The sequence below is a fragment of the Aeromonas rivipollensis genome, from assembly GCF_037811135.1.
In the GTDB taxonomy this organism is placed as follows: Bacteria; Pseudomonadota; Gammaproteobacteria; order Enterobacterales; family Aeromonadaceae; genus Aeromonas; species Aeromonas rivipollensis.
Map to the genome: position 1 here is coordinate 3,269,212 of NZ_CP149130.1, position 113,606 is coordinate 3,382,817.

General features: G+C 62.5%; 103 protein-coding genes, 9 tRNA genes and 1 pseudogene (1 of these 113 running past the window's edge). 60 read left to right on the forward strand and 53 right to left on the reverse strand.

The window, feature by feature from the left end:
• The first annotated feature begins 53 nt into the window (after positions 1-53).
• The 4 genes from rsmE to ruvX all read left to right on the forward strand — a co-directional run bounded on the left by rsmE (position 54) and on the right by ruvX (position 3,412).
• Positions 54-785, forward strand: coding sequence for a 16S rRNA (uracil(1498)-N(3))-methyltransferase (gene rsmE, locus WIR04_RS14725; RefSeq protein WP_338887900.1), 732 nt, complete (start codon positions 54-56; stop codon positions 783-785).
• Between the two features lie 51 nt (positions 786-836).
• Positions 837-1,787 carry a glutathione synthase gene (gshB, locus tag WIR04_RS14730; protein WP_338887902.1) on the forward strand — a complete coding sequence of 317 codons (951 nt, stop codon included), beginning with the start codon at positions 837-839 and terminating at the stop codon, positions 1,785-1,787.
• 195 nt (positions 1,788-1,982) lie between these two features.
• Positions 1,983-2,537: a YqgE/AlgH family protein gene (locus WIR04_RS14735; RefSeq protein WP_338887904.1), complete on the forward strand. Its 555-nt coding sequence runs from the start codon at positions 1,983-1,985 to the stop codon at positions 2,535-2,537.
• 452 nt (positions 2,538-2,989) lie between these two features.
• Positions 2,990-3,412 carry a Holliday junction resolvase RuvX gene (gene ruvX, locus WIR04_RS14750; RefSeq protein WP_025326196.1) on the forward strand — a complete coding sequence of 141 codons (423 nt, stop codon included), beginning with the start codon at positions 2,990-2,992 and terminating at the stop codon, positions 3,410-3,412.
• Between the two features lie 26 nt (positions 3,413-3,438).
• On the opposite strand, the gene yidZ is transcribed toward ruvX, so the two are convergent.
• From yidZ to WIR04_RS14770, 4 genes are all read right to left on the reverse strand, one after another.
• Positions 3,439-4,458: an HTH-type transcriptional regulator YidZ gene (yidZ, locus tag WIR04_RS14755; protein ID WP_338887905.1), complete on the reverse strand. Its 1,020-nt coding sequence runs from the start codon at positions 4,456-4,458 to the stop codon at positions 3,439-3,441.
• Between the two features lie 13 nt (positions 4,459-4,471).
• On the reverse strand, positions 4,472-5,641 hold the full coding sequence (locus WIR04_RS14760) for an MFS transporter (protein WP_338887906.1): 1,170 nt from the start codon (positions 5,639-5,641) through the stop codon (positions 4,472-4,474).
• Positions 5,642-5,915: 274 nt separating this feature from the next.
• Entirely contained in the window at positions 5,916-7,073 is a 1,158-nt protein-coding gene (gene ampC, locus WIR04_RS14765) for an FOX/MOX family class C beta-lactamase (RefSeq protein WP_338892595.1), read from the reverse strand.
• A gap of 245 nt (positions 7,074-7,318) precedes the next feature.
• Complete coding sequence (locus WIR04_RS14770; RefSeq protein ID WP_025326192.1) at positions 7,319-8,758, reverse strand: alanine/glycine:cation symporter family protein; 1,440 nt, start codon at positions 8,756-8,758, stop codon at positions 7,319-7,321.
• 725 nt (positions 8,759-9,483) lie between these two features.
• Here WIR04_RS14770 and tal point away from each other — a divergent pair.
• Together tal and WIR04_RS14780 are read left to right on the forward strand one after the other, a co-directional pair.
• Positions 9,484-10,434 carry a transaldolase gene (gene tal / locus WIR04_RS14775; RefSeq protein WP_139745836.1) on the forward strand — a complete coding sequence of 317 codons (951 nt, stop codon included), beginning with the start codon at positions 9,484-9,486 and terminating at the stop codon, positions 10,432-10,434.
• Between the two features lie 193 nt (positions 10,435-10,627).
• Positions 10,628-10,807, forward strand: a complete 180-nt coding sequence (locus WIR04_RS14780) for a DUF3545 family protein (RefSeq protein ID WP_025326190.1) — start codon at positions 10,628-10,630, stop codon at positions 10,805-10,807.
• Between the two features lie 98 nt (positions 10,808-10,905).
• Here WIR04_RS14780 and WIR04_RS14785 read toward each other — a convergent pair whose 3' ends face one another.
• Together WIR04_RS14785 and ung are read right to left on the reverse strand one after the other, a co-directional pair.
• Positions 10,906-11,454, reverse strand: coding sequence for a hemerythrin domain-containing protein (locus WIR04_RS14785; RefSeq protein ID WP_106887518.1), 549 nt, complete (start codon positions 11,452-11,454; stop codon positions 10,906-10,908).
• Between the two features lie 166 nt (positions 11,455-11,620).
• Positions 11,621-12,307: a uracil-DNA glycosylase gene (gene ung / locus WIR04_RS14790; protein ID WP_307765612.1), complete on the reverse strand. Its 687-nt coding sequence runs from the start codon at positions 12,305-12,307 to the stop codon at positions 11,621-11,623.
• A 567-nt stretch (positions 12,308-12,874) separates the two neighbouring features.
• Between ung and grcA the strand changes: the two genes are divergently transcribed.
• The gene (gene grcA / locus WIR04_RS14795; protein WP_025326187.1) at positions 12,875-13,255 is read left to right on the forward strand and encodes an autonomous glycyl radical cofactor GrcA; all 381 of its coding nucleotides are present in this window, start codon (positions 12,875-12,877) and stop codon (positions 13,253-13,255) included.
• Between the two features lie 106 nt (positions 13,256-13,361).
• Here the strand turns inward: grcA and WIR04_RS14800 are convergent, their stop codons facing one another.
• From WIR04_RS14800 to hemA, 7 genes are all read right to left on the reverse strand, one after another.
• Complete coding sequence (locus tag WIR04_RS14800; protein WP_338887907.1) at positions 13,362-14,645, reverse strand: dicarboxylate/amino acid:cation symporter; 1,284 nt, start codon at positions 14,643-14,645, stop codon at positions 13,362-13,364.
• 304 nt (positions 14,646-14,949) lie between these two features.
• On the reverse strand, positions 14,950-15,804 hold the full coding sequence (gene kdsA, locus WIR04_RS14805; RefSeq protein ID WP_025326185.1) for a 3-deoxy-8-phosphooctulonate synthase: 855 nt from the start codon (positions 15,802-15,804) through the stop codon (positions 14,950-14,952).
• A 38-nt stretch (positions 15,805-15,842) separates the two neighbouring features.
• The gene (locus tag WIR04_RS14810) at positions 15,843-16,643 is read right to left on the reverse strand and encodes a SirB1 family protein (RefSeq protein ID WP_307765614.1); all 801 of its coding nucleotides are present in this window, start codon (positions 16,641-16,643) and stop codon (positions 15,843-15,845) included.
• A gap of 11 nt (positions 16,644-16,654) precedes the next feature.
• Positions 16,655-17,038, reverse strand: coding sequence for a SirB2 family protein (locus WIR04_RS14815; protein ID WP_025326183.1), 384 nt, complete (start codon positions 17,036-17,038; stop codon positions 16,655-16,657).
• Between the two features lie 41 nt (positions 17,039-17,079).
• Positions 17,080-17,913: a peptide chain release factor N(5)-glutamine methyltransferase gene (gene prmC / locus WIR04_RS14820; protein WP_307765615.1), complete on the reverse strand. Its 834-nt coding sequence runs from the start codon at positions 17,911-17,913 to the stop codon at positions 17,080-17,082.
• The gene (gene prfA / locus WIR04_RS14825; protein WP_025326181.1) at positions 17,913-19,001 is read right to left on the reverse strand and encodes a peptide chain release factor 1; all 1,089 of its coding nucleotides are present in this window, start codon (positions 18,999-19,001) and stop codon (positions 17,913-17,915) included. The genes prmC and prfA overlap by 1 nt, the downstream gene beginning before the upstream one ends.
• Before the next feature lie 51 nt (positions 19,002-19,052).
• Positions 19,053-20,312 (reverse strand): glutamyl-tRNA reductase, encoded by a 1,260-nt coding sequence (hemA, locus tag WIR04_RS14830; RefSeq protein WP_307765616.1) that lies wholly within the window; start codon positions 20,310-20,312, stop codon positions 19,053-19,055.
• Between the two features lie 125 nt (positions 20,313-20,437).
• Between hemA and lolB the strand changes: the two genes are divergently transcribed.
• The 15 genes from lolB (at position 20,438) to WIR04_RS14905 (ending at position 28,480) form a co-directional block, all read left to right on the forward strand.
• Positions 20,438-21,016, forward strand: a complete 579-nt coding sequence (gene lolB / locus WIR04_RS14835) for a lipoprotein insertase outer membrane protein LolB (RefSeq protein ID WP_162520188.1) — start codon at positions 20,438-20,440, stop codon at positions 21,014-21,016.
• Entirely contained in the window at positions 21,016-21,912 is an 897-nt protein-coding gene (gene ispE, locus WIR04_RS14840) for a 4-(cytidine 5'-diphospho)-2-C-methyl-D-erythritol kinase (RefSeq protein ID WP_374048960.1), read from the forward strand. Before lolB ends, ispE begins: the two co-directional genes overlap by 1 nt.
• Positions 21,892-21,966: transfer RNA gene (locus tag WIR04_RS14845), tRNA-Gln, on the forward strand. The genes ispE and WIR04_RS14845 overlap by 21 nt, the downstream gene beginning before the upstream one ends.
• A 252-nt stretch (positions 21,967-22,218) precedes the next feature.
• Positions 22,219-23,166, forward strand: coding sequence for a ribose-phosphate pyrophosphokinase (locus WIR04_RS14850; RefSeq protein ID WP_338887908.1), 948 nt, complete (start codon positions 22,219-22,221; stop codon positions 23,164-23,166).
• Positions 23,167-23,262: 96 nt separating this feature from the next.
• The gene (locus WIR04_RS14855; protein ID WP_338887909.1) at positions 23,263-25,281 is read left to right on the forward strand and encodes a bifunctional metallophosphatase/5'-nucleotidase; all 2,019 of its coding nucleotides are present in this window, start codon (positions 23,263-23,265) and stop codon (positions 25,279-25,281) included.
• A 195-nt stretch (positions 25,282-25,476) separates the two neighbouring features.
• Positions 25,477-26,073 carry an aminoacyl-tRNA hydrolase gene (pth, locus tag WIR04_RS14860; protein WP_025326175.1) on the forward strand — a complete coding sequence of 199 codons (597 nt, stop codon included), beginning with the start codon at positions 25,477-25,479 and terminating at the stop codon, positions 26,071-26,073.
• A 166-nt stretch (positions 26,074-26,239) separates the two neighbouring features.
• Positions 26,240-27,331, forward strand: coding sequence for a redox-regulated ATPase YchF (gene ychF / locus WIR04_RS14865; RefSeq protein ID WP_025326174.1), 1,092 nt, complete (start codon positions 26,240-26,242; stop codon positions 27,329-27,331).
• A 235-nt stretch (positions 27,332-27,566) separates the two neighbouring features.
• Positions 27,567-27,643, forward strand: a tRNA-Met gene (locus WIR04_RS14870).
• Between the two features lie 13 nt (positions 27,644-27,656).
• Positions 27,657-27,731, forward strand: a tRNA-Gln gene (locus WIR04_RS14875).
• Between the two features lie 47 nt (positions 27,732-27,778).
• Positions 27,779-27,853 (forward strand) — tRNA-Gln (locus WIR04_RS14880).
• Positions 27,854-27,888: 35 nt separating this feature from the next.
• A tRNA-Met gene (locus WIR04_RS14885) sits at positions 27,889-27,965 on the forward strand.
• A gap of 17 nt (positions 27,966-27,982) precedes the next feature.
• A tRNA-Gln gene (locus WIR04_RS14890) sits at positions 27,983-28,057 on the forward strand.
• A 47-nt stretch (positions 28,058-28,104) separates the two neighbouring features.
• Positions 28,105-28,179: transfer RNA gene (locus tag WIR04_RS14895), tRNA-Gln, on the forward strand.
• Positions 28,180-28,311: 132 nt separating this feature from the next.
• A tRNA-Met gene (locus WIR04_RS14900) sits at positions 28,312-28,388 on the forward strand.
• Positions 28,389-28,396: 8 nt separating this feature from the next.
• Positions 28,397-28,480, forward strand: a tRNA-Leu gene (locus tag WIR04_RS14905).
• A gap of 195 nt (positions 28,481-28,675) precedes the next feature.
• On the opposite strand, the gene WIR04_RS14910 is transcribed toward WIR04_RS14905, so the two are convergent.
• The gene (locus WIR04_RS14910) at positions 28,676-30,508 is read right to left on the reverse strand and encodes an SLC13 family permease (protein WP_338887914.1); all 1,833 of its coding nucleotides are present in this window, start codon (positions 30,506-30,508) and stop codon (positions 28,676-28,678) included.
• 280 nt (positions 30,509-30,788) lie between these two features.
• Between WIR04_RS14910 and yqfB the strand changes: the two genes are divergently transcribed.
• The 6 genes and pseudogenes from yqfB to WIR04_RS14940 all read left to right on the forward strand — a co-directional run bounded on the left by yqfB (position 30,789) and on the right by WIR04_RS14940 (position 37,452).
• Entirely contained in the window at positions 30,789-31,121 is a 333-nt protein-coding gene (gene yqfB, locus WIR04_RS14915; protein WP_025326172.1) for a N(4)-acetylcytidine aminohydrolase, read from the forward strand.
• An 87-nt stretch (positions 31,122-31,208) separates the two neighbouring features.
• Positions 31,209-32,129: an alpha/beta hydrolase gene (locus WIR04_RS14920; protein WP_338887916.1), complete on the forward strand. Its 921-nt coding sequence runs from the start codon at positions 31,209-31,211 to the stop codon at positions 32,127-32,129.
• Positions 32,130-32,190: 61 nt separating this feature from the next.
• Entirely contained in the window at positions 32,191-32,571 is a 381-nt protein-coding gene (locus tag WIR04_RS14925) for a DUF1622 domain-containing protein (RefSeq protein ID WP_338887918.1), read from the forward strand.
• 191 nt (positions 32,572-32,762) lie between these two features.
• Positions 32,763-34,324, forward strand: a pseudogene (locus WIR04_RS14930) (alpha-glucosidase); the annotation flags it as partial.
• A gap of 418 nt (positions 34,325-34,742) precedes the next feature.
• Entirely contained in the window at positions 34,743-36,302 is a 1,560-nt protein-coding gene (locus tag WIR04_RS14935; RefSeq protein WP_338887920.1) for an ABC-F family ATP-binding cassette domain-containing protein, read from the forward strand.
• Between the two features lie 10 nt (positions 36,303-36,312).
• The gene (locus tag WIR04_RS14940) at positions 36,313-37,452 is read left to right on the forward strand and encodes an MFS transporter (protein WP_338887922.1); all 1,140 of its coding nucleotides are present in this window, start codon (positions 36,313-36,315) and stop codon (positions 37,450-37,452) included.
• Between the two features lie 70 nt (positions 37,453-37,522).
• Here the strand turns inward: WIR04_RS14940 and WIR04_RS14945 are convergent, their stop codons facing one another.
• On the reverse strand, positions 37,523-38,887 hold the full coding sequence (locus WIR04_RS14945) for an MDR family MFS transporter (protein WP_338887924.1): 1,365 nt from the start codon (positions 38,885-38,887) through the stop codon (positions 37,523-37,525).
• A 170-nt stretch (positions 38,888-39,057) separates the two neighbouring features.
• Between WIR04_RS14945 and WIR04_RS14950 the strand changes: the two genes are divergently transcribed.
• The gene (locus WIR04_RS14950; RefSeq protein WP_338887926.1) at positions 39,058-39,654 is read left to right on the forward strand and encodes a beta-phosphoglucomutase family hydrolase; all 597 of its coding nucleotides are present in this window, start codon (positions 39,058-39,060) and stop codon (positions 39,652-39,654) included.
• Positions 39,655-39,901: 247 nt separating this feature from the next.
• Here WIR04_RS14950 and WIR04_RS14955 read toward each other — a convergent pair whose 3' ends face one another.
• From WIR04_RS14955 to tapM, 18 genes are all read right to left on the reverse strand, one after another.
• Positions 39,902-40,699, reverse strand: a complete 798-nt coding sequence (locus WIR04_RS14955) for a DUF1338 domain-containing protein (protein WP_025326164.1) — start codon at positions 40,697-40,699, stop codon at positions 39,902-39,904.
• Between the two features lie 190 nt (positions 40,700-40,889).
• Positions 40,890-42,359, reverse strand: coding sequence for a succinylglutamate-semialdehyde dehydrogenase (gene astD / locus WIR04_RS14960; protein WP_338887929.1), 1,470 nt, complete (start codon positions 42,357-42,359; stop codon positions 40,890-40,892).
• A 65-nt stretch (positions 42,360-42,424) separates the two neighbouring features.
• Positions 42,425-43,444 carry an arginine N-succinyltransferase gene (gene astA / locus WIR04_RS14965; RefSeq protein ID WP_025326162.1) on the reverse strand — a complete coding sequence of 340 codons (1,020 nt, stop codon included), beginning with the start codon at positions 43,442-43,444 and terminating at the stop codon, positions 42,425-42,427.
• A gap of 75 nt (positions 43,445-43,519) precedes the next feature.
• A complete protein-coding gene (locus WIR04_RS14970) occupies positions 43,520-44,737 on the reverse strand; it encodes an aspartate aminotransferase family protein (RefSeq protein WP_025326161.1) in 1,218 nt (405 codons plus the stop codon).
• A gap of 278 nt (positions 44,738-45,015) precedes the next feature.
• Positions 45,016-45,597 carry an aminodeoxychorismate synthase component II gene (locus WIR04_RS14975; protein WP_025326160.1) on the reverse strand — a complete coding sequence of 194 codons (582 nt, stop codon included), beginning with the start codon at positions 45,595-45,597 and terminating at the stop codon, positions 45,016-45,018.
• A 344-nt stretch (positions 45,598-45,941) separates the two neighbouring features.
• Positions 45,942-46,157, reverse strand: coding sequence for a hypothetical protein (locus WIR04_RS14980; protein ID WP_338887933.1), 216 nt, complete (start codon positions 46,155-46,157; stop codon positions 45,942-45,944).
• Between the two features lie 123 nt (positions 46,158-46,280).
• Positions 46,281-47,285 (reverse strand): tryptophan--tRNA ligase, encoded by a 1,005-nt coding sequence (gene trpS, locus WIR04_RS14985; RefSeq protein ID WP_025326158.1) that lies wholly within the window; start codon positions 47,283-47,285, stop codon positions 46,281-46,283.
• Between the two features lie 17 nt (positions 47,286-47,302).
• The gene (locus WIR04_RS14990) at positions 47,303-47,968 is read right to left on the reverse strand and encodes a phosphoglycolate phosphatase (RefSeq protein WP_338887935.1); all 666 of its coding nucleotides are present in this window, start codon (positions 47,966-47,968) and stop codon (positions 47,303-47,305) included.
• Positions 47,958-48,629, reverse strand: coding sequence for a ribulose-phosphate 3-epimerase (gene rpe / locus WIR04_RS14995; RefSeq protein WP_404837975.1), 672 nt, complete (start codon positions 48,627-48,629; stop codon positions 47,958-47,960). Before rpe ends, WIR04_RS14990 begins: the two co-directional genes overlap by 11 nt.
• Before the next feature lie 190 nt (positions 48,630-48,819).
• Positions 48,820-49,692 (reverse strand): Dam family site-specific DNA-(adenine-N6)-methyltransferase, encoded by an 873-nt coding sequence (locus WIR04_RS15000; protein WP_025326155.1) that lies wholly within the window; start codon positions 49,690-49,692, stop codon positions 48,820-48,822.
• Between the two features lie 70 nt (positions 49,693-49,762).
• On the reverse strand, positions 49,763-51,301 hold the full coding sequence (locus WIR04_RS15005; RefSeq protein WP_338887937.1) for an SPOR domain-containing protein: 1,539 nt from the start codon (positions 51,299-51,301) through the stop codon (positions 49,763-49,765).
• On the reverse strand, positions 51,291-52,373 hold the full coding sequence (gene aroB / locus WIR04_RS15010) for a 3-dehydroquinate synthase (protein ID WP_338887939.1): 1,083 nt from the start codon (positions 52,371-52,373) through the stop codon (positions 51,291-51,293). The genes WIR04_RS15005 and aroB overlap by 11 nt, the downstream gene beginning before the upstream one ends.
• A 16-nt stretch (positions 52,374-52,389) precedes the next feature.
• A complete protein-coding gene (gene aroK, locus WIR04_RS15015; protein WP_010673824.1) occupies positions 52,390-52,908 on the reverse strand; it encodes a shikimate kinase AroK in 519 nt (172 codons plus the stop codon).
• A 191-nt stretch (positions 52,909-53,099) separates the two neighbouring features.
• Positions 53,100-55,319 carry a type IV pilus secretin PilQ family protein gene (locus tag WIR04_RS15020; protein WP_338887941.1) on the reverse strand — a complete coding sequence of 740 codons (2,220 nt, stop codon included), beginning with the start codon at positions 55,317-55,319 and terminating at the stop codon, positions 53,100-53,102.
• Positions 55,320-55,335: 16 nt separating this feature from the next.
• Positions 55,336-55,863 carry a pilus assembly protein PilP gene (locus WIR04_RS15025; protein WP_025326151.1) on the reverse strand — a complete coding sequence of 176 codons (528 nt, stop codon included), beginning with the start codon at positions 55,861-55,863 and terminating at the stop codon, positions 55,336-55,338.
• 2 nt (positions 55,864-55,865) lie between these two features.
• Positions 55,866-56,465 (reverse strand): PilO family type IV pilus biogenesis protein TapO, encoded by a 600-nt coding sequence (tapO, locus tag WIR04_RS15030; protein WP_307765055.1) that lies wholly within the window; start codon positions 56,463-56,465, stop codon positions 55,866-55,868.
• Positions 56,462-57,031 (reverse strand): PilN family type IV pilus biogenesis protein TapN, encoded by a 570-nt coding sequence (tapN, locus tag WIR04_RS15035; protein ID WP_106887549.1) that lies wholly within the window; start codon positions 57,029-57,031, stop codon positions 56,462-56,464. The genes tapO and tapN overlap by 4 nt, the downstream gene beginning before the upstream one ends.
• On the reverse strand, positions 57,019-58,080 hold the full coding sequence (tapM, locus tag WIR04_RS15040) for a PilM family type IVa pilus assembly protein TapM (protein WP_338887945.1): 1,062 nt from the start codon (positions 58,078-58,080) through the stop codon (positions 57,019-57,021). The genes tapN and tapM overlap by 13 nt, the downstream gene beginning before the upstream one ends.
• Before the next feature lie 297 nt (positions 58,081-58,377).
• On the opposite strand from tapM, the gene WIR04_RS15045 reads away from it, so the two are divergent.
• Positions 58,378-60,867: a PBP1A family penicillin-binding protein gene (locus tag WIR04_RS15045; protein ID WP_338887947.1), complete on the forward strand. Its 2,490-nt coding sequence runs from the start codon at positions 58,378-58,380 to the stop codon at positions 60,865-60,867.
• Between the two features lie 58 nt (positions 60,868-60,925).
• On the opposite strand, the gene oxyR is transcribed toward WIR04_RS15045, so the two are convergent.
• The 3 genes from oxyR to WIR04_RS15060 form a co-directional block, all read right to left on the reverse strand.
• A complete protein-coding gene (oxyR, locus tag WIR04_RS15050; protein WP_338887949.1) occupies positions 60,926-61,822 on the reverse strand; it encodes a DNA-binding transcriptional regulator OxyR in 897 nt (298 codons plus the stop codon).
• Positions 61,823-61,988: 166 nt separating this feature from the next.
• Positions 61,989-62,624, reverse strand: coding sequence for a DsbA family protein (locus tag WIR04_RS15055; protein WP_338887951.1), 636 nt, complete (start codon positions 62,622-62,624; stop codon positions 61,989-61,991).
• Positions 62,625-62,703: 79 nt separating this feature from the next.
• The gene (locus tag WIR04_RS15060) at positions 62,704-63,561 is read right to left on the reverse strand and encodes a Vmh family MBL fold metallo-hydrolase (protein WP_338887953.1); all 858 of its coding nucleotides are present in this window, start codon (positions 63,559-63,561) and stop codon (positions 62,704-62,706) included.
• A gap of 121 nt (positions 63,562-63,682) precedes the next feature.
• Here WIR04_RS15060 and WIR04_RS15065 point away from each other — a divergent pair, with 121 nt between their 5' ends.
• Positions 63,683-64,585, forward strand: a complete 903-nt coding sequence (locus tag WIR04_RS15065) for a LysR family transcriptional regulator (RefSeq protein ID WP_338887955.1) — start codon at positions 63,683-63,685, stop codon at positions 64,583-64,585.
• Between the two features lie 48 nt (positions 64,586-64,633).
• Here WIR04_RS15065 and WIR04_RS15070 read toward each other — a convergent pair whose 3' ends face one another.
• The 6 genes from WIR04_RS15070 to WIR04_RS15095 all read right to left on the reverse strand — a co-directional run bounded on the left by WIR04_RS15070 (position 64,634) and on the right by WIR04_RS15095 (position 71,175).
• On the reverse strand, positions 64,634-65,416 hold the full coding sequence (locus WIR04_RS15070) for a BPSS1780 family membrane protein (protein ID WP_025326142.1): 783 nt from the start codon (positions 65,414-65,416) through the stop codon (positions 64,634-64,636).
• A 39-nt stretch (positions 65,417-65,455) separates the two neighbouring features.
• Complete coding sequence (locus tag WIR04_RS15075) at positions 65,456-66,532, reverse strand: fimbrial protein (protein WP_338887958.1); 1,077 nt, start codon at positions 66,530-66,532, stop codon at positions 65,456-65,458.
• The gene (locus WIR04_RS15080; protein WP_338887960.1) at positions 66,483-67,250 is read right to left on the reverse strand and encodes a molecular chaperone; all 768 of its coding nucleotides are present in this window, start codon (positions 67,248-67,250) and stop codon (positions 66,483-66,485) included. The genes WIR04_RS15075 and WIR04_RS15080 overlap by 50 nt, the downstream gene beginning before the upstream one ends.
• Positions 67,247-69,799 (reverse strand): fimbria/pilus outer membrane usher protein, encoded by a 2,553-nt coding sequence (locus tag WIR04_RS15085; RefSeq protein ID WP_338887962.1) that lies wholly within the window; start codon positions 69,797-69,799, stop codon positions 67,247-67,249. Before WIR04_RS15085 ends, WIR04_RS15080 begins: the two co-directional genes overlap by 4 nt.
• A 76-nt stretch (positions 69,800-69,875) precedes the next feature.
• Positions 69,876-70,625 (reverse strand): fimbria/pilus periplasmic chaperone, encoded by a 750-nt coding sequence (locus WIR04_RS15090; protein WP_338887964.1) that lies wholly within the window; start codon positions 70,623-70,625, stop codon positions 69,876-69,878.
• Positions 70,626-70,635: 10 nt separating this feature from the next.
• On the reverse strand, positions 70,636-71,175 hold the full coding sequence (locus WIR04_RS15095) for a fimbrial protein (RefSeq protein ID WP_025326137.1): 540 nt from the start codon (positions 71,173-71,175) through the stop codon (positions 70,636-70,638).
• 248 nt (positions 71,176-71,423) lie between these two features.
• Between WIR04_RS15095 and WIR04_RS15100 the strand changes: the two genes are divergently transcribed.
• On the forward strand, positions 71,424-72,251 hold the full coding sequence (locus tag WIR04_RS15100; RefSeq protein ID WP_338887968.1) for a peptidoglycan DD-metalloendopeptidase family protein: 828 nt from the start codon (positions 71,424-71,426) through the stop codon (positions 72,249-72,251).
• Positions 72,252-72,318: 67 nt separating this feature from the next.
• Here the strand turns inward: WIR04_RS15100 and WIR04_RS15105 are convergent, their stop codons facing one another.
• Entirely contained in the window at positions 72,319-73,656 is a 1,338-nt protein-coding gene (locus WIR04_RS15105; protein WP_338887970.1) for an MATE family efflux transporter, read from the reverse strand.
• 153 nt (positions 73,657-73,809) lie between these two features.
• Here WIR04_RS15105 and mscM point away from each other — a divergent pair, with 153 nt between their 5' ends.
• From mscM to frdD, 7 genes are all read left to right on the forward strand, one after another.
• Positions 73,810-77,085 carry a miniconductance mechanosensitive channel MscM gene (gene mscM, locus WIR04_RS15110; RefSeq protein ID WP_338887972.1) on the forward strand — a complete coding sequence of 1,092 codons (3,276 nt, stop codon included), beginning with the start codon at positions 73,810-73,812 and terminating at the stop codon, positions 77,083-77,085.
• A gap of 108 nt (positions 77,086-77,193) precedes the next feature.
• Positions 77,194-77,871 (forward strand): glycerophosphodiester phosphodiesterase, encoded by a 678-nt coding sequence (locus WIR04_RS15115; protein WP_338887974.1) that lies wholly within the window; start codon positions 77,194-77,196, stop codon positions 77,869-77,871.
• Positions 77,872-78,030: 159 nt separating this feature from the next.
• The gene (locus WIR04_RS15120) at positions 78,031-79,908 is read left to right on the forward strand and encodes a methyl-accepting chemotaxis protein (protein ID WP_338887976.1); all 1,878 of its coding nucleotides are present in this window, start codon (positions 78,031-78,033) and stop codon (positions 79,906-79,908) included.
• A 513-nt stretch (positions 79,909-80,421) separates the two neighbouring features.
• Positions 80,422-82,206, forward strand: a complete 1,785-nt coding sequence (gene frdA / locus WIR04_RS15125; protein ID WP_025326131.1) for a fumarate reductase (quinol) flavoprotein subunit — start codon at positions 80,422-80,424, stop codon at positions 82,204-82,206.
• Positions 82,199-82,933, forward strand: a complete 735-nt coding sequence (locus tag WIR04_RS15130; protein ID WP_041993027.1) for a succinate dehydrogenase/fumarate reductase iron-sulfur subunit — start codon at positions 82,199-82,201, stop codon at positions 82,931-82,933. Before frdA ends, WIR04_RS15130 begins: the two co-directional genes overlap by 8 nt.
• 16 nt (positions 82,934-82,949) lie before the next feature.
• Entirely contained in the window at positions 82,950-83,348 is a 399-nt protein-coding gene (locus WIR04_RS15135) for a fumarate reductase (protein WP_025326129.1), read from the forward strand.
• A gap of 11 nt (positions 83,349-83,359) precedes the next feature.
• Entirely contained in the window at positions 83,360-83,716 is a 357-nt protein-coding gene (frdD, locus tag WIR04_RS15140) for a fumarate reductase subunit FrdD (RefSeq protein WP_025326128.1), read from the forward strand.
• 77 nt (positions 83,717-83,793) lie between these two features.
• Here frdD and WIR04_RS15145 read toward each other — a convergent pair whose 3' ends face one another.
• Both WIR04_RS15145 and WIR04_RS15150 read right to left on the reverse strand, forming a co-directional pair.
• On the reverse strand, positions 83,794-85,020 hold the full coding sequence (locus tag WIR04_RS15145; RefSeq protein ID WP_338887982.1) for a winged helix-turn-helix domain-containing protein: 1,227 nt from the start codon (positions 85,018-85,020) through the stop codon (positions 83,794-83,796).
• 74 nt (positions 85,021-85,094) lie between these two features.
• Positions 85,095-85,736 carry a class I SAM-dependent methyltransferase gene (locus tag WIR04_RS15150; protein WP_338887984.1) on the reverse strand — a complete coding sequence of 214 codons (642 nt, stop codon included), beginning with the start codon at positions 85,734-85,736 and terminating at the stop codon, positions 85,095-85,097.
• Positions 85,737-85,866: 130 nt separating this feature from the next.
• Here WIR04_RS15150 and WIR04_RS15155 point away from each other — a divergent pair, with 130 nt between their 5' ends.
• The 7 genes from WIR04_RS15155 to WIR04_RS15185 all read left to right on the forward strand — a co-directional run bounded on the left by WIR04_RS15155 (position 85,867) and on the right by WIR04_RS15185 (position 92,382).
• A complete protein-coding gene (locus tag WIR04_RS15155) occupies positions 85,867-86,532 on the forward strand; it encodes a thermostable hemolysin (protein ID WP_338887985.1) in 666 nt (221 codons plus the stop codon).
• Positions 86,529-88,034 (forward strand): AMP-binding protein, encoded by a 1,506-nt coding sequence (locus WIR04_RS15160; protein WP_338887988.1) that lies wholly within the window; start codon positions 86,529-86,531, stop codon positions 88,032-88,034. Before WIR04_RS15155 ends, WIR04_RS15160 begins: the two co-directional genes overlap by 4 nt.
• Complete coding sequence (locus WIR04_RS15165; protein ID WP_338887990.1) at positions 88,031-88,687, forward strand: iron-containing redox enzyme family protein; 657 nt, start codon at positions 88,031-88,033, stop codon at positions 88,685-88,687. Before WIR04_RS15160 ends, WIR04_RS15165 begins: the two co-directional genes overlap by 4 nt.
• Positions 88,684-89,532: an SDR family oxidoreductase gene (locus tag WIR04_RS15170; protein WP_025326122.1), complete on the forward strand. Its 849-nt coding sequence runs from the start codon at positions 88,684-88,686 to the stop codon at positions 89,530-89,532. The genes WIR04_RS15165 and WIR04_RS15170 overlap by 4 nt, the downstream gene beginning before the upstream one ends.
• Position 89,533: 1 nt before the next feature.
• Complete coding sequence (locus WIR04_RS15175) at positions 89,534-90,169, forward strand: tetratricopeptide repeat protein (protein WP_025326121.1); 636 nt, start codon at positions 89,534-89,536, stop codon at positions 90,167-90,169.
• Between the two features lie 81 nt (positions 90,170-90,250).
• Positions 90,251-90,943 carry a response regulator gene (locus tag WIR04_RS15180; RefSeq protein WP_338887992.1) on the forward strand — a complete coding sequence of 231 codons (693 nt, stop codon included), beginning with the start codon at positions 90,251-90,253 and terminating at the stop codon, positions 90,941-90,943.
• A complete protein-coding gene (locus tag WIR04_RS15185) occupies positions 90,940-92,382 on the forward strand; it encodes an ATP-binding protein (RefSeq protein WP_338887994.1) in 1,443 nt (480 codons plus the stop codon). Before WIR04_RS15180 ends, WIR04_RS15185 begins: the two co-directional genes overlap by 4 nt.
• Positions 92,383-92,459: 77 nt before the next feature.
• Here WIR04_RS15185 and WIR04_RS15190 read toward each other — a convergent pair whose 3' ends face one another.
• Positions 92,460-92,960, reverse strand: a complete 501-nt coding sequence (locus tag WIR04_RS15190; RefSeq protein WP_080675087.1) for an ATP-dependent zinc protease — start codon at positions 92,958-92,960, stop codon at positions 92,460-92,462.
• A gap of 397 nt (positions 92,961-93,357) precedes the next feature.
• Here WIR04_RS15190 and WIR04_RS15195 point away from each other — a divergent pair, with 397 nt between their 5' ends.
• From WIR04_RS15195 to WIR04_RS15220, 6 genes are all read left to right on the forward strand, one after another.
• Positions 93,358-94,401: a GMP reductase gene (locus tag WIR04_RS15195; protein WP_025326117.1), complete on the forward strand. Its 1,044-nt coding sequence runs from the start codon at positions 93,358-93,360 to the stop codon at positions 94,399-94,401.
• A 95-nt stretch (positions 94,402-94,496) separates the two neighbouring features.
• Positions 94,497-95,672, forward strand: coding sequence for an elongation factor P maturation arginine rhamnosyltransferase EarP (earP, locus tag WIR04_RS15200; protein ID WP_338887996.1), 1,176 nt, complete (start codon positions 94,497-94,499; stop codon positions 95,670-95,672).
• A 43-nt stretch (positions 95,673-95,715) separates the two neighbouring features.
• Positions 95,716-96,282 (forward strand): elongation factor P, encoded by a 567-nt coding sequence (gene efp / locus WIR04_RS15205; RefSeq protein ID WP_011707002.1) that lies wholly within the window; start codon positions 95,716-95,718, stop codon positions 96,280-96,282.
• A gap of 197 nt (positions 96,283-96,479) precedes the next feature.
• The gene (locus tag WIR04_RS15210; protein ID WP_262108710.1) at positions 96,480-97,091 is read left to right on the forward strand and encodes a DUF2238 domain-containing protein; all 612 of its coding nucleotides are present in this window, start codon (positions 96,480-96,482) and stop codon (positions 97,089-97,091) included.
• Between the two features lie 108 nt (positions 97,092-97,199).
• The gene (locus WIR04_RS15215) at positions 97,200-97,952 is read left to right on the forward strand and encodes a DUF3530 family protein (RefSeq protein ID WP_025326114.1); all 753 of its coding nucleotides are present in this window, start codon (positions 97,200-97,202) and stop codon (positions 97,950-97,952) included.
• Between the two features lie 121 nt (positions 97,953-98,073).
• Positions 98,074-99,030, forward strand: coding sequence for a D-2-hydroxyacid dehydrogenase (locus WIR04_RS15220; RefSeq protein ID WP_025326113.1), 957 nt, complete (start codon positions 98,074-98,076; stop codon positions 99,028-99,030).
• A 56-nt stretch (positions 99,031-99,086) separates the two neighbouring features.
• Here WIR04_RS15220 and WIR04_RS15225 read toward each other — a convergent pair whose 3' ends face one another.
• Together WIR04_RS15225 and WIR04_RS15230 are read right to left on the reverse strand one after the other, a co-directional pair.
• The gene (locus tag WIR04_RS15225; protein WP_025326112.1) at positions 99,087-99,581 is read right to left on the reverse strand and encodes a glycine zipper domain-containing protein; all 495 of its coding nucleotides are present in this window, start codon (positions 99,579-99,581) and stop codon (positions 99,087-99,089) included.
• A 244-nt stretch (positions 99,582-99,825) separates the two neighbouring features.
• The gene (locus WIR04_RS15230) at positions 99,826-101,373 is read right to left on the reverse strand and encodes a GGDEF domain-containing protein (protein ID WP_338888001.1); all 1,548 of its coding nucleotides are present in this window, start codon (positions 101,371-101,373) and stop codon (positions 99,826-99,828) included.
• Between the two features lie 281 nt (positions 101,374-101,654).
• Here WIR04_RS15230 and WIR04_RS15235 point away from each other — a divergent pair, with 281 nt between their 5' ends.
• Complete coding sequence (locus WIR04_RS15235; protein ID WP_338888003.1) at positions 101,655-102,257, forward strand: nitroreductase family protein; 603 nt, start codon at positions 101,655-101,657, stop codon at positions 102,255-102,257.
• 59 nt (positions 102,258-102,316) lie between these two features.
• Here the strand turns inward: WIR04_RS15235 and WIR04_RS15240 are convergent, their stop codons facing one another.
• Together WIR04_RS15240 and WIR04_RS15245 are read right to left on the reverse strand one after the other, a co-directional pair.
• Entirely contained in the window at positions 102,317-102,970 is a 654-nt protein-coding gene (locus tag WIR04_RS15240) for an HAD-IA family hydrolase (RefSeq protein WP_338888005.1), read from the reverse strand.
• Positions 102,967-103,191: a hypothetical protein gene (locus tag WIR04_RS15245; protein WP_025326108.1), complete on the reverse strand. Its 225-nt coding sequence runs from the start codon at positions 103,189-103,191 to the stop codon at positions 102,967-102,969. Before WIR04_RS15245 ends, WIR04_RS15240 begins: the two co-directional genes overlap by 4 nt.
• A gap of 113 nt (positions 103,192-103,304) precedes the next feature.
• On the opposite strand from WIR04_RS15245, the gene WIR04_RS15250 reads away from it, so the two are divergent.
• The gene (locus WIR04_RS15250) at positions 103,305-104,195 is read left to right on the forward strand and encodes a LysR family transcriptional regulator (RefSeq protein ID WP_338888008.1); all 891 of its coding nucleotides are present in this window, start codon (positions 103,305-103,307) and stop codon (positions 104,193-104,195) included.
• A 98-nt stretch (positions 104,196-104,293) separates the two neighbouring features.
• Here the strand turns inward: WIR04_RS15250 and WIR04_RS15255 are convergent, their stop codons facing one another.
• Positions 104,294-104,872 (reverse strand): isochorismatase family cysteine hydrolase, encoded by a 579-nt coding sequence (locus WIR04_RS15255; RefSeq protein ID WP_338888009.1) that lies wholly within the window; start codon positions 104,870-104,872, stop codon positions 104,294-104,296.
• 33 nt (positions 104,873-104,905) lie between these two features.
• Positions 104,906-106,069 (reverse strand): FAD-dependent monooxygenase, encoded by a 1,164-nt coding sequence (locus WIR04_RS15260; RefSeq protein WP_338888011.1) that lies wholly within the window; start codon positions 106,067-106,069, stop codon positions 104,906-104,908.
• A 226-nt stretch (positions 106,070-106,295) separates the two neighbouring features.
• On the opposite strand from WIR04_RS15260, the gene miaB reads away from it, so the two are divergent.
• From miaB to lnt, 5 genes are all read left to right on the forward strand, one after another.
• Complete coding sequence (gene miaB / locus WIR04_RS15265) at positions 106,296-107,729, forward strand: tRNA (N6-isopentenyl adenosine(37)-C2)-methylthiotransferase MiaB (protein ID WP_025326104.1); 1,434 nt, start codon at positions 106,296-106,298, stop codon at positions 107,727-107,729.
• A gap of 49 nt (positions 107,730-107,778) precedes the next feature.
• Positions 107,779-108,837: a PhoH family protein gene (locus WIR04_RS15270; protein ID WP_338888016.1), complete on the forward strand. Its 1,059-nt coding sequence runs from the start codon at positions 107,779-107,781 to the stop codon at positions 108,835-108,837.
• Positions 108,834-109,304 (forward strand): rRNA maturation RNase YbeY, encoded by a 471-nt coding sequence (gene ybeY / locus WIR04_RS15275; RefSeq protein ID WP_338888018.1) that lies wholly within the window; start codon positions 108,834-108,836, stop codon positions 109,302-109,304. Before WIR04_RS15270 ends, ybeY begins: the two co-directional genes overlap by 4 nt.
• A gap of 294 nt (positions 109,305-109,598) precedes the next feature.
• Positions 109,599-110,480: a CNNM family magnesium/cobalt transport protein CorC gene (gene corC / locus WIR04_RS15280; RefSeq protein WP_338888020.1), complete on the forward strand. Its 882-nt coding sequence runs from the start codon at positions 109,599-109,601 to the stop codon at positions 110,478-110,480.
• Between the two features lie 197 nt (positions 110,481-110,677).
• Positions 110,678-112,207, forward strand: a complete 1,530-nt coding sequence (lnt, locus tag WIR04_RS15285; protein ID WP_338888022.1) for an apolipoprotein N-acyltransferase — start codon at positions 110,678-110,680, stop codon at positions 112,205-112,207.
• A gap of 66 nt (positions 112,208-112,273) precedes the next feature.
• Here the strand turns inward: lnt and WIR04_RS15290 are convergent, their stop codons facing one another.
• The gene (locus tag WIR04_RS15290) at positions 112,274-112,756 is read right to left on the reverse strand and encodes a zinc ribbon-containing protein (protein ID WP_025326099.1); all 483 of its coding nucleotides are present in this window, start codon (positions 112,754-112,756) and stop codon (positions 112,274-112,276) included.
• 234 nt (positions 112,757-112,990) lie between these two features.
• Between WIR04_RS15290 and leuS the strand changes: the two genes are divergently transcribed.
• Positions 112,991-113,606: the beginning of a leucine--tRNA ligase gene (gene leuS / locus WIR04_RS15295; RefSeq protein ID WP_338888026.1), read on the forward strand. 1,961 nt of this gene lie beyond the right edge of the window; the window shows 616 of its 2,577 coding nt (coding positions 1-616); its start codon is at positions 112,991-112,993; its stop codon lies off the right edge, out of view.

Sequence of the window (113,606 nt, forward strand, 5' to 3'; positions counted from 1 at the left end):
GGGCACAAGGGATTTAAAATCCCTCTTCTTGAACCAGAGACTGACACTGAGCCATGCGCATTCCACGTATCTATGAACCGGCCGCCCTGCAGGTGGGCCAGACTCTCGCCCTGTCGGAAGACGGTGCCAACCACATCGGCCGGGTGCTGCGCATGCAGCCGGGTCAGCAGCTCGAGCTGTTCAACGGCGACGGCAACCAATATGCCGCCACCATCACCGGCGTCGGCAAGAAGTCGGTGGACGTGACCATCGACAGCTGCGAGGCCCGCTCGGTGGAGTCCCCCTTCGCCATCCATCTGGGCCAGGTGATCAGCCGTGGCGACAAGATGGATTTCACCATCCAGAAATCCGTCGAGCTGGGTGTCACCTGCATCACGCCGCTCTTCTCCGAGCGCTGCGGCGTCAAGCTGCCCGCCGACAGGCTGGAGAAGAAACGCGAGCAGTGGCAGAAGGTGGTGATCAGCGCCTGCGAGCAGTGCGGCCGCAATGTGGTGCCCGAAGTTCGCATGCCGATGGAGCTCGATGCCTGGCTGGCCGAAGAGACCCAAGAGCTCAAGCTCAACCTGCACCCGCGCGCCCCCTACAGCATCAACACACTGCCGGTGCCGGAACACGGGGTGCGCCTGCTGATCGGCCCGGAAGGGGGCTTGTCGAGCGACGAGATCGCCCGTACCGTGCAAGAAGATTTCAAAGAGATGCTGCTGGGGCCGCGGGTGCTGCGCACCGAAACCGCCGCCCTGACCGCCATTACCGCGCTGCAGTGCCGCTTTGGCGATCTGGCCTGAAACAGGTTTTAAGAATCTCACTCGCAATCGAGCCACAAGAAGGAAACTCGGATGACCATTAAACTCGGCATAGTGATGGACCCGATTTCGGCCATCAATATCAAGAAAGATTCCAGCTTTGCCATGCTTGAAGAGGCGCAAAAGCGCGGCTATGAGCTCTTCTATCTGGAGATGTCGGATCTCTACATGGAAGCCGGTCGCGCCTTTGGCACCATGCGCCCGCTGACCGTCAAATATGACTATGCCGACTGGTTCAACCTGGGCGAGGTGATCGATCAGCCCCTCTCCACCCTGGATGTGATCCTGATGCGCAAGGATCCGCCGTTCGACACCGAATTTATCTACGCCACCTACATGCTGGAGCGAGCCGAGGATGAGGGCTGCCTCATCGTCAACAAGCCCCAGAGCCTGCGCGACGCCAACGAGAAGCTCTACACCGCCTGGTTTGCCGAGCATACCCCGACCACCCTTGTCACTCGCAGAGCCGATAAGCTGCGCGCCTTCCACGCCAAACACAAAGACGTGATCCTGAAGCCCTTGGACGGCATGGGCGGCGCCTCCATCTTCCGCATGAAGGAGGATGACGCCAACGTGGGGGTCATCATCGAAACCCTCACCGCCCACGGCAGCCAGTACTGCATGGCACAGACCTTCCTGCCCGCCATCAAGGACGGCGACAAGCGGGTGCTGGTGGTGGACGGCGAGCCCGTGCCCTACTGCCTGGCCCGCATTCCGGCCCAGGGAGAGACCCGTGGCAACCTGGCGGCCGGCGGCCGCGGCGAGGCGCGTCCCTTGAGCGAGGCCGACTGGGCCATCGCCCGTGCGGTGGGCCCTACCCTGAAAGAGAAGGGGCTGATCTTCGTCGGGCTCGACATCATAGGCGATCGGCTGACCGAGATTAACGTCACCAGCCCGACCTGCATCCGCGAGATCGAGGCGGCCTTCCCGGTGCATATCACCGGCATGCTGATGGATGCCATCGAACGCCGGCTGGGAAAATAACCCCAGGAGACGCCCCCTCGAGGCCGTCACCCAGGCAGTGACACCACAGGGGCCAGCGCGGCCCCTGCTCTTTTCTGTTGCGCGACGATGTGAGCCAGCCCCCGGACTTCCGGCTTTTCTGCGCGAAAAAGCGGTTTTGCCCGCCGCCGTCAACTGCCATAATCACCCCAAATACCTTTGCACTCTTTGATATCTATGCAAACACTGCAAAACCATTTTCTGCTCGCCATGCCGAGCCTCACGGACCTCTACTTCGAACGCTCCCTGGTCTATCTGTGCGAGCACAGCAGCGAGGGAGCCATGGGACTGGTGGTCAACATCCCGGTGGACATGTCCCTGGACGCCATGCTGACCAAGCTCAAGCTGAGCCCCCCTGCCACCGCCGAGATGAAACAGCCGGTGCTGCAAGGCGGCCCGGTCCATGCTGATCGCGGCTTCGTGCTGCACAGCTTCAGGCCCGGCTTCAACTCCACCCTGCAGGTGAGCGACGAGATGATGGTCACTACCTCCAAGGACATCCTCGAAACCCTGGGCACCGCCGAGGCGCCGGACCACTGGCTGGTGGCGCTGGGTTACGCCGGCTGGAGTGCAGGGCAGCTCGAGCAGGAGCTGGTGGATGGCGCCTGGCTGGTGATCCCCCCCAACCCCAGGCTGGTGTTTGACACCCCCATTCATCAGCGCTGGCAGCAGGCCGCCGCCAGCATCGGCGTCAATCCCCTGCATCTCTCCAGCCAGGTGGGACATAGCTGATGGTGTTTGACACGCACATTCACCAGCGCTGGCAGCAGGCCATTGTCGTCATCAGCATCGGCGTCAACCCTCTGCATCTCTCCAGTCAGGTGGGGCACAGCTGATGGTGTTTGATACGCACATTCACCAGCGCTGGCAGCAGGCCATTGTCGTCATCAGCATCGGCGTCAATCCCCTACACCTCTCCAGCCAGGTGGGGCACAGTTAGATCCCTTGTCACGCTCTTTAGTTGGTGCAGTTCCCATTTAGTGCCCCTCATCCCCAGCCCTTCTCCCGCGAGGGGAGAAGGGGGTAAATCGGCACGTTTCGGATATATCTGCGGCAACCAGTCAGCTAAAACGGAGTTAGCCAGATTCGAGCGAACATAACCTCGGCAGGTGCCCTCTCCCTCCGGGAGAGGGCAAGGGTGAGGGGAAACGGCATCTTTTTATTCATCTATTTCAAGGACATCCATGTCATCACGCAGCATCATGGGCTTTGACTACGGCACCAAGAGCATAGGCGTCGCCATCGGCCAGGAGCTCACGGGCACGGCCCAACCCCTTCGTTCCCTCAAGGCCAACGACGGTATTCCCAACTGGGACGAGATTGAAAAGTTGCTCAAGGAGTGGCAGCCGGATCTGCTCATTGTCGGCCTGCCGCTGAACATGGATGGCACCGATCAGGAGATCACGGTGCGGGCCCGCAAGTTCGGCAACCGCCTCCATGGTCGCTTCGGCAAGCCGGTGGAGTTCAAGGACGAGCGGCTCACCACCACGGATGCCCGTGCCCGCCTGTTCGAGCGCGGCGGCTACAAGGCGCTCGACAAGGGCAGCGTGGACGGAGTCTCCGCCCAGCTTATCGTCGAAGCCTGGATGGAAGAGCAGTACGGTTGAGTTCAGGGGGCCATTGGCCCCCTGAATCAGACACCTCCCGCCGGCGCCAACACAGTCTCTCCCCCGCCCCACGGGAACAGGGCAAGCCCCTTCGCCGCCAGGCCATAGAGCCGCTTCGTCTCATTGCGCAGCCACATCACCTTGGCATCCTGGTTATGGCGTTTGTGCCACAGCAGGATGAAGGCTATCTCAAGTTGCTTGTAGAGTGATTCGGGGAGTGGCAGGGGCATGGCGATCAGGTTGTCGTGGTGTCTGGCGGCATAGCCAGCGCAATAGGACGGCGCCACCGCGATCAGCTCATGGCTCGACTGGGAGGCGATGTGCAGGGCCTGCTCGAAACTCGCTACCATGATGGGCACCTCCCGCCTCTGCCCCTCGTCCTCCAGCAGATCGTCCAGCGCCCAGCTGTCGCTGGCCTCCCACACCACGCTTACCTGGGGACAGGCCAGGAAGTTCTCCAGGGACCAGGTCTGCTGGAGCAGGGGGTGATCTTTACGCAGGAACACCACGGGCCTGTCGCTGAACAGTACCTCGTGATCGATGTAATAGGGCAGCCGGTTGACCCTGGCCTGGGATCGACCGTGGGTCTCCCGGGCGCAGAAGCCGAGATCCGCATCCCCGTTGACTATGTCGTTGAGGGAGTGGTGATCCCACCCCAGCATCCTGACCACAGAGTGGGGGTACTTCTGGTAGATGGTCATGGGCAGCTCGCTCAGGAAGCTGGTGCTGAAGGGGGACTCCATCACCAGGCTGAAGCGGGCCCCCTCGGGGATCGCCTCGCTATTGAGGGAGGTGATGCTGTCCGTCAACATGAACCAGGCCTTGAGCTCCTCCTCCAGGGTCAGGGAGAGCTGGGTCGGCTGCAGCCCCTGACGTACCCGCACCAGGAGGGGATCGTCAAACCAGTCCCGCAGCTTGGCGAGCGCCTTGCTCACCGCCGAGGGGGTGACGCAGAGCTTCTTGGCCGCCCCTGTCACGCTGCGCTCCTGCATCAGGTGCTTGAAGACCACCAGCAGGTTCAAATCCAGTTCACCCAGGTTGCGCATCTTTCCTCTCCCCCTATCCCCGCGACCGCGCTTCACGCAGCGCGAGCCATGGTAGCAGCCCTTTGACGGCCAGGTAACTGAGCAGGGTCAACAGCAGGGCAGAGATCAGCATCAAGGATGGGGCCACACCAAGCTGGCCCAGCAGCCAGATATAGAGGCCGGAGAGGCTGATCTGCATGATGCAGAGCAGGGCGCTGGCAAATGCCGCCTGGTGCTGACACTCCGCCAGCGCTTCCCCCATCGCCACCCCGAAGCCGCAGGAGAAGCCGATGCAGACCAGGGCAAAGCCCGGCAGCAGCAAGGGGATACCGCCCCCCAGCTGCCAGCTGCCGAGCAGGAAACAGGCTGCCAGCAGATAGGCCAGGTGGGAGAGCGCCAGCACCCTCTGCTTGCCCAGCCAGCGCAGCAGCAGCGGCGTCAGGAAGGAAGCTGACATGCTCACCCCGGCCATCACCATCATCACCAGGGAGTACTGCTCAGTGGTGAAGCCAAGCCCCTGCATCAGGATCAGCGGCGAGACGCTGACATAGACCAGGATGGCGGTCACGCTGGCACTGGTCAGAAGCGAGTGCAGCATGAAGCGCGGGGAGCCCAGCAGGGCAAGGGGCCGGGTCGCGCCACGCTGCTGGCGGGTCGGGCGAGTCTCCCTGAGCAGCAGCAGGTTGACCAGGCCGCTGACGGCCGCCACCAGCGCCATCGCCACGAAGATCCCGCGCCAATCGAAATGCGACAGTATGAGATAACCGAGCACCGGCGCCAGCACCGGAATGACGCAGATCACCCCGTTGATCATGGAGAGCGCCATCGCCAGCCGCTCCTGGCTCAGCACATCCCGCAGCACGGTAAAGGTCATGATATAGAGCGCCCCCGCCCCGACCCCCTGCCAGAAGCGGCCGAAATAGAACTGGCTGATCCCCGCCGCATTGGCCGCCACCAGGGAGGCGAGGACAAAAATCAGGGCGCCCCCCAGTACCACCCAGCGCCGCCCATGGCGATCCGCAATGATCCCCCCCAGAAGCACTGTGGCCGCCATGCCGAACAGGTAGATGGAGAAGGCGGTGTGGATCTGCGCCTCGCTCGCCTGCAGGGCATCGGCAATCTGGGGCACGGCCACCAGATAGAGATCGATCCCGACCGGGTAGAGGATGATCATCAGGAAAGTGCACAGCAGGAAAATGCCCATGGATGCTCCATTGCGAAAGGCCCGCCCACGCAGACCATGCCAACCAGCGTCGGTGGCCTGAGCATGGGGGACAGGTTGAATATGGGCAGCACTATAGGAGGGGCGCCCGCTCGCACCTAGTGACGAGATGGCGATCGGTAGATTCCAGTTTGGAAATTCGGCGGCGGGGGGCACGCCATTGGGGCCATCAGGTGACGCCTGACTGTGCCGGGAAGCACCAAAGAGTACGCCGGGCAATCCCGGCGTACTCACCTCAATCAACGGGGCCGAGCTGTCACTCCGTCAGCTTGCTCAGAATGGCGTGGGCCGCCTTGACGCGGGCGTCATTGGGATAGTTGCGATTAGCCAGCATGACGATGCCGACGCCCTTGGCGGGCACGAAGACCACATAGGCACCGAAGCCGTTGGTCGCGCCTGTCTTGTTGTAGAGCCGCGCCTCCCCCACCTTCTGGGACCCGGCAACGGGGCTGACCGGATTGGCATTGTAAGTCACCGCCGGGGAGTTGCCCGCCAGCAGCGCCGCTTCACTGACGGGATAGGGGTAGCTCTCCCAGCCGAGCCCCTGGGTCATGGTTCCCACCGAGTAGATCCCCTTGTGGGTCATGGCGATCGCCTGCTGCAACGGCTCGTCGCCACCGTCTGCCATGTTGGCACCGACGAAGGCCAGCAGATCCGCCGAGCTGGTCTTGATGCCATAGGCCTCGTCCGCCAGGATCCCCGGGTTGACCCGGATGGGTTTGTCCTCTTTCGAGTAGCCATAGGCGTAGTTCCCCATGGCCGCGGCGGGCTCCTTGAGATAGGTGTGGGCCAGGCCGAGCCCGGGCAGCAGGGTCTGGCTCATCAGCTGCTCAAAGGGTTGCCCCAGGCTATGGGCCGCCAGGTGGCCGAACAGGCCGATACTGGGGTTGGAGTACTGGCGATGGGTGCCCGCCGGGTAGGCTGGCGTCCACTGGCGATAGTAGGCACGCATCTTGTCGGTGGAATCCACCTCGTCGGGGAATTGCAGCGGCAGGCCCCCTGCGCTGTAGGTGGCGAGCTCGGCCATGGTGATGCCGTCGAAGGCGGAGCCTTTGAGCCAGGGGGCGTGCTGGCTCACCTTGTCATCGGACTGGAAGCCGCCCTTGACCACGGCGTAGGCCCCAAGCGTTGCCGTAAGAGTCTTGCTGACCGAGCCTATCTCGAACAGGGTCTGCTCGCTGACGGGGGCTCCGCTCTCCCGGTTCGCCACCCCGTAGTTGAAGTAGTGGGCCTTGCCATCCTTCAGCACGGCCACCGCCATGCCCGGGATCCTGTACTCCTTGAGCACGGGCCGGATGCTGGCATCCACCAGGGGGCGCAGGGGATCACCCTGGGTGTCCGCAGCGGCCTGTGTCAGGCCAGCCCACAGCAGGGTGCCCGCCGTCAGCAATGTCATCCGCACCCGTTGTTGCATGGTCATTCTATCCTCTCGGTTGCTTGGGATCGCCGCACCAGCGACGAACTGTGGGGCCAGCATAACGAGCCAAGGTGTGCTGGATGTGAAGTGGCGTGAAGTATCGTCGCTTTTGCCAGGGAGGCCTTCAGCCAGCACCCTGTGAATCTATCCACCCGTGCCATCGTTCCGGTGGGCATGGCCCATATAGCAGAGGGGAGCCCATGGCTCCCCTCTTTCATTACCCAACCGGATCAACCCAGGGCTCAGGCCTGCTTGCTCTTGGGCGGGTTGTCCCAGATCCCCTCTTCCAGCTGACTGCGCAGCTCGGGGTACTTGTTGGCATCGAAGGTGGGGACGCGACCCAGCTTGAGCTGGTCGTTGTAGTCCTTGGCCAGCTTGATGGCAACCCCTGAGAGCAGCAGTATGGCGATCAGGTTGACGATGGCCATCAGCCCCATGGAGACATCCGCCAGGGCCCACACTGTCGGCAGCTCACCCACTGAACCGAACATCACCATGCCCAGCACGAACATCCGGAACAGCATCAGGCCGCCCTTGTGGTTGTGCTCGAGGAACACCAGGTTGGTCTCGGCGTAGGAGTAGTTCGCCACTATGGAGGTGAAGGCGAAGAAGAAGATGGCCGCCGCGATGAAGATGTTGCCACCACCACCGACCTGGGAGGAGAGTGCACGCTGGGTCAGCTCGACCCCGGTGACCCCTGACCCCGGCTCGAACTGGCCGGACATCAGTATGATGGCGGCAGTACAGGTACAGATGACGATGGTGTCGAGGAAGACCCCCAGCATCTGCACATAGCCCTGGGACGCCGGGTGCGGCGGATAGGGGGTGGCGGTCGCGGCGGCGTTGGGGGCTGAGCCCATGCCGGCTTCGTTGGAGAAGAGGCCGCGCTTGATGCCGTTGATCATCGCCTGGGAGATGGCGTAACCCATGGCGCCGGAACCCGCCTGCTCGATGCCGAAGGCCGACTTGATGATGAGGACAAAGACCCCGGGCAGCTCGCTGATGTTCATGGCTACCACGAACAGCGCCATCAATATGTAGGCCAGCGCCATGAAGGGCACTACCAGTTCGGCGAAGCGGGCGATGCCGCGGATGCCGCCGAAGATGATGAGGCCGGACAGCACCACCAGTGCCAGACCGCTGACCCAGTCAGGGATGCCGAAGGCGACGTTCATGGCCAGGCTGATGGAGTTGGCCTGCACCGCATTGAACACCAGACCGAATGCCAGCAGCAGACAGAGGGAGAAGACCACCCCCATCCAGCGCATGCCGAGGCCACGCTCCATGTAGTAGGCGGGACCGCCACGGTAGTTGCCGTCTTCATCCTTGACCTTGTAGAGCTGGGCCAGGGTGCTCTCGACGAAGGCGGTGGCCATGCCGATGAAGGCGATCAACCACATCCAGAAGACGGCGCCTGGGCCCCCCAGGTAGATGGCGACGGCCACACCGGCCAGGTTGCCGGTGCCCACACGGGCGGCCAGACTGGTACAGAGTGCCTGGAAGGAGGAGATGCCGGCACTGTCGGATTTGCGGCTATTGCGCAGTACCGAGAACATGTGGCCGAAGTGGCGGATCTGGATAAACCCCAGGCGGAAAGTAAAGAAGAGTCCGACCCCGATCAGCAGGTAAATGAGCACGGCTCCCCACATCAGGTCGTTAATCATTGCAATCAAGGTGTCCATAATTCTCTCGTTGTTATCACATCCATGGTCAGTCTGCGCTGACCGCTCTCTGTCAATTTCCGAATTAGCATTGCGCCGAAGGGGCGGAATCTAGCATAGGGAGGGAATTCAGAATAGTGATTAGGCTCACTGGAAAGACAAAAAACGAGCGATTTGATGCAAAAAAGCTTCATTTAGCACGCAAATAATCAACAAAACTTGATGTGCGATTCTATAGCCGACGAATAAGACCCAAAAGGGACTTTCCTGTCGATATTCCCATGAAGGTAAAAAACAGATGCCTTGGCGGGCGGCGGCAAGGCAAGCGTTTGCCTCTGATGTCGCCCAGCCAGGGGCTTGTCACGCCAAACGTTTTACACGTAATTAAATTTCAAGTAGCTGACAAGAGTATTTGTGTGACCCACTGCACAAAATGAAGAATCAACTAAAAAAGTTGCTTTTGTGCCGGCCGCCTGCCGTTGCCAAAAGATAAGTAAAAGTCGTTTTTTATCAGACACTTTGCTCCTGACACTCCCCCCCCTCCCGCCACCTGGGTGATTCACGTACAAGGCCCCCTATTGCAGGAAGCGTCACATCCGTATTAATTAGGCAGGCAGTGGCGATGGGCCACCCCCATCGTGCTTTTCTGAGCCTGAGTCGCCGGGATTTTGTAATTTTATTTCAGAACGGCCGTCTCACGCCCGCAACCCCTGGGATTGCTCCCTCATATAGAGATGATATTTGCTATGGCCGATAAATTAACCCAGCTGAAAGCCCTGACCACGGTAGTTGCCGACACCGGCGACATCGAAGCCATCAAGCGCTACCAGCCCATCGATGCCACCACCAACCCCTCCCTGGTGTTGAAGGCATCCGAGATCCCCGAGTACGCGGCTCTGATCGAAGACGCCATCAACTGGGCCAAGTCCCAGAGCCAGGACAAGGCACAGCAAATCATCGACGCGGGCGACAAGCTGGCGGTCAACATAGGTCTGGAAGTACTGAAGATAGTCCCGGGCCGCATCTCCACCGAGGTGGATGCCCGTCTCTCTTTCGACACCGACGCCAGCATCGCCAAGGCCCGCAAGCTGATCCGCCTCTACAACGAAGCCGGCATCACCAACGATCGCATCCTGATCAAGCTGGCCTCCACCTGGGAAGGCATCCGTGCCGCCGAAGTCCTGGAGAAAGAGGGCATCCAGTGCAACCTGACCCTGCTGTTCTCCTTCGCCCAGGCCCGTGCCTGTGCCGAAGCCGGCGCCTTCCTGATCTCCCCGTTCGTGGGCCGCATCCTCGACTGGTACAAGGCCAAACACAACCGTGACTACACCGCGAGCGAAGATCCGGGCGTGGTCTCAGTCACCGCCATCTACGATTACTACAAGCAGCACGACTACCAGACAGTGGTGATGGGTGCGAGCTTCCGCAACACCGGCGAGATCCTGGAGCTGGCCGGCTGTGACCGCCTGACCATAGGCCCTGCCCTGCTGGAAGAGCTGAGCAAGACCGAAGGCGCCGTGGTGCGCAAGCTGAACTACACCGGCGAGCGCAAGGCAAAGCCGACCCCCATGACAGAAGCGCAGTTCCGCTGGGAGCTGAACCAGGACGCCATGGCGGTCGAGAAGCTGGCCGAAGGCATCCGCATGTTCGCCGTCGATCAGGGCAAGCTGGAAACCATGCTGGCCAGCCGTCTGTAAACAGACGGGCCGAAGCCATCTCGGCCAGCCCCTCCACAGGAGGTGTTGCGCCGATAAAACCGGGCTCCCGAAAGGGCAGTCCGGTTTTTTTTATCCACCTTTCCGATTGTCACAACTAGGTCATAAAAACGTTTTATTTTCAAATGCGTCGTGTTATACGAATGGTGAAAACCATAAAACCAAGGAGGGAGCCATGGACATGTTCAACTTCGATTTTGACGAGGTCGTTGAGCTGGGTTCACGTAGCCGCGGGACAACGGGAAAGAAACGCAAATGGCGTGAGATAGAGGCGCTTAAAGACAAGCACCGCCTGCAAAAGGAGCTGCAAGCCATCGACATCGCCTATGAAGGTTCGGAAGAACTGGAGCTCTAGTGTCACCGGCGTCGCCGATGGCGACACAGACGCGCTGACAGAGTAAAACAAGACGCCCCGGCCAAGCCGGGGCGTCGTTTTTTGGCCCGCCTGCCATTTCAGGATGAGGGGGGCAACGAGAGCTGCTTGGCCAGCGCCTGAAAGTGCTGGCTCACCTCGGCCCCAAACAGGGGATCATTGATGGCCCTGTTCTGCCAGAGCTGCTCGAGCTGACGCCAGTCATCCTCGGTCAGGGAGTCACGCAGATGGGGGAAGATCACCCCCTCCTCGTAGTTCATATGGGCCTCCTGCTGCTCGATGAACTGCTCCAGCTTGGCGGTGAACTGCTCAAGCGGAATGACGGCGTCCATCAGTATCATCTCCACCATCTCCTTGAGCTCGGTGCCGGCCACCAGCAGGCGGGCGTGCTCCTCATGCAGCCGGTTGGCGACCTCCCCTTCCACCACCCTGTATTTCAGGTAGTAGTCATAGATCATGTCTTCCTTAGGGTGATGGAACTTGTCGGAGACCTCCCGCAAGTAGTCCACCACGTCCCGGAGCAGGAAATAGCTCACCGGCTGCTCATTGCGGATGGCTGCCAGCTTGTGCTTGAGCAGTGTCAGCAACCTGGCGATGTTGAGGTGGTCCTTATGGAGACTGGATAACATGAGCACTCCTTGCGCTGAATTGAAAAAGAGACTGTCTCGAGTATACGGTCATTTATTACCCGAACTTTGCACTCAATCAAATCAGTTGCAGACAACCCCCACCCCGGCGACGCAGACAAGCGGGCAAGCCTGCGCGCCCTGGCCACTCGCAGAGGCGGGAGAACGGTCAGGCCGGCACAGGCAGGTCATGGCAGACCGAGAGCCAGTCGATGGGGCTCATCCCCTGCTCTACCAGCAGGCGGTTTGCCTCCGAGAAGTGACCACAGCCGATGAAGCCGCGGTGGGCGGACAATGGGCTGGGATGGGGAGCCGTCAGCACATGGTGACGCGACCGGTCGATGAAGCGTCCCTTCTTCTGGGCATGGGCTCCCCACAGCAGGAAGACCACCCCCTGACAGTGGGAGTTGATCCGCTCTATGACCCTGTCGGTGAAGGTCTCCCAGCCCAGGTGGGCATGGGAGTGGGCCATGCCCGCCTGCACCGTCAGCACCGTATTGAGCAGCAGCACACCCTGGGTGGCCCAGGACTCCAGGAAGCCATGACTGGGTGTGACAAAACCCGGCAGATCCCGCTGCATCTCCTTGTAGATGTTGACCAGGGAGGGAGGCGTGCGCACCCCGGGCAGCACGGAGAAGCAGAGGCCGTGGGCCTGACTCGGCCCGTGATAGGGGTCTTGCCCCAGGATCACCACCTTGACCTGATCCAGCTCGGTCAGCTTGAAGGCATTGAACACCTCGGTGGCCGGGGGGTAAATCACCTTGCCCGCTTCCCGCTCCTCCCTGACGGTCGCCAGGGTTGCCTTGAAATAGTCCTGCTCTTTCTCAGAACCGATCACATCCTTCCAGGTCAGCACGCCAGTCTCCTCTCTCTGTGAATCCACTACCTCTGGCACCCCAATATCCTCGATGAATGCCGCAAGGGGCTCAGGATAGGGGGCCGGGCAGCAAGACGCAACCGCGACTCGGCGCTGAGGGATGGCAACACCTGCGCCCCTGCGTCCGCCAAAACCCCTGGTCCCCTGCCTGTCGAGATGACGGCCGCACACCTGGCCACCCAGCGAGGTCCTGCCCTGATCTTGCAAGACGCCCGACCCTGACCTTATAAAGAGAATAACGGCTAAAGATGTAGTTAAATTACTAGATATACCCAATAAAAAATGCATAATTTATATATCTTACAAAATCATAAAAATGATCTATTTTTGATTAATCTCAATGAATTAATCCCTTTTCTCGCGCGCAGAATGCGCTTTTATTGATTTGGATCAATTTTCGTATTATTACCATCGTGGTATATATGACCCCAACGAAGTAAAGGTGTAAGGCAAGGCCCCGTTAAATCATCCCGTCATCAAGGTGGTTTAAAAACATCAGGGTAATGTGCTTACCGTTGAATCCGCTTTCCTATGAGGAGTCATACCATGATCAAGGGCATCCAAATCACCCAGTCCGCCAACGCCGCACTGCTGAACTCTTTCTGGCTGCTGGATGAAGAGAAGCAGCAAGCTCGCTGCATCTGCGCCAAGGGCGACAGCTTCGTCGCCGATCAGGAAGTCGCACTGTCCGACCTGGGCCAGTTCGAATACCGTGAACTGCCGGTCCAGACCGAGCCCGTGGTCGAGGGTGGTCAACACCTGAACGTCAACGTGCTGCGCCGCGAGACCCTGGAAGACGCCATCGCCAATCCGGAAAAGTACCCGCAGCTGACCATCCGCGTGTCCGGTTATGCAGTGCGTTTCAACGCCCTGACCCCGGAACAGCAGCGTGATGTGGTCACCCGCACCTTCACCCAGAGCCTGTAATTCCCTCTGCGGTCATCTGCACCATGAAAAACGGCCCACCCGGGCCGTTTTTTTATGGGCAAGCCACGGTGCCTGCCCATCTCGCCTTGCAGACCGCGCCTGCCGGCTATCCGTGCTGGTCGACCTTCTGCACGGCGACCGGGTTGGCGAGCACCTCGTTCATCTTCTGCTCGTCGAGCTGATCGCAGTAGCGCGCCACCACCAGAGTTGCCACACCATTGCCGATGAGGTTGGTCAGGGCCCGCGCCTCCGACATGAAGCGGTCTATCCCCAGGATCAGCGCCAGCCCGGCCAGCGGCAGGTGCCCCACCGCCGAGATGGTGGCCGCCAGCACGATGAAGCCGCTGCCGGTGACCCCGGCCGCCCCCTTGGAGGAGATGAGCAGCACCACCAGCAGGGTGAGCTGCTGGAACAGATCCAGCGGCGTATTGGTCGCCTGGGCGATGAAGACGGCCGCCATGGTCAGGTAGATGGAGGTGCCATCCAGGTTGAAGGAGTAACCGGTCGGGATCACCAGGCCCACCACCGACTTCTTGCAGCCGAGCGCCTCCATCTTCACCAGCATGCGCGGCAATACGGATTCGGAAGAGGAGGTGCCCAGCACGATCAGCAGCTCTTCCCGGATGTAGGAAATAAAGCGCACTATGCTGAAGCCATTTGCCCTGGCGATGCTGCCCAGCACCATGAAGATAAATAGCAGGCAGGTCACATAGAAGCAGGCAATTAGCTGACCGAGCTGGACCAGCGAGCCGATACCATATTTCCCTATGGTAAAGGCCATGGCACCAAAGGCGCCAACCGGTGCCAATTTCATGATCATGTTGATGATGCCGAAAATAACCTGGGAGAAGCTGTCTATCATATTGAAGACCAATTTCCCCTTCTCGCCGATATGATGCAGGGAGAAGCCAAACAGCACCGCAAACAGCAACACCTGAAGAATGTTGCCGCTGGCAAAGGCGCCGATCACGCTGCCCGGGATAACATCAAGCAGGAAGGCGATGATGCCCTGCGACTTGGCTTGCTCGGCATAGGCCGAGATGGCGCTGGCATCCAGCGTGGCAGGATCCACGTTCATGCCTACCCCGGGTTGCAGCAGGTTCACCACGCACAGCCCGATGACCAGGGCGATGCTGCTCACCACTTCAAAGTAGAGCAGCGCTATGGCACCTGTCTTGCCCACCGCCTTCATGCTCTCCATGCCGGCGATGCCGGTCACTACGGTGCAGAAAATAACGGGGGCAATGATCATCTTGATTAATTTCACGAAGCCATCACCCAAAGGCTTCATATCTGCACCAAGGTCGGGATAGACATGTCCCAGAAATACCCCCAGGGTGATAGCAAGCAGCACTTGGAAATAAAGGCTGCTGAATATTTTCTTGTGCATGATTAACGTCCTGTTAATTAATTGGCATCTCATATGGCAGAAATAGGCATGCTGGGAGCCGTCACGAGAAAATATCCTTCTCTCGCTGGCGTCATGCTATTTCGTCATCGCAACGGCGCCACTTTCACACGTTATAAGGCGCAATTAAGAGACATCAATCACACAACATATTTAACATCATTAACACCACGGCAACCGTGATATAGTTGGTCGGTGATGTATTTAAGACCCTAATGAAAATACTCTGGATAAAAAAATGCCCCGCATGGCGGGGCACTTTTTATCAAGACCGTCGGCCTGGAGATCAGGCGGAGGTGTCGAGCGGCTCGAAGCCCTTGATGAGATCGTCGATGGCCTTCATCTGCTTGAGGAAACCTTCCAGCTTCTCCAGCGGCAGGGCGCTAGGACCGTCGCAGCGAGCGATCTTGGGATCCGGGTGGGATTCGATAAAGAGACCCGCCAGGCCGACCGCCATGCCGGCGCGAGCCAGCTCGGTCACCTGATCCCGACGACCACCGGAGGCGGCCCCCAGGGGATCGCGGCACTGCAGGGAGTGGGTGACGTCGAAGATGACCGGATAGCCGCCGGTGCTCTTCTTCATTACGCCCAGGCCCAGCATGTCCACCACCAGGTTGTCATAGCCGAAGTTGGCACCGCGCTCGCACAGGATCAGGCGATCGTTGCCGCACTCCTCGAACTTGTCGGTGATGTTCTTCATCTGGCTCGGGCTCAGAAACTGCGGCTTCTTGATGTTGATGACGTTGCCGGTACGGGCCATGGCCTCCACCAGATCGGTCTGGCGCGCCAGGAAGGCGGGCAGCTGGATAACGTCAACCACCTCGGCGACCGGCTTGGCCTGATGGGGCTCGTGCAGATCGGAGATGACCGGCATGCCGAAGGTCGCTTTCAGCTCCTGGAAGATCTTCATTCCCTCTTCCAGACCCGGCCCCCGGTAGGAGTGGATGGAGGAGCGGTTGGCCTTGTCCCAGCTCGCCTTGAACACGAATGGTATGCCCAGCTTGCTGGTCACTTCCACGTACTTCTCGCACACCGCCATCGCCATGTCGCGGGATTCCAGCACGTTCATGCCGCCGAACAGCACGAAGGGCTTGTCGTTGGCGACGTCGATCGCATTGATCTTGATATTCTTCTGTTCCATCTCAGCATCCTTAAGTGAAAGGGCTTCCCCAGAGGCCCTCAATGGAGGGGCTTGGGGCTAAGATCCAGGCTGGCCAGCTGGGTTTTCAGCACATCGGCCACAGGATCGTCCGGGCATTGTTCAATAAAGTATTCAAAATCGTCGGCGGCGAAACGGGGGCAGTCGAGCTGCTCGTAGATGAAGCCCCTATCCCGCGTCTCCAGCGGATCGCCGGGCTTCATGCGCAGCAACAGCTCGCTGGCACGCAGCGCCTCGGTCATGCGCTCCTCCCGCAGCAGGGCCCCCTTGCTGACGTTGAGCAAGCGCTCGATAATCTCCCACTGCCCGCAGGGCTGTAAATGGTCATTGCTCAGGGTCGCCAGGTTGCCGAGGGCACCGCGCAGCAGCAGCTCGATGCGGTGCAGGCTCAGCTCGTCACCGTTGAAGGGGTCCACATAGACCTCCCCCTCCAGGCCGGCGAAGCTCACCAGGAAATGGCCCGGGAAGCAGATCCCCTCCACATCCAGGCCAATCTTGCGACCCAACTGGATGATGAGGATACCAAGGCTCACCGGTATGCCCTTGCGCTGTACCAGCACCTGGTTCAGGTCGCAATTGGCGGCAGAGAAGTAGTCCTGCCAGTCACCCCGAAACCCCAAGGTCTGGTAGAACCCCTGCAACAGCTGACGACGCACCTCGTCACAGTCCCCTTCGACGATGGCCTCGTCCAGCCAGGTATCGAGACGGGCCAGTTCGGCCTCTCCCGCGCCGCCATGGCCCAGGATCTCATCGCTCACCGACAGTGCCAGTTCGGCCAGGTCGTGGGCCTCGAAGTCGGTCCACTCATCCACACGTATCATCGTCGTCATCCCTAGCCGAACAGGCTGGCCTGTTTCAGGACAGCAAGCTTGGCGATAAAGAAGATCCACCCCAGGGCCCCCAGGAAGGCAAACCAGCGGATGCTGTTGCTGCGCGCCAGGCGCAGCGCCATCATGCCGAGGAAGGCCACCGCCAGCACGGCGCTCAGCTTCTCGCTGAGCCAGGGGATCCCGTTGTTGAGGGGATTGAGATCCAGCACCATGCACAGCAGCACGCCGGAGAGCACCACCAGGCCATTGAGCCAGCCGCTGGCCTGCAGCACCCGGCCGTTACGGGCATGAGTGGAGCCGGTTTGGGCCCAGTAAAAGCGCAGCATGAACATCAGCACGGCCCCGACAATCAGGGTGAGGTGCAGATGTTTGAGAGCAACATACATATGGTTTCCTTCACAGGGGCGGACAGCTCCGCCCGTCATCATCACGGCGCCAGACGACCCAGAGTCACCCGCTCGTTATCCCCATAATCCCGCACTGTTTCCACCTGGCAGTAGCCCTGTTGCAGCAGAAGCTGACGCACCGCTGCCCCCTGCTCCCAACCGTGCTCCAGCAGCAGCCAGCCCCCCGGGCACAGATGGGCGGGGGCACCGGCGACTATCAGGCGAATGTCCGCCAGCCCCTGCTCGTCTGCCACCAGGGCGGAGCGGGGCTCGAAGCGCACGTCCCCCTCCTCCAGATGGGGATCCGCCCCGTCGATATAGGGCGGGTTGGAGACGATCATGGCAAAGCGCGGCGCATCCGACAGGGGCTCGAACCAGCTGCCGTCCCGCACTGCTATGGGCAATCCCAGGGCGGCGCTGTTGGAGCGGGCCAGGGCGGCGGCGTCCGGCATCCGATCCACCGCCCATACATCGGCATCGGGCCGCTCGGACTTGAGTGCCAGCGCGATGGCGCCGGTGCCGGTACCCAGATCCAGCAGGGCGCAGGGGCCGGCTGGCAGACGCGCCAGCGCCTGCTCCACCAGCACCTCGGTGTCGGGGCGCGGGATCAGGGTGGCCGGGCTCACCTTGAGAGGCAGCGACCAGAACTCCCGCTCGCCGATGAGGTGGGCTATGGGTTCACCGGCCAGCCGACGATCAAGCCAGGCTTGCAGGGTGGCCTGCTGGGCGCCATCGAGCTCGCGCTCCGGCCAGGTCATCAGGTAGCTGCGCCGGCAACCCAGCAGATGGCAGAGCAGCGCATCGGCGTCGGCGCGGGGGGACTCCCCCCCGGCCAACGTCGCCATGATGTGGGCACGAGCCTGCTGGATCTGCATTAATTGCTCTCGGCCAGGGAGGCGAGCTGATCCGCCTGATACTCCTGCACCAGCGGGGTGATGACGCAATCCAGATCCCCTTCGAGGATCTCCCCCAGACGATAGAGGGTGAGGTTGATGCGGTGCTCGGAGAGACGCCCCTGGGGGTAGTTGTAGGTACGGATGCGCTCGGAGCGATCGCCGGAGCCCACCAGGTTGCGGCGGGTGCTCTGCTCGGCGGCGCGGTGGCGCTCGTCCTCGGCCGCTTGCAACCGGGCGGAGAGCACCGACATCGCCTTGGCGCGGTTCTTGTGCTGGGAGCGCTCATCCTGGCACTCCACCACCAGGCCGGTGGGCAGGTGGGTGATGCGGATGGCGGAGTCGGTCTTGTTGACGTGCTGACCACCGGCCCCGGAGGCGCGGAAGGTGTCGATCTTCAGCTCGGAGGGGTTGATCTCGATCTGTTCGGCTTCCGGTACTTCCGGCAGCACGGCCACGGTACAGGCGGAGGTGTGCACCCTGCCCTGGGACTCGGTCTCGGGGACCCGCTGCACCCTGTGGCCGCCGGATTCAAACTTGAGGCGGCCGTAGACATGTTCGCCATCCACCTTGGCGATCACCTCCTTGTAACCGCCGTGCTCGCCGTCGTTGCAGCTGACGATGGAGACGCGCCAACCCTGACGTTCGGCGTAACGGGAGTACATGCGGAACAGATCCCCCGCGAAGATGGCCGCCTCGTCGCCGCCGGCACCGGCGCGGATCTCCAGGTAGCAGTTGTTGTCATCCTTGGGATCCCGCGGCAGCAGCATCACCTGCAGCGCCTGCTCCTGCTCCTCGAAGGTCGCCTTGGCGAGCGGCAGCTCCTCCTGCGCCATCTCGCGCAGGTCGGCGTCGTCCTCTTCCAGCATCAGCTTGGTGGTCTCGAGGTTCTCCTCGGCCTGACGGAAGCGCTGGAAGGCGTGCACTATGTCTTCGAGCTGGGCATATTCCCGGGTCAGGGCACGGTATCTGTCCTGATCCGAGGCGACCCCGGGCTCGCCGAGCAGGGCCTGTACTTCTTCGTGGCGCTCGATGAGGCCTTCCAGCTTTCTGATCAATGACGGGTTCATAAATCTTGTGTTCTCGATGGAGGAAGGGGCAGCCGGCTGGCCACCCCGGAACTATGACTCTTTTGACAACCCCAGCACATGACGCAGTTGGGACAGCTTGTGGCTGTCCCCCTGGGCTGCGGCCTGGCGCAGGGCCTGGGTCGGTGCGTGGATCAACTTGTTGGTGAGGCGGTGAGCCAGGGCCTTGAGGGCCTGCTCGGCATTCTCGCCCTGTTGCAGGGCCAGCAGGGCACGCTGCAACTCTTCATCCGCCACCTGCTGGGATTGGTGGCGATAATCGCGAATGAGATCGACCGAATGCTGGCTGCGGTACCAGCCCATGAAGTCGTCGCGCTCCTCCTGCACTATGAGCTCGGCCTCGGCGGCCGCCCGCTTGCGGGTCTCGAGGTTCTGCTCGATGATGCCCTGCAGATCATCCACCGTGTAGAGATAGGCGTCGGAGAGCTCGTCCACCTCGGCTTCGATGTCGCGGGGCACCGCGATGTCCACCAGGAACATGGGCCTGAAGCGGCGGGCCTTGAGGGCGCGCTCCACCATGCCCTTGCCGATGATGGGCAGGGGGCTGGCGGTGGAGCTGATGACGATGTCGGCCTCGTGCAGGTAGTCCGGGATCTCTTCCAGGGTCATCACCTGGGCGCCAAACTCCTCGGCCAGCAGCTGGGCCCGCTGCAGGGTGCGGTTTGCCACCATCATGCGGGTGACGCTCTGCTCGCGCAGGTGACGGGCCACCAGTTCGATGGTCTCGCCCGCCCCCACCAGCAGCACCTTGGTCTGGGAGAGATCGGAGAAGATGCGGCGGGCCAGGCTCACGGCGGCGAAGGCCACCGACACGGCACTGGCGCCGATCTCGGTGTCGGTACGCACCCGTTTCGCCACCGAGAAGGATTTCTGGAAGAGGCGCTCGAGGGATCCCTTCACCGCTTCCGCCTGCTGGGCGTGGGCGTAGGACTGCTTGATCTGCCCCAGGATCTGCGGCTCTCCCAGCACCAGGGAGTCGAGCCCGCAGGCGACCCGCATCAGGTGGCGCACCGCCTCCTCGTCGTGGTGCCGGTAGATGGCGGAGAGCACCTCGCTCGCCTCCAGCTCGTGGAACCGCTGCAGCCAGCTCAGCACCTGCTCCCCCTGCCCTTGCTCCAGGCTGCAGTACAGCTCGGTGCGATTGCAGGTGGAGACGATCACCGCCTCGCTGACACCGGGCTGCTCCACCAGCTCACGCAAGGCGCGATCGATGCAGTCCGGGCCAAATGCGACCCGCTCCCGCAAGGCGACACTGGCGGTGTTGTGGTTGATTCCGAGGGCAAGCAGACTCATGGGTGGGTGATGATCGTTTCGTGCACAGGGTATGAAGGCCGACAATTGTACGAGAAAGGGTAAGTCTTTAAAAGCAATACGGCCGCCCCTTATACTGTGGCAAATCTCTTATCCGGAGCACGACCTTGTTCTTGCGTATCTTCTCCCTCGCCTGCCTGCTGGTACTGGCCGGCTGTACCACCACTCAACCCCAGCGGGATCAGGTCAACTGGCAGCAGGAACGGGCCCGTCTCGAGCAGCTGACCCACTGGGAGCTGTCGGGCAAGATGGCCATCATCACGGCCCGCCAGAAGGGTAGCGCCCGCCTCAACTGGCAGCAGAACGGCGATGACTATCGCCTCAACCTCACCAGCCTCATCGGCACCCATATTCTGGAGCTCTCCCGCAGCAAGGGGGAGATCACCCTGACCGACAACGAAGGCAAGGTGCACCAGAGCCAGGATGCCGAGGCCCTCGTCTATCAGCTCACCGGCTGGAATATTCCGGTCACCGGGCTGCCGGAGTGGATCAAGGGACTGCCGGGTGAGGCCGAATTCGAGCTCAACCCCGACGCCAGCCTGGCCTCGGTGCGCGACGGTCAGTGGCAGATCGTCTATGGGGACTACCGGGATCAGGACAACTACCGGCTGCCCCACCTGCTGACCATGACCGGCCAGGGCAGCCGCCTCAAGTTGCAGATCAACCAATGGACCCTGGCGCCATGATGAGCCTCCCAGACCAGAGCGCGCCGAAGACGGCGATCCGCTGGCCGGCGCCGGCCAAGCTCAACCTCTTCCTGCACGTCAACGGCCGCCGTCCCGACGGCTATCACGAGCTGCAGACCCTGTTCATCTTCCTCAATCACGGCGACTGGCTGGAATTCGAGCCGCTCGCCGATACCGACCTGCTCACCCTGAGCCCGGCCATCCCCGGGGTGCCGGATGAACAGAATCTCATCATCCGTGCCGCCCGCCTGTTGCAGGGGAGGCTGCCAAGCCCGATGGGGGCCCATATCCGGCTGGAGAAGTTGTTGCCCATGGGGGGTGGCATCGGCGGCGGCTCCTCTGACGCCGCCACGACGCTGGTGGCCCTGAATCATCTCTGGCAGGCGGGGCTCGGCGAAGACGAGCTGGCGGAACTCGGGGTGCAGCTGGGGGCCGACGTGCCCGTGTTCGTGCGCGGCCGGGCCGCCTTTGCGGAAGGGGTCGGGGAGAAGCTGCAGCCGGTCGAGCTGCCGAGCGCCTGGTATCTGGTGCTCAAACCCGATTGTCATGTGGCAACGGCGGCAGTTTTTCAGGATCCCGAGCTGCCCCGCAACACCCCCAGGATGACATTGCACAACCTGCTGGAAGGGGTGTGGAAAAACGATTGCGAATTGCTGGTGAAAAAGCGCCACCCCGAGGTTGCCAATGCGCTCGGCTGGTTGCTAGAATACGCGCCGTCAAGAATGACGGGCACTGGCGCCTGCGTCTTTGCTCAATTTGAAGACGAAGTGGCTGCTCGGAAGGTGTTGGCAAGGGTGCCGGAAGGCTGGGATGGGTTTGTCGCCAAGGGCGAGAACATATCACCACTCTTCGCCACTTTGCAACAAGTCAGTGATTGGGGTATCGCCAAGCGGTAAGGCAGCGGGTTTTGATCTCGCCATTCCTAGGTTCGAATCCTAGTACCCCAGCCAACTGGACATTGTTGCGGGTCACATCAAGAGATTTAGATCTCGTCGATGTGCCTAGGTGCGGATCCTGATACCCTGGCCAATCTGACGTGATGGTGCCGAAGGTGGTGGCTCTGCCGTCCACCCGGGTAATCCGGCGCCACCACAGAGCTTCCAGAGGCCTTGTCCGTTATCTTGATAAATCGTTTGCCCCCAAACGATACGGGTCTGAATCAGACTCCCCACATACTGGATGCAACCCCGAGGTTTCAAACCGTGCCTGACATGAAGCTGTTTGCTGGTAACGCAACGCCGGAACTAGCCCAGAAGATCGCAGATCGCCTGTTTATCAAACTCGGCAATGCTGCCGTAGGTCGCTTTAGCGACGGCGAGATCAGCGTACAGATCAATGAGAATGTACGCGGTGGCGATATCTTCATCATTCAATCCACCTGTGCCCCGACCAACGACAATTTGATGGAATTGATCGTCATGGTGGATGCACTGCGTCGTGCTTCAGCTGGCCGTATCACTGCCGTTATTCCCTACTTTGGTTATGCCCGTCAGGACCGTCGCGTCCGCTCCGCCCGAGTGCCCATCACCGCCAAGGTCGTCGCCGACTTCCTCTCCAGCGTGGGTGTGGATCGCGTGCTGACCGTTGACCTGCATGCCGAGCAAATCCAGGGCTTCTTCGATGTCCCCGTAGACAACGTGTTCGGCAGCCCTGTGTTGCTGGAAGACATGCTGTCCAAGAACCTCGAGTCTCCTGTTGTCGTATCGCCGGACATCGGCGGCGTGGTCCGTGCCCGTGCCATCGCCAAGCTGCTGGACGACACCGACATCGCCATCATCGACAAGCGTCGTCCCCGCCCGAACGTCTCCCAGGTCATGCACCTGATCGGCGACGTGGCCGGCCGTGACTGCGTCATCGTCGACGACATGATCGATACCGGCGGCACCCTGTGCAAGGCGGCCGAAGCGTTGAAAGAGCGTGGCGCCAAGCGTGTATTCGCCTATGCGACCCACCCTGTCTTCTCCGGCACCGCCGTGGAAAACATCAAGAACTCGGTCATCGACGAGCTGATCATCACCGACTCTATCCCGCTCACCGCCGAGATGAAGGCCGTCGGCAAGGTCAAGCAGCTGACGCTCTCCTCCGTGCTGGCCGAAGCCATACGTCGTATCAGCAACGAAGAGTCCATCTCTGCCATGTTTGAGCATTGATATGCCCCGTTGTGACAAAAACCGCCAACTGGCGGTTTTTGTTTTTTCAAGCCTGGCCAAAGTAATGCCCTGCCCCCGCAGGTTAAGGATGTCCCCATGAAGTGCTTGCGTCTCCTCACTCTCCTCCCGCTGTGCGCCCTGCTCTCTGCCTGCCTGACCGGCCAGCAGGATCCGCCCTTCACCCTGACCCTGGCACACATGAACGACACCCACTCCCAGTTCGACCCGGTCAACGCCGAGCTGAAGGGGCCTCTCTTCGGCAAGCAGGGGGAAACCGACACCCTCTACACCCGCCTTGGCGGCTATCCCCGCCTGCTCACCATGACGAAGGCCTACCAGGCCGAGGCGCTCGCCAAGAACCAGCCGCTGTTGCTGCTGCACGGGGGCGACGCCTGGCAGGGCAGCGGCTACTTCAAGCTCAACGAGGGGATGGCCAATGCCGAGTTGCTGAGCCAGTTCGGCTTCGATGCCATGGCCCTTGGCAACCACGAGTTCGATCTCGACAACCAGAAGCTGGCCCGCTTCATCCAGGGGGTGAACTTCCCGGTGCTGGCCGCCAACCTGGACGGCCGCGACGACCCGGACCTGCGCCAGGCCAGCAACCTCAAGCCCTTCGTGGTCTATGCCTTCGATGGCAACCAGAAGAGCCCGGTCACCGATCTCGCCCACCTGCCCGCAGACAAGCAGCTGGTCGCCGTCATCGGGCTGGTGCTGGAGGACATGGCCAACATCTCCCCCAACGTCGGCAAGCTGCGCTTTGCCAAAGAAGTGGCCTCGGCCCAGGCCACGGTCGACTTGCTGCAGGCCAGGGGGATCAACCGGATAGTGGCCCTCACCCACATCGGCAACGCCCGGGATCTCGCGCTGGCGGCCAAGGTGAACGGCCTCGATGCCATAGTCGGCGGCCACTCCCACAGCCTGCTCGGTGACTTTCGCAACGTCGGCTGGGGCAAGACGGGGGAATACGCCCAGCTGGTCACCAATCCGGACGGCGTGGGTCTGACCTGCGTGGTGCAGGCGGGATCCTATGCCCAGGCCATCGGTCTTGCCCGGGTCAGCTTCGACGCCCAGGGCCGGGTCATCGCCTGCAAGGGTCAGAACCAGCTGCTGGCCAGCCGCGACTTCTTCGCCGATCCAGCCCGCCAGCAGAGGCTGGACAAGACCCGCAGCCAGCAGGCCGGCAAGTTCATCGACGCCCAGCCCAACCTGGTGACGGTGGATGAAGATCCGCGCCTGCGCGGCCTCATCGACAGCCACTACAAGCCGGCGCTGGAGCAGGCCTACGGCCCCGTCATCGGCACCCTTCCCGAGCCACTGCAAAATGCCCGCCGCCCCGGCGACAACGGCAGCGACAACCACGGCTCCGACGTCGCGCCCCTGGTGGCGGAAGGCCAATACGTTTGGGCCAACACCCCGCAGGTGCAGGCCCTGACCGGCGGCCCGGTCGACTTCGCCCTGCTGGCGGTGGGAGGCGTGCGCGCCGACTTGCCCGCCGGTGAGCTGCGACAGGGGGAGGCGGCCCTCAGCCTGCTGCCGTTCAAGAACCCGCTCAGCGTACTGACCCTCTCCGGCGCCGAGGTGCGGGCCCTGCTGACCGAAACCATCACGGCCACCCTGCCCGCCAACGCTCATGCGGGCAAGTTCCCCTATGGCGGCCATCTGCGTTACACCTTCAAGGAGACCGAAGCTGGCAAGGCGGGCCATCTGACCCGGCTGCAGTGGCAGACGGCCGAGGGTCAGTGGCAGGATCTGGTGAATGGGCGGCGCTACCGGGTGGTGACCAACGCCTACAGCGCCAACGGCAACGACGGCTGGCAGGCCCTGGCACGGGCGCAGCGTCAGAGTGCCGAAAGCCAGAGTACAGAACGCGTGGATCTCGCCTGGGTGGCGGGCCAGCTGACCGCCTTCCCGGTGCTGGCAGTGGCAAAGCGCGGCGAGCAGCTCGGCGCCGTCTATGGGCCGGGCGAGGCCCTCGACTGCAAGGCTGCCAACGTGGATTGCGGCACAGATGCGGCCTCGTTCGTGGACTATGTGCGTTATGCCCGCCCCCTGGTGACCGCCCTGGATGAAGAGACGGTGACTCTGCTGCGTGCCGGTCAAGTCGACGCCCCCTGAGCCGCTGCGCAAAAACGGGCCGGGGCGAAGCCCGTTTTTTGCGGCAGTTGGCGACCCGTTACCGGGTTATTCCCCCCGGCTTGCCGAGCTTTGGTTGAGTGATCGCCAGTCGGCGGCTAGAATATTGCGTCCCATTGCCCTGGACCCTCTGTTTATGGCAACCAGTAGTGCAAGCAGCGAGTGAAGACATCAAGCGTGACGCATCAAATCAAACTGATTGTCGGGCTGGGTAATCCCGGCCCCGAATACGCCAAGACCCGCCACAACGCGGGGGCCTGGTATGTGGAGCAACTGGCCCGCTGGCACAATGTCAGCCTGCGCGAAGAGCCCAAGTTCTTCGGCCACACCGCCCGCATCCTGGTGGAGGGGCAGGATGTGCGGCTGCTCATCCCGAACACCTACATGAACCTCTCCGGCAAGGCGGTGGCGGCGCTGGCCCGCTTCTACCAGATAGTCCCCGAAGAGATACTGGTGGCCCACGACGAACTGGATCTGCCCCCCGGCATCGCCAAGTTCAAGCAGGGCGGTGGCCACGGCGGCCACAACGGCCTCAAGGACATCATCGCCAGGATGGGCAACAACAATAACTTCTTCCGGCTGCGCCTCGGGATCGGTCATCCCGGTGCCAAGGAGCTGGTCGCCGGCTTCGTGCTGACCAAGGCGCCCAGCAGTGAACAGAGCCTGATCGAGGCCGCACTGGATGAGTCCTTGCGCGCCACCGATATCCTGTTCAAGCAGGACATGACCAAGGCCATGAACCGGCTGCACAGCTTCAAGGCTGAAAAAGTATAGGAATGTTCGATCATGAGTCGGCTGCACTCAGGGGCGCGTTCAACAACGAGCCCAAGCCTGACATGATCAGTGCCATGAGCGGTTTCATACCGTCTCGACGGCCAAAAAAATATGACATGGGACGCCTGCGCCCCCTCACAGCATCTATCAAGTAAGGTAACAATTCATGGGTTTTAAATGCGGTATCGTGGGCCTGCCCAATGTAGGCAAATCCACCCTGTTCAATGCGCTGACCAAGGCCGGCATCGAAGCCGCCAACTTTCCGTTCTGCACCATTGAGCCGAACACGGGTGTGGTCCCCATGCCGGATCCCCGCCTCGACCAGCTGGCGGCCATCATCAACCCCCAGCGTGTCGTACCGACCACCATGGAATTCGTGGACATCGCCGGCCTGGTGGCGGGTGCCTCCAAGGGTGAGGGTCTGGGCAACCAGTTCCTGGCCAACATCCGTGAGACCGAAGCCATCGGCCACGTGGTGCGCTGCTTCGAGGACGAGAACATCATCCACGTTGCCGGCAAGGTCTCCCCGGCCGATGACATCGAGGTGATCAACACCGAGCTGGCCCTGTCGGATCTGGACGCCTGCGAGCGCGCCATCCACCGTCAGTCCAAGCGCGCCAAGGGCGGCGACAAGGATGCCAAGCTGGAAGTGGAAACCCTGGAAAAGATTCGGGTTGCCCTGGAAAACGGCCAGATGATCCGCGGCATGAAGCTGGACAAGGAAGAGCTGGCGGCCGTCAGCCACCTCAACTTCCTGACCTTGAAGCCCACCATGTACATCGCCAACGTGGCGGAAGATGGCTTCGACAACAACCCCTTCCTCGACAAGGTGCGTGAAATCGCCGCCGCCGAGAACGCCGTTGTGGTCGTGGTCTGCTGCGCCATCGAGGCGGACATCGCCGAGCTGGACGACGCCGACCGCGCCGAGTTCATGGCCGATCTGGGGATCGAAGAGCCGGGTCTGAACCGGGTGATCCGCTCAGGTTACGAGCTGCTGAACCTGCAGACCTACTTCACCGCCGGGGTGAAGGAAGTGCGCGCCTGGACCATTCCGGTCGGCGCCACCGCCCCGCAGGCGGCGGGCAAGATCCACACCGACTTTGAAAAAGGCTTTATTCGCGCCCAGACCATCGCCTTCGACGACTTTATCACCTACAAGGGTGAGCAAGGCGCCAAGGAAGCGGGCAAGATGCGCGCCGAAGGGAAAGACTACATCGTCAAGGATGGCGATATCATGAACTTCCTGTTCAACGTCTAACCCCATGAGAGGCCAGCATTTGCTGGCCTCTTTGCTATGGGCACAGGTTGCGGATCTGCTGCCAAATGTCGCAAAAAAAACCAGATTGTTGGGCTTTTGCGCGACAGCGTCCAATAACTCGCCAAACGCACCCAAATTCGGTTTTTCTGGCAAAAAAAGGGTTGACGCCCCAGAGCCAGATACGCATAATTCCGGCCGCACAGTGACGAGGCAACGACTCACTGGAAGCACGGTTGGCTATGTAGCTCAGTTGGTTAGAGCATCGCACTCATAATGCGAGGGTCACAGGTTCGAATCCCGTCATAGCCACCATTAATCATTCAGTTGGGGTATCGCCAAGCGGTAAGGCAGCGGGTTTTGATCTCGCCATCCCTAGGTTCGAATCCTAGTACCCCAGCCATTTTTAAAGTTCTTTGCCCGCCATTATTGACGGTTGAGGAGCGCTGTTGGGGTATCGCCAAGCGGTAAGGCAGCGGGTTTTGATCTCGCCATCCCTAGGTTCGAATCCTAGTACCCCAGCCATTTTTACTTGTACACGACAATGTCGGATACAAGACGGCTATGTAGCTCAGTTGGTTAGAGCATCGCACTCATAATGCGAGGGTCACAGGTTCGAATCCCGTCATAGCCACCATTTACAAGTTGTTCAGTTGGGGTATCGCCAAGCGGTAAGGCAGCGGGTTTTGATCTCGCCATCCCTAGGTTCGAATCCTAGTACCCCAGCCATTTTTAAAGTTCTTTGCCCGCCATTATTGACGGTTGAGGAGCGCTGTTGGGGTATCGCCAAGCGGTAAGGCAGCGGGTTTTGATCTCGCCATCCCTAGGTTCGAATCCTAGTACCCCAGCCATTATTGCCTTTCATCGACCTTGTCGGTGATAGCTGTGGTAAACGTGAGAGGTCTTGATCTCGTCAACGTGCCTAGGTCCAAACCCTAGTACCCAGCGATTTTACTTGTACACGACAATGTCGGATACAAGACGGCTATGTAGCTCAGTTGGTTAGAGCATCGCACTCATAATGCGGGGGTCACAGGTTCGAATCCCGTCATAGCCACCATTAATATTGCGGAAGTGGCGAAATTGGTAGACGCACCAGATTTAGGTTCTGGCGCCCTAGGCGTGAGAGTTCGAGTCTCTCCTTCCGCACCATCAAGGCAGTACCAAACAGACCAGCTCATGCTGGTTTTTTTGTGCCTGGATTTCGGCCCTTGCCTCCTCTCCTTCCCTGCCGTTCTCTCTGCTCACTGGCTTGTCAGCCCAGGACCTCATCCCACAGCGTCGGGATATATGGTCAATAAAAAGCGGCCCGCAGGCCGCTTGTGTTTCTCCCCTGATCAAAGCTGCTCAGAACGGGAAGAACCAGGGAATGGCGATGACGCTCACCACCATCACCAGCAGGGTAAAAGGCACCCCCACGCGGATGAAGTCCATGAACTTGTAGTTGCCGGGCCCCAGCACCAGGGTGTTGACCGGTGAGGAGACGGGCGTCATGAAGGCCGCCGAGGCGGCGATGGCGATGGTCATGGCGAAGGGATAGGGAGAGACCCCCATCTGCTGTGCCGTACCCAGCGCAATGGGTGCCATCAGCACAGCGGTGGCGGTGTTGGAGATAAAGAGCCCGATGACCGCGCAGAGCACGAACAGGCTGGCCAGCATGACACGGGGCCCCATCTCCCCCACCGCCGAGATCAGCCCGCCGACGATGAGATCCACCCCGCCGGTCTTCTGCAACGCCAGGGCAAAGGGCAGCATGCCGACGATCAGGATCAGGGTCGGCCAGTGGATGGACTTGTAGGCGCTCTCCATGTCGATGCAGCGGAACTTGCCCATCAGCAGGCAGGCGATGAGCGCCGCTATGACGTTGGGCACGGGATCCGTCACCATCAGCACTATCATGACCGCGAGGGCGATCAGGGCGTGGATGGCCTGGCTGCGAGCCGGCGCCATCTCGTCCACCTCGGCGGGCAGGCCGAGCAGCAGGAAGTCCCTGTGGTGGGTCTGCAACTGGCGAATGAGGCTCCAGTTGCCCACCACCAGCAGGCTGTCTCCCATCAACAGCGGCTCATCCACCAGCTTGCCGGTGAGCTCCTCACCGTTGCGGCGGATCCCGACCACGCTCAGGCCGTAGCGGGAACGAAAGGCCACCTCGCGGATGCTCTTGCCAAGCAGACGGGATTCCGGAATGAGGGACACCTCGGCCATGCCCACCTCCCGCGCCTGATCCGAGAAATACTCCCCGCGCAATATCATGGGTTCGAGTCGCGCCTCGGCACAGAACTCCCGCACATCCACCTCGGGGTCGGACATGTCGATGAGCAGCACGTCCTTGGCCTGGAACTCGGTGACGCCGGAGACGGTCACCATCACCCGCCGAAACTTGCGCCAGCGCTCCAGCCCGATGATGTTGGCCCCAAAGCGGGCACGCAGTTGCAGCTCGTCCAGGGTCTGGCCGATCAGCGGAGAATCGGGGCGGATCGCCAGGCGGCGAGCCCGGCCGGCCAGGCGATAATCGCGGATGAGGTCGCGCATGGTGCTGCGCCCCGCCTGTTTACCCTTGCCCTCTTCCCCCTCACGCACCAGACGGTGACGCATCAACAGCATGTAGAGGATCCCCATCCCCAGAATGATGACCCCCATGGGGGTGAAGCCGAAGAAGCCGAAGCCCTGGATGTCGTGGCGCATCAGCTCGCTGTTGACCACCATGTTGGGCGGCGTGGCCACCAGCGTCATCATGCCGCTGATGAGACCGGCGAAGCCCAGCGGCATCATCAGCCGTCCCGCCGGGATCCCCATCCGGTTCGCCACGCTCAGCACCACCGGGATGAAGATGGCCACCACCCCTGTGCTGCTCATCACGGCTCCCAGGGTCGCCACCGCCACCATCAGCAGCACCAGCAGCCGGGTCTCGCTGCTGCCTGCCACCTTCACCAGGGCATCCCCCACCTGATAGGCGATGCCGGTGCGCACCAGCCCCTCCCCCACCACGAACAGGGCGGCGATCAGGATGACGTTGGGATCGCTGAACCCCGCCAGCGCCTGTGGCAGGGTCAGGGTGCCGCTCAACACGAACAGAATGATGATCAACAAGGCCACCACATCCATGCGTACCCTGTTGGTAATAAACAGGAAGATGGCGCCCACCAGCATGCTGAGCACCCAGATCAACTCGGAATTCACACTCGCTCCTTTCGTTCATGTCCGCCGGGCGGGGAACCGCGCCAGACGCCATCAGACCACAGCCAGTCCCTCTCCATTTTGTTACATATCAAGAAAGAGGAGCCCACATCATCGCACATTCGGGTTCACTTGCAGCCACTTTGCAGGGCAGAGCAAGCGCGCCAACCCACGCCACCCGCACATCCGGGCGAAAAGTGCTGCGCGCCCTCCCCGGCACTCCTAGAATGGGCAGCCTCGGGCTGATCCGGCCCCTGCCCACCCCTTGTCCTTCGGAGAGAAAATGTCAGTTCACACCCCAACCTACCCGGAATTCACCTTCTTCGGCCGCTTCGTCGCCGACATCCAGTCCGGCCGCAAGACCATCACCATCCGCGACGAGAGCGAGGCCAACTGGCAGCCCGGCCAGCGGCTCGCGCTCTTCACCAATCCGGAGCACCAGCCCTTTGGCACCATGGAGGTGCTCTCGGTTACGCCCCTGGCCTTCGATGACCTGACCGACGAGCACGCCCGCCAGGAGAACATGACCCTCGCCGAGCTCCAGACCGTCATCCGGGACATCTACCCCGCGCTGCCACCGCTCTATGTGATTGAATTCAAACTGATTGAAGCCTGATTTTGTGAGCTGCCTCAACTAACGCCGGTTGCGATTTCAGACCAGAAGCGCACAATACCTGTTTTTATATACAGTTATTGGTGCGTTATGGAAGAACAACTCGAACCGGCCATCGCGGCCATGGTGGCGGAATTTGTTGCCGCTGGCAGACCCAGGGCAAGCGAGATGAGCTGGCAGGCGCGGCGGGAGGGCTATCTTTCCTCTGCCGTATTGGGCGGTGAGCGGGAAGAGGTGGGCGCCATCGAAGAGTGGCAGGCCGATCACTACGCCATCCGCCGTTACCAACCCCTGGACATGCCGGATCCCGCTTATCCGGTGTTGATCTACTTCCACGGCGGCTGTTTCGTCAGCGGGGATTTCGAGACCCACGATCGCCAGATGCGGATGCTGTGCAACAGTGCCAATGCCCTGGTGTTTGCCGTCCACACACGCCTCGCCCCCGAGCATAGCTATCCTGCCGCCCATGACGATGCGCTGGCCGCGACCCTCGCCATCATGGCCGCGCTGCCGCAGTGGCGCGGCGATCCGGGGCGGGTCGCACTCGCAGGCGACAGCGCCGGTGGCCACCTCGCCCTGATCACCACCTTGCGACTCAAGGAGGCGGGAGCGGCACTGCCCGCCGCCCAGATCCTCATCTATCCCATGCTCGATGCCCTGGGAGAAAGCCAGAGCTATCGCGACCTTGGCGACGACTACCTCATCACCCGTGACATGCTGCTCAGCGGGTTTCAGGCCTATCTGGGCAGGCTGCCCGCCAGCCATCCCGAGGCGAGCCCGCTGCACCATCCTGATCTTGCTGGACTGCCGCCCACCCATATCCTCACGGCCGAGTGGGATCCCCTGCGTGACGAGGGAGAGGCCCTCTATGGCAAACTGCTGCAAGCCGGTGTTGCCGCCACCTGTCAGCGGCAGCTCGGGGTGATCCACGGTTTCTTCCAGCTGGTGGGCATCAGCCCTGCGGCCCGTCATGCCATCGCGCAGGTCGCCATGCTGCTCAAGGGGCTCTGAGTTGGCTCCGGCCCCCATGCCGTGTTAAAAGTGTCTCTTTTGAATCAGGGAGGTGACCCTAGTGTTTGAGATAGCAAGCCTGAAAGAGGGCATGATGCACGGGGTCGAGCTGTTCCAGCTGCTGCTGGAGATCATCTCCATCGCCTGCGTGGTGATAGGACTTGGCAAGACCCTCTGGCTGGCGGCGCGGGTGCGGGATCACCAGCCCGGCTTTCCGCGCATTCGTCTCTGCTTCGGTAGCTGGCTCATCCTGGCGCTGGAGTTCCAGCTCGCCGCCGATATCCTGGCCACCACAGTGGCGCCGAGCAAGGAGGAGCTGATCCGCCTCGCCATCATCGCGGTGATCCGCACCTTCCTTAACTACTTCCTCGGCAAGGAGCTGGACGCCCAGGCCGAACGCCAGCAGACACCCGGCGCCGAACAGCCCGAGGCGACCCGATAAGGGCCACGCCGGCGGGCATGTGAGTACACCGCCATCCCGACCACGCCCTGGTCGGGATGGTGGCTTTGTGACCCTGCCCGCAGTTTTGGCTATCAGCCAACAATGGAACCCTTTTCAAGGCCCACCTCACCCTGTTGACCCCGGCTCCCACTGAGTAACATGGCGGGACCACTTCACCACCGGCCACGCTGATGCATCCTCACCCCACCCTCACTCTCGATCAGTGCGTTATCTACCAGATCTACCCCATGAGCTTTCAGGACAGCGACGGCGATGGCATGGGGGACATCAACGGCATCCGCCAGCGCCTGGACCACCTGGCGACCCTCGGAGTGGACCTGCTCTGGCTCACCCCCGTCTACCCTTCCCCCAGACGGGACAACGGCTACGACGTGGCGGATTACCGCGCCATCGACCCCGCCTTCGGCACCCTGGCCGAGATGGACTCGCTCATTGCCGAGGCGGGAGCGCGCGGCATGGGCATCATGATGGACATAGTCGCCAACCACACCTCCACCGAACATGCGTGGTTCAGGCAGGCGCTGGCCGGGGATCCCCGCTACCAGACCTATTACGTCTTTCGGGACCAGACCTTCGTCGATACCCACCCGCTGGACTCCATCTTCGGCGGCAGTGCCTGGGAATACGTGCCGGCGCTTGATCGCTACTACCTGCACAACTTCGATGCGAGCCAGGCCGATCTCGACTGGGACAATCCGGCGGTGCGGGCCGAGATGGCGGAGGTGATCAACTTCTGGCTGGCCAGGGGCATCAAGGGGTTTCGCTTCGATGTGATCGACATGGTGAGCAAGGAGTGGTCGCCCATTGCCATGAGCAACGGCCCCCGCCTGCACGACTATATCCGCGAGCTGAGTGGCGCCAGCTTCGGCGGCAAGGGGATCATCACTGTCGGTGAGACCTGGGGGGCAGATCTGGCCCATATGCGGCGCTATTCGAACCCGGATGACAGCGAGTTCAGCATGGTGTTCACTTCGCCTTCAAGGACGCCATGGCCCGCCACCAGAGCGGGCTGCACGGCCAAGGCTGGAACAGCCTGTTTCTGGGTAACCACGACCTGCCCCGCGCCGTCTCCCGCTTCGGCGACGACAGCCCCGAGTGGCGCGAGCTGAGTGCCAAGCAGTGGGCCCTGGTGCTGCACATGATGCAGGGCACTCCCTTCATCTATCAGGGGGAGGAGCTTGGCATGACCAACCGCCGCTGGCAGCCAGAGGAGCTGCGCGATCTGGAGGCCATCAACTACAGCGCCAGCCAGCCGGGACTGGACCCCGCCGAGCTCGCCCGCCGCCTCGATGCCATTGGCCGCGACAACGCCCGCACGCCGATGCAGTGGGACTCGGGCCCCCGGGCCGGTTTCAGCACGGCAGAGCCCTGGATAGCGCTCAACGACAACTATATGGAGATCAACGCCGCCGAGCAGCTGGCCCGCCCCGACTCCCTGTTTCACTGCTATCGCCAGCTCATCGCCCTGCGCAAGGCCCACCCCGTCATTCGCCATGGCGACTTCGAGCTGCTGGATGAGGGCGATCCCCTGTGCATCAGCTACCGCCGCAGCTGGCGGGATCCGGCCACCGGCCAGACGCAAACTCTGCTGCTGCTCGCCAATCTCACCGCAGGCCTCTTGCCCATGCCCCATTTCGACAAGCTAGCCAGCGACGCCAGCTTGCTGATGGGCAACTACCCCGGCCAGCCAGGGCCCTGCTTTGCCCCCTACCAGACGGCGGTTTGGCTTCTTGTGGAGCCCGCCATGGCGCTCGCGCCAGGCACGCATAGAACCGACCGGAGTAGGCCAGTTCAGGGGCGAGCGGGTTGACTGTCCCCCGGAATCTGCGTATTTTGCGTCCAGATTTCATGTTGGACTGCTCTGCAATGTTGTACATCCTGTTCAAATGTTCTGTCAGGAGGCTGTGCTCCGTGCACTAACACGATGAAGTGTTGCCCGGAGCCACATCTCTTCTGAATCTTCATCAGATAGCGCTTGCGCCCTCCATAGAGGGAGGCGACCCCGCATCTGATGAGAACAGGAGAAAGGCCGGCGAGATGCTTCATCGCCGGCCTTTTTGTTTCTGATCTTCAGGACAAAGTTTCAATATTGCGTGAAACGGGGGCCGGTACGCCAAGTACCGCCCCCGTTTCTTTATGGATATAGCACCATGAGTCTGCTCAGCATTCACCATCTGACCTGTCACCTCGGTGACAAGACACTGTACCAGGACGCCAGCTTCACCCTGCTTCCCCGCGAACATATCTGCATCACGGGCAGGAACGGCGTCGGCAAAAGCACCCTGCTCAAGCTGCTCCAGGGGGAGCGCCAGCCTGACGCCGGGGATATCCTCTGGCAGCCCGGTCTTGACCGGGGTTACCTCGACCAGCATGCCGAGCTGGACGGGCAACTGACGATACGGGCATATCTGCAAACGGCCTTTGCCCCCCTCTATCGGGCCGAGGCGGAGATGATGACCATCTATGCCAGCCCGGCGCGCTGTGCCCAGCCCCATCAGCTGGCCCTGGCCGCCAGCCTCCAGACCACCTTGGAGAGCCAGTCGTTTTACCAGATAGAGAGCCGGATCGACGAGGTAGCCGCCGGCCTTGGCCTCACCCAGCTTGGCATGCAGACCCGGCTGGCCAATCTGAGCGGCGGCCAGCGCCACAAGGTGATGCTGGCCGGCTTGCTGCTGCGCTCGCCGGATCTGCTGCTGCTCGATGAGCCGACCAACTACCTGGACAGCACCCACGTGGCCTGGTTGGCAAGCTACCTGGACGGCTTCGCGGGCGCCTTCCTGGTGGTCTCCCACGACAGGGATTTCGTCAACCACATCGCCACCGGCATCTGCGATATCGATCGCCTGCAGCTTCGCAAATACCAGGGCAACCTCGACAAGGCCATGGCCCAGAAGGCCGCGAATGATGCCGCTCACGCCCGGCAATACCAGGCGCAGCAGAGGCAGATCGACAAGCTGGAGCTGTTCATCGCCAAGAACGGCGCCGGGGTCAACGCCAGCATCGCCAACGGCCGCAAGAAGCAGCTGGCGCGCATCGAGCGCCTGTCCAACCCGGAGCGGGACAAGGGGGTCTCCCTCGCGTTTCGCAGCGTCGGGGGCGGCGGCCAGCAGGTGCTCGCCGCCTCTGAACTGGTCATCGGCCATGATCGCGCGCTGCTGGCGCCCCTGACCCTGACCCTGAGCCGGGGGGAGAAGGTGGTGATCGCCGGTTTCAACGGCGTCGGCAAGTCCACCCTGCTCAAGACACTGGCGGGCGATCTGGCCCCCCTGCGCGGTCGGCTCAGCCTCTCCCCCGGGGTCAAGGCGGGCTACTTCGAACAGGCGCTGCACTGGCCCCATCCGGATGCCACCCCACTGGCCCTGGTGAAAGCCGCCTGCCCCGCCCTCGATGACAAGGGCGCCAGGCTGCATCTGGCCCGGGTCGGCATCAGGGGCAAGCTGGCACTGCAACCGATCGCCGCCCTGAGTGGCGGGGAGCAGACCAAGGTGAAGCTGTGCCGACTGGCCCTGCAACCCAGCAACCTGCTGATCCTGGACGAGCCGACCACCCATCTGGATGCCGCCGTCAAGGCGGCCCTGCAACAGGCGTTGCAGGACTATGCCGGGACTGTGGTGGTGGTCTGCCACGAGCAGGCCTTCGTGGCAGACTGGCCGGATCGGGTGCTGGACATTCACTCCCTCGCGGCCACCGGCTCGGTATCACATCCTTAAGGTGAACATCATGTTATTGAAAGTATTGCTCTTTTTAATTGCATTTCTGGTAGGTGCCGATGAGCTGATGCTGGGCCCCCTGCTGACCCCCATAGGCCGGGAGCTGGGGGTGCAGCCCGAGCGGGTCACGCTGTTTATCACCGCCTACAGCCTGGCGCTGGCGCTGATCGCCCCCCTGCTCGGCAGCCTCTCGGATCGCCTCGGCAGGGTGAGGATCATGCTGCCCGCCGCCTTGCTGTTCGGGGCCGCCTCCATCGCTACCGGCCTGGTCGATAGCTTCGAGTGGGGGCTGGCAAGCCGGGTGCTCACCGGTCTCGCCAGTGCCGGCATGCTGCCCATCGCCTTTGCCCTGGCGGCAGACGGCACGGGGAAAGATGCCATGAAGCGCATTGCCTGGGTGCAGTCCGGCCTGACGCTGGGCATGATAGCGAGCCCGGCCCTGGGGGCGCTGCTCGCTCAGTGGCACTCCTGGCGCGCCGCCTTTATCCTCCTCGGCCTCTGTGCCTGGGGGGTGGCGGCGGCCCTGGCCCTGCTGCCCGCCGGCAGTCCTTCGGCAGACAGATCGGCGGCGCAGCAGGAGGAGAAGGGCGTCCGTCTGCTGGCCATACCGGGTGCGGTCGGCGCCCTGCTGGCCATGTGCCTGGGCCTGGGCGGCGGCATTGGCCTCTTCAACCTGGTCGGCCAGCACCTGCGCGACACCCAGGACCTGTCGATGGGGTCTGTGGGGCTCCTCTATGGGGCCCTCGGCATCATCAGCGTCATCGGCAACCTGCTGATGCCCCGCTTGTCTGGCCGGGTCGAGAGCGGGCGCGTCCTGATGCGCCTGGCCCTGGTGGTCTGCGTGCCTGCCAGCGTCGGCTTCTATCTCTCTCCCGCCTCACTGCCTGCCCTGCTGCTGCCGCTCGGGCTGTGGGCGCTGGCGGGCGGCATAGGATCCCCCGCCCTGCAGGGCCACATTGCCGGGCTCTCGTCAGCCCACAGGGGCATGCTGATGTCGCTGGCGATGACCATGATGCACCTCGGGGTGGCGCTCTGGTCCGCCGTCGCCGGGTTTGCCTACAGTGCGGGGCCTGTGGCCCTGGCGCTGCTGGCCATGGCGCTCTTTGGCGGGGCTATTGCCGCCCTGCGCCCCATCCGCCTCGGGGCCTGATGGGCAGATCCGCACTAGTACACGCAACAAGGGCTCCCTCGGGAGCCCTTTTTTGTGTCAAGGAAGCGTATCAGGCCGGGATGCTGGCCAGCTCGTGGCGCTTCAACGCCAGCAGCGTGACCAGCAGGGCGGCGCTGGCGATCAGCGCCATGCCCACATAGGTGGCGCTGAAACCCGGGGCCAGCTCGGCGGGGCTCAGGCTGGCCAGGTTGTGGCTGGTCCCGGCCGGCAGGGCCCCGTGGAACAGCACGGCGCAGATAGCCACCCCGACCGCGCCCCCCAGCTCACGGCCGAAGTTGAACAGGGACATGCCGATGCCGCGATCTTCCCGCGGCAAGGCGTTTTGCACCACCACCGAGAGCGCCGGCAGCACCAGCCCGAGCCCCAGACCGGCGAAGCCCAGCCCCAGATTGGCAAAGAGATCGACGTGAATCTGCCACAGAGCCAGCGCCGCCAGGGCAAAGCCCGCCACCACAAAGCGCTTGTAGTAACCGGTGCGACCTATGAGCTTGCCGCCGACGAAGGCCCCCGCCGTGATGCAGACCATGAAGATCACCATGTAGAGGCCGCTCTCGCTGGCCCCCATCCCCTTCTGCCACTGCATCTGAAGGGGCAGGTAGACCAGCACGGCAAACATCAGCAGTTGCGAGGCCAGCGCCAGCAGCACGCTCACCAGATAACCGGGCAAGCGGGCCAGATGGGCGGGCAGTATGGGATCCTGGGCGCGTCGCTCCACCAGGATGAGCAGCAGCAGGGACAGGGCCAGCCCCGCCGCCAGCCAGATGGCGGACAGCGTGGTTTCCGGCGAGAGCAGTAGCAGGGAGAGGGTAGTGACAGTGATGAGCAGCCCCGCCCCCTGCCAGTCGAAGCGGCTGCGGCGGCGCAGGTTGAGGTGACCCAGGTTGCGGTTCACCAGCCAGAGCGCCAGGGCACCGAGGGGCAGGTTGATCCAGAAGATCCAGCGCCAGCTCAGCTGTTCGGTGAAGTAGCCGCCGAGCAGGGGCCCGGCGATGCTGGAGACCGCATAGACGGCCGAGATATACCCCTGATACTTGCCCACCTCGCGCGGGGGAATACAGTCGGCGATAACGGTGAAGGCCAGCGCGATCAGGCCGCCGCCCCCCAGCCCTTGCAGCACGCGGGCTGCCAGCAGGGTCGGCAGATCCTGGGCCAGGGCGCAGGCCACCGACCCCGCCAGAAACAGGCCTATGCCGATGTTGAGCATCCGCACCCGGCCGAACATGTCGCTCAGCTTGCCGTAGATGGGCAGGGCCGCGGTGGCCGCCAGCAGGTAGGCGGTGACCACCCAGGTGAGGGCGGCGCCGGCGTTCAGCTCGGCGCCTATGATGGGCAAGGGGGTGGTGACTATGCTCTTCTCCAGTGAGCCCAGGGCGATCACCAGAGCCACGCTTGAGAAGACGGTTTTTGGGGACATAGAGAGGCTCGCTACTGTGAGATGCCGGCACCCGAGGCGCAGAGCGCATTAGTGTCTCATAAATCAGCAGCCCATGGTCACACCCGCTGCCTCCCCGACCATGACGGCGGTCGCGGCATAGGGGGAGCGGATCTGGTAGTGTGCTCTTTTGGCCGAGGAGGAAGTACCCCATGTCCGAGCAGTTCCAGTTTGAGCAATACGACGCCCTGATCTTCGATATGGACGGCACCCTGGTGGACTCCATGCCCCTGCATCTGGATGCCTGGGAGGCAACCAGCGCCGAGTTCGGTCTGCCGTTTGATCGGGCACGGCTCAATGAATACGGCGGCATACCCACCCGCAAGATAGTCGCCATCCTGGCCGAGCAGCATGGGCTGGAGATCGATGTGGATGCCTTCACCCGACGCAAGGTGGCGCTCTATCTGGAGCATATCGACCGGGTTCGCGTCTTTGCGCCCATGTGGGAGCTGGTCAAGCGCTGCCACGGCAAGGTGCCCATGGGCATAGGCACGGGCTCATCGCGGGATCATGCGCAGCGCATTTTGAAAAATACCGGCCTGGATGCCTATATCTCTGTGCTGGTCAGCGCCGACGACATCGACAACCACAAGCCCCACCCGGACACCTTCCTGAAAGTGGCCGAGCTGCTCGGCGCCAACCCCGCCAACTGCCTGGTGTTTGAAGATACCCGGATAGGTATTCAGGCGGGCCGCGCCGCCGGGATGGCCACCTTGCTGGCCACCGAAGGGGCGCTGCAGCGGGTGTGACAGGCACGCCTCCCGGCCCACCCAGAGGGGGGAGGCATCGGTCGGCGCAGCCCCCTTCTCTCCCCTGCCATCCACCGACAGGGGGTCGGTCGGGCCTCGATCTGGATACCGCGCAGCGGCTTGGGTGGGAGCATGCCAGCGACAAAGGGCGGTTTCGGGGGGCAAGGACGGCGCAGAGGCACCAGAATCCGGCACAGAACGCCATAAAAAAACGCCCCATCTGGGGCGTTTCTACCAACCACCGCCATTACATGGCGTTGGTGGATTCGAAGATCTTGTCGGCGGACGCTTCGACAAAGCCCGGGTAGAGCACGCCGTCCGGCTGCGGGTAGCGCCGGGCAAACTCGTAGAAGCAGCTCGGGATGGCGCGCACGCCGTCGCTGAAGGCAACCTCGGCCTTGTCCGCCATGGTGGAGGACTGCTCCAGCATCACCTGCGGGTCCCCTTTCACCTCGCCGCCGACGGTATTGAGCACGAAACCCGCCGCCTTCAGGGCAGAGTTGACCTCTTCTATGGTCTCAAAATCGCTCAGGCGGTTGATATTGACCGTGAAGTGGTTGGCACGATAACCCCAGGCAGCCATCCAGGCTGCGTACTCGCTCTCCGCCAGCAGGGTCTGGTAATCGCTCCAGGAGACCTGCCAGGGCGCCCCTGTGTAGAGGAAGGCCGGGGTATCGGTCAGGTGATCGGGCACCTGATCCACCAGCTTGTGGATAATGGCCTGGGCGCCTGCGGAGAGCTCTTCCACCTTCAGCTCGCTGATGAACACCTTGGGGGCGTCCGGGTCTGAGTGCTCGAAGTGCTTGGCATAGAGCTTCTTGGCCTTGAATACGTACTCGCCCTTCTCCTCGTACCCCAGGGCACGGAAGTGTGCCGCCAGTTTCTCCAGCCCCAGCTTGGGCAGGTTGTAGGTCCGAAACGCCACGTGATCGTTGATGATGGGGGCGCCGCCCCCCAGCAGTTGGTGAACCTTGTGGGCGCTGGGGGTGACTTGAATGTAGTTGTCCCACAGATGGCCAAACAGGGTCTCGATATCCTTTTGCATCTCTCTTTCCTTTGATTGCGGGTACAGACAAGGGCACCTGTTCAGTGCCCCTCTTTTATTTTCTTGTTATCAGAAGGTCAGACCGGGAGACAGCTGATCCGGCATGCTCGCCTTGCTGTCTTCGACGGAGGCAACCGGGCAATGGGTACAGTAGTCGGCCAGCACCTACCTGTTCATATCTGCCTCTTTCCTAGAACCTCAGGCCAGGCGACAGCTGATCCGGCATGGCGGCTTTGCTGTCTTCCACCGAGGCAACCGGGTACGCACAGTAGTCGGCGGCGTAGTAGGCGCTCGCCCTGTGGTTGCCGGAGGCACCTATGCCACCGAAGGGGGCGGCACTGGAGGCGCCCGTGATGGGCTTGTTCCAGTTGACGATGCCGGCACGAATCCGCTTGAAGAAGTGCTGCCAGTCCGCCTCGCTGTCACCCAGCAGGCCGGCCGAGAGGCCGAAGCTGGTGGCGTTGCCCTGGTCGATGGCAGCATCGAAGTCGTCGTAACGGATGAGCTGCAGCAGCGGGCCGAAGTACTCTTCGTCAGGCAGCGCTGCAACAGCGGTCACATCGATGATGCCCGGGGAGACAAAGCCGGTGCCCGCCTCCAGATGCTTGAGAGCGAGCAGGCTCTCACCCCCCAGTTGCTGCAGCTTGGCCTGCGCCTCGACCATGCCCAGCGCCGCCTTCTCGCTTATCATGGCGCCCATAAAGGGTTGTTCGGCAGCGTCATAGAGGCCGACCCTGATCTGGCCGACCACCTCCACCAGCCGTTTCACCAGGGCATCCCCCTTGGCGCCGCGCTCCACGAACAGGCGGCGGGAGCAGGTGCAGCGCTGACCCGAGGTGATGAAGGCGGACTGCACTATGGCATGGACGGCACCGTCGATGTCGCTCACGTCCTTGACGATCAGCGGGTTGTTGCCCCCCATCTCCAGGGCCAGGATCTTGCCCGGCTGACCGGCAAACTGCTGATGCAGGAAGTGGCCGGTGCGTGACGAGCCGGTGAAGAAGAGGCCGTCGATGTCCTGATTGCCGGCCAGCGCCTTGCCGGTCTCCACCTCGCCCTGCACCAGGTTGAGCACCCCCTTGGGCAGCCCCGCCTCCTGCCAGATCTTCAGCATGGCCTCGGCCACCATGGGGGTGAGCTCGGAGGGCTTGAACACCACTGCGTTACCCGCGATAAGCGCAGGCACTATGTGACCGTTGGGCAGGTGGCCCGGGAAGTTGTAGGGGCCGAACACGGCCACCACGCCATGGGGCTTGTGGCGCACGAACGCCTTGGCACCGGGCATGGTGTTCTCGACCGTGCCGGTGCGCTCGTCATGGGCGCGGATGGAGATGGCGATCTTGCCCTGCATGGCAGCCACTTCGGTGCGGGTCTCCCACAGCGGCTTGCCGGTTTCCCGGGCGATGGTCAGGGCCAGCGCCTCCTTGTGCTCGCCGAGCAGATCGGCGTAGCGGCGCACTATGACCAGACGATCCTCGAGGGCCAGATCGGACCAATGGTAGAAGGCCGCGCGGGCCGCCTTGACGGCGGCATCCACCTGGGCTGCGCTCGCCGCCTCCCCCTGCCAGATCACTTCGTTCCTGGCCGGATCTTTTGACTCGAACGGCTTGCCTTCACCGGCCAGCCACTGGCCATCGATAAACTGGACTAAAGACATCATCAATTCACTCCCTGTGGTGCGCAGGCCGCCTCGGCAGCCTGCTTCAATGCGGTGATATGGACCCGTTATTCCAGATCGACGACCCGAACCATGTCGCCACTCTCCACCTTGAGGGCGGCCGCCATCTTGGGCGGAATGATGGCTTCGTGCTTGTCCAGATCGACCCGGATGTTGCCGTAGCAGGCGCGGTATTGCTCGAACCTGGCGTTGCAGACGAGGTAGGTGTGACCGCCGATGGGCTCACCCACCAGCACCGCCAGCTTCTGGCTACGGCGCACGCTGCGGATGTGCTTCACGTCGCACTCGACGGTGGGGCCGGCATCGAAGATGTCGACATAGCCGCGGTTCACGAAGCCCTCGTCCTGCAGCATCTTGATGGCCGGGCGGGTCTTCTCGTGGGTCTGGCCGATGACGGCGCGCGCCTCGTTGCTCAGCAGATTGACGTAAATCGGGTACTTGGGCATCAGCTCGGCGATGAAGCGCTTCTTGCCGATGCCGGTGAGGTAATCGACGGTGGGAAAGTCCATCGAGAAGAAATGCTTTTGCAGCCACTCGTAGAAGGGGCTGTGACCATTCTCATCGGAGACGCCGCGCATCTCGGCGAAGACGGTCTTGTCAAACAGCTCGGGGTGCTCGGCCATGAACAGAAAGCGGTGCTTGGAGAGCAGACGGCCATTGAGCCCCTCGCGGGCACATTCGCGCAGAAACAGGGTGCAGAGCTCGGAATTGCCGGTGTAGTCGTTGGAGAGGGTGAGCGTCTCCACCACGTTGTAGATGCCGAGCTTGGGGGAAGAGTGCACCACCTTGCCGATGTGGTAGTTGTAAAACGGCTGGGACAGGCCCACGGCCGCGTCTATGGCGCAGGTACCGACCATCTCGCCGGTCTCCAGGTCTTCGGCCACGAAGAAGTAGAGGCAGTCGCCCTTGCCGGCGGGCTTGTCCAGGAAGGTCTGGGTCGAGGCATCGATCTTGCGTTGCAGCAGTTCATCGTTGACCGGCAACGAAGTCATGCCGGTGCCGGATTCGATGGCACAGGTCTTGAGGCCGGCGAAGTCGCGCTGCTCGATAGGACGGATAACCAACATAAATGACAACTCCCTTTCATTGACGACAGGTGGGGTCCCGGCTCCTGCCGGGAGGGCTCCCCACCTCAATTTGGATCAGGCGTTGACCACCTGAGCAACCGCTTTCTCGAACCGGGCCAACCCTTCCTTGATGTCCGCTTCCGGGATCACCAGGGAGGGGGCGAAGCGCACCACGTTGGTGCCTGCCACCAGCGCCATCAACCCCTGGTCGATGGAGGCCAGCAGGAAGTCGCGGGAGCGCCCCTTGAAGTCATCGTTGAGCACGGCGCCGAGCAGCAGGCCCTGACCACGCACTTCGCTGAAGCAGTGGTACTTGGCGTTGATGGCAGCGAGACCGTCGCGGAACAGCTGCTCGCGCTGCTTGATACCGCTCAGCACTTGTGGGGTGTTGACCACGTCCAGCACGGCTTCGGCCACGGCGCACGCCAGCGGGTTGCCGCCGTAAGTGGAGCCGTGAGTGCCCACTTTCAGGTGGGAAGCGATCTCGGTGGTGGTCAGCATGGCGCCGATGGGGAAGCCGCCGCCCAGCGCCTTGGCGCTGGTGAGGATGTCCGGCGTGACGCCAAGGCCCATATAGGCGAACAGCTCGCCGGTACGACCGACCCCGGATTGCACCTCGTCATAGATCAGCAGGGCGTTGTGCTTGTCGCACAGCTCGCGCACCCCTTTGGCAAACTCGTCGGTGGGGCTGATGATGCCACCCTCACCTTGCAGAGGCTCCATCACCACGGCGCAGGTATTGTCGGAGATGACGGAGGCCAGCTCGGCCAGATCGTTGTAGGTCACGTGGGTGATGTCGGCGGGCTTGGGACCGAAACCATCGGAGTAGGCCGCCTGGCCGCCGACGCTCACGGTGAAGAAGGTGCGGCCGTGGAAGCCCTGGTGGAAGGCGATGATCTGGGTCTTGTGGGCACCGAACTTGTCGATGGCGTAACGACGGGCCAGCTTGAGGGCGGCTTCGTTCGCTTCGGCGCCGGAGTTGCAGAAATAGACCTTCTCGGCAAAGGTGGCGGCGACCAGCTTCTTGGCCAGGCGCAGGGCCGGCTCGTTGGTCATCACGTTGGAGAGGTGCCACAGCTTCTCGCCCTGGGTTTTCAGGGCTTCGACCAGCTTGGGATGACAATGGCCCAGACCATTGACCGCGATCCCGCCCGCGAAGTCGACATACTCGCGGCCTTCCTGATCCCAGACACGTGATCCCTCGCCGCGTACCGGAATGATCTTGGCCGGCGCATAGTTGGGAACCATCACTTCATCAAACACTTCACGTGTCACTGCCAACAACTCTGACATATTGCTCTCCTGCTATATCGCGGCAGAATAATCCACCGCCCAAAAGTTAAATCCGTGTAAACGTGGCGGAATTATCACAGAAAAAAAGTAAAAAGTCTGTAACTTAACCGCCAATGAGGAACAATGTTCGATTGCCCGTGAGATTTTAGGCAACCGCATTGCATAACGGCTCAGGGGGTGTTGGCAAGAGATAATTTGGGCAGGAAGCAGGGTGAATAAAGTGTCAGGGAAAATTTTTTTGGCCTCATTTCGATTATGAGATGAGGATCACGATTTTTTCAGGAAACGGCCAAAAAGTTGGCCAGCAACTGGTGCCCCTGCTCACTCAAAATGCTTTCCGGGTGGAACTGAACGCCCTCCAGTGCCAGTGTTTTATGCCGCAGCCCCATGATCTCGTCCATGGAGCCATCGGCGTGTTCGCTCCAGGCGGTAACCTCGAAGCAATCGGGCAGGGTTTCCCGTTCCACGATGAGCGAATGGTAGCGGGTAACCCGCAGCGGATCCTTGAGCCCCTTGAACACCCCCTCCCCACGATGGCGGATGAGGGAGGTCTTGCCGTGCATCACCTGGCGGGCACGGACCACCCGGGCCCCGAACGCCTGGGCCAGGGACTGGTGGCCGAGGCAGACGCCGAGGATGGGGATCTCGCCGGCAAAACGGGAGATGGCAGCCAGAGAGATGCCCGCCTCGTTCGGCGTACAGGGACCGGGGGAGATCACCAGATGACTGGGGGCAAGCCTGGCTATCTCGTCCAGGCTGAGCTCATCGTTGCGCTTGACCACCACCTCTTGCCCCAGGGCGCCAAAATATTGCACCAGGTTCCAGGTAAAGGAGTCGTAGTTGTCGATGAGTAGCAGCATGAGAGAGCCCTGGGAATGGAACAGAGACGGTGATCGGACTGCGTATGCCAGCCGTCCACGGACAAACGCCGCGCATTCTGGCATGTCTGCCCCCGTTAATAAACCGCTGAGGGGCTATGCGCTGGTATGGATGGCGGCCTCAATTCTGCAAGACCCACTCTCTGCCATCTCGATGGCATTTCCCCATGCAACCCATGCCCTTTAGCAGGGAAGCGAACGAGAGCAGGCAGAAGACGCCGGATAGCCCATGACTGGGCAGGGGAACAGACGAAGCAAGGCGCAAGGGCCGAAAGCGGGGTGTGAAATGGCGGCCCATCGGCAGATGGGCAGAACCCGGGAGCGCTTCAGCGATCCAGATAACGCCCCTGCTCCAGCTCGCGCTCGCGCTGGCATTCGGCCAGATAGATGGCGGCGGCGATGGCCGGAGTCTTGTGGTGCTTGTCGATGGCATTGGAGACCATCAGCTGCAGGGTGTTGAGGTTCTTGGCCTTGCGGAACTTGCGCAGCCAGTGGCCCTTGTCACTCAGTTCTTCAATCATTGCATTTGATTCGACAGACATGCTTTCTCTTGGGGCAAGCGCCCGCGTTTGACATTGGAAGAGGAGATGACGAACCAGGGGTCGGGTAAAACAAAGAAAGCCAGGCAAATACCCAGCTCTCTACAACTACACCTTCCCAGTATGTCAGGCTCGAGGAACGAAGCCGACAACATCATATACGCTGATCAGGGTTTTTTCAGCCCTTTCCCGCGCCTTTTGTGCGCCAGCCGCCAAAATTGCCTGCAGATGAGTCTCATCCTGACGCAACTCGCGGAAGCGGGCCTGGATGGGTTCCAGCAGGGCGACCACGGCATCGGCCGTCTCGCTCTTGAGGTGGCCATACATCTTGCCCTCGAAGTGCTGCTCGAGCTCGGGGATGGAGCGACCTGTCACACCGGACATCAGGGTCAGCAGGTTGGAGACCCCCGGCTTGTTCTCGGGATCGAAGCGCACCACGGCCGGCTCGTCGGAGTCGGTCATCGCCCGCTTGATCTTCTTGACGATCTGCTTGGGATCTTCCAGCAGGCCGATGAAGTTCGCCTCGTTGTCGTCGGACTTGGACATCTTCTTGGTGGGATCCTGCAGGCTCATCACCCGGGCTCCGTCGGTCGGGATGAAGGGCTCAGGCAGGGTGAACACCTCGCCGTAGAGGTTGTTGAACCGGGTGCAGATGTCGCGGGTCAGCTCCAGATGCTGCTTCTGGTCGTTGCCGACCGGCACCTGATTGGCCTGATAGAGCAGGATGTCCGCCGCCATCAGCACCGGATAGCCGAACAGGCCGACGTTGACGTTGTTCTCGAAACGGGCGGACTTGTCCTTGAACTGGGTCATGCGCGACAGCTCGCCCATCTGGGTGTAGCAGTTCAGGATCCAGCCCAGCTCGGCGTGCTGGGGCACATGGGACTGGATGAAGACGGTGCTCTTGGCCGGATCGATGCCGACCGCCAGATAGAGGGCGGCGGCATCCAGGCACGCCTTGCGCAGAGCGGCAGGCTCCTGGCGGGTGGTGATGGCGTGCAGATCGACGATGCAGTAGAGGCAGTCGAAGTCATCCTGCATGTTGACCCACTGACGCAAGGCGCCCATGTAGTTGCCTATGGTCAGCTGGCCCGAGGGTTGGGCCCCGCTCAATACGATTGGTTTAGCCATGAATGTGTTGATCCTTGTTATTCAGCCAAGAGGGCATCGAGCTCTGCAAACTGCTCGCATACCCAGTCAGGGCGGGAATCTGCGATGGGACGGCCATAGTTGTAGCCGTAGGTGAGCCCCACCACCTTCATGCCGGCAGCCTGGGCGGCCAGCACATCATTTTCGGAGTCTCCCACCATCAGGGTGCGCGACGGGCTGACACCCAACTCGTGGCAGGCCAGCAGCAGCGGATCCGGGCTCGGCTTCTTGACGGGCACGCAGTTGCCCCCCAGCCAGAGCGCGAAGCAGTCGCCGATACCGAGGGCATCCAGAATGGGCTGCACGAAGTGACTCGGCTTGTTGGTCACTACGGCCTGGCGGTAACCGAGCGCCTGCAGGCGGCGCAGGCTCTGCTCCACCCCGTCATACATGGCCAGCCCTTGCAGCAGGCAGGCCTGATAGTGCTGGTCAAACAGGGGGCGGGCCTTGGCAAATTGCTCGGGCGCCTCGCGATAATCCAGCGCGCGCTGGATCAGCTTGTCGGCACCGTTGCCGACCCAGGTGCGCACCACGGCCTCGTCGGCCTCGGGCAGCCCCAGATCGGTCAGGGTGCGGTTGACCGCCAGCGCCAGCTGGGAGGCGCTGTCAATCAGGGTGCCATCCAGATCGAACAGCACCAGATCGAAGGGACGTTCAACGGACATGAGCCAGCTCCGCCCGCATCTGGTCGATCACCGCCTTGTAATCTGGCTTGCCGAAGATGGCGGAGCCCGCCACGAACATGTCAGCCCCGGCGGCGGCGATGTCGCGGATGTTCTCCACCTTGACGCCACCGTCGATCTCGAGGCGAATGTCACGGCCGCTCTCGTCGATCAGACGGCGCACCTGGCGCAGCTTGTCGAGGGTACCAGGGATGAAGCTCTGACCACCAAAGCCCGGGTTGACCGACATCAGCAGGATCACGTCCAGCTTGTCCATCACGTACTCCAGGCAGGTAAGCGGCGTGGCCGGGTTCAGCACCAGACCGGCCTGGCAACCCTGCTCCTTGATGAGACCCAGGGTACGGTCCACGTGATCGGAGGCTTCCGGGTGGAAGGTGATCAGGTTGGCACCCGCCTTGGCGAAATCGGGGACGATGCGATCCACCGGCTTGACCATCAGGTGCACATCGATGGGGGCCTCGATGCCGTAGTCACGCAGGGCCTGACAGACCATGGGGCCTATGGTCAGGTTGGGGACATAGTGGTTGTCCATCACGTCGAAGTGCACCACGTCGGCCCCGGCGGCCAGCACCTTGGCCACATCCTCGCCCAGGCGGGCAAAGTCGGCGGAGAGGATAGAGGGGGCAATCAGAAAGTCTTTCATCAGCGTCATCCATTGGCAGCGTGGCAGAAAAAGCGGCGCAATTTTATCGCAAATGGGCGATGAAAACGACCCGCACGTACAGGGAATGCGGACCGCAGGTGCAGAAGACGCGGGCCTTGCACTTGCCCGACCAGACAGGCGCCGTGCCTGGGCAGAAACGACAACGGTCCCCGCAGGGACCGTTCATGACTCAACCGACAGAGACCAGTTCGGCCTCGCCGGGATAGTAGCCCTGCTCGGGGGCTATGCCGGGCGGGTAGAGCGCCAGCAGCTCGGCCACCTTGTTGCGGCTGCCTCCGTTGCGGCTGATGGTGCGCTTGACCAGGATCTCGTCCAGCCGGGCCCCGCGATAGAGTTCCCGGGTCAGCTCGATGTCGTGGTTGCTGATGAGCACGGGCACCCCCTTGTGGGCGGCGGTATGTCGGGCCAGCCTGGCCAGCAGGGCCTGGTCATCCAGGGTGAAGCCGCCTGCCGAGTAGGTGGTGAAGCTCGCCGTGGTGGAGAGCGGCGCATAGGGGGGATCGCAGTAGATCACCCAGTCTTCCTCCGCCCTGGCCATGGCATCGGCATAACTCTCGCAGATGAAGGTGGCCTTCTGGGCCTTCTCGGCGAAGGCCCACAGCTCTTTCTCCGGGAAATAGGGCTTCTTGTATGAGCCGAACGGCACGTTGAAGCCGCCCTTTTTGTTGTAGCGGCACAGGCCGTTGAACCCGTGGCGATTCAGAAACAGGAACAGCTGGGCCCGTTCGAACCCGGCTTCGGTCTGGTTGAACTGGGTGCGCAGCCGATAATAGGCGGTCTTGTGGTTGTGCTCGGCCACAAACAGCTTGCGCGCCTCGCGGATGAAGTTGTCCGGCTGCCGCTTGAGGTGATTGTAGAGACCGATCAGATCCGGATTGATGTCGTTGAGCACATAGGCATCGTAATCCGTGTTGAGAAACACTGAGCCCGCTCCGACGAAGGGCTCCAGCAACACACGCCCGGCCGGCAAGCGCTCGGCAATCTCTTCGACCAGGGAGTATTTTCCCCCGGCCCATTTTAAAAACGCGCGTGTTTTTTTCATGGAAGTCCGGTGTTAAGAAGGCAATGCCCAAAAAAGGGGGACGATTCTACCCCCTTCCCCGGGCGACTGGCTATTGCTTCAATTCTTTTTGTATCTGGGCAAACGACTTGGGCCAGGGTTGTCCCTTGAGCAAGGCAGGGGACAGCTTGCGGATCGCCGCCTTGGCCTGGGTGCTGTTGGCATAATCGCCCTGCACCACCACGTACCAGGGACTGCCACGGAAGCGGGTCTTGTAGACCCAGACCTTGCCCGCCAGCCCATGCTCGGCCACGAAGCTGTCGACCGCCTGGGTGTTGCTCGCCCCCATCAGCTGGATGCTGTAGTGGTTCCTCGCCTTCTTGTTGAGGGTCGCCACCGGCGTCAGGGCCACCTTGGGTGCCGGCGCCGCGGCGGGCGCAGTCGCGGCTGGAGTGGGCGTCGCCTTGGCAACAGGCGCAGTGCTCTGTGCCTGTGCCGCCGCCCCGGTCGGGGCCGCGCGGGAACTCCCTCCGACCAGCTCGTCCACCACCGCCGTCGGCAGGGCACCGCTGACGTTGGGCTGTGTCATCAGTTTCTCAACCACTTCATCGGAGATGACGACCCGGCGCCCCTCGTAATTGCTCGACTCGGTGGTGACCGTCTCGCTCTCGACCTTCTTGGGCAAGGTCTTGGCATCGGGCTGCCAATCCCGGGCGACCTGGTTGCTTGAGGAGCTGGCATCGGCACCACTGCTCGCCTGGCTCCCCTGGGCCCCGCTCGCCGCACCGACGCTCAGCGGATCGGTCGCGACGGGGTCGGGCAACGCCATCCCCTGGGTCGAGGCCGGGGGCTGTTCCTTGCCAGCCTCCTCGAACAGGGGGAGATAACTCAGGGCCAGCAAACCGGCGGCCGCCAGGGCCAGCACGGTCGCAATTTTCTTGACGGGCAACTCGGCCTGACGTTTCTTGGGCCTTCTGTCGGTCATGACATCCTCCAATGACTGCATGATGGCGGACGGGTGTCCCCCCGCCCCCTTCAGGATCTCTTCCACTTTCGGCTTGGGCAAGAGGGCCGCCGGGATCTTCAGCTCCTTGGCCTTCTCATACAGGAAGATGCGTTGTTCAGGCGCGCTCAGTGGCGCGACTTCCAACTCGAGCGCGGGCATGGCCCGCCCCTTGAGGGCACTCTTCTGATCGCGACACCAGACGTCACTGCCCGAGAGCAGGATGGCCAGTTTATGGGGAGAGGCCAGGGTATCGTTATGGCGACAGAGCGCCCACAGCTCCCCCACCAGTTCGGCGGGCAGGGTGTCGGCGCGCTCGATCATGAGCAGCAGGGTGGAAGGTTTGCCCTCCAGCATGCGGAAGAAGCTGTCGGCCAGCGCATCCTGCGCATTGAACAGGGGGCGTGCCACCACCTGCTGAAGCAGCAACTGGCGCACGTCCGCCATCTTCATGGCCGGGCTGCCAATGAGGCTCACCACCCGAACCGAGTCAGGCAGTTGGGCAAGCAGGGATTCACACAGGGTGCCACGGCCGCTGCCGGGCTTGCCTGAGAGAAAAATAAAGGGGTGATTGAACTCAATCAGATGCAGCAGCCGGTCAACCAGCTGCCGCTGGGAAGGCAGTTTCAGCAATTTGTTATTGGTCACGACCAGACTCGATCACCGCCATCAACTGCGCATCCGTCACATCGGCCACCACCTGGGCCTGCCCGATCCCAATCGGCAACACCAGCCGCAGCTTGCCTTCCAGCACCTTCTTGTCACGGCGCATATGGCGAATGAAGGCGGCAAAGTCCATCTCGGACGGCGCCAGCACCGGCAGGTCCGCCGCCAGCAGCAAGTCGCGGACTCGTGCAACCTCTTGCGTCGTCATGTCGCCACGGGCCAGGGCCGTTTCGGCCGCCAGCATCATGCCCGCCGCCACCGCCTCCCCATGGAGCCAGTTGCCATAGCCCTTCTCGGCCTCGATGGCATGGCCGAAGGTGTGACCCAGGTTCAGCAGGGCGCGCACGCCATGCTCGGTCTCGTCCTGGCCGACCACGTCGGCCTTGATTTCACAGCAACGACGAATGGCGTAGGAAAGGGCTTCGGCGTCAAGGCGTTGCAGCCGCGCCATGTTGACTTCGAGCCAAGCAAAGAAGGCCGCATCCCAGATGATGCCGTACTTGATCACTTCGGCCATGCCGGCGGCAAATTCCCGCGCAGGCAGGGTCTTGAGGCAGTCGGTGTCGATGATCACATGCTTGGGCTGATAGAAGGCGCCCACCATGTTTTTGCCAAGAGGGTGATTGACGGCGGTCTTGCCGCCGACGGAGGAGTCAACCTGGGAAAGCAGTGTGGTAGGCACCTGAATGAACGGAATGCCTCGTTGATAGCTTGCCGCAGCAAAGCCGACAACGTCGCCTATCACGCCGCCCCCCAGGGCGATGAGGGTGGTGTCACGGCCATGACTGGTTTCCAGCAGAGCAGACATGATCCGCTCGAAGGTAGCCAGGGTCTTGTAGGCCTCGCCATCCGGCAGTATCAGGTGTTCAACCTGAAAACCGGGCAGCAACTGAATGATCTGCTCAAGATACAAGGGGGCGACGACGGTGTTGGTCACTATCATGACCCGCTTGCCCTTGATCGTCTGTGCCAGCACCTCGGGGCGTTGCAACAGACCAGCAGCTATCTCAATCGGGTAGCTGCGCTCACCCAGTTCGACCTTCAACCTTTCCATGGACGTCCTCTATTGATTACATACCAATCAACTTAACGATTTGATTAGCTACAACTTTTGCACTTTGATCATCCGTCTGGATGACAAAGTCCGCGACTTCTTCATACAGGGCGTTGCGCTCTTGAGCCAGACGCTCCAGCACTTCGCGGGGCGGCTCTTCGGTTTGCAACAAGGGGCGACGCTTGTCTCTCTGGGTACGCGCCAGTTGCTTTTCAATGGTGGTTTCGAGGTAGACCACGATGCCGCGCGCAGAGAGTTTGTTGCGGGTTTCACGGCTCTTGATGGCGCCGCCGCCCGTTGCCAGCACGATACCCTGCTGCTCGGCGAGTTCACCGATCACCTTCTCTTCGCGGATCCGGAAACCCTCTTCGCCTTCAACATCGAACACCCAGCCGATATCGGCACCACTGCGGCGCTCAATCTCATGATCTGAGTCGAAAAACTCCATGTGCAGTTGTTCTGCCAGATGTCTACCTATGGTGCTCTTGCCCGCACCCATGGGACCTATCAGGAAAATATTGCGTTTCTCAGCCATGTCTTTTCGTTAGTAATTACAAACTGTATGGCCCCGGTAAATACTCGACCGGGGTACCTATGAACCTTATCTTGCGATGGATCAGGAGGGGGATTATCTCAATAGAAACCAGGACTGGCAACCGCAGCCCTTACGCCCCAGCCTCATCGGGGCGTAAGGTTATATGTGTTTTACCCTCACATGTAAAGTTTTCAGAGGGCGTCGGTGACTATCCTCGGGGTCACGAAGATCAGCAGTTCACGCTTCTTGTTCTCGCTGGTGGTTTTCTTGAACAGGTAACCCAGGCCGGGAATATCCCCCAGCAGCGGCACCTTGCTGACGTCGCTCTTGATGGTCTGCTGATAGATGCCGCCCAGCACCAGGGTCTCGCCGTTGTTGACCAGCACCTGGGTGGTGATGGACTGGGCGTTGATGGAGACCGCATCCCCGGTACCGGTCGGGACGGTTTCCCCCTTGGTATCCTGGGTCACGGTCAGATCCAGAATCACCCTGTTGTCCGGGGTGATCTGGGGCGTGACCTTGAGACTCAGCACCGCCTTCTTGAAGGTGACCGAGGTCGCCCCGCTGGACGAGGACTCCACATAGGGGATCTCTGTCCCCTGCTCGATCAGGGCCGGCTTCTGGTTCGCCGTGGTGACGCGAGGGCTCGCAATGATCTCGGCCTTGCTCTCCTTCTCCAGGGCGGAGAGTTCGAGATCCAGCAGAGTGCCATTGGCCAGACGGGCGACCTGGAAGGCCAGGGTGCCGGCGGCATTGGTCACCGGCAGGTTGACGTTGAGCCTGTCTTCCACGTCGGGGCGAGTGATGGTGGAACTGCCATCATTATTGCCAGCGCCATCATTGCCCTCTATGGTGCCCGAGGTGCCGTTGCCATGGCCATCCGTCTTGGTCACCCCCCAACGCACCCCCAGGGCCTCGTCGAAGCCGTCGTCTATGGTCACCATGCGCGCCTCGATCACCACCTGCTTGACCGGGATATCGAGGATATCCAGCATCCGCTTGACGTTGCCGATGACATCCGCCGTGTCCTTGACCACCAGCACGTTGGTACGTTCATCCACACTCACTGCCCCTCTGGGAGAGAGCAGCTTGGTGCTCTCGGAGGAGAGCAGGGCCGCCACTTCGGATGCCTTGGCATAGTTGATCTGCAGGTACTCGGTATAGAGTGGCGCGAGATCGGCTACCTGGTTGCGGCTCTCCAGCTGCTGTTTCTCTCGTGCGGCAATCTCGTCCGCCGGGGCCACCAGCAGGATGTTGTTGTCCAGCCGCTTGTCGAGCCCTCTGACCTTGAGGATGATGTCGAGCGCTTGCTCCCAGGGCACACCATCGAGACGCAGCGTGATATTGCCGGAGACGGAATCAGTGGTCACCAGATTGAGGTTGTTGAAGTCGGCGATGATCTGCAGCACTGTCCGAACAGGAATATCCTGGAAGTTCAACGAGATTGGCTTGCCCTGATATTGTTTCGCTGTCGTGGTCGCGACCCGCTTCTTCACCTCTATGATGAACATCTTGTCGGCCTGGTCGTAGCGATAATCAAACTGGCCGTTGACCGAGAGCTCAAACAAGGTGTCATTGCCCTGGCGGAACACCTCCACCTGGGAGACCGGGGTCGCAAAATCCTGCACATTGATAAGGTTCAGCTGATCATCCGGGATCCGGGTACCGTGGAACTTGGCTAGCACCTTCTGGCCGCGGCTGCTCACATCCACTGCCGCCGAGCTGTTGTCCAGGGTGACAAGAAACTCCCCCTGTCCCTCCTTGCCACGGCGAAAATCCACCCCCTTGACCGAGTTGAAATAAGCACCACCTGTATTCGCCTGCGAGACGGACAACACAGGTTTGCTGGCAGCAACAGGGGCGGGAGCCGCCATGGGAGAGGAGACAGCCGCGGGCTGGTACTGAGACTGGTTCTGGGCGACCCGCTGGGTATCAATCAGTGCAGACTGGGTCACAGGCTGACTCCTGACAAGCGCCGACGGACTGGCAGCAGGGGAGACCGCAGTCGCAGCCACCGGCTGGCCGGCCTTCTCTCCCAATGACACCAGCAATTTGTTGCCCTGTTGATGGACCTGATAAGGGGTCAGCTGATCGAGGGCTATCTTGATATCCAGCCCCTCTCCCTTGCCCTCCACCTTGAGGTTGTCCACCCCCTGCTGCTTGATGGGCAGCGGGTTGACCGTCAGCGCCCCTATGGCGCCGGGCACGTGCAGCAGGAGCTGATTGGGTTCATACGACAGTCTGTCGGTAAATCCGCTCACTGGCTCGCTGAAGCTCAGCTCCAGCAAGAGTTGATCGGCCAGCAGCGGATTCACCTTGACCTCTTGCAACGCCGGCACCGCCCACACCTGAGTGCATACGCCCAGCCACATCAGCGCCACACCCCTCATCCTTCTTATTGTTGTTCTCATCTCTGCTCATCCCTGATCATAGTTTTGCGTCGAGATTGGCCATGGCCAGCTGAGTTTCTCGGGTGACCCAGCATCCTTTGCCATCCGGTACCGTTTCCATCAAGTCAACATGGGTGTTCGTTATCTTGATGACTCTTCCCTGATCCAGCCCCATGTACTGATTGAGCCCCACACGCACGGCTTGCCCGTCCGGGGTCCTGATCAGTGCCCACAACTGTCCCTGTTTGCCGATGGATCCCTTCATGCTCAAGCTGGCCAGCGAGTAGCGTTCCAGCACCTCCTTCTCCCGACTGGCCACTATCTGGGCGCAGTCCGGCTTGGTCTTGGCATCCACCCTGGAGCTGGTCTCTGGTTGCGGTTCAATGAAGGGGCTGCGTTGATCACTGCGCTGATAGGCCATGGGGGAGAATGGTTTTATCTCCGGCAGGGGCTCGATCGGGATGGGTTTTCTCGCCTTGGTTTGTTGTACGTACTCGTCCATGTCCTCCTGCCCGCCACAGGCCGTCAACAACAGCACCGGCAAGAGGAGTCCGATCACTCTCATGCTCATGGCTTCTGCTCCAGGGTTTTGCCGTTGTACTTGTAGGTCTTGGCCTGCATCGACATGCCTATCAACTCGTCCTGGCCCCGGCCTTGATTGAGCTGAAACGACTCCAGGATAACGATGCGCGGCAACGCGGCCATGTCTGCCGTGAACTTGCCGAGCTCGTGATAGGTGCCCACCACCTCGATGCGCATGGGCAATTCGGTCGAGAATTCGTGTTTGACCTCTGCCTCCCAGTTGATCCTGTTCAATTTGAGCCCGTTATCGGTGGCAATGAAGCTGATGTCATCCAGCAGCCCCGCCACTTCATGGGTATTGGGCAACTGCTTGAGCTGGGTATCCACCAGATGTTCAAGCTGCACCATCTGCTTTCTGTATGCCTCCAGGTTGGCGGCCAGCATGGCCTTGCTCTCGAATTGGGCCTTCAGCTCCTGCTCTTTAGCCGCCTCCTGCCGCAAGGCCGTCAGGGAGTTGGCAATCACATAGTAGTAAATGGCGCCCCCCAGCAAGGCACAGCAAAAAAGGATGAAGATCCCCTTGGCAACATTCGGCCAGCGCGCGATGTCATTGAGATCCAGGTCATTGAGTTGTTGCAGGTTCATTGTTGCCCCTTAGTCGCGACCGGAGCGACGCCGGCGATCTGGAACATCATGGAGAACTGGCTGAGGGCCACGGGCGCCACATCTGCCGTGAAGATGGTGCTGAGCTGAGACTGTCCCAGCCAGCCAGACCCATCGATGCGCCTCATCATGCTGGCAACCCGGCCATAGGCTTCGGCCTTGCCGTTGACATCGATTCTGTTGGCCTGCAAGGCCAGGGTATTAAGATAGACCCCATTGGGCACCAGCACCGGTAGCTGGTTGAACAGGCGCACCGGTATGTTGCGCCTTGTCTGCAACTGCTCGATAAGCTGCATCCGATCGATCAGCTCCTTGCGGCGCTCCTTGAGCAGCCGGATCTCGCCGAGCTGGGTATCGAGTGTGGCCATCTCCTGCTGCAGACGCTGGTTGCGCTGCTGCTGATAGCCGATCTGCTGCTGCACCAGCCAGTCGACGGCAAAGGCAAGGGAGGCGGTGGCCGCCAGAAAAAGGCCGATCATGATGCCAAACTGCTTCTTCTGGCGCTGAGCCCTGGCCAGCCGCCAGGGCAGGAGGTTTATATTTGACATGGTGTGAAGCTCCGCAGTGCCAGACCGAATGCCGCCATGTATTTGGCCCCATGGATGAGGCCACCTTCCCCCCTGGGTTTGCCAAACAAGGCGAAGGGGTCGGGATGCAGCACTTCACAGTTGAGCTCGCTGCCTAGCTGCCCGGCGAGACCCGGCAGCAGGCTGCCCCCTCCCGTCAACACCAGTTTTGACAACTCCTTGTTGCCGGACGAGCTGCAAAAGAGCTGCACATTGCGCCTGACCTGCAACACCAGCGTGCTGAGGTGGGGCAACAACACATCCACCTCATGGTCGGCAGGCAAGCTGCCCTGAACCTTGGCAAGCTCCGCCTCTTCCAGACTCATGCTGTAAAAAGAGGCCAGGGCCTGGCTGTATTGATCTCCACCGAAGTTCTGCAGACGGGAATAGACGACCTCCCCCCTGAGCAGGGCGGCAAAGGTCATGGCACTGGCGCCTATGTCGACGATGCCGACCGGCTTGTCCCAGGTTTGCAGCTCGGGCAGACAGGCCAGCACGGCACGTCCCAGCGCATGGGCTCCCACGTCCACCACCATGGTATTCATGCCAGCCTCCGTCAGCGCACTGACCCGGCCGTTGACGCTCTCGGTGCGCGCCGCGCTCAGCAGCACCTCCTGACGGCTCTCGTCGGCCGTCAGACCGAGGATCTCGAAATCCAGGCTGACCTCATCGAGGGGGAAGGGAATGAGCTGTTCTGCCTCCAGGTGAACCTGGTTCTCCAGCTCGTTCTCGTTGATGTTGGCATCAACCTGAATGACCTTGGTGATGACATTGGAGCCTGTCACGGCCGTGGCAACCTGCTGACAATCCCCTTGAATGAGTCGCTTGAGCGACTTGAGGGACTGGCTGACCCGTTCAATGTCCTGCAGTTGATAATCGACCAGAGTGCCCTTGGGCATGGCTATCTCGGCAACCGATTCGAGATGCACCTTGCCAGGACGTCCGCTGAGGGTGACGGCCTTGATGGTTTGACTGCCAAAATCAATGCCCGCCAAGGAGAGGAGGGATCCCTTACTTAATAGCCCAAACATATACACATCCATGCGTTATTGGGTTTTAGGACTTATTGTAGGACAGCGCATCACGAGGTGATGACTTAACTCAATATAATGCTCTAACTATCAATGTCATAAAGTTTATGTCAAAAGTTGACGCTGCTCTCCTTTTGGCCTTGATTGCGGCCCCCTTGGTAATTGCGTCCTGGAATGCTACCCTCCCGCCTCTTCTCGAGGTCGATGTCCCCGGACAGGAAAACCTCGAATCCGCGAGGGTAAAAAGGCTATACTCTGCGCCCGTTGGCTAATTTTAAGACGATTGGTAGTTCTTCCATGCTGAAATGGCTCGTTCGCCTGTTTATTGTCATGATGCTGGGTGCAGTGCTGGGTGTTGCCAGCCTCATCGGTATCTACTTCTACATCAAGCCCCAGTTGCCGGATGTGAGCGCCCTGCGCGATGTCAAACTGGCCACCCCGATGAAGGTGTACAGCCGGGATGGGGAGTTGATCTCCCAATTTGGCGAAATTCGTCGTATCCCGCTGCGGCTGGATGAAATTCCCCAGTCCATGATAGATGCCGTGCTCGCCACCGAAGATGCCCGCTTCTATGAGCACCCGGGCATAGACCCCATCGGCATCATCCGGGCCGCCACCGTCTGGGCTGTCTCCGGCCAGGCCCGCCAGGGCGCCAGTACCATCACCCAGCAAGTTGCGCGCAACTTCTTCCTGAGCAACGAGAAGACACTGGTGCGAAAGATAAAGGAAGTCTTCCTGGCCTGGCGCATCGAGCAGAATCTCTCCAAGGATGAGATCCTCACCCTTTATCTCAACAAGATACCCCTGGGTTACCGGGCATTCGGGGTCGGCGCCGCCGCCCAGGTCTACTTCGGCAAAGACGTCAAGGATCTGACCCTGGACGAGATCGCCATCATCGCCGGGTTGCCGAAAGCCCCCTCCATGCTGAACCCCATACGTTCGCCGGAGCGCGCCTTTGCGCGCCGCAACGTGGTGCTGGGCCGCATGCTGGAGACTGGCAAGATCACCCAGGCCCAGTTTGATGAGGCCTCCAAGATGCCGGTCAAGGCCCGTTATCACGGTGCCGAGACGACCCTCAATGCACCTTACCTGAGCGAGATGGTGCGCCAGAAGATGGTGGAGCAGTTTGGTGAAGATGCCTACACCATGGGGCTGCACGTCTACACCACTGTCACCGCCAAGCGCCAGCGCGCCGCCCACCAGGCGCTGCTGGACGGCGTCTTTGACTATGACACCCGCCACGGCTATCGCGGCCCGACCGCCCTGCTGTGGAAGGCCGGGGAAGCGGCCTGGGACTATGACCAGATCATGGCCCACCTGGCCAAGCAACCGACCTATCAGCCGCTGATGGCCGCCGTGGTCACCAAGGTCGGTGACAAGAGCGCCACCCTGGTGCTGAAGAATGGCAAGCAGGCCGAACTGGGCTGGAACGGCATCAAGTGGGCCCGAACTTTCATCACCGACGATCGCCAGACCTATCCACCTAAATCGGCACGGGATGTGCTCAAAGTCGGTGCCCAGATCTGGGTGCGGGAGAAAGGAGAAGAGCTGCTGCTCTCCCAGATCCCTGACGTCAACGCCGCCCTGGTCGCCATGAACCCGCAGGACGGTGCCATCGAGGCCCTGGTCGGCGGCTTCAGCTTCGAGATCTCCAAGTTCAACCGGGTCGATCAGGCTCGCCGCCAGGTCGGCTCCAACATCAAGCCCTTCCTCTATGCCACCGCACTGGAGCAGGGTTATACCCTGGCGTCCCTCATCAACGACGCCCCGATCAACCAGTGGGACCCCGCTAAGGGCCCCATGTGGCAACCAAAGAACTCGCCGGCCATCTATGAGGGCCCGACCACACTGCGCCTTGGCCTCGCCAAGTCCAAGAACGTGATGTCGGTCCGGCTGATGCGCGCCATCGGGCTGGATACCTATATCGATGGCCTGACCCGCTTCGGCTTCGCCCGCGAGCACATCTCCGCCAACGAATCCCTGGCCCTGGGGGCCGCCGAGTTCACCCCGCTGGAAGTGGTGCGCGGCTACTCGGTGCTGGCCAATGGCGGCTTCCAGGTGACCCCGTACTTCATCACCGAAGTGACCGACAGCTTTGGCACTCCCCTGTATCAGGCCAACCCGGCCGCCGCCTGCCGCGACTGCGGTGTGCTGGCCGCCGCCGGGCTCGACAGCGCCGATGCCTACGCCAATACCGTCCCTGACTGGAAAGCTCAGTGCCCGATTGACCCTGTGGTGCCCAACAACATGGCGCCCCAGACCATCAGTGCCCAGAGCGCCTTCCTGATCACCGACACCCTGACCACCGCCATCTGGGGTGGCAATGGCTGGCGTGGTACTGGCTGGCGCGCGGCCCGTGACCTCAAGCGTCACGACATCTCGGGCAAGACCGGAACCACCAACGAATCGAGGGATGCCTGGTTCTCCGGTTACACCCCGAATCTGGTGGCCACCTCCTGGATAGGTTTTGACAACCACCAGCGCGGTCTTGGCCGGGCCGAATTCGGTGGCGGCGCAGCCCAGCCCATCTGGATCGACTTCATGAAGACGGCCCTGCAGCAAGTGCCGGAGCGCAAGATGCCGGTTCCCGAAGGGATCATGCAGGTACGCATCGATCGGGAGACAGGTCTGCTGACCAACCGTACCGATGGCGCCAGCATGGAGGAGTTCTTCAAGGAAGGAACTGAACCGACCCGTTATGCGAGCCAGCTCTCCGATGGCAATGAGGTCTACGGCGGCGATGGCTCCAGCAGCGATGGCCCCGTCTCCACCGACGACATCTTCTAAGCTGCCCGATGCGGCAAAAAAAACCGGCGCCAGGGCGCCGGTTTTTTTATCTGTCTCCTCAGCCGAGCAGCCCCTTCATCAGGGCTGAGATGCGGGCCGCCAGCTCATTGAAGCAGGGGCGACGCACCGAGTAGTGGCGATAGAGCAGGGAGATGGTGCGCCCCGGCACAGGGTCTATCACCGGGCGATAGCTGACGCCCCCCTCCTCGGCGTTGGCGGGCACCGCCAGCCTGGGCACCAGCGTCATGCCGCTGCCGGCCGCCACCATGTTGCGCAGGGTCTCGAGACTGGTGCCCTTGAAGCGCTGATCCTCACCTATGCCGGCGGCAAAACAGAAGCCCAGCGCCTGCTCCCGCAGACAGTGGCCATCGGCCAGCATCAGCAATTTCTTGCCCTTGAGGTTGTGCAGCGGCACAGCCCGGGCACTGGCTTCCGGATGGTGCTGGGGCACCGCCAGCCACATGGGCTCCTGATAGAGAGGGATGGAGCCAAAGCCGTCCATGCCCTCCAGCTCGGCGAGCACCAGGCAATCCAGCTCCCCCTCCTCCAGCCGCTTGAGCAGCACCTGGGTCTGCTCCTCGTAGAGATAGAACTCCAGCTTGGGAAAGTGTTCCCGCAGATCCTGAATGATGTGGGGCAAGAGATAGGGGCCCACTGTGGGAATGAAGCCGATGTGGATCTCGCCGGACATGGGCTCGGCGAAGTGCTGGCCTATGCTCTTGAGCTCGCGCACCTCTTTCAGTACCTTGCGGGCCTGCAGGGCCATGGCATCGCCGGCCGGGGTAAACAACACCTTGCGGGAGGTGCGCTCGATCAGGATCACCCCCAGCTCATCTTCCAGCTTGCGCAGCTGGCCGCTCAGGGTCGGCTGGCTGACGAAGCAGCGCTCCGCCGCCTTGCGAAAATGTTTCTCCTCTTCCAGCGCTACCAGGTACTCGAGATCGCGAAGGTTCATAGGTACTGCATCCTGCCAATCTAAAGAGGCCGTTAGCATGCCCAAGAACGGTGCGGGGGACAAGGGAAGCCCGAAACGGGGAGTGACCTCCCCCACCCCGCCAACCCGGTCTGCCCCGCTGACCTGACCCCAGGGGCCGATGCGGCAGACCCGGGCATGGCCAGGATCAGGCCGTCATCAGGGCGGCGAGATGGCTCGCGAAGGCTTGCGGCTCCCCCAAGAATGAGGAGACGGGCAGCGGGATGAGGCTTCCTCCCCGCATCAGCCCGAGGGTCGGGAATCCCTGTCCGCCGAGCCGGCGCAGCCAGCCCTGGCTTTGGGCCAGATGCCCGGCGAGATCCACCTGCTGGCAGGCCTTGGCGAACGCCTCCGCCGTGATGCCCTGCTCCTGCGCCAGCAGCGCGAGATGGGCCTGATCGCCGACCCACTGACCGTCAAGGTAATGGGACTGCTGAATGCGATGCAGCAGGCTCAAACCATCGCCACCCAGTTCGGTGACCGCCAATATGGCCCGGATGGGGGGTTCGGAGTCGAGGAAGAGGCCGTCGCTGAGCAAGAGCTCGTTGAAGTAGCGCTCACCGAAAGGCTGGCCGGTCAGGGCCTGGATCCGCTCGTCATGGGGGCGGACATGGTCCCGCAGGGCCTGGCCCATCTGCTGGCGGCGCGGGCCCAGCCAGAGGCCGCCCGCATGCAGCGCTATCTGCAAATCCGGGATCCCGGCCGCGGCCTCGAGCAGGGGGGCGGCGCCATAGCACCAGCCACAGAGGGGGTCATATACATAGTGCAGTGTGGTGTCGTTCATCTGCGTGCTCCTCGGCAATTGATCAAAAAACCGGGCAATCAATGCCCGGCAAAAAACACAGGGGAAAGGACTCAGGCCATTACCACTTCATCTCGCCCATGTTGACCTTGGCACCGATGGCCAGGCCATCGTCCACCGGCAGGGACGGGAACGCCTTCTTCAGGCCATCGATCAGCTGATCGCTGTTCTTGGCGGTGGCCAGCTCCTGTTCGAAGCGCTGGACGTAGTCACGGGTAAAGGTCACTGCCTGGGTGCCCTTGGGCTCGGTCCCCAGGAAATGCCCCGGGATGACCCGCTCAGGCTGGAGGGCCAGCATGCCGTCGAGGGCCTGCATCCACTGTGCCCGCGCCGCCTTGGTCTGGCTGTCCGCCATCCAGACGTGCACCCCGCTGTAGACCGGCACGCCGCCAAACGCCGTCTTGATGGAAGGAGCCCAGAGATAGGCACTCGGCGTGTTCATCTCCTTGATCTCGATCTTCTCGCCATCCAGGGTCAGGTGGGAGGCCGTCATCACCTGCGGCACTATCAGGGTCTTGGGTGCCTGCCCGGCGAGGATGGGGCCCCAATAGGCCAGCTTGGCATCCTTGGTCTGCTTGATGTGATCGACCACGTGCTGGCTGGCCAGGATCTTGACGTCGGGGAAGGCCGCCTTGATGGGTTCCAGCCCGAAGTAGAAGTCGGGATCCCCGCCACTGATGTAGACGGTGGTCAGTCGCTTGCCGCTCTGCTTGATCAGATCCACCAGCGCCTTGCCGTCATTGACCCCGAACTGGGCGTCGATGAGGATGGCCTCCTTGTCGCCGGTCACCAGCTCGGAGGAGACGGGGAAGATGGCCTTGTCGCCTGGGTTGTAGACGGTCACTGTCAGGGGGCTCGCCAAGGCGGCGCCACCGAGCAGGGTGGTGGTCAAGGTCAAGGTGCGAAGTACTGTGTTCATGGGTATGCCTCGTGGGTAAGTGGTCATCGAATGGACACAGTTTATTGCAAACTTTTCAGCACAAATACCGTATAATAAGCGCATCACTGTTGCACAAATCGAGCATATAGAGGTGCTGAACATGGACCGACTGACCGCATTGCGAGTCTTCGTCTGCGTGGTCGAACAGGGCAGCCTGAGCGGCGCCGGAGAGAAACTGGATATGTCCCGCGCCATGGTCTCGCGCTATCTGGCCGAGCTGGAGCGCTGGATGGGGGCCAGATTGCTGCACCGCACCACCCGTCGGCTCAGCCTGACCGGGCCGGGGGAAGAGGCACTGAACCGGGCCAGGGCCATGCTGGCGCTGGGAGAAGAGATGGAGCACCTGGCCATTCGCAGTGACGAGGCCCCCAAGGGGCAACTGCGCATCACCAGCAGCTACTCCCTCTCCGAAGCCCTGCTGGTCCAGGCGGCGGACGACTACCTGGCTCGCTACCCCGGTACGGCCATCGACATCCTGCTGCTGGACAGAACCGTCAACCTGGTGGAGGAGCGCATCGATCTCGCTGTGCGCATCACCAACGATCTGGATCCCAACCTGGTGGCCCGCAGGCTTGGCACCTGCCACTCGGTAGTGTGCGCCAGCCCTGCCTATCTGGCCCGTCATGCGCCTTTGCAGCAGGTGCAGGATCTGGCCCTGCACAACTGCCTCACCTACACCTATTTCGGTAAGAGCCTGTGGGAATTTCAGGGGCCCGATGGCCCCGAATCCGTGCCGGTGAGCGGCAACCTCAGCGCCAACATCTCCAACCTGCTGCTGGCGGCGACCCTGGATGGGGCGGGGATCAGCCTGCAGCCACGCTACTCGGTGCAGGCCCACCTGGAGAGCGGCGCCCTGGTGCCTCTGCTGACCCAGTGGCAGCCCAAGCAGCTTGGCGTCTATGCCGTCTATGGCACCCGCAAGCAGATGTCCCCCCTGCTGCGCAGCTTCCTCGACTTCCTGATCGCGCGCATGGCGGACGATCCCCTGTGGCAGGCCCGCTGAAGGCCCATGAAAAAGGGGCCTGTCGGCCCCTGTCATTCCTGTGTCGGCTTATGCCTCGAAGCCAAATGCCTTGACCGGCGACTCGCCGTCGTCGGCAGCCTCCTCGTCTACATAGATGTCCCGATAGGCGGCGTAGATGGAGTAGTTGATGGCCGGCAGCACCACCAGCAGACCCACCAGCATCAAAAGCGCACCAAAGAAAATCAGCACTGCCCCCAGCAGCCCCCACCAGAGGAAGGGCCACATGTTGCACAGACAGCCCTTGAAACTGAGCCGGGCCGCCTGCCAGGCCCCCACGCCATGGAAGAAGATGAGGGCGGGAGCGAAGGTGATGGCCATCAGCACGGGCACCAGCAAGGCCAGCCCCAGCAACAGGCAGAGCAGGAACCCCTGTGCCTGTTCCGGCGTCAGGGTCAGGGTTTCCGGATCCTGGGAGAGCAGGCCGGTCAGGCCCCACTGATGCAACATGAAGGCGCAGATGAGCAGTATCCCCATGAACAGGGCGAGCACCATCAGCCCCCCCAGCATCAGCGGGGTCAGCCGATGACGAAAACCGGCGAAGAAGTCGGCAAACTGCAGGGGGTGACCCTCATAGCCCCGGCGGGCCACCGCCACCCAACCGGCACCCCATACCATGTAGAGCAACTGGGAGATGAAGCCCCCTGCCGGCAGCTGTTCCAGCAACATGCCCACCAGGAACCAGATCACTATCATGGCCACGCTGGCGCCCATGCCCTTGTTGAAGATGTCGAACCCGGTGCGGATCCAGATCCAGCCCTGCCCTATGGTGTGGCGTCTGGGTTCGCGGCGCAGGGCGCTGTCACTGTTCATCATTGACCTCGTCGAAAATAGGGGCAGAAAACCCTGTCATCAGGGCACGCTCACCGTGACCATAATGGTGCCCGTGTAAGCACCGGGGCGCACCACCTGACCCGGCAACCGGGTCGGATACAGCCTCACCTGATATTGGGTGTTGTGGCTGGCCGCCGAGTAGGGTACCGCGATGGCAGTATCAAATGGAATAGGGGTCAGCGTATCCTGCTCGACCATGCCCACCCCGACCCCGGCCAGGCTGGTGGTGACGAAGCGATTCTGGCTGCTGAGCGCCCCACCGAAGCTGTATTGCAGCGGCACCAGGTAGTCACTCGGGATCTGGCTGCAGGTCACGCTCACATTGACGCTGCGCGGGGCATAGCCCCTGGGGATCTCTCCCTCGACGAAGGCACTCTGCGCCACGGCGCCGAGATCGATGGGAATGCTGGTGCCGGCGGGGAACTGGCAGGTCGGCGTCGAGGTGACGCTGATGTTCATCGTCAGGGTGCTGAAGGCATTGACCGGGCTGGTGTCCGGTGCACTGGCTCGGCGCACGAAGAGGTGGGCGACAGTGCCGCTGAAGGTCTGGGTACCCGTGACCCCCTTGAGCAGTTTCAGGGTATAGCGGCCGCCGTTAACATCAATCCCGCCCAAGGCCAGATTCAACACGTTACCGATGCAGACGGCCAACAACCCGCTGGTGGTCGCATTGAAAGGTATAGTCCGGTAACCCCCCGCCGCATTGAACTCGACCTTGAGGCCGAAATAGGGGTTGAGCTTGATGAGGGTCCCCAGGGGATCGGTGACGGTGGGCAGGCTGGTGGTGCCCTGGTAATAGACGGTCACAAGCAGCCCCACCGAGATACCGGTGCAATTACAGGTGGCCGTGCCCGTGGTCGAGAAGGGGGTGGGACCGTTGGTCCCCCCGGGCTGATAGAGACCGCTATCGGCGGTGATGGCGCCGGTCGCCACGAAGGGACTGGTGCACTGGCCATTGACAGCCTGCACCTCGCCAGCCCACAAGCCCCCCAGCAACAGCAACGCCGCCACCAGCAAGGAAGGCAGGCCCAGCTTTCTGACGCCGTCACTCATCCCGCTCCCCTCCATGTTGGCCCAGAACAAATTCCTGCTCATGATAATTGCCATCATCGTCTATCCAGCGCAGCCGCCCGCGGGCCTCCACCGGTACTGTGCCCGCCATGGGAAGAGAGAGGGAACCGTAAGGCGGCAGCACCCCGCCCTCGCGCCAGGCGAGGTGCGGCCCGCTCAGCAACACCTCGCTCAGGCTGATGTGAAAGGGGCCAGGATTGCTGACCCTAAGCCCGCCCCCCGCCTGCCCCTGCCAGCCAAGCCGGCTAACCGCCTCGACCGGGGAGCCCGCCAATCCGGCCGGCCGATAGAACAGCTTGATGCGGGTGCGATAAGCCAGTTGCACGCTCCCCTGCGAGGCTTGCATCTTGGGGGGCAATCCGAGGACATTGAGCCAGAACAGGGACTCCCTGTCCCGGGGGAGCCGGCCCAGATCCGCGCCCAGGATGCGCAGCACTTGCCCCCTCTGCGGCCCCAGCCGCATCATGGGCGGCACCACCAGAAAGGGGGTCGAGACATCAGCCGGACCCTGCTGCTCATTGCCGCCATCGACCCAGGCCTGCAGCAGGCTGGGCTCGCTGCCGTCGTTGTGCACCACCAGCCTGGCCTCGGTGCCCCCCTCATAGATCACCCGGGTACGCATCAGGTTCAGGGCGGCTTCGCTGCCTGAGCACCACAGCAGGGAGCCCAGCGCCAACCATGACAACATGGCGTATCCTTCCAGGGTCCGGCGCCAGCCATGGCAATCAAGGGTGCCTCTCATGAACTTGCTCCCGGAGTGAGACAGCGGGCAGCGACCTGCTGATAGGGCATGGCAGGATCCGGCCGAGGGACCCGATAATCGAGCCGGCATCGCTCATCCCCCTCCTTGCCCCACTGGACATGGAGGGTTCCCTGCTCGCCACGCACGAAGATGAGCCCCCCCTGGCCGACCACGGCCACGGCGTCGCCGCGGCCATCGACCACCTCGGCACCAAAGGGCGGCGCACTGCCATCCTGACGCACGGCCTTGAGCAGCAAGGGCTGGCCGACATGGGTCTCATACGCCAGCTTGACGATGGCCCCCCGGCGCGGGGCCACCATCTGGGCGCTGCCATCTATCTCCACATCCAGCGGCAAGCCGCCGGGATCCAGGCCTATGATGTTGGTGCGATAGGGGTTGAGCCCGGCCAGCACGGCATAACCATCCCCATCCACCTCGCTGCCGATCCCGTGACTGACCCTGGCCCCCTGGGCTCCCTTGGCCTCCACCAGCGCCATTGTCTCCCCTTGCGTCTGCCCCAGCACCCAGCCCTCCTCATGGACCAGCAGGGTTCCCTTAGCCGAGGCCACATACTGGGCGTAACCCTCCCCCTGACTGGTGCTCAACCCCAGCTGGGTGGCCGCCGTCTGATACTGCAGGTTGGCACCATAGCTCAGGGCCGAGTTGCCACTTCCCCGGCTCTGATTGCCATAGACACCATAATAGAAGCGCCCGTCCCGGGAGCCCCCGTTGAGATCCAGCCTGGCGCTGGCCCCCTGCCCCTCCTGATAGGAGAGGGTGCTGCCAAGACGCGGCGCCCCCAGCTTGTCCCCTATGGGGATGCTGAGGCTCAGCACGTATTGATCCCCGACACCCTCCTCCAGGGAGTGGCTGGCCGACAGGGTCAGGCTGCCCCAGTCAAACCCCCGGTTGTAACCGAGCTGGAAGCTGCTGCTCTCCCCCTGCCCCCCCCAGTAGTCGCGGCGAATGCCGTTGAAGTAGAGATCCCCCCACTCCCCCACCGGCTGGTTGATGTTGAGCTGGAAGCGATTGCGCTCCCGCTGCAACCTGTCCAGCGCCTGGGCCTGTATCGCCGCCACGTCGTTGAGGTCGAGATAGCCTTCGCTGGAGAAGCGATAGGCGGCCAGGGTGAAGTAGGTCTGGGTCCTCTCCATCTGCTTGCTGTAAGTGAGGCGATAGCTCTGACCGGCGAGGGAGTCCGGCACATTCGCGCTGGCAGGCAACGCCCGCGCCCAGGAGCCGGTCACATCCAGGGCCAGGGCACCGTAGTCCGAGCCCATGGCCGCGCCCCCCAGCAGGGCGCCGTAATCCTCGGCCGCTATGGTTCCGCCATACAGGGTCAGGGCATCCGAGAAGCCGCGCCTGTAGGTGCCTTGCAGAAAATCCGGGCCATCGGGCCCCGCATCATTGCGATAGCGTCCCAGGGTCAGGCTGAAGCGGGAGATGTCGTCACGCAACATCTGCACCACGGAGGAAAAGGGCAGAGTGAAGCTGCGCTCGCTGCCATCCGCCTCCGTGATAGTCACATCCAGATCACCGGCAAAGCTGGTGGCGTAAAGATCGTCGATGGCAAAGGCACCGGGGGCGACCTGGGTCTCATAGATGAGGGCGCTGCCCTGCCGTATGGTGACCCTGGCATTGCTCTGGGCCACCCCGCGCACCACGGGGGCGAAGCCCCGCTCGAAATCCGGCAGCATGGCGTCGTCGCTGGCGAGCTGCACGCCGGTGAAGGGCACGCTGTCGAAGCTGTCGCCTGGGGTGAAGTACTCCCCCAGGGTCAGCTGGGCTTTGCGGGAGGTGACATCCCGCTGCGCATAGCTGTTGAGGGGTTGATAGCCACCCCCCTGGTTGCCCTGCCAGGAGCCGTTGTGACGCAGACGCCAGGCACCTAGGTTAATACCGGTGTTGAGGTTGATGCTGCTGCTCAATGGCTCCCCTATGCTCTCCTGTTCGCTGTAATAGAGGTTGGCGTTATAGCCGACGAAGGCCGCATTGATCCCCTGCACCCACTGCTCAGGCCCCACATAGTCACGTCTGATCTGACCAAGATAAGCCTGGGGCAGGCTGAGTGTCCCGCTCAGGCTGGCCAGATCGAAGGTGAAGCTGGCCCCCGGCACCAGGGCTCCTACCTCGATGCAGTCGCCCTGGAGTTGCTGCCGCGCCGACGCCTGATTGGGGAGTTTGTCGACCAAGAGCCCCCACTGCGTCAGCTGATCAGGATGAAAGCAGAACAGGGGCGTCCCGGGCTCCTGCCCCGCTCTCACCTCCACCTGCTGGCTTATTCTCTCCTTGCCATTGATGGTGATGTCGAGCTGGTAGCGCCCGGGAGGGATGAAATCGGCACGGGAGAAGCGCGCCAGGTCGATGTTGATCCCCAGGCTGTCGAGCAGGCGGCTGTCAAATTCGATGTCAGCGGGTGGACTGACCGCTTGTCCGGCCACCTCTTCCCCCATGGCAAGGGCGCACCAGAGCAACAGGGAGAAGCCGCAGCCGGCGTGCCAGGGAGCTGGGCCATGAAGGCAGCAAGAGAGGGGCATTCTGGCTGTCACGGCATACCTCCCCCTCAGCGTCGGCCTGTACACCGGGAGCGCCGAACCCTGGGTCCCGCTCCGGCATCTTCCGGGATCAATTGAAGACGAATTGGCCCACCTCGCGGGCACCATAGTCGTTGAGCCAATAGAAGGTCACGGTCTTGGCATGGACGGCCCCGGACAGCTGCTCAAGAGGAAAATCGAAGCTGCCCCCCGGCGCCACCATGCCGCCACTTGAGTTGCTGTAGCGCTTCGACGCCGTCGCCTGCAGCTCCAGATTGCTGATGCTGACGTGATAGAGGCTGGGGTTGCTGGCGCGCAGTGCGTAACCGCTTCCCTGCCGGATCAGGCGCCAGCTCAACTGCTGGGCGGAGCGCTCGACATTGCCAGGCAGCCCGGATGGCCGGTAGAACATCTTGATCCGGGAGCGGAAGGCGAGCTGCACCAGGTTCTGCCCCGCCTGGGTTGACTTCACGCTCGGCGGCACCTCCAGCACGTTCAGCCAGAACACCGATTCACGATCCTGGGGCAAACCCTGCCCCACGTAGGCCAGACGCAGGGACTGGCCACGCTGAGCCTCGATTCGGGTGATGGGGGGCGTTACCAGGAAGGGGAGTGCCTCGGCGCCGGGCCGGATGCGGCGATCGCCCGCATCTATCCACACCTGTACCAACGAGGGGGTGCTCCCCTTGTTGGTCAGCTCCAGGGTGACCTCACGGGCGTTGGCCGGGTAGATGACACGGGTGCCCGAGATCTGGACATGGCCCCAGGTCTGCCAGGGCAGGAGCAGCACGCACCAGAGCATGAGGTTCAGCCCTAGCCGATGGATACGAAGCGCCTTCATGACTGAGCGCTCAGTGGTAGTCCAGGGAGTAGATGAGATCCGCCGAGACCAGACCGGCACCGACGGCACCTGTGGCTATGTACTGGGCGCTGTAGTAGAGGGTTGCCCCCCCGGTGGCACTGAAGTTGACCAGCACGTTGTTGCCTGTGTTGGTCCTCAGATCGATGGGGGTGCTGTTGGCCGAGAGGATCTGCACCTCCACGTTCTGGGCCGGGTTCTTGCCGCCCGAGGCGACGGCCTTGTTGCTGAGGTTGCCCGTGGTCTGCTCCACCCCGATGTTTTCGAAGTAGGCCCGCACCGACCCCGTGGTCGGGCAGCTGGTGAGGGCGAGGTTGAAGCCTGTCGCCCCCGCTGTCTGGCCTATGCTGCCGAGCGCATTGGTGCTGACGGTCGGCAGGGTCACGGTCGCCGACGCCGTACCACCGTTGACCGCGATGGCACAGGTCCCGGCCGTCACCTCGCCATTGATGGTAATGACCCCGTTGAAGGCGGCAACGGGTGCCGACATCCCCATGGTGAGTCCGAGTATCAAGAGAGCCTTCGTCTTCATCACAACCTCCACCTGTCCCTGGATGTCGCTGGCGACTGCTTTTCTCCTGCCAGTACCTTACTGCCTGCCGCCATAGGTGCCATTCAAAGACACCATTAGTAACACATTAGTAAATAGCACAGGATTCTCAATCCCGCCGCCGCACTACTCCCCTTCCTGCGCCATGGCCCGAGGTGACGGACAGCCGGGCAAGAATGTGGCATCATTTTCCCCCTTTTGATCTCACCGCCTTATTCGATGGAGCCACCATGCGCCGCCTGTTCTTCCTCCTTCTGCTGCTCGGCAGCGCCTCCCTTCATGCCGAACCCGGCTTCATCAGCCGCCTGCTCAACCACCCGGTGCCGGGGGGCGTGGCCGTGGTGCCGCTGGGGGATGGGCCCAAGGCGCCCGCTGCTCGCTATCTGGACAAACCTGTGCTGGTGGTGCGCGAGGAGGGACGGCACTGGATTGCCATCGTCGGCATTCCGCTCAAGAGCCAGACTGGCCCCCATCAGCTGCAGGTGAGCGATGGCCGCACCCTGGGTTTCACTGTCGGCAGCAAGCACTATCGCGAGCAGCACATCAAGCTGAAGAACAGCCGCCAGGTCAATCCGCTGGCCGAGGACATGGCGCGCATCAACCGTGAGCTGGCCGAACAAAACAAGGCCTACCAGACCTTCAGCCCCACCCAGCCCAGCAACCTGCTGTTCGACAAACCGGTCAACGGCCCGCTCTCCAGCCCCTTCGGGCTGCGCCGCTTCTTCAACGGCGAGGAGCGCAACCCCCACTCCGGCCTCGACTTCGCGGTCGGTGCCGGCACCCCCATCAAGGCACCGGCCGCTGGCAAGGTGATCCTGATCGGCAACTACTTCTTCAACGGCAATACGGTGTTCGTCGATCACGGCCAGGGGCTCATCAGCATGTTCTGCCACATGTCGAAAATCGATGTGACCCTGGGCCAGAGCCTGCCAAGGGGCGGCATCGTCGGCCGGGTCGGTGCCACCGGCCGCGCCACCGGCCCCCACATGCACTGGAACGTCAGCCTCAACGACGCCCGCGTCGACCCCGCCATCTTCATCGGGGCCTTCAAGCACTGATCCGGGCAACACGAAACGACAAAGGCAGCCTCGGCTGCCTTTGTCGTTCATGGAGAGAGGGCGTTAATCACGGGGCTGCGGCATGCTGCCTGGCTTCCTTGCCCATGGCCCGCCACATCACCAATACCAGCACAGTGCTGCAGGTGGGCAACGCCAGCCAAACCCCGGCCACTCCCCACAGGGAGGAGAAGCCCCACAGGAAGCCACCGATCAGTACCAGCTTGCCGCCGGTGAGCAGGGAGGCGATGCGAGCCCGGTTGATGGCCTGGAAGTAGGTCGCCCCTACCAGCAGCAGCCCCTCCATCGGCAGGCCCCAGAAGTAGAGCCAGATGCCGAGGGTCGCCACCGGCAGCAGGGCAGTGTTGTCCCCGGCAAACAGATAAACCACTGCCTCTGGCCACAGATAGAGCGGGATCATACCGCACAGCGCCACCGCCAGGGTCACCCCCAACGCCAGATTGCGCACCCGCAGCACCCGCTGCCAGTTGCCCGCCCCGGCGTTGAAGCTGGCGATGGGCTGGATGCCCATGGCGATCCCCTCGAAGATGAGATAGAAGAAGGCCTCGCTATAGCTGATGACCCCGTAGGCGGCCACGTGCAGGGAGCTGCCGACCGACAGCAGCGCCTTGTTGTGCAGCGCCAGCACCACAGACAGATAGAGGTACATCAGGAAGCTCGACACCCCGAGTCGCAGGGTCTCACCCATCAGCCGCCAGTCCGGCACCAGGGTATCCAGACGGATGCGCAGCTGGCTGCGGGGGGTGAAGAAGTGCCACAGGCACAGGCCCCCGGTCACCGCCTGGGAGAGCATGGTGGCGATGGCCGCCCCCGCCAGCCCCCAGGGGATCACCGCCATCAGCAGGTAGTCGAGCAGCACGTTGAGCACACCGCCCCCCACCAGGATCCAGGTGGTGAGGCCGGGTCGCCCGTCGTTGCGCAGCAGGGCGGTGAACGCCATGGAGAGCACCGCAAAGACTCCGAGCCAGGCGTACCACTGCAGGTAGGCGAAACCGGCGTCGAAGATGACCCCCTCGGCCCCCATCCAGGTCAGCATGGTATCCCCATAATTGATGCCGATGAAGGCGAGCACGGCGGAGGCGATGAGCACCATCACCAGCGCATTGCCGACTATGTGGCGCGCCTTTGCCTGCTCCCCCTTGCCCAGATAGAACGAGGCGAGCGACGAGGAGCCCATGCCAATCAGCGCCCCCACCGCATAGAGCACGGCGCAGATGGGGTAGGCCAGCATCATGCCCGCCAGGCCGTCCTGACCCAGGATATGGCCGACGAAGATGCCGTCTATGGTGACATAGACGCCGGTGACCAACATGGCGGCCACCGTCGGGGTGACGTAACGCAGGAAGAGGCGAGAGAGGGGGGCCGTGCCCAGATCGACAGTGGACATAAATTGCTCAAGGGAGGGGAACGGCCAGAATAATAGCCAAACAAGACCCGGATCACCCGTTATTTATGTTGCAGATCATTAATATGGAAGGCTTTACCCACCCCTGCCCCTGCTTTAGGCTAAGGCGACTTCTCATGAACGGAAACGTGCGCCATGTTGCAACGCCTGCTCTGCCTGATGCTCTGTCTCAGCCTGCTCCCCTTCTCCGCTGCCCAGGCCGATGATGCCGTCACTCAGGTGGAAGAGTTGCTGCAAAGCGTCCCCAAGACCGACAGCCCCGAGAACCAGCAACTGCGGGAGAGCTATCAGCAGGCGCTGCAGTACGCCAGGGATGCCCAGCGCTATCGGGAGCAGGGCAAGGCCTATCAGCAGATCCTCATCGACTACCCCAAGGAGTCGGCCCGTCTCAAGGAGAGCCTGCACAACTATCAGCCCCAGTCCCGCCCGCCTCTCTCCTCCCTCAAAGAAGAGGCGCTGCGCCAGGCCATTGGCCTGAGCAGCAACCGCCAGATCAACCTGCGCAAGGAGCGCCAGGCGGTGACCGACAGCCTCAACCAGCTGGAGAGCACGGGCCAGGAGTACCATGTGCGGGTCGACGAGCTGCGCAAGCAGTTGCTGCAGACCCGCTCCCAGCTCGATCGCTTGAGCTTCAGCAACGAGTCGGATCGCCTGCAGGAGGCCCAGCAACTGGCCACCCGCCTCAAGGAGCAGAGCCTCTCCGACCGGATCCAGATGCTGGAGTTGGAACAGCTCTCCGCCCAGCAGCGCAACGATCTGGGCAAGCTGAAGCTGCAGGAGCTCAACCTCGCCATCACTGACGAGGACGAGTGGCAGACCAGCCTGCTCAACCAGCAAAACCAGCTGCGGCGGGAGAAGACCGAGCTTGCGCTGGCCGAGAGTGAACGGCTGCGCAGGCAGCTCACCTCGGATCTGCCCCTGCTGCAGGAGCAGCAACAGCAGAACCAGGCGCTCTCCCTGCAACTGGGCGCCCTGGAGGATCAGATAGAGCGGGTACAGGACGAGCAGCGCGGCATCGACACCTCCCTGTCAGGGCTGAGCGATCTGGTCAACTCGGTGCGCGAGCAGCTGGAGTGGCTGCAGATAAGCAACGCCTACGGCGAAAACCTGCGCAGCAAGCTGGCCGATCTGCCCGCCTACTTCCCCCTGGAGAAGCTGGAGTCAGACATCGTCAAGGCGCGCATGGCGAAGTACCAGTACGAGACCGAACAGGATGCCTTGAAGGATACAGTGCAGATCCGCAACAACCTGCTCAGCGGGGATGAGATCACCCTGGACAGGGCCCAGCAGGCCGTGCTCGACAACCTGCTCAAGGCCAGACGGCAACTGCTGACCCGGCTCAACGACGCCTCAGATACCCTCATTCAGGAGCAGACCCGGCTCAAGCTGCTCTACAGCCGCCAGAACAGCAAGATCGACGAGATCCGCGAGATCAGCGCCAGCCACCTGTTCTGGATGCCGGATGTGCGCCCGCTCACCCCGGCCGTCCTGCTCGGCGTGCCCACCGCGCTGAGCCTGCTGCTCGATCCCGTCAACTGGCTGCAACTGCCCAGGGCCATAGTGGAGAACAACCCCATGACCCTGACCCTGGCGGGGCTCGGCCTGCTGGTGCTGGCCTGGTGCTGGGCCAAGCTGGGGCGCCACCTGGTGCAGTACAGCCACTACATAGCCCCGCGCATCGGCAAGGTGACCCAGGACAAGTTCAGCCTCACCAGCCGGCTGCTGGTGCGCTCCCTGCTCGCGGCCCTGCCGCTGCCCGCCATGGTGCTGATGATGCGCGGCCTGCTGGATGGCGCCTGGCAATACCCCTTCGCGGTGGCCGTGGCCCGGGGCCTTGGCGAGATCTGGTTCCTGCTGCTGGCGCTGCTGGTCGCCCGCCATCTGACCCTGGAGAAGGGGATCCTCATCCTCCATTTCCGTTGGCCAAAGGAGTCGGTGCAGCGGGTCTGGGGTCAGTTCCGCACCCTGCTGCTGGTGCTGATCCCCAGTTTCTTCGTGCAGGGCATGGCCAACAGCTATCAGGAGCACGCCTTCTACGACTCCCTCGGCCGCCTCGCCTTCGTGGTCGGCGCCCTCTGGCTGCTGCTGTTCTTCGCCCGCCTCAACCGGGAGAAACTGCCCCTCACCTGGGGCCAGGCGGACATGACCAAGCCCCACCTGCTGCACCACTTCATCTGGAACAGCCTGATGCTGGCCCCCCTGCTGGCGGTGCTGGGCTCCCTGTTTGGCTACTTCTATACCTCCCGCATCCTGCTGCGCCAGCTGGAGCTGAGCCTGCTGGCGGGGCTCGGCTGCCTGCTGGTCTACTATCTGGCCCATCGCTGGATGCTGATCCAGCGCCGTCGCCTCGCCTTCGATCGCGCCAAGAGCAAGCGGGCCGAGATCCTGGCCCAGCGGGAGCGTGACGAGGACGATCTCAGCTCCGAGATCCCGGACGTGGTGGAGGAGCCCGAGCTGGATCTGGACACCATCAGCGCCCAGTCCCTCGGCCTGGTGCGCACCCTGCTGATGCTGGGCTTCACCATGCTGGTGGTGGTGCAATGGTCGGATCTCAACTCGGCCTTCAGCTTCCTCAGCAGCATCGAGGTGTGGCAGGTGAGCAGCAAGGTGGCCGGCATAGAGCAGCTCTCCGCCATCACCTTGCAGGATCTGATGCTGACCGCCTTCGCCTTCATCCTGACCGTGGTCACTGCCCGCAACCTGCCGGGGCTGATGGAGCTCACCCTACTCCAGCACCTGAGTCTCTCCCCCGGCACCGGCTTCGCCCTGACCACGGTCAGCAAGTATCTGGTGATCCTCATCGGCGCCCTCACCGGCTTCTCCATGCTCGGTATCGACTGGTCCAAGACCCAGTGGCTGGTGGCGGCGCTCTCGGTGGGCCTGGGCTTCGGTCTGCAGGAGATCTTCGCGAACTTCGTCTCCGGCCTCATCATCCTGTTCGAGAAGCCGATCCGGCTCGGCGATACCGTCACCATTCGCGATCTGACCGGCACCGTCACCAAGATCAAGACCCGCGCCACCACTATCGTGGACTGGGACAGGAAGGAGATCATAGTCCCCAACAAGGCCTTCATCACCGAGCAGTTCATCAACTGGTCCCTGTCCGACGCCATCACCCGGGTCAAGCTGCGCATCCGCATCGGCCTGACCCAGGAGCCCAAGCGGGTGCAGCAGTTGCTGGAGCAGTGCGTGCAGGAGTCCACCCTGGTGCTGGATACCCCCACCCCCGAGGTGTTCCTGATCGAGTTCACCGACTCGGCCCTCATCTACGAGATCCGGCTCTATGTGAACAACATGGATCACCGGATGCCGATCACTCATGAGGTCCACTCGCTGATCCTGGAGAAACTCAACCAGCTCGGCATGCCTCTGCCCCACCAGCAGATCGATATCAGGATGAGTCGGGGATGATATGGATAGCGGTGTAATTCACGTTGTTCATCGCACCCTGCGGGGCTGGTAGGGTGTAACAAGCGCAGCGCCGTGCACCAACACCAACACCAACAACAGGAGCCAATCATGCAGATCATTGCCCATCGCGGTGCCAGCAAGCTGGCGCCGGAGAACACCCTCAAGGCGATGGAGATAGCCATCGCACTCGGAGTCGGCGCCATCGAGCTCGACGTGCAGCAGGCAGACGGCGAGCTCTGGGTCTTCCACGACCGGCGGCTGGAGCGTTGCACCGACGGCCACGGGGTGCTGACCGAGCAGTCCCGGGACTATCTGGCGAGCCTGGATGCGGGGGACGGGGAGCAGATCCCGACCCTGTGGCAGGTGATGATGCTGGTGGCGGGGCGCTGCGAGCTGCACATAGAGCTCAAGGGGGCGCACACTGCCGAGCCGGTGGCAGCCCTGACCCTCCGCGCCGAGGCGGAGCTTGGCTTCACCCCGGCCCAGTGGGTCGTCTCCTCCTTTCACCATCCCGAGCTGGCGCACTTCAAGGCATTGCGGCCAGAGATCCGGCTTGGCGCCCTGACCGCCAGCCTGCCGCTGCACGGTGCCCGTTTCGCCGAAGAGCTGGGAGCCTGGTCCCTGAATTGCGACGTGGATTTTGTCGACGCCGGGCTGGTGGAGGATGCCCATCGCCGTGGGCTCAAGATCCTGGTCTACACGGTCGACGAGGTGAGTGATGGGGATGCATTGGCGGCCATGGGTGTCGATGGCATCTTCACCAACCGACCAGATCGATTCAGCTGAGTATCGGCGCGCCCTGGCGGCCCATCAGGAGGTGAAAAAAGATCGAAAATTTCCTGTGCACCGGGATACATAAAGTCCACTTTCAGCCGATACAGAGTTGGCTCATAACAATAACAAACACCACACAGATCTCAGACCGACGCTCACAAGGATGTAAACATGAACCTATCCATCAAGAACAAGCTGGTCCTCGCCATCGGGGCCATTATCCTGGTCATCTCCAGCCTGCAGGTCTGGTACAACACCACCCAGCTGCGCAGCGAAACCCAGCGGCTGATCTGGAGCTTCATCGACGACAGCTCCATCGCCAACGTCAAGGGCATCTCCCGCTGGCTCGATGCGCGCATCAACCTGGTCACCGCCACCAAGGAAGCCTTCACCAAGGAGGAGGAACCCCTCAGCCACCTGGCCCAGTCCATGAACGCAGGCAACTTCGACCTCGTCTATGTGGGCACCAAGGATGGCCGGATGATCCAGAGCAAGCAGACCAATCTGCCCGCCGGCTATGATCCGCGCCAGCGTCCCTGGTACAAGGACGCCATGGCGGCCGGCAAACTCGCCATCACGGCCCCCTATGCCGATGCCGCCTCTGGCAACCTCATCATCACCATCGCCGAGCCCTTCAGCCGTGGCAACACCGACGGTGTCATCGCCGGTGACGTCTCCATCGACGGCCTGGTGCGCGACGTGCTGGCCATCAACTCGGAAGGCACCTACGCCATACTGGTGGACAGCAACGGCACCATCATAGCCCACCCGGACAAGGCGCTGACCCTCAAGCCCGCCACCGCCCTCTCCCCCGAGCTGACGGCGGCCAAGGTCAACGAACTGGCCCATGACAACACCATCTCCGAGATGGATATCAGCGGCAAGGCCAGCGTGTTCGACCTCACCGAGATCCCCAACACCAACTGGTATTTCGGCATAGTGGTGGACAAGGCGGTCGCCTACCAGTCTGTCTCCCGCATGGTCACTTCCGCCCTGCTGCAAGGTCTGCTGACCATCCTCATAGTGGCGGGCTTCTCCTACGTGGCCATCAACAGCTCCCTGGCCCCGCTGAAGACCCTCGGCGAGGCGATTGCGGATCTCTCCCGCGGCAACGGCGATCTGACCCGCCGCATCAAGATCGAGCGGGAAGACGAAGTCGGCACCGTCGCCAAGCACGTCAACACCTTCATCGAACGCATCCACGTCATGGTGCAGGACATCTCCAACTCCTCCGGGCAGCTCAACCAGCAGGCCAGGTCCTCCCACGACATGGCGGAGAAATCCAACCAGGGTCTGGCGCGCCAGCAGAACGAGATCTCCCAGATAGCCACAGCGGTGCACGAGATGTCCGCCACCGCCGTCGAGGTCGCCAGCAATGCCGAGCAGACCGCAGAGGCAGCCCGCAGCTCCTCCAGCAGTTGCGAGCACGGCAAGCAGGTGATCGCCCGCAACCAGCGCTCCATCACGGATCTCGCCACCCAGGTCAAGCAGGCCTCCGGCATCATTCAGGAGCTGGAGAAGAACGCCCAGGAGATCAACACCATCCTCTCCACCATCCAGGGCATCGCCGAGCAGACCAACCTGCTGGCGCTCAACGCCGCCATCGAGGCCGCCCGGGCCGGTGAGCAGGGTCGCGGCTTTGCCGTGGTCGCCGACGAGGTGCGGGTGCTGTCACAACGCACCCACAGCTCCACCGTCGAGATCCGCAGCATGATAGAGACGCTGCAGCGCAACACCCAGGGAGCCGTCAGCACCATGCACGAGGGCCAACTGCTGGCCCAGAACAGCGTGGAAGATGCGAACGATGCCACCCAGGCCCTGGAGCAGATCACCACCTCCATCAACCAGATCTCCGACATGGCGACCCAGATATCCAGTGCCGCCGAGGAGCAACGGGCGGTGACCGACGAGGTCAGCCGCAATATCCAGGCGGTCAAGGACGTCTCGGACGAGCTGGCGGTGGATGCGGACAGCTCTCGCAATCTCTCGGCTCAACTTAAAAATATTTCAGGTGAGCTCAACAATCAGGTCGGCATGTTCCGCATCTGATCGAGCCAATGAAAAGGGGCCGTCCAGGCCCCTTTTTTATATAAACCCTTTTCGTTTCAATGGTTATAATTCCCCTTCGGCACCGGACACTCTGTGATCCGCCTCTCCATTCGAGTATCCTTCTGACGCAGCTGATGCCTGCCCTGACTATATTCGCATTACTTTTTTCGATGTTTTTCGGCAGCCCCAAGGTGATAATAGTTATCACTAAACATTTCTGATAAAAAACTTAAAAACTTTAGGGGTAATACCTAAAAAGAGAGGCATTTCTCATTTTTTTGAAAGAAAACTACGTACAATCTTGGGGTTAAAATCACCAGAGTAGCGAGTACGGCTGATCCAGATCACTGATGGATGGCGATAATGACGGCATTTTCATCCAAGGAATGGGGTGGTTGTAATAAAAACCACCGTTGCCAAGCACTAAAACAAAGCAGTTTGACTTGCATCAAGCCTGAATTTTTTTCATAGAGCAAAATCGTGCCCAGCAAATCTATCCCTAAGGAGGCAGATGTGGATATTATCAAGACCGATGTTGCCATCATCGGTGCCGGTGGCGGTGGCCTGCGTGCCGCAATCGCCATTGCAGAAGCCCACCCGGAGCTGGAAATCGCCCTGATTTCCAAGGTCTATCCGATGCGCAGCCACACAGTGGCCGCCGAAGGTGGCGCCGCAGGCGTCGTCCGTGATGACGACTCCCTCGAAAACCACTTCAACGACACCGTCTCCGGTGGCGACTGGTTGTGTGAGCAGGACGTGGTCGAGTACTTCGTCAACAACGCCACCAACGAGATGATCCAGCTGGAGCACTGGGGTTGCCCCTGGAGCCGCAAGCCGGACGGCAAGGCCAACGTCCGCCGTTTCGGCGGGATGAAGATCCCGCGCACCTGGTTCGCCGCAGACAAGTCCGGTTTCCACATTCTGCACACCCTGTTCCAGACCTCCATCAAGTACCCGACCATCAAGCGCTATGACGAGCACTTCTGTCTGGATCTCATCGTGGAAGATGGCCGCGTCCAGGGCGTACTGACCTTCGACATCCAGAACGGCATCACCCGTTTCATCCAGGCCAAATCAGTGGTGCTGGCCACCGGCGGTGCCGGTCGCGTGTACCGCTACAACACCAACGGCGGCATCGTCACCGGCGACGGCATGGCGCTGGCCTACCGTCACGGCGTGCCGCTGCGTGACATGGAGTTCGTCCAGTATCACCCGACCGGTCTGCCGGGCACCGGCATACTGATGACCGAAGGTTGTCGTGGCGAAGGTGGCATCCTGCTCAACAAGGATGGCTACCGCTACCTGCAAGACTACGGTCTGGGCCCGGAAACCCCGGTCGGCCAGCCGAAGAACAAGCACATGGAGCTGGGTCCCCGTGACCGTCTCTCCCAGGCATTCTGGCAAGAGCAGCAGAAAGGCCGCGTGATCCAGGGCCCCATGGGCGACGTGGTTCACCTCGACCTGCGCCACCTCGGCGAGAAGTACCTGAAGGAGCGTCTGCCCTTCATCTGCGAACTGGCCAAGGCCTACGTGGGTGTGGATCCGGTCAAGGAGCCGATCCCGGTCCGTCCGACTGCCCACTACACCATGGGCGGCATCGAGACTGACGGCAAATGCGCCACCCGCATGCCCGGCCTCTACGCCGCTGGCGAGTGCGCCTCCGTCGGTCTGCACGGCGCCAACCGTCTGGGTTCCAACTCCCTGTCCGAGATTGTGGTCTTCGGCAAGGTGGCCGGTGAGCAGGCAGCCGAATTCGCGGCGACCCAGCAGCACGGCAACACCGAAGCACTGGCTGCCAAGGCAGAGGCACTGATCAAACAGCACCTCTCCCTGCTCGACATCGACGGCACCGAAAACCCGGCGGATATCCGCAACGAACTGGGCATGTCCATGGAAGCCGGCGTCGGTATCTACCGTACCGAAGAGCTGATGCAGGGCACCATCGACAAGATCAACGAGCTGAAGGCCCGTTACAAGAAGGTCAAGATCAACGACAAGTCCTCTGTCTTCAACACCGACCTGCTGTACGCCATCGAACTGGGCTACATGCTGGACGTGGCCGAAGCCATGGCCCATTCCGCCATCAACCGCAAAGAGTCTCGTGGCTCCCACCAGCGTCTGGACGGTTACGAAGAGCGGGATGACGTGAACTACCTCAAGCACTCCCTCTCCTTCTACAACCAGGAAGGCGCCCCGACCATCGATTACTCCGATGTGAAGATCACTAAATCCCAACCGGCAAAACGTGTGTACGGTTCCGAGGGTGAGAAACAAGACGAGGCTAAGAAGAATGGCTGAGATGATCGAAATTGAAATCCTGCGCTACCGTCCCGAGCAGGATAACGAGCCCTGGATGCAGACCTTCCAGGTGCCTTACCTGAAAGAGATGTCCCTGCTGGATGCCCTGCAATACATCAAGGATCAGCTGGACTCCACCCTGAGCTTCCGCTGGTCCTGCCGGATGGCGATCTGCGGCTCCTGCGGCATGATGGTCAACGGCATTCCGAAACTCGGCTGCAAGACCTTCCTGCGGGACTACCTGCCGGGCAAGATGACCATAGAGCCCCTTAACAACTTCCCGATCGAACGCGACCTGGTGGTCGACATGTCCGATTTCATCGAGAAGCTGGAGAGCATCAAGCCCTACATCATCCCGTCCGAGCCGCGCAGCCTGTGCGACGGCGAGTACACCCAGACCCCGGCTGACATGGCGAAGTATCACCAGTTCTCCATGTGCATCAACTGTGGCCTGTGCTACGCCGCCTGCCCGCAGTATGGCATCAACAAGAAGTTCACCGGTCCCGCAGCCCTGGCGCTGGCTTATCGCTACAACGCCGACAACCGCGACAGCGCGTCCAAGGAGCGGATGAAGATCATCAGCCAGGACGAAGGCGTCTGGGGTTGTACCTTCGTGGGCTATTGCTCCGAGGTGTGCCCGAAAGGCGTGGACCCGGCCGCCGCCATCCAGCTTGGCAAGGTCGAGAGCGCCAAGGACTACATGATCGCCATGTTCAAGCCGGATTGAGACCAGGAGTGAGACCATGAACAACACCCAAAGCAAACGTAAGCCCTACGTGCGCGAGATGAAGAAAGACTGGTGGCTGAAGAATGCCTTCTACACCGGTTACATGATCCGCGAAGGCACCAGCATCTTCGTCTCCATCTATGCCGTGGTGCTGATGTGGGGTCTGATGCGTCTGGTACAGGGTCAGGAGGCGTTCAACGGCTGGCTGGAATCCCTGCAGAGCCCCGTCGCCATCCTGTTCCACGTCATCGCCCTGGCCGCCTGCCTGTTCCACGCCAAGACCTGGTTCGCACTGGCCCCCAAGGCCATGCGCATCTTCCGTGGCGAAGACCTGGTGCCGGAGAAGCCGATCGTCATCGCTCAATATGTGGCGCTGGCGGCGGTATCCCTGCTGATCCTGATCATCGTGGCTTGAGGAGATTAATGATGAGACGTTCTGACGAACCCATTTACTGGGGACTCTTTGGTGCCGGTGGCATGGTGGTTGCCATGCTGCTGCCGGTGATTGTCCTCATTACCGGTCTGCTGGTGCCCATGGGCATCATGGACGTGGAGACCATGAGCTACGAGCGCGTGCTCGCCTTCGCCAGCTCCTGGTGGGGTGCCTGCATACTGCTGGTCATCATCGCCCTGCCGATCTGGCACGGCATGCACCGCATCTATCATGGCCTGCATGACCTTGGGATCCACACCACCAAGCTGCACCACTATGTGTTCTATGGCTTCGCCTTCCTGGTGTCCGCCATCACAGTCGGTCTGCTGATGGTGCTGGTACTCCAGTAATCCTTAGGTTGCCAGCAACAGATGATAAAACCGGGCCCAGTGCCCGGTTTTTGTTTGGCTGTCGTTTAGTCTGCGGGCTAAGGACGCAGCGCTGGCTCCGGCCACAGGGCCTGCAGGGGCGCCGGCATGGCGCCGAGGCGAAGCAGCGGGGTCTGGTGCCAATCGGCCAGTTTTTGCAGCGCCTTCTCCAGATCCTGCGCCAGGCTGGCGCTCACCCTGACCCCATCCTCCAGATAGAGGCTCTTGACCTCGAACACCCCCTCCTTGCGATGAGCCTTGGCGTCCATCCTGCCCACCAGCTGGCCCCGGCGCAGCAACGGCAGCACGAAGTAGCCGTACTGGCGCTTGGGAGCCGGGGTGTAGCACTCGATGCGGTAGTCAAAGCCAAAGAGCTCGCTGGCCCGCTTGCGATCCCACACCAGGGGATCGAAGGGCGAGAGCACGGCGGTGTGGGTCGCCTTGAGACTGCCAGCCTGGGCCCGGGCCAGCTCATCGGAGAGCGATGCGTGCACGAAGGCGCCGTGCTGCCAGCCCTCCACCCGCACCGGCAACAGCTCCCCCTCATCCGCCAGCTGATGGAGCTGGGCGTCGTATTTGCCGCGCCGCAGGCGGTAGTAATCCGCCACCCAGCCGGTCTTGACCAGCCCCAGCGCCCGGCAGCTGGCGCGCACCATGTCCCGCTGGGCGAGCTCAGGGCTCGGCAGATCCCGCCCGTCGTCCCACTCGGGCATGACCCGCTCGGCGAGATCGTAGACCCGCTGGAAGTTGCTCCGCTCGCGCACCATCAGGCGCCCTGCGGTGAACAGCACCTCCAGGTGGCGCTTCTCGGGCTTCCAGTCCCACCAGCCGTTGCCCTTGCCCTCCTTGCGCTCAAAATCGGCGGCCCGCACCGGGCCATCCCGGCGAATCCGCTCAACTATCTGCTCTATCTCGCCGCCGTGGGTCTTGAGCCACTGGGCGGAGAACTTCCAGCCCATGGCGGCGGGATCCAGCATGCGATGGCGCAGCAACCGGTAATCCTCGCGAGGGACGAAGCAGGCCTCGTGGGCCCAGTATTCGAAGAGATTGCCCTCGGCCAGCAACTGCTCCAGCCAGCGCGGATCGTAGTGGCCGAGCCGGCTGAACAGCACCAGATAGGGGCTGCGGGCCACCACCGAGATGGTGTCTATCTGCAGCAGCGCCATGCGCCTTATGCAGGCCAGCAGATCGGAGGGAGAAGCCTTGGCGCGGCGCGGGGTCAGCAACCCCTGGGCGGCGAGTTGCAGGTGGCGGGCGTCTTGCAATGACAAATGGGGGATCGACATGGAAATAGGGGCATCCGTTCCTGGGTATCAGGCCACCAGCATGCCCAACTCATGGCCAAATGAAAACGCCCGTCTCAGGGTTTGGTGAACACTGCCACATCGGCGTGGGGGAAGCAGAGGTCCGCCTGCCAGCGGGCCGCCAGGGCGCGAAACGAGGCCTCGGCGAAGAAGACGATGTGGGTCGGATCGTGGCGGTAGCGCCACTGCCTGAAACGCTCGTCTCCCAGCACCCTCTGGGTCTGCAGCACCAGCAGGCCGCCGGGTTTGAGGCAGCCCCAGAGCCTGTCCAGCACGGCGCGCGGGGTGGCGATGTGCTCTATCACCTCGGTGCTGGTGATGAAGTCATACTGCTGCGTCAGCAGCTCGGGCCGGTCGGCATAGAACTTGTCGTAACCCGCCATCTCAAAGCCAGCCTCCCGCCCCATGGCGATGAGGGCAGGCCCGGGACCGCAGCCAAAATCGAGGCCGCTGGCAGGAGGGTTCAGCCGGGAGAGCACCTCGCCGAAGGCGCGCATCAGAAAGCCGCGATAACGGGGATCGTCCACCTGGTTGTCGTGTCCGTCATAGACCGCCTTCTCGGCCGCATTGTCCAGATGATCCGCCTCATCCAGCCAGACCAGCTCGCACGCCAGGCAACGGTGATAACGCTTGCCCGCCACCGGCAGGGGATAGCTGTGGCGAGCCGAGCAGAGGGGGCAGCTGGCGCTTGATGACATGACGGATCCTCCTGGGTGACAGCCGCGCAGATTGCCTGCCCGCCGCCTTGCTGACAACTTTTTTTACTCCTTAAGGGTTTCTTAAGTTTGCCCTTTTACTCTCAAGCCATCCCAAAAGAAGGAGCCAACCATGACCATCGAGATCCAAGCCCCCTACAGGTTGATCCTGGCACAGTCCCCGCAGCAGGTCATGGCGCTGCAAGCCTATATCCAGGCCGCCTATACCCTCGAATTCAATGCCCACATCCCCCATTTTCTGCCCTGCCTGCTTGGGCTCTACCGGGCCGATGGGGTGCTGGTCGGCGCCTGTGGCCTCAACCACGCCAGCACGGGGGAGAGTGAGCAGCCCCTCTATCTGGAGCAGTACCTGGAGCAGCCCATCGAGGCCGCCATCGAAACCCGCCTCGGGGTACGTCCGGCCCGCAGCCGCATCATCGAAGTGGGCAACCTCGCCTGCAGCGAGCCGGGCAATGCCCGTCTGATGTTTGCCGCCCTGTGCCGGTTGCTGTGTGACAACGCCCTCGACTACGTGGTGTTCACCGGCACCGCCAAACTGCGTAACAGCTTTGCCCGGCTGCGCCTCAACCCGGTGGAGCTGGCCCCTGCCCAGGCCCATCAGGTGGGGGAAGACGCCAACGCCTGGGGGGAATACTACCGCTGCCAGCCCAAGGTGATGGCGGGGGACATCAACCAGGGGCGCGAAGTGCTCGCCCAGAGCAGCCTGCTGCTCAACCTGCTGGGGCCCATGCCCATGCTTTTTAACCATGTCGGCCATGACAAGAGGTGTGCCCAATGAGCCTGTTCGACGCCATCGCTCGCCATGCCAGCCTGACGCCGCAACAACCGGCGCTGCAAGGCAGCCAGGGAGAGCTGGATTACCAGAGCCTGTGGCAGCAGATCCAGCGCCTGGCCGACCGCTTGCAGCAAGCCGGCATTCGCCGCCTGGCCCTGCAGCTCGACAACGGCCTGCCCTGGGCGCTGATCGATCTGGCCTGCACCCGGGCCGGGATAGTGGTCATTCCCGTGCCCCACTTCTTCAGCCCGGCCCAGCAGGCGTGGCTGCTGGAGAGCAGCGGGGCCGATGCCCTGGTGGGCCCCGAGCATGAGGGCTGGCAGGCCGCCGCCCCCCTCTTGCTGATGACGGGCGCCGCCGATGAACAGGCGCTGCCCCTGTGGCGGCGTACCCCGGTCGCCCCCCCGGCCCTGCCCCTGGGGACCGCCAAGATCACCTATACCTCGGGCACCACGGGCCAGCCCAAGGGGGTCTGTCTGTCCCTTGCCCAGATGACGGCGGTCTGCGAGTCCCTGGCCCTGCGGGTCGCACCGGCCGGGGTCGAACAACACCTGACCCTGCTGCCGCTGGCCACCCTGCTGGAGAATCTGACCGGTCTGTACGTGCCGCTACTCACCGGCGCCTGCAGCCGCATCCCCTCCCTCGGCGAGCTGGGCTTCACCGGATCCAGCACCCTCGACCCGGCCATGCTGGGCCAGGCCCTGGCACGCTGGCCCAGCCACAGCCTGGTGCTGGTGCCGGAACTGTTGCGCCTGCTGCTGGCGCTGTGTGCCAACACCCCGGCCCTGGCCGAACGGCTCAGGGGGCTGCGCTTCGTCGCCGTCGGTGGCGGCAAGGTCGCCCCCGATCTCATCCGCCATGCCCGCGCCCTGGGGCTCCCTGTCTATGAGGGCTATGGCCTGTCGGAATGCGGCTCTGTCGTGGCGCTCAACGGCCCGGACGCCGACCTTCTGGGCAGCGTCGGCCGCCCTCTGCCCCACTGCCGGGTCACCCTGGCCGCCGACGGCGAAGTCATGGTGAGCGGCAGCGCCATGCTCGGCTATCTGGGGGAAGAGAGCACCGCAGGCAAGCCTGTTGACCTGCAGATCGCCACCGGGGATCTGGGTCACCTGGACGCAGAGGGCTACCTGCACATCACGGGGCGCAAGAAGAACGTCCAGATCACCGCCTTTGGCCGCAACTTTTCGCCGGAGTGGGTGGAAGCCCAGGCCCAGCTCTGCCCGGCCATCGCCCGCATCGTGATCTTCGGTGACGGCCAGCCCGCCAACGTCGCCCTGATCCAGCCGCTGCCGGGTGGCCAGTCCCAATTACCCGAGCAGATTGCCCGGCTCAACCAGCAATTGCCCGATTACGCCCGCATCCATCACTGGCTGCCGGTGGCGCTGGATCAGCACCCCGGCCTGCTGACGGCCAACGGCCGCCCCCGTCGCAACGAGATTTATCACCACTTTTCCCGGCAGATCGACCAATGCCTGACCCAAGGCCTCACAGGAGAGACCTCATGAGCTTCTACCAGACCCTGCAACAAGCCACCGCCTCCGAGCGCGAGCACCTGTTCAATGCCCCCATCATCGAGGCCTGCCGCCGCGGCGACATCAGCCGGGAGACCTACCTCGCCTTTCTGGCACAGGCTTACTACCACGTGCGCCACACAGTGCCGCTGCTGATGGCCACCGGCGGCAAGCTGGGGCAGGAGTACGAATGGGTGCGCGGTGCCATCCGGGAGTACATAGACGAGGAGTACGGCCACCAGGAGTGGATCCTGAACGACATCCGCGCCTGCGGCGGTGACGCCGAGGCGGTGCGCCATGGCCGGCCGGGCCTGCCCATCGAGCTGATGGTGGCCTTCCTCTACGACCAGATCCAGCGCGGCAACCCCATGGGCTTCTTCGGCATGGTGCAGGTACTGGAAGGCACCAGCGTCGCCATCGCCCTGACGGTGGCGGACCAGCTCAAGAGCGGTCTGGGCCTGCCGCCCCAGGCGATGAGCTACCTGAGCTCCCACGGCGCCCTGGATCAGGAGCACCTCAAGTTCTTCGAGTCCCTGATGAACCGGGTGGAAGACCCGGCGGATCAGGCCGCCATCATTCACTCGGCCAAGGTGGTCTACCGCCTCTATGGCGACATGCTCCATCAGCTCACGGGATCCTGCCAATGAAGCTTGAAGGGAAACGCATACTGCTCACCGGCGCCAGCGGCGGCATAGGGGAAGCCCTGGCCATGGAGCTGGCGGCCCAGGGGGCGCACCTGCTGCTGCACGGACGCCGGGCCAGCGCCCTGGAGCGCCTGCGCAAGGAACTGCCCCATTCCGAGCGCCACCAGACGGTGACCGCCGATCTGGGCTCGCCCCAGGAGCGGGCCAGGCTGTTGCAGCACCCGGCGCTGGAGGAGGGGCTGGACGTGCTCATCAACAGCGCGGGCTGCAACCAGTTTGCCTGGCTGGAGGATCAGAGCGGCGAGCAGGTGACACGCCAGCTGCTGCTCAACATAGAGGCGCCCATCCAGCTCACCCGCGCCCTGCTGCCCCGGCTGCGCAAGCCCGCCGTCATCATGAACATCGGCTCCAGCCTCGGGGCCATCGGCTATGCCGGTTACAGCGTCTATTGCGCCAGCAAGTTCGCCCTGCGGGGCTTTAGCGAGTCTCTGGGGCGGGAGCTGGAGGGCACCGGCATCAAGGTGCTGCACTTTGCCCCCCGCGCCACCCGCACTCACCTCAACTCCCAGGCGGCCTACGCCATGAACGCCGAGCTCGGGACCCGGACCGACAGCCCCCAGGACGTGGCCGAGGAGGCCGTCATCGTCCTGTGCAACGAGACGCGCCGCAGCTGGCTCGGCTGGCCGGAGAAGCTGTTCGTGCGGCTCAATGCCCTGCTGCCCGCCCTGGTCGACAGGGCGCTGGCCAGACAACTGCCCGTCATCGAACGCCATGCCCGCCACCCTGTCCCCCTGGCCACAGATCGCGGGGACAACCCCGCCTGTGCCACGCATAAAAAGGAACATTGAGATGAAACACGCCACTTTCCGCCCCCGATTTGGTCACAGCGTCCTGTTGCTCGCCCTGGCAAGCAGCCTGGTTCAGGCCGCCGATGCCCTGCCCACCATTCAGCAGCAGTGGGCCCACTGCCAGTATCAAGAGACCGGCAAGGCCAAGGAGAGCTGTCTGGAGGCCCTGAGCGCCCAGGCGGATCAGGCCAGTGCCAAGGAGGCCTTTCGCACCGATCTGCTGATCTGGTCCGCCATCGTCAAGAGCACCTGGGCCGGCGCCAAGGGCGGCCTCGGGGCCCTCAGCCTGGTGAAGGAGGCCAAGGCCAAGCTGGAGATCGCCATCAAGCAGGATCCCAAGGCACTGGAGGGCTCCGCCTACACCAGCCTGGGCTCGCTCTACTACCAGGTGCCGGGCTGGCCGGTCGGATTCGGGGATGACGACAAGGCCGAGCAGTTGCTCAAGCAGGCGCTGGCCATCAACCCCACCGGCATCGACCCCAACTTCTTCTACGGCGACTTCCTGCTGGATCAGGGGGACAAGGCCCAGGCGAAGATCTATCTGGACAAGGCCCTGGCCGCCCCGGCCAGACCGGGCCGCGAGCTGGCGGACGAAGGGCGCAGGACGGAAATTCGCGAGCGTCTCGCCAAGCTATAAACACAAGCAGATCAGTGCGCTATTTAAACTCTGCCCACCAACTTGCATACTGGTGGGCAGCGTCATTTGAGGGAGAGAACAATGCGGATCCTGTTGGTAGAAGATGACATCATGCTGGGGGATGGCATGGTGGATGCCCTGCGCAGCAGCGGTTACACCGTGGACTGGCTGCAGCAGGGGCTGCCCGCCCTGCCGGCGCTCAAGAGCGAGGAGTTTGCCGCCCTCATCCTGGATCTCAATCTGCCGGACATCGACGGCATCAGCCTGCTGCGCAAGCTGCGCCGGGAGGGGCAGACCCTGCCGGTGCTCATCCTCACCGCCCGGGATGCCCTGGACGATCGGGTGCTGGGGCTGGATGCGGGCTCCGATGACTACATGGTCAAACCCTTCGCCCTGCAGGAGCTCAACGCCCGCCTGCGCGCCCTGGTGCGCCGCAGCAAGGGGCAGGCCCAGGCGGTGCTGGAGTATGGCGACATCCTCATCTACCCCGAATCCCAGCAGGTCACCTATCAGGGGGAGGCGGTCAGGCTGACCCCCCACGAATACAAGCTGCTGCAGGAGCTCATCAGCCAGAGCGGCCGGGTCCTGAGCCGCGATCAGCTGCAGCAGAGCCTCTATGGCTGGGACGAGGGGGCCGAGAGCAATGCGGTGGAGGTACACATCCACCACCTGCGCAAGAAGTTCTTCCCCGAACTCATCCGCAACATCCGCGGCGTCGGCTACATAGTGCCGCAGCCAGATACCCCGGGCAGCAGAGGGATGCCCGCCCGATGAGTCGCGTCCGCTCCATTCGCCGCTTCCTGCTCTCCGGCATCCTGGCCCTGGTCAGCGTCAGCCTGGCCGTCAGCGGCCTCATCGGCTACCTGGAAGCCAACCACGAGATGGAAGAGCTGTTCGATGCCCGTCTCGCCCAGTCCGCCCGCATCACCAACCAGCTGCTCAGCCGTTATCTGAAGCAGCGCGGCGAGCTGCCCAGCAACGGGGCCGTCTACCAGGAGTGGGAGCAGGCCGTGCCCGACGACCCCCATCCGGAGAAGCGCGGCTTCAGCCAGCTGGGGCGGGACAACGAGTTCACCCCCTATGGCCACGAGTTCGAACACAACCTCTACTTTCAGCTGCTCAACGAGCAAGGCACCATACTGCTGCGCTCACCCAATGCGCCGGAGCAACCCCTGACCACCCTGGAGCGCGGCTTCAACAGCGAGACCAAGGATCACCACGAGTGGCGCACCTTCACCCTCTACAACGAGGCTGAGCACACCTGGCTCATCGTCGCGGAGCGGGATGACGAGCGAGGGGAGCTGGCCAGCAAGATGGCCACCCTGACCATGCTGCCCCTCTTCATCACCCTGCCCTTCCTGCTCGGCCTGCTCTGGTGGCTGGTTACCCGGGGGCTGGCCCCGCTGCACCAGCTGACCCAGGCCATAGGGGAGCGCCATCCCGCCAACCTGAGCCCGCTCAGCCTGGCCATCAAGGCCGAGGAGCTGACGCCCCTGGTGGCGGAGATCAACCGCCTGATGCACACCCTGGCAGACACCATTGAGCGGGAGAAGCAGTTCACCAACGAGGCGGCCCACGAGCTGCGCACCCCGCTGGCGGTGCTGCGCATCCACAGTGAAAATGCCCTGGCCGCCGAGGATGACGCCAGCCGCGAGCAGGCGCTGCGCAAGATGCTGCTGGCGCTCGATCGCAGCGACCGGCTGATCCGCCAGCTGCTGACCCAGGCCCGCATCGACAACCAGCAGGCCCCGGCGCTCGGCAAGCTGGATCTGAGCCAGCTGTTGCAGGGCACCCTGGCTACCCTGGCCCCCATAGCACTGAGGAAGGATCTGCAGCTCTCCCTGGAGGGGGACGAGCATCTGCAGGTGATGGGGCAGGCCATGTTGCTGGATCTGATGTTTGGCAACCTCATCGACAACGCGCTGCGCTACACCCAGGTGGGCGGCGAGGTCGCGGTGGTGATCACCCAGGAGGGCAACAGGGTCAGGGTGGATGTGCGGGACAACGGCCCCGGCATCCCCACCGCCGCCCTGTCGCGCCTGTGCGAGCGCTTCTTCCGGGTCAATCCCCAGCAGGGGGACGGGGTGGGCCTCGGCATGGCCATAGTGCAGCGCATAGTGCAGCTGCATGGCGCGGATCTGGACATCCACAACAGGCCAGAGGGGGGGCTGGAAGTGAGCGTGCTGCTGCCCGCCCCGCCGCGCCAGGCATAGGCAGCGCAAGCCTCAGGGGAAAAAAAGCGCGGGGGCCAAAGCCCCCGCGCACCATTTGTGATCCCAAAGAGGCCTTCCTAGCCGCAGCTCGGCTGTACCGTGAAGGTGCGGGAAGAGTCCACCGGCCCCAGCTCCGCCAGCAGGCGACGACCGAGCAGCACGGGATAGATCATGTCGCTGCGATCCCGCAGGGTGAACCACTCCTTGTAGAGCTTGTCACCGACACAGACTGACATGGTCACAGTGGGACGCTCCTCCATGCCACCGGCGCCGCGCACCGTCACGCTGCGCTCCACCGGGCGCTCCAGGGTCTGGCGCACCTCCTTGTCGGTGTTGGCATCGGTCAGCACCAGGGTGAAGCGCACCCAGGGCTTGCCGTCACGCTTGAAGTGGTGCAGCTCTCGCGCATCGAGAGACGACGTGAGGGCGCCTGTATCCAGCTTCATCTTGACCGCCACCCCACCCGGCATGAGCACGCCCTTCTCGATCCAGCCATAGACGGTAGGGGCGGCCCAGGCGCCCGATGAGAGGCAGAGGCTGGCCAACAGCAACCAGCCGGCTTTGTGTGATGCGGACAATGTGTTCTCCTCGTCGAAGCGGGCCCACGCTGGCCCTCTGCGCCAGAGTGGGCAGCACGCAGGCCACTGTCAACTGGCAAACGCGGCGCAGGCGCCCAGACCCCGAGCTTCTGGCGTTCATGGCATGGGGGATCCGACAGCAGTTGACCCTGGTGCAGGGCAAAAAAGAGGGAAGAGAGAGGCCGTGGCGAGGTGCTGGATGAAGCTGGTGGCCAACCTCAGGTTGTGACGCCAAAGGCTAACACAATGATGAGTGAATTATCAGTCTTGTTCTGGCGGGATTTTTGCCTAGACTGTTGTAAACCGGAGGCCTTGAAAACCTGCGGTTTTTTTGTGCCTGCCGAAAATTTTGCCCACTGCAACAGTGACTTTCACAAGGCTCAATAAGGAATTTGCAATGCGTATCGAAGAAGACTTGAAGCTGGGTTTCAAGGATGTACTGTTTCGTCCCAAGCGCTCTACCCTCAAGAGCCGTTCCCAAGTCAGCCTGACCCGTCAGTTCACCTTCAAGCACACCCAGACCCAGTGGCAGGGGGTGCCCGTCATCGCCGCCAACATGGACACCGTCGGCACCTTCGCCATGGCGCGCACCCTGGCGGGCTTCGAGATGATGACGGCGGTACACAAGCACTACAGCCTCGCCCAGTGGCAAGCCTTCGTGAACGAGACAGACCCGGCGCTGCTCGGTCATGTGATGGTCTCCACCGGCACCTCGGAGGAGGACTTCAACAAGACCCGCCAGATCCTCGCCATGTCCGAGGCGCTGCGCTTCATCTGCGTGGACGTGGCCAACGGCTACTCCCAGCACTTCGTCGAGTTCCTGCGCAAGATCCGTGAAGCCTGCCCCAACCACGTCATCCTGGCGGGCAACGTGGTCACCGGCGAGATGGTGGAGGAGCTGATCCTCTCCGGCGCCGACATCGTCAAGGTCGGCATAGGCCCGGGCTCGGTCTGCACCACCCGGGTCAAGACAGGGGTGGGCTATCCCCAGCTCTCCGCCATCATAGAGTGCGCCGATGCGGCCCACGGACTCGGCGGCCAGATCGTCGGTGACGGCGGCTGCACCTGCCCGGGCGATGTGGCCAAGGCGTTTGGCGGCGGCGCCGACTTCGTGATGCTGGGGGGCATGCTGGCGGCCCACGAGGAGTGCGGCGGCGAGGTGGTGGACGTCGATGGCGCCCCCTTCATGAAGTTCTACGGCATGAGCTCGTCGAGTGCCATGGACAAGCACGCCGGCGGCGTCGCCGAGTACCGCGCCTCCGAAGGCAAGACGGTGCTGCTGCCCTACCGAGGCCCGGTCGAGAATGCCGTGCGCGACATCCTGGGCGGTGTACGCTCCACCTGCACCTACGTCGGCGCCAGCCAGCTCAAGGAGCTGACCAAGCGCACCACCTTTATCCGGGTGCGCGAGCAAGAGAATAACGTCTACGGCAAGGAGTAACCTGCCGCAGCAACCGTCACTCGCTGACGGTTAGAAGCCAGCCCACCGGTGTGCTACCCTGCGCACCGGTTTTTTTGCATCTGGAACCCCGAGCCATGACAAGCCCCCTGCCCCCCTTTCACTGGGACATCTTCTGCACCGTGGTGGACAACTTCGGCGACATAGGCGTCACCTGGCGGCTGGCCCGCCAGCTGGAGCGGGAGGGCCATGGACAGGTGCGGCTCTGGGTGGACGATCTGGCGAGCTTCGCCCGCATCTGTCCTGGGCTGGATCCCGCGCGGGATCGTCAGTGGGTTGAGGGGATCCACATCCAGCGCTGGCAGGGCCCCCTGCCAGCGGATGCCATCCCGGCTAGCGTGGTCATAGAAGCCTTTGCCTGCGAGCTGCCCGCCCCCTTCATCGAACGCATGGCCGAGCAGAGCCCGCCCCCCTGCTGGATCAACCTGGAGTACCTCTCCGCCGAAGCCTGGGTCGAGGATTGCCACGGCCTCGCCTCCCCCCAGCGGGTGGGCAAGCTGAGCCTCAATAAGTACTTCTTCTTCCCGGGCTTCACCCCCAGAACCGGTGGCCTGCTGTGCGAGCAGGGGCTGGTGGCAGAGCGGGATCGCTGGCAGCAGGATGAGGCTGGCCTTGCCGCCTACTGGGCCAGCCTGGGGCTGCCGCCCAAGGCGCAAGACGAGCTGCGGATAAGCCTCTTCACCTACGAGAGCGAGGCGCTGAAAAGTCTGGTCGCAAGCTGGAGCCAGGGCGCCACCCCTGTCACCCTGCTGCTGCCCATGGGGCGCGCCCTTCCCGACGTGCTCTGCGGCGCCGGTCTTGAGAGCGCCATCGGCACGGCCCGGGCGGGGGATCTGCTGCAGGCGGGCCGGCTCACCATCAAGCTGCTGCCGATGACGAGCCAGGCGGGCTACGATCGGCTGCTGTGGAGCTGCGATCTCAACCTGGTACGCGGCGAAGACTCCTTCGTGCGGGCCCAGTGGGCGGCAAGGCCCTTCCTGTGGCACATCTACCAGCAGGAAGAGGAGGCCCACCTCGTCAAGCTGGCGCACTTCCTCGACCACTATCTGGAGGCCTTGCCCGCCGAGGACGGCCAGTGGCTGCGCGAGCTCAACCTGGCCCTCAACAGAGGGGAAGATTGCAGCGAACTCTGGGCCCAATGGCCGATCCACGGCACACATTGGCGACAACATGCGCGAAGCTGGTCACAGAAGTTGCTGCGGGAAGGGGATCTCGTCACTCGGCTGGTGAAATTTTTAGAAAGCCGTATATAATCTGACAGTTTTTATCTGCCCGTATACGAACAGGAATTTTTACATGAAAACCGCACAGGAAATCCGCGCTGGTAACGTCGTCATGATCGGTACCGAGCCGATGGTGGTCCAGAAAGCCGAATTCAACAAATCCGGCCGTAACTCCGCCGTGGTCAAGATGAAGCTGAAAGGCCTGCTGAACGGCAGCGCCACCGAGACCGTATTCAAGGCCGACGACAAGCTGGAAGTCGTTCAGCTGGAGCGTAAAGAGTGCACCTACTCTTACTTCTCCGACCCCCTGTATGTCTTCATGGACACCGAGTACAACCAGTACGACGTCGAGAAAGACAACCTGGGTGACGCCCTGAACTACATGGTTGACGGCATGGAAGACATCTGCGAAGTGACTTTCTACAACGAGAAAGCCATCTCCGTCGAACTGCCGACCACCATCGTTCGCGAAGTCGAGTACACCGAGCCGGCCGCCCGTGGCGACACCTCCGGTAAAGTGACCAAGCCGGCCCGCCTGAAGGGCACCACCTACGAGCTGGCCGTTGCCGCCTTCGTAGAGATCGGCGACAAGATCGAAATCGACACCCGCACCGGCGAGTTCAAGCGTCGCGTCAACTGATCCGACGGCTTCACGCCAGTGTTGAAAAAAGCGAGCCCCGGCTCGCTTTTTCTTTATGGGCATCCGCCCTGCGATCATTCAGCCCCGGTCAGTGACAGCGGGCCGCCCATTGAGGGAGAATTCCCCTGCCCCCTTTCGTCTCGCGCCGATTGGGGCTACACCATGAAGTCAGGTTCCTCCTCCCTCACAGGCTCCCTATGACATCTCATCAAAAACTCCTGCTGTTGCTGCTCACCCTGGTGCTGCTGGTGCTCTCCGGCTGGCAACCCTATGACAGGGTCACCTGGTTGCTGGAAGTCGCCCCCGTGCTGATCGTCGTGCCGTTGCTGCTGCTGAGCCAGCGCAGCTACCCCCTCACCAGCCTGCTCTACCTCTGCATCTTCCTGCACGGGGCCGTGCTGATGCTGGGGGGCGCTTACACCTATGCCCGGGTGCCACTCGGTTTCGATCTGCAGCAGTGGTTCGAGCTCAGCCGCAACCCCTATGACAAGATTGGCCACTTCTTCCAGGGCTTCGTGCCCGCCCTGGCCTGCCGCGAGATACTGCTGCGCGGCCACCATGTGCAGGGCAAGAAGATGCTGGTGTTTCTGGTGATCTGCGTGGTGCTCGCCGTCAGCGCCAGCTATGAGCTCATCGAGTGGGGCGCCGCACTGGCACTGGGTCAGGGCGCCGACGAGTTCCTCGGCACCCAGGGGGATCCCTGGGATACCCAGTCCGACATCTTCTGTGCCCTGGTGGGGGCCGTCAGCGCCCTGTTGCTGCTCTCCCCCCTGCACGACCGCCAGCTCGGCAGGCTTGCCAGGCCCTGAGCCCGTCGAGGGAAGGGCTTGCCCCTTCCCTCTTTCTCCTGGATCCTCCGGGCCCCCCTTCAGAAATCAGGCGCGCCGCCGCTAACCCAGTCAACCGGGGAGCGCATCATGGCCAGATTATCCTTACCACTGCTGTTTTTGACCCTGCTGGCGAGCACCACCTTGCCGGCCAACGAGATCTCGCCCCCAGCCCCCCTCGATCACTGGCAGGAGAGCGACTGGAAGGGGGTGCCCGACAGCACCCGGATCGACAAGCAGAGGGTACTCTTCGCCAAGCACGACGGCGACAGCTACCTGGGGCTCGCCATACTGCTGCCGGACTGGCAGCGCAGCGGCCAGCTGTGGCAGCTGACTAGGGAGCTGGGGCGACTCGGCTTCGACACCCTGCTGCTGCTCCCCTCCCCCCAGCAGACAGAGCTGGATCCGGCCTCCGAGAAGAAGCAGGAGACCCTAGACGCGTTTCGCCAGCAATTTGCCGAGCGCATCGTCAAGCTCGGTGATGCCAAGCTGCAGGAGGGCGGCTTCAAGCTGCTGCTGGCGCAAGGCACCAGCGCGGCCTGGGCCGCCAACCTCATCACCAGCGAGCAGTTGCCCGCCCCCGATGCCCTGGTGCTGCTCGACGGTTTCTTTCCCAACCAGCTGAGCAACCAGACCCTGGCCAAGCAGGTGGCCCAGGCCAGCATTCCTACCCTGGATCTCTATCAGGAAGACGGGGGGCGCTGGCCCCTGCTGGCCGCCGAAGCACGCCGCAGCGAGAGCCGCCGTAGCCACAAGCTCAACTACCGTCCCTATGCCCTGATGGAGCTGGACGAAACGCCGGGGCGCATCCAGGGCTGGCTGACCCATCTGGGCTGGATCTGACCCGAACTGATAGAGAGTATGTAATTGGGCCATCCGGCCTGTCTGCATCCGGGCTGGTCAGCCACCCCCCATCTTTGGCATCATGGCGACTCCCACGCGGCAGCGAACGGCAGGAGGCTTCATGCAGCAAATCGTGTTTCTCGACAGTGACACCCTGGACGCCGGCATCAATCTGCGTCGCCCCGATTTCCCCCATCACTGGCAAAGCTATCCCGAGACGAGACCGGAACAGGTGGTGGAGCGGCTCAGGTGCGCCAGCATCGCCATCATCAACAAGATCCGCATCGGCAAGGACGAGCTGGCCCAGTTGCCGGAGCTGCGCCTGATCGCCCTGGCGGCCACCGGCAGCGACAACCTGGATCTGGAGGCGTGCCGCGCCGCCAATGTCGCCGTGTGCAACATCCGCAACTATTCGGGCCCCTCGGTTCCCGAACACGCCATGGCCCTGATGCTGGCCCTGTCACGCAACCTGTTCGCCTGGCGCCAGTCCCTGCTGGAGGGGCGCTGGCAGCAGAGCGGTCAGTTCTGTTTCTTCGATCACCCCATCATGGATCTGCACGGCAAGCGCCTCGGCATCATAGGCAAGGGCACCCTGGGTCAGGCCCTGGGGCAGAGAGCCAGCGCCATCGGCATGGAGGTCTTCTATGCCCAGAGCCAGGTCGGCGCCCCCGGGGATGAAGACAGATTGCCCCTGGAGGCCCTGCTGCAGAGTTCGGATGTGATCAGCCTGCACTGCCCGCTCACCCCCTACACCCGCCACCTCATCGGGGAGCGGGAGCTGGCCATGATGAAACCGGGGGCCCTGCTGATCAACGTGGGCCGCGGCGGCCTGGTGGACGAGCAGGCTCTGCTGGAGGCACTCGGCAACGGTCGCCTCGGCGGCGCCGGGTTCGATGTGGCAAGTGTCGAGCCGCCGCCCCCCGACCACCCCCTGATGCAGGCGCTGCGTTACCCCAACTTCATCCTGACGCCCCATGTGGCCTGGGCCAGCGAGGAGTCGATGCAGCGCCTCGCGGATCAGCTTATCGACAACATCAACGCCTTCGCCCTCGGCAGGCGCCAGCACCGGCTGGTCTAGACGACGGACACGAAAAAGGGGCCCCTGGCCCCCTTTTCATTATGCTCGGGATGACATCAGTCATCGTCGTGCCATCTGCGCTTCTTGTACTTCTTGTGATGCTTGTGGTGGCCATTGTGGTAGCCATTGTCACCCCGGTAGCGGTGGCCTCCCCGGTAGTCGTTGTTGGACTCGTGACCGTCACCGGTGCGAGCGCCGATAGCCGAGCCACCGGCCCCGCCGATACCGGCGCCGATCAGCTGGCCCGTGTTGCCACCCACGCTCTTGCCGATGGCGGCACCACCCAGGGCACCGACGGCACCACCCAGGGCCGCCTCATTCTTGTTGCCCCTGTCGGCCGTGGCCGCACCACCCGCCGCACCGCCGACTGCGGCTCCCACCAGGGCGCCGGTGTCGCCCCCCAGTTGCTTGCCTATCATGGTGCCCGCGACGCCGCCGACGCCACCACCGAGTATGGTGTTGACGGTCTCGGACGCCTGCGCCTGACCATTGCCCAACAGCAGCGCGCCCAGCAGCGCCACTGCGCTCATGCCGTATTTGTTCATCTCCATGGGGTACTCCTGTCAAACCTGATGTCTGATTGATTATTTTTCCCTGCACTATACAAAGCGCCCCGGACTCCGCTACTGGGATTACGGCATCTTCGCCGACAGGCTGACTGTCTCTGCTTCGCGACATGGCACAGTCACATGGGCTAACCGACTGAAAATGAATTAAAAAAAAAGGTCACATGGGAAATTATTCCCACTGTGACCCCTTTCTCGGCCATTCAGGCCCTTTTTCTCCCGATGACGGTCAGACAGATACTGTCACTACAACCCCTTTGGAGGGAGGCGAAGTGGCTGACAGATGCCAGCAGTCCCGTCCCTGCCGCTTGCTCTGGTACAGGCACTCATCCGCCCGATCGAGCAGGGCAGCGGCGTCATCCGGATAACGTGCCCCGCCCGCACTCAGGGTGATGCACTCCTCAAACTCGCGCCACTGCAGCGCCCGCACCCGGGCCAGCAGATGGGTCAGGCGATCCTCGACCTCTTCCTGCTCCCAGGGTAGCAGGGCCGCAAACTCATCCCCCCCGATCCGGTAGACCTGAGCCTCTCCCAGAGTTCTTGCCATTATGGTGGCCACCCGGAACAGCACCGCATCCCCCACTCCGTGCCCCCAGCTGTCATTGACGCGCTTGAAGCTATCCACATCAAACAACACCAGCCAGTGGGCCCTCTCCTCCTGCGCCAGCCTGGCCCTGTCCTGCTCGAAGGCCCGCCGGTTCATGATGCCCGTGAGGGGATCGTGTAGCAGGGCATCCTGCCCCTGCAGCAGACTGTTTCTCACCTGATTGATCTCCCCCAGGCTGCCGTGCACGAACCAGGTGCGCTGGCGCAGCTGGATCTCCATCAACGCCTCATCCTGGACGAGGCCGCTGAGGTAACGCTGCACCAGGGTCTGCTCCTGGCGAAAGATCCGCACCAGAAACAGCAGGCTGCACAGCCAGATGGCGAGCAGCGCCAGTGCGGGCAGCACCACCATCAGCAGGGTATCTTGCAGGTTGGCATGAAAGTGGGAGGGGGGCAGATAGATGTTGAGATCCCAGTCAATATCCGACAGCGGCTGCTTCAGGTAGCAACCTTCCCGGATCACGTTCAACACGGCCCCCTGACTCGGCGTGCCGGACACCGCAGGCAGCAGTGACAGATTGTGCCCCACCACCAGCCGGCCTCCCTTGCGCTCTGTGATGTAGAGGGCAACCTGATCGCCGCCCATTGCCCGTTGCAGCGCCGCCTGCAGCGAGTTGAACGACATGTCGACCATCAGCAGACCCAGCAGTTGCCCCTCGTCATCCTTGACCCGCTTGATCAGGGTCAGTACCTCGGCGTTGCCGCCGAACTCCTGATAGGGGCCAAACCAGAGCAGCTCCTCGCTGTCGCTGGCCAGGGTCTGATACCAGGGGCGCCTCTGCACCTGGTAGCCGGCTGGCATCTGCCAGTCGGGGTAGCTGTCGAGACGGTCGAAGCGGGTGTTGTAGAAGTAGAGGAAGTGGGCGTCGTGCTTGAACTGGTGGGCTATGGCCCAGATCCCGTTGATGGCCGAGGCTCCCCGCGCGATCGCCTGCTTGTCCAGAGAGTCCTCCAGCACGCCGAGCTGCCGCCGATTGGCCAGCACCATCTCGTGGATCAGGGTGGCGTCAATGGAGGTGAGCATGTGGCCATAGCCAGCCAGGGTCTTGTCAATGCTGCGCAGGTAGCTGGTCGCGGCCAGCAACAGGGTGGCGACCAGCACCAGGGCACCGAGCAGAAACGACAGCGGCGTCAATATGTAGTAGCGTTCCTTGATGATGGTTGCAGCCATGCCACCCTCTATAAAATGTCACGTAATATGCATTTTATAGTGGAAAACACCACCAATGTATTGATTGAAGTCATTAACAGCTACTGTAAATGACAACAAAGACATCAGCGTGCCATGCCCGATTTCGTCATGTGAATATCCATAAAAAGTAGAAACAGTCATCACCCAGCGTTGACGGTTTCTTGCACAGAAGGTGTTATAGTCCATGACTCGAGAAATCGGAGCCAGATGACCTTTTTCGGTAACGCTGGCAGCAACGATTCATCAACCAAGGAGATGTTATGAGCAGTCCGTTTATCGAACAGATCAAAGTACGTCGTACCATCTATGCCCTGGGTGACCAGGTAACCCATTCCGAAGCCCAGCTGACGGCCCTCATCAAGGAGGCCATCAAGCACAGCCCCTCCTCCTTCAACTCCCAGAGCTCCCGTGCCGTCATCCTGTTTGGCGAGCAGCACCACAAGCTGTGGGACATCGTCAAAGCTGAACTGAAAAAGATTGTGCCACCAGAGGCCTATCCCCAGAGCGAAGCCAAGGTAAATGGCAGCTTCCGCGCCGGTTTCGGGACTGTGCTGTTCTTCGAGGACACCGCCGTCATCAAGGATCTGCAGCAGAAATTCGCCCTCTATGCCGACAACTTCCCCATCTGGTCCGAACATGGCACCGGGATCGCCCAGTTTGCGGTCTGGACCACCCTGGCCCAGGAAGGCATAGGCGCCTCCTTGCAGCACTACAACCCGCTGATCGACGAAGCTGTCCGCAAGGAGTGGGACCTGCCCGCCAGCTGGCTGCTGCGTGCCCAGATGCCCTTTGGCAGCATAGAGCAACCGGCCGGTGACAAGACCTTCATGGACGACGAGGTCCGCTTCCGGGTCTTCAAGTAATCCAGGCGCCTCGCCCGCTCAAGCCCCCGCTCGCCGGGGGCTTTTTTGTCGCCTGCCTCTCAGGTCGGCAGCCTCACTTGCATGGGGTCTGCTTCCTTCGCAACCACAGTCACCTGACGCCAATCGGGGATCACCGCCACGACCGCCGGATCGAGCCGCCTGTCGCCCCCGATCTGCACCACGGGGCAGCCGGCCTGCAGGGCGCTGAGTATCCCCGCCGGGGCATCCTCGAACACCAGGCAGTCGGAGGGGGCAAGACCAAGCTGACGTGCGGCGAGCAGATAAGGCTCGGGATCCGGCTTGCCCCGCACCACCTCCTCTGCCCCGATCAATAGTCTCGGCAACGGCAGCCCGGCACTGGCCAGGCGGTGCCGCGCCACCCGCTGGCTCGCGGAGGTCACCAGCGCCCAGCGATCCGGCGCCAAGGCCGCCAGCAGGGGGCGGGCCCCGGCGACAGCCTCGGCCACCCCCGCATGCCGGATCTCCAACTCGTCGAGCAGCGCCACTTCCCGGGCCAGATCCAGCTGCGGCGCCAGCGCACGGATCACCTCCCGCGAGCGCACCCCGTGGCACATGGCCAGCACAGGCTCGGGATCCAGCCGATGACCCTGGCACCAGAGCCGCCAGACGGTCTCCACCTCGGTGGTGGAGTGCACCAGGGTGCCGTCCATGTCCAGCAGCAGGGCCTCGGCCCTCAGGGTGAGCATGGTCATGCGGTTCTCCCCGCCAGCACATCGACGAAGGCCTGCCGCTGGGCCGATTGCTCATAGCAGGCGAGCGCCTGCTCGGTATTGCTCGCCCACACCGGCAGGGGTCCGACGGCAAACCCCTGCTGCAACAGGCTGGTCAACAGCTCACCCGTCTCCGGTGCCGCCAGTGGCTGGGCCATTACCAGGCTTCCCTTGATCAAGAACAGATAGCGTTCGCTCGACATGACATGACTCCTTGTGGCTGGTCAGAGGGCAAAAGGCCCGTTTCGAGACCATTAGAACAAGGCAGTTAGATAATTTATAATCAATAAATAGCTACATTGGATAACCAAATGGAATGAAATTCGACTTAAGACAGCTGCAGGCCTTCGTCATGCTGGCCGAGACCGCCAACTACCGGGAAGCCGCCAGCCGACTCTTCATCACCCAGCCGGCGCTGACCAAGCAGATCCAGGGGCTGGAGCTGGCGCTCGGCAGCACCCTGTTCAACCGGGGTCGCCATGGCGCCGAGCTGACCGCCATCGGCACCCAGTTGCTGCCCCAGGCCCGCGCCCTGGTGGAGCACGGCAAGGGATTCGAGCACCACGCCCTGGCACTGGCGAGTGGCGCCGCCGGACGCCTCAAGATAGGGTTCGGGCTGTCGAGCTTCGCACTGGCCCCCTCCCTGGTGGCCCGCTTCAAGCAGCAGGCCCCCGATGTGATGGTGCACCTGCAGGACATGACCTCCGCCGTCCAGCACGATCTGCTGCTGGCAGGGCGGCTGCAGATAGGCTTTATGCGCAGGCCACAGGCGCCACAGCTGAGGGAGCACAGGTTGCTGACCGACCGGCTGGTGCTGGCCGTGCCGAGCCAGATGACGGGGCCGGATCCGGCTGCGTTCGATGTGGAGCGGGCGCTGACCACGCAGCCACTGTTGCAGATGGTGGGCCACCGCTGCCCCGGCCTCAGCCAGCAGATCGCCCGCTTCCTCGGCGCCAACCGCCTGACCGGCATGATCCAGGAGGCGGAAGACATCCAGACCCTGGTGGCCCTGGTGGCCGCCGGCATAGGCAACGCCATACTGCCCCGCAGCGTCGGCTTCATCGCGGGCAAGGACGTGACCCTCTATCCCCTGTCCGGCCCCTGGTCCGAGTGGGAGATAAGCCTGGTGTGGAACCCCGACTTTGCGGATCCCATTCGCGATCGCTTCCTGACCCTGGTCAGGGCCATGCACCCGGAGGCCGAATAAGACGGCGGCAAACCAAGGGGATGACCACGATCTCTCGTGCTAGCTGGAAGAGTGGGAGCAGGAACACGCACTCATATGATATGCGCGTCCTCAAGGCCTTAGCCGGGATCTGACTGCAGCTCGGCCACCTTGATCACCTCGGCGATGCGACCGAGCTGGCGCAGGGAGGCATGGTGCTCATTGGCATCGGCGGCGGCGCAGGCATCTTCCAGTATGGTGATGGCGTAGTCCCGATCGTGCCCATCCCGGGCGGCGGCCTGAATGGCCCAGCCGGTGCTCACCCCGCACAGATAGAGGTGATCGATGTGATTGGCCCGCAGTGCAGGCTCCAGCGCCGTGCCGTAGAAGGGGCTGACCCTGGGTTTGGTCAGCACCAGATCCCCGGGCTCGACATCCAGCTCGGAGTGAAAGTCGGTGCCGCTATCGGCCAGGGAGAGGGCGCCCTGCTGGTGAGCCCGGCCAAACATGGGGGAGCCCTTGGGTTGCAGAAGATAGCCGCTATCGAAGCCGACCTTGATGAGCACCACCAGCCAGCCCCTGGCACGGGCATGGGCCAGCGCCTGGTTGGCATGGAGGATGGCATCCTGCTCCTGCACATGGGCCGCCGAGGCGGCGATGCGCCCGTCCGGGTGGGCAATGTCGTTGATAAAGTCGATCACCAGCAATGCCTTGTTCATGCTTCTGCCTCCTCGTCGTCAATGTCCTGCTGCCTACACCAGCCCCAGGGCGTAGCGTAGCGCCATCTCCTTGAGCGGGCCCGCCTTGTCCGCCAGGGTCAGGGCCAGATTGCGGGTCAGGCGCAGCGGCCCTATGTCGTTGCTGAACACCCCGTAGAAGAGATCCATCCCCGACTGCATCAGCAGGTTGTCTGGGCGGCGACGGTGCTCGTAGCGGCTGGCCAGGCTGATGTCGTGCCAGGCAGTCCCCGCCTTGCCGAGCAGCTCGGCCCAGCAGGCCACGTCCTTGAAGCCGAGGTTGACCCCCTGCCCCGCCAGCGGGTTGATGGTGTGGGCGGCGTCGCCGAGCAGCACCACCCGGCCGGCGTGGTAGTGGTTGGCGTGGCGGCGCACCAGGGGGAAGCTCCCCTTGCCGGTCACCTGGAAGCCGCCGAGCCGGGCCGGGAAGTGACGGCGCACCTCGGCGGCCAGGGCCTCGTTGCCCATGGCGGCCAGGGCACGGATGCGGGCGGGGCTGTCATACCACACCAGGGAGCCGTGCCGGCCCGGCAGCGGCAGGAAGGCGCGCGGGCCGCTCGGGGTGAACTGCTGCCAGGTGATGTCTTCCTGCTCGAAGTCGGTATCTATGTTGATCAGCATGCAGTGCTGGCGGTACTCGAAGCGCGACACCCCTATGCCGGCGAGACGCCGGGTGTGGGATTCGGCGCCATCGCAAGCCAGCACCCAGCGCGCCTGCAGCTCGGTGCCATCGTCGAGCAGCAGGCTGGCGTGCCCGGCACTTTGCTGCAGCCGGACAACAGCCGCCGGGGTGTGGGTCTGGATATTGGGGAAATCTTCCATTCGCCTCAGCAGGGCGAGCTGCACCAGCCGGTTCTCGATGATGTAGCCGAGCTGGGGCAGTCCCAGCTCCGCCGAGTCGAAGCGGGTGGCGAAGCCGTCCAGCTCCCAGGTCTCCAGCCGGCGGTAGGGGCACAGCCGCATCTGCTGCAGGTGCGACCAGGCACCGGCCTTGTCCAGCAGCGCCACCGAGGCCTGGCTGATGGCGGAGACCCGCAGATCCAGCGGCTGATCCGGGGCGTAATGTTCCGGCAACCGGGTCTCGATGACCCGCACGTTGAGACCCTCTGCCGCCAGCAGGCAGGCGGTGGCGGCACCCACCATGCCGGCGCCGACGATGGCGATATCACACTGTTCCATAACTTGATTCCTGCAAGGGGTCGCCCCGGACAAGGAGAGAGGGGGCGAACCGAATGGGGCATGATAACGCAAGGAGACCGGATAAACAGTGAGTCAGACGGGCAATTGCCGCGACGGGCCAGGCCATCTGGCGGTGGCGCGGCCCCAGACTGGTCAGCACCGGGATTGCGGAGTAAAATGGCCGGTCCTTTGACCCTGCCGATCTTAAACACTGTCAAGAGTAGCAATGAGCAAGAAACTTCATATCAAGACCTGGGGCTGCCAGATGAACGAGTACGACTCGTCCAAGATGGCCGACCTGTTGGACGCCAGCAATGGCTACACGCTGACCGAAGAGCCCGAGGAGGCAGACGTCCTGCTGCTCAATACCTGCTCCATCCGTGAAAAGGCCCAGGAGAAGGTGTTCCACCAGCTCGGTCGCTGGAAGAAGCTCAAGCTGAAAAAACCGGGACTGGTGATAGGCGTGGGTGGCTGTGTCGCCTCCCAGGAAGGGGAAGCCCTGCGCAGCCGGGCGCCCTATGTGGACATCGTCTTCGGTCCCCAGACCCTGCACCGCCTGCCCGCCATGATCAAGCAGGTCCAGGAGGGGCGCGGTGCCCAGGTGGACATCGCCTTCCCCGAGATCGAGAAGTTCGACAATCTGCCGGAGCCCCGTGCCGAGGGGGTCACCGCCTTCGTCTCCATCATGGAAGGCTGCTCCAAATACTGCTCCTTCTGCGTGGTGCCCTACACCCGCGGCGAGGAGGTGAGCCGGCCGCTCGACGACGTGCTCTACGAAATCGCCCAGCTCGCCCAGCAGGGGGTGCGCGAGGTGAACCTGCTCGGCCAGAACGTCAACGCCTACCGCGGTCCGACCTTCGATGGCAATGACTGCACCTTCGCCGAGCTGCTGCGCCTGGTGGCCGCCATCGACGGCATCGATCGCATTCGCTACACCACCAGCCATCCCATCGAGTTCACCGACGACATCATAGAGGTCTACAAGGACACGCCGGAAGTGGTCAGTTTCCTGCACCTGCCGGTGCAGAGCGGCTCGGATCGCATCCTGACCATGATGAAGCGCCCGCACACAGTGCTGGAGTACAAGTCCAAGATCCGCCGCCTGCGCGCCGCCCGTCCCGACATCACCATGAGTTCCGACTTCATCGTCGGCTTCCCGAACGAGACGGACGAGGATTTCGAGGCCACCATGAAGCTCATCGAGGAGATCAACTTCGACATGAGTTTCAGCTTCATCTACAGCCCGCGCCCCGGCACCCCGGCCGCCGATCTGCCGGACGACGTCGACATGGAGGTGAAGAAGGCCCGCCTCACCCGCCTGCAGAACCAGATCAATCACCAGTCCATGCTCATCGGCCGCGCCATGTTGGGCTCGGTGCAGCGCATCCTGGTGGAGGGCCCCTCCAAGATGGATCCCATGCAGCTCAGTGGCCGCACCGAGAACAACCGGGTGGTCAACTTCGAGGGGCCGCACCGTCTCATCGGCGGCTTCGCCGACGTGGAGATCACCGACGTGCGCCCCTACTCCCTGCGTGGCCGCTTCATCCGCGGCGAGGACGAAATGAATCTGCGCATCGCCACGGCGCCGAGCGAAATCCTGGCTCGCCGTCCGGACAACGTCCCCGATGATCTCGGGGTGGCGGCCTTCAGACCCCATTAATTTTCTCCCCCCTCCCGAGGGCGGGGGGAACAGCCGATACGAGGACACCTTGAGCCGACACATCTCGACCCTGAACCTGCACCTGGAACCCGCCGACAACCTGCGTCTCGCCAGCCTGTGCGGCCCCTTTGACGACAACCTCAAGCAGCTGGAGCGCCGTCTCGGCATCGAGATCAGCTACCGTGACAACCACTTTCAGCTGCTCGGCAAGCAGGCCCAGATAGATGCGGCGGCCGTCATCCTCAAGCACCTCTATGTGGAGACCCAGCCCCTCAAGGGGGGCAAGGTGACCGACATCACCCCCGAGATGGTGCACCTGACGGTGCAGGAGTCCCGTGTGCTGGAGCAGGACGATGACGAGGCGCCGAGCCAATCCTATGGCAAGGAGGTGACGGTCAAGACCAAGCGCGGTCTTATCAAGCCGAGGAGCCCCAATCAAGCCCAGTACATCGCCAACATAGTGCGCCACGACATCAGCTTCGGTATAGGCCCGGCCGGCACCGGCAAGACCTATCTGGCGGTGGCCGCAGCCGTGGATGCCCTGGAGCGCCAGGAGATCCGTCGCATCCTGCTGACCCGCCCGGCGGTGGAAGCCGGTGAGAAGCTCGGCTTCCTGCCCGGGGATCTCTCCCAGAAGGTGGATCCCTACCTGCGCCCCCTCTACGACGCTCTGTTCGAGATGCTGGGCTTCGAGCGCGTCGAGAAGCTGATGGAACGCAACATCATCGAGGTGGCGCCGCTTGCCTATATGCGCGGAAGAACCTTGAATGACGCCTTCATCATCCTGGACGAGGCCCAGAACACCACCACCGAGCAGATGAAGATGTTCCTGACCCGCATCGGCTTCAACTCCAAGGCGGTGGTCACCGGCGACATCACCCAGGTGGACTTGCCGCGCAGCACCAAATCCGGCCTGCGCCACGCCCTGGAAGTGCTGCAGGGAGTCGATGGCCTGTCGTTCAACTTCTTCGAATCCAAAGACGTGGTGCGCCACCCCGTGGTGGCCCGTATAGTGCAGGCCTACGAGGCGTTCGACGCCCAGCAGGCGGCCGAGAAGAGCGCCTCCAATACCCGCAACGAGAACACCAGCAAAGAGAGTGCCCAATGAGCGTGACCCTGGATCTGCAGCTGGCCTGCGCCAGCACCGACGGCCTGCCGACCGAAGCCCAGCTGCAAGGCTGGCTCGATGGCACCATTCTGGGTTTCCAGGAGGAGGCCGAGGTGACGGTACGGCTGGTGGACGAGGCGGAGAGTCGAGAGCTCAACCACACCTATCGCGGCAAGGACAAGCCCACCAACGTGCTCTCCTTCCCGTTCGAGGCGCCGCCCGGCCTGGAACTCCCCCTGCTCGGGGATCTGGTGATCTGTCGCCAGGTGGTCGAGGCCGAGGCCGTCGAGCAGCACAAACCGCTCATGGCCCACTGGGCTCACATGGTTGTGCACGGCAGTCTGCATCTGCTAGGTTATGACCATATCGAGGACGAGGAGGCCGAGGAGATGGAGCAGCTCGAACGCGACATCATGCAGGAACTCGGCTTTGCGGATCCCTACCTCGACGACGAAGTCGAAGGATAAGGTGAATAGGAAGCCGAGGAGATGGTGCGGTTCAAGAACGCGACATCATGCAGGAACTCGGCTTTGCGGATCCCTACCTCGACGACGAAGTCGAAGGATAAGGTGAATAGGAGGCCGAGGAGATGGTGCGGTTCAAGAACGCGACATCATGCAGGAACTCGGTTTCCCCGACCCCTATCCAAATGATGAAGAGTAAAGGCTGACGAGGCGATCACGGCATTGAAACACGCCGCTGTCATCCTTATATAACCAAGACAATATCCCCTGTGTTCACACGAGTAACCAAGAGAGAAAATGACCGACGATCACCCTAGTACCGGCTCGCCGAAGAAAACCTGGCTCGACAAGCTCAGCCAACTCTTCCAGGGCGAGCCAAAAGACCGCAATGATCTGGTGGAAGTCATCGCCGACGCGGAAGAACGCGACCTCATCGATCAGGACACCAAGGACATGATCGAGGGCGTGCTCGAAATTGCCGAGCTGCGCGTGCGTGACATCATGATCCCCCGCTCCCAGATGGTGACCATAGAGAAGTCCCAGCCTGTGGACGACTTCCTGCCCGTCATCATCGAATCCGGCCACTCCCGCTTCCCGGTGATCAACGAAGACAAGGATCACGTGGAGGGCATCTTGCTCGCCAAGGATCTGCTGCCGTTCGGCTTTGGCGGCCATCACGCCAGCGAGCCGCTGCAGCTCGAGAAGATCCTGCGCCCCACTGTGATAGTGCCGGAAAGCAAGCGGGTCGATCGCCTGCTCAAGGAGTTCCGCGAAGAGCGCTACCACATGGCCATAGTGGTGGACGAGTTCGGCGGAGTCTCCGGTCTGGTGACCATAGAAGACATTCTGGAGCTCATCGTCGGGGAGATAGACGACGAGTTTGACGACATAGAGGACGAGCCGGAAGAGATCCGCCGCATCAGCAAACGGGTCTTCTCGGTCAGCGCGCTGACCGAGATCGAAGATTTCAACGACTTCTTCGGCACCCAGTTCAGCGATGAAGAGGTGGACACCGTCGGCGGCCTGGTGATGCACGCCTTCAGCCACCTGCCCAAGAAGGGCGAGGAGATAGAGCTGGACGGCTACCTGTTCAAGGTGATGCACGCTGACCGTCGTCGCCTGCAGCAGTTGCAGGTGAAGATCCCGGAGAATCACGTGGCGGCCCAGCCGGAGTCCTGATCCCGCGCTCCCGCGCCGTCAATCAACGCCCCTGCTTTCAGGGGCGTTTGTCATTCTGCCGCCCCCGCGCCTTCCCATTCCCCTGCTGCGCCCCCCTTCGACATCCGGCTGGCCGGGAGGCTCGCCGTTGGCGCTGTTTGCGGTTAAGATGTCGGCCATTCCACTTTTATTCAGCCCAATTCGAGCCCCGATCCCCCGTGAAATCGAAACTTCTGACAAGCCTGTTCGCCCTGGCCTCTGGCGCCATCGCCGTGCTGGCCTTCTCCCCTTTCGGCTACTGGCCTCTGGTGATCCTCTCCCTGCTCGGCCTCTATGCCCTGCTGGACAAGGCCAACCCCAAGCAGGCGGCCTGGCGCGGCTTCGGCTATGCCATGGGGCTGTTTCTGCCCGGACAGTGGTGGATCCATGTCAGCATGACGGAGTTTGGCGGAATTCCGCTGCCCGCCGCCTTCGTGCTGCTGGCCGGCCTCTGCGCCTATCTGTCCCTCTATCCGACCCTGGCCTGCTGGGCCTTCGCCCGCTTCTTTGGCGGTCGCCACTGGAGCCGCTGGCTGCTCGCCTTCCCGGCGCTCTGGCTGATGGCCGACTGGCTGCGGGGCTGGGTGATGACCGGCTATCCCTGGCTCTGGTTTGGCTACACCCAGATAGACGGCCCCCTCAAGGGCTTCGCCCCCATCCTCGGGGTGCAGGGCATCACCCTGGCCCTGCTGCTCACCACCTCCGCCCTCTGGCTCACCTGGCAGAGCCGCAAGCCGGCCTGGCTGCTGCTGCCGGTCGTGCTGGTCGGCGCCGCCCAGGGGCTGATGCAGCTCAACTGGGTGACCCGGGGCGAACCGGTCAAGGTGGCCCTGGTGCAGGGCAACATAGCCCAGTCCCTCAAGTGGGATCCCGAGGCCCTGATCCCCACGGTGCGTACCTATCAGGATCTCAGCCGCGAGAACCAGGACGCCGATATCATCATCTGGCCGGAATCGGCGATCCCGGCCATCGAGAAGGAGATGGGCACCTATCTGGAGAGCCTGGACAAGGCGATGAAGGTGAACGACACCGGCCTGCTGGCGGGGATCATCCATTACGATCTGAAGCAACAGCGCTTCTACAACACAGTGCTCGGCATGGGGGTGCAGGATCTGGACGGCAAGGAGTCCTATCACTACGAGCACAAGAACCGCTACTACAAGTACCACCTGCTGCCCATCGGCGAGTTCGTGCCCTTTGAAGACCTGTTGCGCCCCATAGCCCCCTTCTTCAACCTGCCCATGTCCTCCTTCAGCCGGGGGGACGAGGTGCAGCCGAACCTGATCGCCAAGGGGCTCAAGTTTGCCGCCGCCATCTGCTACGAGATCATCTTCCCGGACGAGGTGCGCCGCAACGTCCAGCCGGACACCGACTTCCTGCTGACTGTCTCCAACGACGCCTGGTTCGGCACCAGCATCGGCCCCTGGCAGCACATGGAAATTGCCCGGATGCGCGCCCTGGAGCTGGCTCGCCCGCTGCTGCGCGACACCAACACCGGCATCACCATAGTCACCGAGATAGACGGCAGCATCCTGGGCCAGATCCCCCAGTTCGAGGCCGGGGTATTGCGTGCCGAGGTGCGCCCTGCCCACGGCCAGACCCCCTATCTGCGCTTTGGCAGCTGGCCCATGTACGCGCTGGCCGCCCTGCTGCTCGGACTGGCGCTGGTGCTGCGGCCCCGCGCCCACCCCTGGGCTCGCCAGCGTTAAGCGAGCCTGGCCCATATAGAAGAGGCGCCCTCATGGGGCGCCTCTTTCTTTATCGATTCACTTATCTCAAGGGGAAAGCGGCTCCCTGTGATACTCGTCTGCACCACACTCCGGGCAGGTACCGAGCTGCTCCGGGTGCAGCACAGTGTGGCGCCACTCACAGTGATCGCACACCAGCACCCCGAGCCCCACCCAGTCGCCAGCCCGATAGACGCCCTTGTGTTCCAGCTCGTCCGCCAGCTCACTCCACTCCACCTGGGCACGGTCGGTCACGTCCGCCAGCCAGGACCACACTGTATCTTTCAATGCCAGCATAAAGGCGGACTCGGGCGCCTCGGCGCGGCTCTCGTCGTAGTTGCCGAGATCCCGCTTCACATACTCGGCGATCAGCGCCAGCTCATCCTGGGTCAGATCGCCGGCCGCCTCCAGATAGGCCTGTACCTTGGCGATCATCCGGTTGAGGCGTTCCCCCTGAAACTCTTCGGTCTCCTCCCACTGCTTCTTGAGCTGGGCGATGAAGGCTTCATACCCTTGTCGACGTTTGTCCATGGCCATTACTCCTCTGCTGAACCCTGATCGTGCCCGGCCTGAGCCAGAGACTGAGCGGTGCAGGCGGTGGTTGCCGCCCTCTGTCACCCTTGCTGCTCCGCGAAACCTCGATGCTGCCCGGGTCGGCCTGAGACTGGGCGGATGCTGGCGGTTGTTGCCGCCGCAGGATATGGGTATTCTATCGGGATTTCCCAGCTGATTTATCTATTCATTTCACAGATCCGGATGTCACCAATGCAAGAGCAATACGTTCCCCAATCCATAGAACCAGCAGTGCAAAAGCACTGGGATGCCAAGAAAACCTTCAAGGCCGTGGAGAAAGTAGACAAGGAAAAGTTCTACTGCCTCTCCATGTTCCCTTATCCGTCTGGTCGTCTACACATGGGGCACGTGCGTAACTACACCATAGGTGATGTGATCTCCCGTTATCAACGGCTCAATGGCAAGAATGTGCTGCAACCCATCGGCTGGGATGCCTTCGGTCTGCCGGCGGAAAACGCCGCCATCAAGAACGCCACTGCACCGGCCCCCTGGACCTACGAAAACATCGAATACATGAAGAACCAGCTCAAGATGCTGGGTCTGGGTTATGACTGGGATCGCGAGTTGGCCACCTGCAAGCCGGACTACTACCGCTGGGAACAGTGGTTCTTCACCAAGCTCTACGAGAAGGGTCTGGTCTACAAGAAGACCTCCTCCGTCAACTGGTGCCCGAACGACATGACGGTGCTGGCCAACGAGCAGGTGATCGACAACTGCTGCTGGCGCTGCGATACCCCGGTGGAGCAGAAAGAGATCCCCCAGTGGTTCATCAAGATCACCGACTACGCCGAAGAGCTGTTGAATGACA

Excerpts from the sequence above, each read along its gene's own strand:
- WIR04_RS14780 (WP_025326190.1), top strand. The coding sequence starts at position 10,628 with ATGGACATGTTCAACTTCGATTTTGACGAGGTCGTTGAGCTGGGTTCA.
- WIR04_RS14950 (WP_338887926.1), top strand. The coding sequence starts at position 39,058 with ATGTCCGAGCAGTTCCAGTTTGAGCAATACGACGCCCTGATCTTCGAT.
- WIR04_RS15170 (WP_025326122.1), top strand. The coding sequence starts at position 88,684 with ATGAAGCTTGAAGGGAAACGCATACTGCTCACCGGCGCCAGCGGCGGC.
- rsmE (WP_338887900.1), top strand. The coding sequence starts at position 54 with ATGCGCATTCCACGTATCTATGAACCGGCCGCCCTGCAGGTGGGCCAG.
- gshB (WP_338887902.1), top strand. The coding sequence starts at position 837 with ATGACCATTAAACTCGGCATAGTGATGGACCCGATTTCGGCCATCAAT.
- oxyR (WP_338887949.1), bottom strand. The coding sequence starts at position 61,822 with ATGAACCTTCGCGATCTCGAGTACCTGGTAGCGCTGGAAGAGGAGAAA.
- tapM (WP_338887945.1), bottom strand. The coding sequence starts at position 58,080 with ATGTTTGGGCTATTAAGTAAGGGATCCCTCCTCTCCTTGGCGGGCATT.
- hemA (WP_307765616.1), bottom strand. The coding sequence starts at position 20,312 with ATGAGTCTGCTTGCCCTCGGAATCAACCACAACACCGCCAGTGTCGCC.
- WIR04_RS15080 (WP_338887960.1), bottom strand. The coding sequence starts at position 67,250 with ATGAGAGGCACCCTTGATTGCCATGGCTGGCGCCGGACCCTGGAAGGA.
- WIR04_RS14855 (WP_338887909.1), top strand. The coding sequence starts at position 23,263 with ATGAAGTGCTTGCGTCTCCTCACTCTCCTCCCGCTGTGCGCCCTGCTC.
- aroK (WP_010673824.1), bottom strand. The coding sequence starts at position 52,908 with ATGGCTGAGAAACGCAATATTTTCCTGATAGGTCCCATGGGTGCGGGC.
- prmC (WP_307765615.1), bottom strand. The coding sequence starts at position 17,913 with ATGCAGATCCAGCAGGCTCGTGCCCACATCATGGCGACGTTGGCCGGG.
- astD (WP_338887929.1), bottom strand. The coding sequence starts at position 42,359 with ATGATGTCTTTAGTCCAGTTTATCGATGGCCAGTGGCTGGCCGGTGAA.
- ychF (WP_025326174.1), top strand. The coding sequence starts at position 26,240 with ATGGGTTTTAAATGCGGTATCGTGGGCCTGCCCAATGTAGGCAAATCC.
- WIR04_RS15215 (WP_025326114.1), top strand. The coding sequence starts at position 97,200 with ATGGCCAGATTATCCTTACCACTGCTGTTTTTGACCCTGCTGGCGAGC.
- WIR04_RS14815 (WP_025326183.1), bottom strand. The coding sequence starts at position 17,038 with ATGTATGTTGCTCTCAAACATCTGCACCTCACCCTGATTGTCGGGGCC.
- WIR04_RS15165 (WP_338887990.1), top strand. The coding sequence starts at position 88,031 with ATGAGCTTCTACCAGACCCTGCAACAAGCCACCGCCTCCGAGCGCGAG.
- WIR04_RS15060 (WP_338887953.1), bottom strand. The coding sequence starts at position 63,561 with ATGAACACAGTACTTCGCACCTTGACCTTGACCACCACCCTGCTCGGT.
- ybeY (WP_338888018.1), top strand. The coding sequence starts at position 108,834 with ATGAGCGTGACCCTGGATCTGCAGCTGGCCTGCGCCAGCACCGACGGC.
- WIR04_RS14940 (WP_338887922.1), top strand. The coding sequence starts at position 36,313 with ATGTTATTGAAAGTATTGCTCTTTTTAATTGCATTTCTGGTAGGTGCC.
- prfA (WP_025326181.1), bottom strand. The coding sequence starts at position 19,001 with ATGAACCCGTCATTGATCAGAAAGCTGGAAGGCCTCATCGAGCGCCAC.
- WIR04_RS15175 (WP_025326121.1), top strand. The coding sequence starts at position 89,534 with ATGAAACACGCCACTTTCCGCCCCCGATTTGGTCACAGCGTCCTGTTG.
- corC (WP_338888020.1), top strand. The coding sequence starts at position 109,599 with ATGACCGACGATCACCCTAGTACCGGCTCGCCGAAGAAAACCTGGCTC.
- WIR04_RS15145 (WP_338887982.1), bottom strand. The coding sequence starts at position 85,020 with ATGTCGATCCCCCATTTGTCATTGCAAGACGCCCGCCACCTGCAACTC.
- WIR04_RS15240 (WP_338888005.1), bottom strand. The coding sequence starts at position 102,970 with ATGACCATGCTCACCCTGAGGGCCGAGGCCCTGCTGCTGGACATGGAC.
- WIR04_RS15075 (WP_338887958.1), bottom strand. The coding sequence starts at position 66,532 with ATGAGCAGGAATTTGTTCTGGGCCAACATGGAGGGGAGCGGGATGAGT.
- yqfB (WP_025326172.1), top strand. The coding sequence starts at position 30,789 with ATGTCAGTTCACACCCCAACCTACCCGGAATTCACCTTCTTCGGCCGC.
- WIR04_RS14810 (WP_307765614.1), bottom strand. The coding sequence starts at position 16,643 with ATGATACGTGTGGATGAGTGGACCGACTTCGAGGCCCACGACCTGGCC.
- frdD (WP_025326128.1), top strand. The coding sequence starts at position 83,360 with ATGAGACGTTCTGACGAACCCATTTACTGGGGACTCTTTGGTGCCGGT.
- WIR04_RS15220 (WP_025326113.1), top strand. The coding sequence starts at position 98,074 with ATGCAGCAAATCGTGTTTCTCGACAGTGACACCCTGGACGCCGGCATC.
- WIR04_RS15000 (WP_025326155.1), bottom strand. The coding sequence starts at position 49,692 with ATGAAAAAAACACGCGCGTTTTTAAAATGGGCCGGGGGAAAATACTCC.
- WIR04_RS15115 (WP_338887974.1), top strand. The coding sequence starts at position 77,194 with ATGCAGATCATTGCCCATCGCGGTGCCAGCAAGCTGGCGCCGGAGAAC.
- WIR04_RS15180 (WP_338887992.1), top strand. The coding sequence starts at position 90,251 with ATGCGGATCCTGTTGGTAGAAGATGACATCATGCTGGGGGATGGCATG.
- ampC (WP_338892595.1), bottom strand. The coding sequence starts at position 7,073 with ATGCAACAACGGGTGCGGATGACATTGCTGACGGCGGGCACCCTGCTG.
- WIR04_RS15065 (WP_338887955.1), top strand. The coding sequence starts at position 63,683 with ATGGACCGACTGACCGCATTGCGAGTCTTCGTCTGCGTGGTCGAACAG.
- grcA (WP_025326187.1), top strand. The coding sequence starts at position 12,875 with ATGATCAAGGGCATCCAAATCACCCAGTCCGCCAACGCCGCACTGCTG.
- WIR04_RS15250 (WP_338888008.1), top strand. The coding sequence starts at position 103,305 with ATGAAATTCGACTTAAGACAGCTGCAGGCCTTCGTCATGCTGGCCGAG.
- WIR04_RS14935 (WP_338887920.1), top strand. The coding sequence starts at position 34,743 with ATGAGTCTGCTCAGCATTCACCATCTGACCTGTCACCTCGGTGACAAG.
- WIR04_RS15185 (WP_338887994.1), top strand. The coding sequence starts at position 90,940 with ATGAGTCGCGTCCGCTCCATTCGCCGCTTCCTGCTCTCCGGCATCCTG.
- earP (WP_338887996.1), top strand. The coding sequence starts at position 94,497 with ATGACAAGCCCCCTGCCCCCCTTTCACTGGGACATCTTCTGCACCGTG.
- WIR04_RS15225 (WP_025326112.1), bottom strand. The coding sequence starts at position 99,581 with ATGGAGATGAACAAATACGGCATGAGCGCAGTGGCGCTGCTGGGCGCG.
- WIR04_RS14990 (WP_338887935.1), bottom strand. The coding sequence starts at position 47,968 with ATGTCCGTTGAACGTCCCTTCGATCTGGTGCTGTTCGATCTGGATGGC.
- WIR04_RS15100 (WP_338887968.1), top strand. The coding sequence starts at position 71,424 with ATGCGCCGCCTGTTCTTCCTCCTTCTGCTGCTCGGCAGCGCCTCCCTT.
- WIR04_RS14970 (WP_025326161.1), bottom strand. The coding sequence starts at position 44,737 with ATGTCAGAGTTGTTGGCAGTGACACGTGAAGTGTTTGATGAAGTGATG.
- mscM (WP_338887972.1), top strand. The coding sequence starts at position 73,810 with ATGTTGCAACGCCTGCTCTGCCTGATGCTCTGTCTCAGCCTGCTCCCC.
- WIR04_RS15120 (WP_338887976.1), top strand. The coding sequence starts at position 78,031 with ATGAACCTATCCATCAAGAACAAGCTGGTCCTCGCCATCGGGGCCATT.
- WIR04_RS15260 (WP_338888011.1), bottom strand. The coding sequence starts at position 106,069 with ATGGAACAGTGTGATATCGCCATCGTCGGCGCCGGCATGGTGGGTGCC.
- WIR04_RS14770 (WP_025326192.1), bottom strand. The coding sequence starts at position 8,758 with ATGGACACCTTGATTGCAATGATTAACGACCTGATGTGGGGAGCCGTG.
- WIR04_RS14800 (WP_338887907.1), bottom strand. The coding sequence starts at position 14,645 with ATGCACAAGAAAATATTCAGCAGCCTTTATTTCCAAGTGCTGCTTGCT.
- WIR04_RS15230 (WP_338888001.1), bottom strand. The coding sequence starts at position 101,373 with ATGGCTGCAACCATCATCAAGGAACGCTACTACATATTGACGCCGCTG.
- WIR04_RS15210 (WP_262108710.1), top strand. The coding sequence starts at position 96,480 with ATGACATCTCATCAAAAACTCCTGCTGTTGCTGCTCACCCTGGTGCTG.
- WIR04_RS14760 (WP_338887906.1), bottom strand. The coding sequence starts at position 5,641 with ATGGGCATTTTCCTGCTGTGCACTTTCCTGATGATCATCCTCTACCCG.
- yidZ (WP_338887905.1), bottom strand. The coding sequence starts at position 4,458 with ATGCGCAACCTGGGTGAACTGGATTTGAACCTGCTGGTGGTCTTCAAG.
- WIR04_RS14785 (WP_106887518.1), bottom strand. The coding sequence starts at position 11,454 with ATGTTATCCAGTCTCCATAAGGACCACCTCAACATCGCCAGGTTGCTG.
- WIR04_RS15095 (WP_025326137.1), bottom strand. The coding sequence starts at position 71,175 with ATGAAGACGAAGGCTCTCTTGATACTCGGACTCACCATGGGGATGTCG.
- rpe (WP_404837975.1), bottom strand. The coding sequence starts at position 48,629 with ATGAAAGACTTTCTGATTGCCCCCTCTATCCTCTCCGCCGACTTTGCC.
- WIR04_RS15135 (WP_025326129.1), top strand. The coding sequence starts at position 82,950 with ATGAACAACACCCAAAGCAAACGTAAGCCCTACGTGCGCGAGATGAAG.
- miaB (WP_025326104.1), top strand. The coding sequence starts at position 106,296 with ATGAGCAAGAAACTTCATATCAAGACCTGGGGCTGCCAGATGAACGAG.
- WIR04_RS14735 (WP_338887904.1), top strand. The coding sequence starts at position 1,983 with ATGCAAACACTGCAAAACCATTTTCTGCTCGCCATGCCGAGCCTCACG.
- WIR04_RS15130 (WP_041993027.1), top strand. The coding sequence starts at position 82,199 with ATGGCTGAGATGATCGAAATTGAAATCCTGCGCTACCGTCCCGAGCAG.
- WIR04_RS15290 (WP_025326099.1), bottom strand. The coding sequence starts at position 112,756 with ATGGACAAACGTCGACAAGGGTATGAAGCCTTCATCGCCCAGCTCAAG.
- WIR04_RS15160 (WP_338887988.1), top strand. The coding sequence starts at position 86,529 with ATGAGCCTGTTCGACGCCATCGCTCGCCATGCCAGCCTGACGCCGCAA.
- tapO (WP_307765055.1), bottom strand. The coding sequence starts at position 56,465 with ATGAACCTGCAACAACTCAATGACCTGGATCTCAATGACATCGCGCGC.
- WIR04_RS14945 (WP_338887924.1), bottom strand. The coding sequence starts at position 38,887 with ATGTCCCCAAAAACCGTCTTCTCAAGCGTGGCTCTGGTGATCGCCCTG.
- efp (WP_011707002.1), top strand. The coding sequence starts at position 95,716 with ATGAAAACCGCACAGGAAATCCGCGCTGGTAACGTCGTCATGATCGGT.
- aroB (WP_338887939.1), bottom strand. The coding sequence starts at position 52,373 with ATGGAAAGGTTGAAGGTCGAACTGGGTGAGCGCAGCTACCCGATTGAG.
- WIR04_RS15235 (WP_338888003.1), top strand. The coding sequence starts at position 101,655 with ATGAGCAGTCCGTTTATCGAACAGATCAAAGTACGTCGTACCATCTAT.
- kdsA (WP_025326185.1), bottom strand. The coding sequence starts at position 15,804 with ATGGAACAGAAGAATATCAAGATCAATGCGATCGACGTCGCCAACGAC.
- WIR04_RS15045 (WP_338887947.1), top strand. The coding sequence starts at position 58,378 with ATGCTGAAATGGCTCGTTCGCCTGTTTATTGTCATGATGCTGGGTGCA.
- WIR04_RS15055 (WP_338887951.1), bottom strand. The coding sequence starts at position 62,624 with ATGAACGACACCACACTGCACTATGTATATGACCCCCTCTGTGGCTGG.
- WIR04_RS14975 (WP_025326160.1), bottom strand. The coding sequence starts at position 45,597 with ATGCTGCTACTCATCGACAACTACGACTCCTTTACCTGGAACCTGGTG.
- WIR04_RS15070 (WP_025326142.1), bottom strand. The coding sequence starts at position 65,416 with ATGAACAGTGACAGCGCCCTGCGCCGCGAACCCAGACGCCACACCATA.
- WIR04_RS15025 (WP_025326151.1), bottom strand. The coding sequence starts at position 55,863 with ATGAGAGTGATCGGACTCCTCTTGCCGGTGCTGTTGTTGACGGCCTGT.
- tapN (WP_106887549.1), bottom strand. The coding sequence starts at position 57,031 with ATGTCAAATATAAACCTCCTGCCCTGGCGGCTGGCCAGGGCTCAGCGC.
- WIR04_RS14955 (WP_025326164.1), bottom strand. The coding sequence starts at position 40,699 with ATGCAAAAGGATATCGAGACCCTGTTTGGCCATCTGTGGGACAACTAC.
- WIR04_RS14980 (WP_338887933.1), bottom strand. The coding sequence starts at position 46,157 with ATGTCTGTCGAATCAAATGCAATGATTGAAGAACTGAGTGACAAGGGC.
- ruvX (WP_025326196.1), top strand. The coding sequence starts at position 2,990 with ATGTCATCACGCAGCATCATGGGCTTTGACTACGGCACCAAGAGCATA.
- WIR04_RS15155 (WP_338887985.1), top strand. The coding sequence starts at position 85,867 with ATGACCATCGAGATCCAAGCCCCCTACAGGTTGATCCTGGCACAGTCC.
- WIR04_RS14920 (WP_338887916.1), top strand. The coding sequence starts at position 31,209 with ATGGAAGAACAACTCGAACCGGCCATCGCGGCCATGGTGGCGGAATTT.
- WIR04_RS15255 (WP_338888009.1), bottom strand. The coding sequence starts at position 104,872 with ATGAACAAGGCATTGCTGGTGATCGACTTTATCAACGACATTGCCCAC.
- WIR04_RS15195 (WP_025326117.1), top strand. The coding sequence starts at position 93,358 with ATGCGTATCGAAGAAGACTTGAAGCTGGGTTTCAAGGATGTACTGTTT.
- WIR04_RS15245 (WP_025326108.1), bottom strand. The coding sequence starts at position 103,191 with ATGTCGAGCGAACGCTATCTGTTCTTGATCAAGGGAAGCCTGGTAATG.
- tal (WP_139745836.1), top strand. The coding sequence starts at position 9,484 with ATGGCCGATAAATTAACCCAGCTGAAAGCCCTGACCACGGTAGTTGCC.
- astA (WP_025326162.1), bottom strand. The coding sequence starts at position 43,444 with ATGTTGGTTATCCGTCCTATCGAGCAGCGCGACTTCGCCGGCCTCAAG.
- trpS (WP_025326158.1), bottom strand. The coding sequence starts at position 47,285 with ATGGCTAAACCAATCGTATTGAGCGGGGCCCAACCCTCGGGCCAGCTG.
- WIR04_RS15020 (WP_338887941.1), bottom strand. The coding sequence starts at position 55,319 with ATGAGAACAACAATAAGAAGGATGAGGGGTGTGGCGCTGATGTGGCTG.
- WIR04_RS15105 (WP_338887970.1), bottom strand. The coding sequence starts at position 73,656 with ATGTCCACTGTCGATCTGGGCACGGCCCCCCTCTCTCGCCTCTTCCTG.
- WIR04_RS15150 (WP_338887984.1), bottom strand. The coding sequence starts at position 85,736 with ATGTCATCAAGCGCCAGCTGCCCCCTCTGCTCGGCTCGCCACAGCTAT.
- ispE (WP_374048960.1), top strand. The coding sequence starts at position 21,016 with ATGAGCCTCCCAGACCAGAGCGCGCCGAAGACGGCGATCCGCTGGCCG.
- WIR04_RS15090 (WP_338887964.1), bottom strand. The coding sequence starts at position 70,625 with ATGAAGGCGCTTCGTATCCATCGGCTAGGGCTGAACCTCATGCTCTGG.